Below are 109,425 nucleotides of genomic sequence, written 5' to 3' on the forward strand. Positions count from 1 at the left end.
ACCGGCGCGACTGGAGCAACAGGTGCAACCGGCTCGACTGGAGCGACTGGTTCGACCGGTGCGACCGGCGCCACGGGTGCCACAGGCGCTACCGGCGCGACTGGAGCAACAGGTGCAACCGGCTCGACTGGAGCGACTGGTTCGACCGGTGCGACCGGCGCCACGGGTGCCACAGGCGCTACCGGCGCGACTGGAGCAACAGGTGCAACCGGCTCGACTGGAGCAACGGGAGCTACCGGCGCGACAGGTGCAACCGGGGCCACGGGTGCCACAGGTGCTACGGGTGCGACTGGCGCTACTGGAGCGACTGGCTCGACAGGTGCGACAGGTGCGACCGGCGCTACGGGTGCGACCGGAGCTACAGGTGCGACTGGCGCTACCGGAGCGACTGGAGCGACTGGTGCCACCGGCGCGACGGGTGCGACCGGAGCCACCGGTTCGACAGGTGCGACAGGTGCCACGGGTGCGACTGGTTCCACCGGCGCGACTGGAGCAACGGGTGCTACTGGCTCGACAGGTGCGACTGGAGCAACAGGAGCAACCGGCGCCACAGGTGCAACCGGCGCTACTGGCTCGACAGGTGCGACCGGCGCCACGGGCGCGACGGGTGCAACCGGCTCGACCGGTTCGACTGGAGCAACGGGAGCTACCGGCGCGACAGGTGCCACCGGCGCCACAGGTGCGACCGGAGCCACCGGCTCGACAGGTGCGACCGGCGCTACGGGTGCGACTGGTTCCACCGGCGCGACAGGTGCCACCGGCGCCACAGGTGCGACCGGAGCCACCGGCTCGACAGGTGCGACAGGTGCCACGGGTGCGACTGGTTCCACCGGCGCGACTGGAGCAACGGGAGCAACGGGTGCTACTGGCTCGACAGGTGCGACAGGTGCGACCGGCGCTACGGGTGCGACCGGAGCTACAGGTGCGACTGGTGCTACCGGAGCGACTGGAGCGACCGGTGCCACCGGCGCGACGGGTGCGACCGGAGCCACCGGCGCGACAGGTGCGACAGGTGCCACGGGTGCGACTGGTTCCACCGGCGCGACTGGAGCAACGGGTGCTACTGGCTCGACCGGTTCGACAGGTGCGACCGGCGCTACGGGTGCGACCGGAGCTACTGGTGCGACTGGCGCTACCGGAGCGACTGGAGCGACTGGTGCCACCGGCTCGACGGGTGCGACCGGCGCTACAGGTGCAACCGGAGCAACGGGTGCGACCGGCTCAACCGGTGCGACCGGAGCTACAGGTTCGACTGGAGCAACGGGTGCTACTGGCTCGACGGGTGCGACCGGCGCTACAGGTGCAACCGGAGCAACGGGTGCGACCGGCTCAACCGGTGCGACCGGAGCTACCGGTTCGACTGGAGCAACGGGTGCTACTGGCTCGACCGGTTCGACTGGAGCAACCGGCGCCACAGGTGCGACCGGAGCCACCGGTTCGACAGGTGCGACCGGCGCCACGGGTGCCACAGGCGCTACCGGTTCGACTGGAGCTACGGGTGCTACTGGCTCGACTGGAGCGACCGGAGCTACGGGTTCGACCGGGGCAACCGGCCCGACCGGGGCGACAGGAGCAACGGGTGCGACTGGTTCCACCGGCGCGACTGGGTCAGCCGGTGCGACTGGCCCGACCGGGGCGACCGGCCCAGGCGGCGAGACCGGCGATCATCACCATGGCAACAACGGCAATGGCAATGATCCTGATCACAGCGACAGCAGCAATCCTGGGAAAGGACGTCCCAACGATGGCACGGATGCCGATGGCCGGCCTGACCATCACACCGCCGCGGTCACGGCCAGCTCGCTCGGGCTCCAGGACACGACGCAGTTCCTGCAATCCGGCTCGACCGACAGCGATGCCGTCAGCCATGCGTCGTTCCGGCAGCTTGTCAGCCTAGCCGCCGGTTCGGTGTCGACCGACCTCCTGAATGTTCTCAACACGATCAGGGGATTTGGTCAGAACCAGAACAAGCCGTTGGGTGCAAGCGCCGACCTGACCTCGGACCAGACCAAGCAGGGTGCCGGCTACGCCAACAGCGACGACACGGTGAAGAAGGCTCTGAAGGATATTCTGAAGCCGCATGAGTGAGCATGAGTGAGTAGGAATGGCGACCGGACAGACGATAGAAACCGGTCCAAGGCTGAGAAACGGGCGCGCGGGCTTTGCGGAACGGCAAGGCCGGCGCGTTCGGCGTTTCCGAATGGGCAGGGGGCTCGTGCGACCGACTGGCGGGGAGTATAGTCGCCGACGCCGGAAATTCCGGCGGGGATGGTCCGCCCCGGGCATTGTTGAGCCATCGCCTGCCTGCCGGAAGGGAAGTCCATGGTGAACATCCCTCTGAACGCCGAAGTCCACGAGGTCTCGATCCGCGCCGGCACCGCGGCCGACGCGACCAGCAAGGCGGCAGGCGTAAGCGAAGTGGGGTGCAGTCCCGGTGGCCCCGCCGAGTTTGACCAGGTCGGGCCGCGTCTCAAGGCGGTGCTCCGGGTCGCCCGCTATCACGGTGTGGAACTCGACCCGAACGAATTCAGGGCGGCGAGTGCAAGCCCGTTTCCAAGCGCCACCGACCTGTCTGAATGGGCGCAGAACGGCGGCATGTGGGCTCGAGCCGTGCGCGTTCGCTGGTCTCACCTGTTGCGCTTTCAGGAGACCGGACCGGTCGTTTTGTTGTTCAGCGATGGCGGCGCTGGCCTCCTTACCGGGGCGAGCGCCGAGCGCAACATTGTCTTCCTCAAAAGCGCTGACGCGCCTGACGATGGTGAATCCACCGCTGTCGACGAGCTGCGGCTGTCGCAGGTGTGGACGGGCGAGGCGGTGCTGCTGCGAAACGCACGATCCTATGTTTCCGCGGATGCGCCTTTCACGCTTCGCTGGCTCGCCGAACTGGTGCGGCTCGAAAGCCGGCCGCTTCGCGACGTCGCCATCGCTTCGTTCACGCTCAGCGTTCTTACTATCCTTCCGCCACTTATCGTCATGACGGTGGTCAACAAGGTATTGCAGTTCAACAGTGTCTCGACCCTACTACTCTTGTCAGCCATAGTCGCCGTCGTCTTCGCCTACGAGACGCTCCTGGGCCACGCGCGGCGGCTGATCATCAATGTCGTCGGAGCCCGTCTGGACACCAAGTTGCAGTTGCACGTTTTCAGCCGGCTCCTGCGCCTGCCGCTCGACTATTTCGAGCGCCATCCTGCTGGCGAGACGATGTACCACCTCGCCCAGGTGTATCGCATCCGCGAATTCCTGACCGGCAAACTGCTCAGCACCTTCCTCGATCTGATTACACTCTGCGTGCTGCTACCCGTGATGTTCTACATCAACGTCAAGCTCGCCTGGATCGTCGTTGCCTGCGCAGCGATGATCATGCTGATCATCCTTGCCTTCCTCAAGCCGATGCGCCGAAGGTACCAGCGGGTGATCGACGCCGAGACTTGGAAGTCGGCGGCGTTGGGCGAAACTGTTGTCGGCATAAAGACGGTGAAGGCGCTTGGTCTCGAGCCGCAACGCAAGGCGCTTTGGGACGAGCGGGTGGCGGAGGCGGGAAGGGCGCGTCTCTCCTTCGGGCAGTTCGCCAGCTGGCCGCAGACCCTGGTTACGCCAATTGAACGCGTGATGGTGCTCGGCACCATGCTGATTGGCGCCTATCTCGCGATGAACGACAGTTCCGGCTATATGGTCGGCGGTCTGTTCGCCTTCATGATGATCTCCCAACGCGTCGCGCAACCGCTGGTCGGGTTGGTGCGATTGATCGAAGACTACGAGGAGGTGGGGGCGGCAATCGGCGAGGCGGCATCGGTCCTTAACCGGCCGTTGGAGACGAGTTCGAACTCCCTCGGCCTGAGACCAAGGCTCCTCGGCGAAGTTACGTTCAGCGATCTGACGTTCAGCTATATCGGTACCAAGACGCCAGCGCTCGACCGGGTTAGCTTCCACATTCCGGCTGGGACCATGTTCGGCATTGTCGGGCGGAGCGGGTCGGGAAAATCGACGATCGCGCGTTTGCTGCAAGGGATCAACCGCGACTACAGCGGGTTCCTCAAGTTGGACGGCGTCGACCTCAAAGAAATCAACCTGCGTCATCTTCGCCAGGGGCTCGGCGTGGTCCTCCAGGACAATTTCCTGTTCCGCGGGTCGATCCGCGACAATATCATCGCCGGGCGTGCAGGCCTGACGCTTTCCGATGCCATGCATGCCGCGCATCTGGCCGGCGCCGAAGAGTTTATCGAACGGATGCCGAACGGATACGACACCTACATCGAGGAAGGGTCGCCCAACCTGTCGGGCGGTCAAAAGCAACGGCTGGCGATTGCGCGCGCCCTCATCCACGACCCGACCATCCTCATTCTCGACGAGGCCACCAGTGCTCTCGATCCGGAAAGCGAAGCGGTCGTCAGTGCCAATCTCATGCGCATCGCCAGCGGGCGCACCATGATCATCGTCTCGCATCGACTTTCATCGCTCACCGACTGCGATCAGATCCTGGTTATGGAGCAGGGCAAGGTTCTCGACGTCGCTTCGCACACGATCCTGCTCGAACGCTGCGCGGTCTATCGCCAGCTGTGGTCGCAGCAGAACAGGCACTTGGACAACCGCGGCGGCCGCCCGGCTGCGGTACCGCCACGATTGGTATGATGATGTGCCGCAGCGGGATGAGAATCGAATGGTCGTTCTCGCCAAAGATGACTTGGATTCGAGGTCTTGTAAGCCATGAGTAGCACCTCGCTCACCATCCGCCAGGCTCGCTGGCGCCGAGCGAAAACGAGCGATCCGACGACGCCGGCCATACTCGAGTTCCAATGGCCGTCTACAGCAGTCTCGAATGCGCCGATTCCTCGGGCGGCGCGCGGCATCGTATGGATGATTTCGAGCCTGGTGGTGGCCTTGATCACCGTGGCAGGACTGATACCGGTCGACCAAGTGGTGACGACGAGGGGGCTTGTGGTTTCACAATCGCCCAACATCATAGTGCAGCCGCTGGAGACGGCGATTGTCCGATCGATCGAAGTGCGCGAAGGACAGCATGTGCAGGCCGGTCAGTTGCTTGCTCGCCTCGATTCGACCTTCGCCTCAGCAGACCTGCAGGCACTGGCCATGCAGGTCTCTACACTTGAGGCTGAGGTGGCACGGTTGAAGGCGGAGGCCGACGGCAAGGACTTCAACTATGATGGCCTCGACCCCAGCTGGACCCTGCAGGCCTCGATCTTCGAGCGCCGCAAAGCGGTCTACGAGGCCAAGCTGGAGAACTTCGACCGGCAAAGCGATGAACTCAGTTCGGTGATCTCGCGCGCGCAATCTGATGCCGCTGGCTACCGGCAGCGGCTCTCCGTCGCGGCCTCGATAGAAGAGATGCGCAAGCAACTGGAGGAGCGGCAGGTCGGGAGCCGCCTTAATACCCTGCTTGCCGAGGACAATTCGGCCGAAATGTCGCGGGCGCTCGGCAACGCCGTGCAGACAGCGGAAGCTGCGAGGCGCCAGCAGGCCGCGGTGGCCGCTGACCGCGCCGGCTACATTCAAGGCTGGCGCGCGGAAGTCTCGCAAGGTTTGTCGGACGCGAGTTCTCGCATGTCCGACGCTCGCGAGCTCTTCAACAAGGCAAAGCTGCGCAAGCAACTTGTCGAGCTGAAAAGCGAAGGAGATGCCATTGTCCAGTCCGTGGCAAAGGTGTCGGTCGGCTCGGTCCTGCAGTCGGGCGAGCGCCTGGTCACCCTGGTGCCCGCCAAGGCGCCGCTCGAGATCGAGACAAATGTCGTCGGCCGAAGCAGTGGTTTCGTCCATGTAGGCGATCCCGTCGTCATCAAGTTCGACACTTTCCCCTATTCGCAATACGGCCTCGCTCACGGCACCGTGCGCACGCTCAGTCCGGATTCCTTCTCGGCTCAGGAGCAAGCCCGCGATCCAGACAGTTCGCTGGCAATGCTGCCCTCGAATGCAGAACCGTTCTATCGGACGCGCATTTCCATCGATCAGGTCGCGTTGCATGACGTACCCGCCGGGTTTGCCCTCACCCCCGGCATGCCGGTGACCGCCGACGTTCAGGTCGGCCGGCGCACGGTGCTCAAATATATACTTGGGGTGATGCTCCCGATCGGCCAGGAAGCGATGCGCGAGCCGTAGTCTGCAGCTCGACAGGAACTGGAGCAGTCAAAGGCCGGCATTGATGACAATTCTGGATCGCCTGACTGGTTTGGCTAGCCCGTCCGTAGCATTGCGCCGGGCGATCCAGCTTTCTGAAAACGGCAAGCCCACGGAGGCCTTTCCGCTCTTCGCGATGGCTGCGCGTGCGGGAGTCGGCCATGCCGAGTATCGGGTCGCGCGCTGCTATCTCGAGGGTTCCGGCGTGCCGCCGAGCCGGATTGAGGGGACACGCTGGCTGCGGCGAGCAGCGGATCATGGGAGCGCTGATGCACAGGCGCTCCTCGCCGCACTGTACGTGACAGGGATGGCGACAGCCGAAGCTGACAAAGGCTCCGAATCGAAACGCTTGTTCGTGGAGGACACCACGAGCGAGCCAGACTTTGCGTCAGCGCTCGACCTTGCCACGAAGGCGGCAGAGGCCGGCTCCGCCACCGGCCAGGCACTCCTCGGCTACATCCTAACCAGCGGTCCCGAACCAATGCGCGACGCGGATGCTGCGTACAGATGGTACGAACGGTCGGCCGCGGCGGGCTGCGCCGAAGGAAGTCTTGGTTTTGCCCTTTCGCTGGCACGGCGGGGTTTGTCGGCGGACAGAGCCAGAATTGCCGATGAGGTCCGGCGGGCGGCCGACGGTGGCTTGCCGACGGCAATCTATCTTCTCGCGATCCTGACCGAACATGGCCTCGGTGTCGCAGGCGACCTTGCTGGTGCGGCGCGATTATACCAGTCAGCTGCGGAGAAGGGGCTTCCTGCGGCCCAATTCCGATTGGGTCTGGCGTTTATCGACGGGAGCCTCGGCTATCAGGATCCTATGGCTGGAGAGGCCTGGATACGGCGTGCGGCATTGGCGGGAAACTTCGAAGCGGCGAACCTCTTGGGCGATCGTAATGTGAAGAGTCGGCCGCCGGACTTTTCAGAAGCCGCAATATGGTATCGTCGTGCGGCCGAGGGGGGGCACCAGGCCGCTGCACGTGCGCTAGCCTCTCTTTACCTGACGGGAAACGGTGTCGCCAGAGACGAGCAAGAGGGGGCGCATTGGCTGCGCACCGCTGCAAGCAACGGGAACCGAGCAGCGCAAGTCGATCTGGCCAACCTTGTTCTTCAGGGAGCCGGCGAGCCGGACGATATCACGAGCGTAGCGGGATGGTTCGAGGCGGCCGCGTTATCGGGCGACCTTATAGCCGCCTTCAATCTCGGGCTGTGTTTCGCCAAAGGCGTCGGCGTACACCAGGATGAAACTCAGGCCGCGCAATGGCTGAGGCGAGCGGCTGAAGGTGTGGCTGAGGCCCAGTACATGTATGCGCGTATTCTCAGGGACGGGCGCGGCGTGGCAGCCGACGCACAACAGGCCCGCGCCTGGTTTGCGGAGGCGGCTGAGGGTGGCATGCTCGATGCGCAGGTGGCACTTGCCGAGATGCTGCTCAATGGGAGCGGAGGCAAACGTTCTCCGGAGGCCGCGGTACAGCTGTTCCAACGGGCTGCTGCCGACGGTCATGCCGGCGCAATGTTTGCTCTCGGCGCGCTGCAGAGCTCCGGCGAGGGACTGCAGGTCGACCACGTGGCGGCGCAGGAATGGTTTGCGGCCGCGGCCGAGCGTGGGCACGGGCAGGCCCAACTCATGCTCGGCCGATATCTCCTGAAAGGCCTTGCCGGAGAGCACAACGCAGCAACTGGCCGTCTTTGGCTCGAGCGAGCTGCGGAGCAAGGTTTTCAGGAAGCGGCTGACGAACTTTCCGAACTCCCCGGCTGAGGCATCCATTGCCAAGATTGCGGCACCGGCAGATGTCGCCCCCCGGCCTTCCATCTGGCCCTCCGAGCACATCCACGCACTCCTGGAAACTCCGAGCTGTCTGCAAAGCCGGCGGCGCAACCATGGACGCAAGGTCGGCTTTGGGCTCAATCGTCTCGACAGCGGACGTTCCGCATCCGGCCGCACTTCTGACGCGACGTTGATACTTGCGCCCATAAAGCCAGGAATTCGGCGCTCTGAGCACTCGCGTCTGCGCAAGGCCGCGAAACTCGATGCCGGCATGAAGTTGCGCTTCCATGGAGCGCCTACATCCACCGCGCATCACGCTGAAGTGCTCTATGCTACACCGTAGCAAACCCTTCGGTTGACCGTCCATTCTGGCTGAGGAAGTCGAGAAAGTTGTCATCGAATTCGCCACGAGAGATGGCGTCAAGGTCGATGTCGCCTTCGATTGCTGCTCTTTGGAAGGCATAGACGAAGTTCAGGCGTTCAGCGATCGTCTCTCTCGCTGGGAATATGAAGCCACGTGGCGTCGGACGACGGATCGCCCTCCACGCCCGATAGAGGTCCTTAAGCAGTTTGCGTTTTGGTACCCGCATGTATTGCATCTGCATACGCAGAACCTGAGCGTCGGTAAGCCGTAGGCGCTGTGGTACTCCACGATCTAGGGTGAGGGCTAATAGCAGAGCGCCACCGGGGTCGTTTAACGGGGTGCCGTCGAGCCGTGTCGAAGAGCGCTGGTCTAGCTCGTCTTGCATGATCAGGACGTCGCGCAACGCAATCGTTTCGTCTAACCGCCTCTGCCATTCCTTGTCGACAGGTCCGATGAATCGGACGCCCACCTCGTCGTCGATGACGACGTCGTCGGGGTGGGGCAACATGGTAGGCGGTGGCAGTCCGTTGCGTTCTGCGTCCCTAAGAGCCTCGGCATACTCGTCTTTGTATTTCCTCCAGGTTGCTTGGGTCTCCTTCACTTCGCGCGCATGAGCCTGGCTGGCGATTCGCATGACATCGAGCATCAACCCAAGACTACGAGCATTCCCCTTGAAAGCGTCATTGATGCCTGACTGGATCAGCGCGGCCGGAATCGAGACCGTGGAGAGCTTGCCGCCTTCTCGGATAGTCACCGTCTTCTTGGCCGCCTCGAAGGCAGCCTTGAGCACCGGTTCGTCCGAGAGCGATAAGTCGGGTGCTATTCCGCGTGGTCGACCTTTGGGATTGCCGGATTGACCTTTCTTGAACCGCGTGGCTTTCGGCGGCCGCTTGTAGCCGACCCCGTAGATATCTTGGTTGATGTGATCTGCTGCGCCAGGAGGAAAGCCCTTCGGCGGCTCCTTGTCATCTTCCATAGTTCACGTTCTCTCATTCGGTCGAAGGCAGATCGCGGGCTACAGATCGGATCTCGGCTACCATTTCAAAGTCCTGATTGGCGTCGGCCAGGATGGCGCGCTTGCCGGTGTATGCCTGCCAGCGCATCAGGATCGTGTCGCAGTAGCAGGGGTCGAATTCGACCAGCCCGGCGTGGCGTCCACAGGTCTCGGCCGCGATTAGGGTGGACCCTGATCCCCCGAAAATGTCGAGCACACTCTCGCCGCGCCGCGAACAATCGCGGATTGCGTCCGCAACCAGTGCGACGGGTTTGACGGTCGGATGCATGGCAAGTTCCTCATCACGACTGGCGCTGAGGCTGCTGATGCCGGCATAGTCCCACACATTCGTGCGGTAGCGCCCGGTGTCTCCTAAGCCGAAGCTGTTGGTGTGAGGGCTGGTCCCCACTTTGAAGACAAATACCAGTTCATGCTTGGACCGGTAGAAGGTCCCCATACCGCCATTGGTCTTGTTCCAGACACACAGATTCTTCAGTTCGCTGAAGGCTGCTTCGCCTGCATCGAGAACTTCGCGCATGTGGCGCCAGTCCATGCAGACAAAAGCAATCGCGCCGTCCTTTGCGACAGACGCTGCATTCGATAGGGTCACCGTCAGGAAGCGAATGAATTCGCTCTTGGTCATCTCGCCCGATGCAAAGGCGAACTCACGATGATGGGTGGCACCCAGTCCGCCCACATGACCATTGATAGGCACGTTGTAAGGTGGATCCGTGAAGATGAGGTCCACCTTGGCGCCTTCCGTCACACGCTCGATATCGGCCGCTGACTGTGAGTCGCCACAGAGCAGCCGATGATTGCCGAGGATCCACAGGTCTCCGGGACGCGTCACCGGGCGAGCAGGCACGTCGGGGATTCGGTCGGCGGCAGCGTCGCCGACCTCTGCCGAAGCTTCGCGAGCGCGGTCAAGCGTGAGATCAACTTCGGCGAGCGAGAATCCGGTCAAGGTCACGTCGAAGTCGAAATCGATAAGGGCCTGCAGCTCGATCGCCAGGACTTCCGTGTCCCAACCGGCATTGATGGCTAATTTGTTGTCGGCCAGGACGTAGGCGCGCCTCTCTTCTGCGCTTAAGTGAGACAGCTTCACTGTCGGCACCGAGGCCATGCCCAGCTCTTTGGCCGCCATCACGCGGCCATGACCGGCAATGATTTCTCCATTGTCGGAGATGAGAACGGGGTTGGTAAAGCCGAACCGTCTGATGCTCTCGGCGATCTGGCGCACCTGCTTCCGCGAGTGTGTCCGGGCATTGCCCTTGTATGGCGTCAGAGCTGTTACCAGCATCATCTCCAGCTTCGGCGCTGGCGCGTTCATGTCCTCGTCTCCTTCGTTGCGGGCAACTTTTGTAGGTGTCCCAAACGAAACGATGAGTGAACAAACCCGCCGCAGGCAAGGACTTTCGGTAGAAAATCGGCCGCTCAATAATAGATAAGTCGGCTAATATTTTAAGAGGCCTTCAAAGGGCGTTCAAAGGCTGTTTTAGGAATTGGCGATTTTGAAGCTGCTCTTTTCGGGGCACTCCAACTTGCCGGTTTGGCTGATCGCCGGTGTTCGAGATTGCCAAGAGGCCGAATCACCTGTCGCGTGATTCGGGTTGCGAGCGCTTGCTCGGGTGGACGAGAGCCGGCCGTCCTCAGGGCTATCATCAGCAAGGATAACTGGTGCCCTTGGCCCTTCTCGTTTCTAGGTGGTTTGTCGAATGCCAGACCCGCGGTATTCGATGCGCAGAAGGACCTTACCCAAGGCCTTTACGGGCGCGTTCGCGCAATCGCCTCCCGGCAATCGGCACCGCGTTCCCATGTCAAGACATAATGCTCGCAGTGTGGGGCGAAACCATTCCGTTCTGCCGCACTTGCTTCCCGGCTGCTGGCAATCGCTTCCCGGTAAACGGCAATCAGTTCCCGCCCGCTGACAATCCTATCCCGCTAATCGGCAGTGAATTTCCCTGTTATCCGCGGCGTTGTTAGGAGTGTTTGGGCATGGGCGCAGTATGCTGGACCGTAAAGTGCTGTATCAAATGAGAAACTGGCAAATGAGGCTGTCGACGGGCGCAAAGTTCGCAACTTCCCTGTTTTTCAGCCGAAAACAGGGAATTTTCAGTGAGAGACGAGTTCTCTCCTGCCTGTTTCCACCACCAAACAGTCTTCTCTAGCCACCGGTCTCCCTATGCCAGGAAAAAGCAGCGTCTTTTCCGTGGCTTAGCCCGCTAATTCGGCGAACGCGTGGACGAGACACTCGAGTACGCGACTGCGGGCCGCCCCGTATGAAGGTGTCGTTCGATAAGGAAATTCCAGCCTCTAGCCACGAAATAGAAAATACAATCTCTACAGACGAACTAGACTTATGCTTGATGAAGCGCCGGCGGGGCCATTGGCGCATGCTGTCGCAAACTGGTTTGGTCTCATTGAGAAGAACGGACATGGCTGCCGAAATTCCCGATCGCATCAAAGTTCTGTGGTTCCTGCCGACTCATGGCGACAGCCGCTATCTCGGCACCTCCGAGGGCGGCAGGGCGGTCGATCTCGATTATCTGACCCAGGTGGCGCACGCGGCCGACACGCTTGGCTACTATGGTGTGCTTTTGCCGACCGGTAGGTCGTGCGAGGATTCGTGGGTCGTTGCCTCGGCGTTGGCTCCGCTCACGAAACGGCTGCGCTTCCTGGTCGCGGTGCGGCCGGGCCTGCAATCGCCGACGCTCGCCGCCCGCATGACGGCGACGCTCGACCGCATCTCCAACGGCCGGCTGCTGATCAACGTGGTCACCGGTGGCGACCCGCTTGAGAACAAGGGCGACGGCATCTTCCTGTCGCATGCCGAGCGCTACGAGGTGACGCAGGAGTTTCTGCAGATCTACAAGCGCCTGCTCAGAGGCGAGACGGTCGAGCACGAGGGCCGGCATTTCCGCATCGAAGACGGCAGGCTACTGTTTCCGCCGCTGCAGACGCCTTGTCCGCCGCTCTATTTCGGCGGTTCTTCGGACGTCGGGTCGACCGTAGCGGCGCAGGAGATCGACAAGTACCTGACCTGGGGCGAACCGCCCGCCGATGTCGCGCGCAAGCTCGACGGCGTGCGCGAGCTCGCCGAAAAAGCGGGCCGCAAGCTCTCCTTCGGCATCCGCCTGCATGTCATCGCCCGCGAAACCACCGGGGAAGCCTGGGCGGCGGCCGACAGGCTGATCAGCCGGCTCGACGACGCGACCATCGCCTCGGCGCAAAAGGTCTTTGCCCGCATGGATTCGGTCGGCCAGGCGCGGATGAGCGCGCTGCATGGCGGCGACCGCTCGAAGCTCGAGATCGCGCCGAACCTGTGGGCCGGCGTCGGCCTGGTGCGCGGCGGCGCCGGCACGGCGCTGGTCGGGGACCCCGACACCATTGCCGAGCGGATCGACGAATACCGGCGTCTCGGCATCGATACCTTCATCCTCTCGGGTTACCCGCATCTTGAAGAGGCCTACCGCTTCGGCGAGCTGGTGCTGCCCAAATTGCCGGCCGATCATCCCGTCAAGACAGCTGGGTCACCCGTCAACACCGGGCCGTTCGGCGAAACCATCGCCGGCGACCATCGTCCGAAATCGCTCGCCAGCGCCTCGTGAACGCTCTGCCGCCCCGGCCGCGGAGCCCTGTCGTCGTCCTTGGTGGCGGCTTCACCGGCGCGGCCGTCGCCTGGCACCTTGCCCGGCAGCTTTCGCGTCCTTCCATCACGGTCGTCGAGCCGCGCCCCTTCCTTGGCGGTGGGCTCGCCTATTCCACCGAGGAGCCGTCGCACCGCGTCAACGTGCCTGCGGCCAGGATGAGCCTGGTGCCGGACGAGCCCGAGCATTTTTCGCACTGGCTGGCTCGCAACGGCGAGGCCGAACGCGATTCGGATGCGGTGTGGCGCAATGGCGATATCTTTCCGAGGCGCCGGGTCTTCGGCCGCTACGTTGCCGAACAGCTGGCGCCTTATCTCGACAATGGAACGATCCGCCATGTCCGCGAGCATGGCCTGGAGGTAAGGCGCAGCGCCGATGGTTGGACCGTGACCACTTCCGGTCAGTCGATCGCCGCTGACATGGTCATTCTCGCCATGACGCACCCTTCGCCCGATATACCGGCGGCCCTGAAACCGCTCGCCGAGGCGCATGGCTTCGTTGCCGATGTCTATTGCGCAGATGCGCTCGGTTCCATCGCCCCGGAGGCTTCGGTGCTGATCGTGGGTTCGGGCCTGACATCCGCCGACACCGTCGCCGAGCTCGACCGCCGCGGGCATCGCGGGCGTATCCTGGCGGTGTCGCGCCATGGATTGCGGTCGCGCGGGCATCCGGACCGGCGAGGGCAGCCCTTTGGTGATTTCGCCTCGACACCGGCTACCACCGCGCTCGGCTTGCTCGAAAATATCCGCTCGACGCTGGCGGCAGCCGATGCCGGCGGCGTCAACTGGCAGTCGGTCTTCGATCAGTTGCGCCTGCAGGGACCGCAGCTGTGGTCCGCGCTCGAGCCGGACGAGCGCACGCGCCTGGTGCGGCGGCTGCGTGCCTTCTGGGACGTGCACCGCTTCCGCATCGCGCCGCAGGTAGAGGCGGTGCTCGATCGTCGCCGCGCCTTAGGTACGTTCGACAACATTGCGGCAAGCCTGATGGCCTCGAATCGGGAAGGGGGCCGCCTGGTTATCAGCCTGCGGCGGCGTGGCGAGAGACAGATCGAAACTCTGCAGTTCGATGCCGTAATCAACACAACAGGTCCGGCGCATGGCAAGGCGCTTCAAACCAATCCTGCGCTGCGCTCGCTTGCGGATGCCGACCTGATCCGGATCGACCGCCATGGGCTCGGCATAGAAACCGGGCGCGACAGTCTCGCCATCGACCAGGACGGCGGGCCCGTGCCCGGACTGTTCATAGCCGGCCCCTTGGCGCGCGGCACCTTCGGAGAGCTGATGGGCCTGCCGGAAGTGGCCCATCACGCGCAGATGGTCGCCTCTGAGATCGACAGCCGGCTCGGCGCCCTGCCGCCGATCGCGAGCGCGCGCTGAAAATCCACGACGGATGAGGGCAGGCGAATTGGTATTTCCGTCCGGACGCAGTCGCCAAAACGGAAAATCCTACTTTGTATATATAATCAGTAGACTAATAAATTAGCGACAGCTTCCGGCCACGGCCGGATCGATCGTTGGGACAGGCCAAGCCGGGAGATTTTCATGCCACAGAATGATCGCGACGCAGTCAAATTCGCCTATTGGGTGCCGAACGTCTCTGGCGGGCTCGTCATCTCGAATATCGAGCAGAGGACCAATCATTCGGCGGAGTATAACCGCAAGCTGGCGCAGATCGCCGAGAACGCCGGCTTCGACTATGCGCTGAGCCAGATCCGCTTCACCGCCGGCTATGGCGCCGACGAGCAGCATGAATCGGTGTCGTTCAGCCATGACCTGCTCGCCGCCACCAAGACCCTGAAAGTCATCGCCGCGATCCTGCCTGGACCGTGGAATCCGGCGCTGGCGGCAAAGCAGCTCGCCACGATCAGCTACCTGACCGATGGTCGCGTCGCCATCAACCTCGTCTCCGGCTGGTTCCGCGGCGAATTCCACGCTATCGGCGAGCATTGGCTCGACCATGACGAGCGCTATCGCCGGTCGGAAGAGTTCATCCGCGCGCTGCGCGGGATCTGGACCGAGGACAGTTTTACCTTCCGCGGCGATTTCTACCGCTTCAACCAGTATTCGCTGAAGCCGAAGCCGCTAAAGCCTCTGCCCGAAATCTTCCAGGGCGGCTCGTCGCGGGCGGCCCGCGACATGGCTTCGCGCGTCTCGGATTGGTATTTCACTAACGGCAACACGCCCGCCGAGATCGCCAAGCAGGTCGACGATATCCAAGCCAAGGCAAAGGCCAACAATCATTCGGTCAAGGTCGGCGTTAACGCCTTCGCCATCGTCCGCGAGACCGAGGAAGAGGCCAAGGCCGTGCTTGCCGAGATCATCGCCAAGGCCAATCCGGAAGCGGTCAATGCCTTCGGTCACGAGGTCAAGAACGCCGGCAAGGCTTCGCCAGAAGGCGAGGGCAACTGGGCAAAATCGTCCTTCGACGATTTGGTGCAATATAATGACGGATTCCGCTCGAACCTGATCGGCACGCCGCAGCAGGTCGCCGAGCGCATCGTCGATTTGAAGCGCGCCGGCGCCGATCTCATCCTGCTCGGCTTCCTGCACTTCCAGGAAGAGGTCGAGTATTTCGGCAAGCATGTCATCCCGCTCGTGCGTGAGCTGGAAAACGCGGAAGCCGCGGCGGCGCTCGCCGCCGAATAGCAACGCCAGCCGCTGGCCGGAGATCGTCCGGCCAGCCGATGATCATGAACCGCACGCCGATCGGGCGTGCGGCCGGGACCGTGCGTGCCTTCGCTACAGTTGGGGACGATGGAATGCCGATATCCAACCATGCCTTCGGGGCGATCGAGGCTTCGGTCTACGCGCCGGAAATCTTCGCGCAAGGGCTGCCGGCCGCTCCGCGACAGGCTCACGATGAGCCGCAACAGCCTGCCCCTGAAGACGCCGCGCCGCTTCTTTCCCTCGAAGGTATAGGACTGTCCTTCGGCGGTGTGATTGCGCTGGCCGAAGTCGACCTGTCGGTTCGTTCCGGCGAGATACGCGCCATCATTGGGCCGAACGGCGCCGGCAAGAGCTCGCTGATCAATGTCATCAGCGGCGTCTACCGGGCGGATCGCGGCCATGTCCGTCTCAATGGCGCGCGCGATGCCCAAGTCCCGACGCAACGACTGGCGCTTCTTGGCGTCGCCCGCACTTTCCAGAACCTCGCCCTGTTCAATGGCCTCAACGTCCTCGAAAATGTGGCCTCCGCCCTTGCCTACAGGGCCAGGTCGAATTTCGCCGGCCAGATTCTGGGGATTGGCCGATCGCGCCGCGAGCAGGCCGACGAGCAGGGTCGCGCCGATCAGATCCTCGAATTCCTGCACCTGACGGCGGTCCGCGACCGGCTCGCTGGCACCTTGCCCTACGGTCTGCAGAAGCGGGTCGAGCTTGCCCGCGCGCTGGTCGCCGAACCTCGGCTGTTGCTGCTCGACGAGCCGATGGCTGGCATGACGGCGGGCGAAAAGAGCGAGATGGCAGCTTATGTGCGCGCCGCGCGCGACCGCTTCGCCACCACCGTGGTGCTGATCGAGCACGATGTCGGCGTCGTCATGGGGCTCTCGGACCGCATCGCCGTCCTCGACTACGGCCGCAAGATCGCCGACGGCACACCCGACGAGATCAGGAACGATCAGCGTGTCATCGACGCCTATCTCGGCGTCGCCTCCGAGAATGAAGAGGGGGCAGGCATATGATCGGCGATTTCGACTACCAATTCTTCCTCGAGGTGCTGACCGGCGGCCTGCTCTCCGGCGTCATGTATTCGCTGGTCGCGATCGGCTTCGTGCTGATTTACAAGACGTCCGGCGTGCTCAACTTCGCGCAAGGCGCGCTGCTTCTGTTTGCGGCTCTGACCTTCGTCAGCCTGGTCGAGCGCGGCGTGCCGTTCGCGCTGGCTTTAGCCGTGACCTTCGCCATCATGGTGGCGCTCGGCATCGGCATCGAGCGAGCGGTGCTGAGGCCGCTGACCAACAAGCCCCCGATCACGCTGTTCATGGCGACGCTCGGCCTTTCCTACATCATCGAGGGTGCTGCCCAGCTGATCTGGGGCACGCAGGTGCACGGCCTCGAGCTCGGCATCGAGGATGTGCCCCTGGAAGTCGGCGGCGTGCTGATCAGTCAGTTCGACATCTTCGCCGCCGCCGTGGCCGCCACCATGGTGCTGCTGCTTTCGCTGTTCTTCCGCTACACCCGCATCGGGCTCAGCTTCCGCGCCGTCGCCGACGACCAGTTCGCGGCACTTGCCGTCGGGCTGAGGCTGCCCCTGATATGGGCGAGCGTGTGGGCCGCGGCAGGCCTCGTCGCCCTGGTGGCGGGGCTGCTGTGGGGCGCGCGGCTCGGCGTCCAGTTCTCTCTCTCGCTGGTGGTGCTCAAGGCGCTGCCGGTGCTGGTGCTTGGCGGCTTCGATTCCATCCTCGGCGCCATCGTCGGCGGGCTCTTGATCGGCGCCAGCGAAAAGCTCGCAGAGGTTTATATCGGCGACTATTTTGGCGGCGGCATCGAGAGCTGGTTCGCCTATGTCGTCGCGCTCGTCTTCCTGCTGATCCGCCCCTCAGGCCTGTTCGGCCAGAAGCTTGTCGAAAGGGTCTAACCATGAGCGCGATCGCAACCGAACTATCCGCGGCCGAATTGTCGAAGGGCGCAGGCCTGCCAAAATGGCTGGCGCCGCTCATCATCGTCGCCTTCGCCTACACGGTCATTCCGCTCATCGGCGGCTCTTATCTGTTCGAGGCGATCCTGCTGCCGTTCCTGGCGCTCAGCCTGGCGGGCGTCGGGCTTAATGTCCTCACCGGCTATGCCGGCCAGGTGTCGCTCGGCAGTGCCGCATTCATGGCGGTAGGCGCCTTCGCCGCTTATAATTTCAACCTTCGCGTCGAAGGGCTGCCGCTCGTCGCTAGCATCGTCTTCTCCGGCATTGTCGCCGCCGCGATTGGTATCGTGTTCGGTCTGCCGAGCCTGCGGCTGAGAGGGTTCTACCTCGCGGTTTCCACGCTTGCTGCGCAGTTCTTCGTGCAGTGGGCGCTGACCAAGTTTTCCTGGTTCTCCAACGAGTCGGCATCGGGCGTCATCGATGCGCCGAAGCTGTCCATTGCCGGCTTCGAATTCGACGGGGCGGTCGGCCGCTATCTCTTCGCGCTCACCGTCGTCGTCATCCTGACTTTCCTGGCGCACCGGCTTGTCTCGTCGCAGACCGGGCGCAACTTCATCGCAATTCGCGACAATGAGATAGCGGCGCGCATCATCGGCATTCCTGTGCTGAAGACGAAGCTGCTTGCCTTCGCCATCTCGTCCTTCATCATCGGCGTTGCCGGCGTCATCTGGGCTTTCGCCTATCTGAGAACCGTCGAGCCGGCCGGCTTTGATCTCGACCGCTCGTTCCAGATACTGTTCATCATCATCATCGGCGGGCTGGCCTCTATCCGCGGCGCTTTCCTGGGCGCAGCCCTCATCGTCGTCTTTCCACTCGCGTTGTCGCGCCTCGGCGGCTTCCTGCTCGGCGATCTCTTCGATTCAGGCGTGCTCGACATGAGCCAGCGCATCGTGCTTGGCGCGCTCATCATCCTCTTTCTGATCCTGGAACCGGATGGGCTGGTCGCCCTGTGGGACAGGGTCCGGAGACGGCTCCTGCTCGCCTGGCAATCGAGCTGAGCCGGTTTGGGCCATGGGCCCGAACGATTGCAGAAATTCGGAAAATGAACCCGGGCAAAGCCCATACTGGAGCACCTTAATCATGACCTTCCTCAGCACAGTCAAGGCGGTCGCGTTGTCGGCGGCGCTGGCCGTGTCGGTGGCCTTGCCGGCCGCTCACGCCGATGAGCAGTATTTCCCGCTGCAGAGCTATCGCGTCGGGCCCTACGCGGCCGGCGGCACCGGCTTTTTCGGCGGCTTCATCGACTATCTCAACCTGATCAATATCCGCGATGGTGGCGTCAACGGCGTCAAGCTGACATGGGACGAGTGCGAAACCCAGTATGAGGTCGAGCGCGGCGTCGAGTGCTATGAACGGCAGAAGAGCCGTGCCGGCGCTGCCGCCTGGAACCCGCTTTCGGTCGGCATCGCCTACGCCATGATCGATCGCATCACCGCCGACAAGGTGCCGCTGATCACGGTCAATCACGGCCGCACCGATTCCACCGACGGCCGCGTGTTTCCTTATGTCTTCCCGCTGCTGCTCAACCCCTACAGCGAGACGTCAGGCATCGTGAACTATATCGCCGCCAAGGAAGGCGGCATCGACAAGCTGAAGGGCAAGAAGATCGTCGTGCTCTATCATGGCTCGCCCTACGGCAAGGAGACGATCCCGATCTATGAACTGCTGGCACAGAAATACGGCTTCACCGTGCAGCAGATCGAAGTGCCTCATCCGGGCAACGAGCAGCAGTCGCAGTGGCTGACGATCCGCCGCGCCAAGCCGGACTTCGTCGTGTTGCGCGGCTGGGGCGTGATGAACCCGGTGGCGCTGAAGACGGCGGTCAAGGTCGGCTATCCGGTCGACCACATCATCGGCAATGTCTGGTCGAACTCGGAAGAGGACGTCATCCCGGCCGGTGATGCCGCCAAGGGCTACACCGCCATCACCACGCAGGCTTCGGGCAACACCTATCCGGTGGTGCAGGAGATTGTGAAGACGGTCTACGGTGCCGGTAAGGGCAACCTCGAGGACAAGTCGCGCATCGGCTCGGTCTATCATAATCTCGGCATCGTCAACGGCATCCTGAATGTCGAGGCGATCCGCATCGCCCAGGAGAAGTTTGGCCATCGCACGCTGACCGGCGACGAGGTGCGCTGGGGCTTCGAGCACCTCAAGCTCGATCCCGCCAAGGTCGAGGCGCTCGGCGCCAAGGACCTGTTCCACTCCATCAATGTCAGCTGGGACAACCACGAGGGCGAAGGCTACGTGACCTTCCAGCAGTGGGACGGCAAGAAGTGGAACGTCGTCTCCGACTGGATCGCTCCCGACTGGGCGTTGCTCAGGCCGATCATCGAGAAGTCGTCCGAGGCCTATGCCGCCGAGAAAGGCATCAAGCTGCGCACCGCTGCCGATGCCGACGCGGTAGCCGCCACCAACTGATCCAACTGAACGGGCGCCGGAGCAAAGTTCCGGCGCCTAGTCCTCTTCCTCGCAGAACCGGGAAAGACGCGAGATGCCGGGCAATGACGTCATCCTTGTCGTGGACAATGTCCATGCCACCTACAACCACGCCATCACCGCGCTGCACGGTGTCAGCTTCGAGCTTCGGCGCGGCGAGATCCTGGCGCTGCTCGGCGCCAACGGCGCCGGCAAGAGCACGACGCTGAAGGCGGTCTCCAACCTGCTTCCGGCCGAGCGCGGCCAGATCAATGCCGGCACGATCCTGTTCGATGGCGGCGACGTCACCCGCCGCAGGCCGGGCGACCTCGTGCGCGCCGGGCTCGTCCAGGTGCTGGAGGGACGCCACTGCTTCAAGAGCCTCACCGTCGAGGAGAATCTGGTTTCCGGAGGTGTCGGCCGCAGCGGCCGCCGCGGCGAGATCAGCCAGGATCTCGAGCGTATCTACGATTTCTTTCCCCGCCTCAGGGAAAAGCGCCGCACGCTTTCCGGACTGACCTCGGGCGGCGAGCAGCAGATGACCGCGATCGGCCGGGCGCTGATGTCGCGGCCGCGCCTGCTGGTTCTCGACGAACCGTCGATGGGGCTTGCTCCGCTCGTCGTCCAAGACATCTTCCTGGCGCTGAAGAAGCTAAACCAGGAGACGGGCCTGTCGATCCTGGTCGCCGAGCAGAACTCGGCCGTGGCGCTTAAATATGCCGACTACTCCACGGTGCTCGAAAATGGCGTCTCCGTTCTCTCCGGCGGCGCCACCAGCCTTCGTCAGCGCGAGGATGTCCGGGCCTTCTATCTCGGGCAAAAGGCACCGCCCGCCACGCCGCCCAGCCACCTCCATGCCGTCGTCTGAATCGAAATCTGAAGGAGACTGAAATGACTGTGTCCAACGTCAAGACCGACAAGGCCGCGGCCGCCGTGCCGCCGGTCGCCAGGCCCGCCGAGCCCGCGCATATCATCAAGGACGACGCCGAGGCGATTGCCGTCGCGCAGCGGCTGGCGGCCGAGTTTGTCAAGGATTCTTCCAAGCGCGACCGTGACCGGGTCTGGCCTGTGGCCGAGCTCGACCAGTTCTCGCAGAGCGGCCTGTGGTCGATCAATGTGCCCAGGGCGTTCGGTGGCCCGGAAGTGTCTTACGCGACACTCGCCAAGGTGATCGAGATCATCTCGGCCGCCGATTCCTCGATCGGCCAGATCGCGCAGAACCATCTCGGCGTCGTCGCGGCGATCCGCACCGTTTCCGATAAGGACCAGCAGGCGCTGCTCTTCGCCGAAGTGCTGAGGGGCACGCGGTTCGGCAATGCCTTTTCCGAATTCGGCTCCAAGCGCGCGGCCGATTTCGAAACGAAGTTCACCGACGCCGGCGACCATGCGATCGTCAATGGCCAGAAATTCTATTCCTCCGGCGCGCTGCTCGCGCATCTGGTGCCGATCGTGGCGCTCGATGGCGAGGGCCGTGCCTGGTATGCGATCGCCGATCGTGGCGCGCCCGGGCTGACGGTGATCGACGACTGGTCGAGCTTCGGCCAGCGCACCACGTTGTCGGGCACCGTCATCATCGACAACGTCAAGGTGCCGAAGACGCACCTCGTGCCCGGCTACAAGGGCTACGACAAGCCAACCGCGGATGGCGCTATCTTCCAGATCATCCAGGTGGCGGTCGACACCGGCATCGCGCAGGCGGCGATCGACGAGACGGTTCAATTCGTCAGGACCAAGAGCCGCGCCTGGATCGACAGCGGCGTCGACAATACCTGGGACGATCCTTACACGATCCAGGCCATCGGCGATCTAACGCTTCGCCTTCACGCGGCGCAGGCGCTGCTGGAGAAGGCCGGCCTGGCGATCGACCGGGCAGTGGCCCAGCCAACCGCCGAGACGGTAGCGCATGCCCAGATCGTCACCGCCGAAGCGAAGGTCCTGTCGACAGAGATCGCCATTGCGGCGACGAACAAGCTGTTCGAACTGGCCGGCACGCGCTCGACGCTTGCCGAGCACAATCTCGACAGACATTGGCGCAATGCCCGCACCCACACGCTGCACGATCCGGTACGCTGGAAGTACGCGATCCTCGGCAAGTATTTCCTCAATGGCGAGAAGCCGCCGCTGCACGCCTGGAGCTGATCGCACCAGCCGCCGGGATTTTCCGGCCGGGCGAAACGCCATTTTCGCCAAGCGGCGGCCCGGTAGGGCCGCCCAGTTGTCAATCCGGAGCACCCTTGGAGGTCCGTTCCATGTCCAGCCCAGCAATCGTCGGCTTTTCCGGCAACATCACCCGACCGTCGAAGACGCGCAGCTTTGTCGACCTTGTCGTCCAGGACATCGCCACACGCCATGGCCTGACGGGGCACACCTACGACATCGACGATGTCGGCCCGTCGCTGGGCGCAGCCAGATGGTCGCGCGATCTCGATGACCGAGGGCAGACGATCCTGGCGCAGGTCATTGCAGCCGACGTGCTCGTGGTCGGCTCACCGACCTACAAGGGCAGCTATACAGGGCTGTTCAAGCATTTCTTCGACCTGATCGATCCGTCGGCGTTGAGAGGTAAACCGGTGCTTCTCACCGCCACTGGAGGCGGCGAGCGTCATGCCTTGATCGTTGAGCATCAGCTGAGGCCGCTGTTCGGCTTCTTCGAGGCTTTCGCGCTGCCCACAGCCGTCTACGCGACCGACAAGGACTTCACCGATGGGGTGCTTCGGTCCGAACTGATCCTAAAGCGGGCGGCGCAGGCGGTTGATGATATCACGGTTCTGCTCGCCAATAAGTCCGGTGTCAGAATAGCCGCCGAATAGTCATGCGGCGTTGCTCCCCGGCAAAACTGCGCAGCGGTTCGGCGAAGACATCCATAAAGACTTAAAGCGCCTAGCCTGAATTCGACGCGCTGCTAAGCTTCTGAATTCGTGCTAGGATTCTCGCAAGGAAATGGGCTGATCGCTGAAAAAATGCCGAAAATTCGTCATTATTCCGGTCCTATCGAGGAATTTCGGCAGAGACCGGTCCTCTCCCGACTGCCACCAAACAGTCTTTCTTTGATCCTCGGTTTCGCAGCGTTGGCACTCGTTGCTTGTGAATCGGCGTCCGAGGCGCCGCCGCCTCCACCCCAACCTGCTCCGGCTGCCGTCGCGGCTCCCGCAGCCCCGGACACTGCGGTGCTCGATCAAACCGTGGCGGTCACGCCGCCTGCGAAGGGCGTTCCGGCCAGGTACGCCGCGTTCTCAGGCATATGGGCCGGACGGCTGGATGGCATGTATGAAGGCAAGCTGGCCGTGCTGACCGTGTCTTCGGGCGGGCAGGTGACGGTCAGCTATGCCTGGGGTGATGTGGCCGACAACAAGCCGGGCGTGGCCGACGGTTCCGGCAGGATTGTCGGGAACACATTGAAGCTCCAGCGCCTTCCGAACGGCGCGGATGCCGCCTTTACCATGCAGCCCGACGGAACATTGTCCGTCACCTACGCGCTTGCCGGCCAGACCTATACTGGCCAGTTCGCCAAGCAATAGCGGCGGGCGGTCGCGTCGCCTTCTGCCGTGCCGGTCAGCCGCGAATCGGCTATGCCTGCCCCATGCAGGAAACGTCCCTCTACGCCCCGGTGAAGCGATTCCTCGAAGGCCTGGATTTCACCGTCAAGGGCGAAGTCGGCGGCTGCGACATCGTCGGGCTGCGGGAAGGCGAACCGCCCGTGGTCGTCATCTGCGAGCTGAAGCTGCAGTTCAACCTCGAGCTCGTGCTCCAGGGGGTCGATCGCGCGGCGGCCTGTGACGAAGTCTGGCTTGCCGCCCGCATGTCGGCGCGGGGCAAGGGCCGCGAGCACGATCGCCGTTTTCGCGCGCTCTGCCGCAGGCTCGGCTTCGGCTTGCTGGCGGTTGACGGAAAGGGCGAGGTCGAGCTGCTGCTCAGCCCGGCGGCCGTACCGCCGCGGCGCGACCCGAGGCGGCGCTCGCGCCTGGTCGAGGAGCATCACCGCCGCAAGGGCGATCCGTCGATCGGTGGCAGCACGCGGAAAAGGCCGATCATGACCACCTATCGCCAGGAGGCGATCGCCTGCGCCGCCGCCATGGCCGACGGCCCGAAGCGGCCGCGCGACCTCAAAGCTCTTTCGCCGCGCGCGGCCAGCATCCTGCTGCACAATTATTATGGCTGGTTCGCCCGGGCCGAGCGCGGCATCTACGCGCTGACCGAGCTCGGCCATGCCGCCGTGCAATCGCATGCGGTGGTCGAGAGCCCGTTCTAGCGAGCATTCATCGCAAGGCGGTGCTTCAGAACCGCTCGCGATAGTCGCGCGGGTTCGTGCCGAGGGCGCGTAGAAAGCCGCGTCGCATCGTCTCTTCGGAGCCGAAGCCGCAGCGGCGGGCTGTCTGGTTGACGGCCAGTCCCTGCTCCAGCATCCGCCGCGCCGCTTCGATGCGTATCTCCTCGATCGCGCGGGCGGGCGTGCGTCCCGTTGCCTCCTGGTAGTGCCGCGAGAAACTGCGCCGGCTCATATTGGCGTGCTCGGCCAACCGCTCCAGCGAAAGGTCACCGCTTAGATTGTCGAGGATCCAGCCATGCAGCCGGTCGAAGCGCCCGTCGCCTTCCTGCAGCTTGAGGGTCTGGCTGAACTGCGCCTGGCCGCCGGGGCGTTTCAGGAAGACGACCAGCTCGCGCGCCACCGCAAGCGCCATGCGCCGGCCAAGATCGGCCTCGACGAAGGAAAGCGCCAGATCGATGCCCGCGGTCACGCCGGCGGAGGTCCAGACATTGCCGTCGCGAATGAAGATCGGATCGGGTTCAAGCCGGACCGCCGGAAATCGCCGGGCGAACTCAGCGCAGCGTCCCCAGTGGGTAACCGCGCGACGGCCGTCGAGCAGGCCTGCCTCCGCCAGCAGCATGGCGCCACTGCAGACGGAGGCTGTTCGCCTGGCATCGCGCGAGCGGCCGATGATCCATTGGACGAGCTCGGCATCGTCGCAGGCGGCGTTGACGCCCCAGCCGCCGGGTACGATCATCGTGTCGAGTTCGAGCCCGTGCGCCGGCAGCGCTGCTGCCTCCAGCACGAGACCTGACGACGTTCTCACCCGCGGGGAAGCGGCGACGACCACGACCTCATAGGCCGCGGGCTCGCCCGCCTGCGTCCTGAAGTCGTTGGCGCTGGCGAAAACCTGTAGCGGCCCACTGACGTCGAGGAGCTGGACGTCGGGATAGGTAAGGATTTCGATACGGCGCATGGGTTTGGCCTAAAACGAGGGATGATTGGCAATCGCGCCAAAGCATGACGCCTTAGATTGCCCGAAGTCAACCTGCGGAGATTTCCATGACCCTTCGTTTCGGCATCCTTGTATTCCCCAACGTCCAGCAGCTCGACCTCACCGGACCTTATGAGGTTCTGGCAACGGCCAAGGGCGCCGAGGTGGAATTGATTTGGAAGGATCGCGATCCGGTGACGTCGTCGACGCGTCTTTCCCTCAACCCGACGACAACCTTTGACAATTGCAAGCCTCTCGATGTGCTGTGCGTTCCCGGCGGCGGTGGCGTCAACGCGCTGCTGGAGGACCAGGCGGTCCTCGACTTCGTGCGGCAGCGCGCAGCGCAGGCCCGCTACATCACCTCCGTATGCAGCGGCGCCCTGGTGCTCGGCGCAGCCGGGCTGCTCAAGGGCAAGCGGGCGACCACGCACTGGTATGCGCATGATTTCCTTGAAGAGTTCGGCGCGATCCCTATCGATGCGCGTATCGTCGAGGATGGCAAGCTGATCACCGCCGGTGGTGTCACCTCGGGCATCGACTTCGGCTTGGCGCTGGTAGCCAGGCTCCTCGGACAGGCCGAGGCTGAAATCGTGCAGCTCTCGCTCGAATATGCGCCGGCTCCTCCCTTCCAGTCCGGCACGCCCGCCGAGGCTTCGCAGGCTGTGCTGGCGCAGGCGAAAGAGCGCCTTGCGGCTTCGCGGCGGGTTCGCGAGGAAATGTTCGCTCGCTGGCGCGAGCGCGCGGCTGCCGAGCCGAAGCGCATCCGCGCCTGAAAACGCGGGGCCGAATGCGGGTATCCCCACCGTTCGGCCTAGCCTCTTTTCGACTGTTGACACGCCTCTCGCTCTGTGCAGAAATTGGTTGGACCATTGAACCACTTTTAGGCCCCCGCCGGCGTGACAGACAGCCTCCCGCCCATTCAGACGACGGCCCGCGATGACGCGGTGCTGAAGGCGTTGGCCGGCTTCGTCAGGCAAGAGTCGCTGGGGCCTGGTGAAAAACTGCCGACCGAGCGCATTCTGGCCGAGCGTCTCAAGGTGAGCCGCAACACGGTGCGCGAGGCGCTGACGCGCTGGGAGGGGCTGGGCCTCGTCGAGCGGCGGCAGGGCTCAGGCACCTATCTCAAGGCGGCCGTCTCGCCCGACATGCTGCACATGCCGTTGACGCTTGCCGGCGGCAACGATTTCGCCGGCCTGATGTGCACACTGGAGATCCGCCGCGCCCTGGAGGCCGAGGCGGCCGCGCTTTGCGCCATCCGCGCCGGCAAGGCCGAGCTCGCCGAGATTGAGCGCAAGCTCGACATCATGGAAGAGGCCTTCCGCACCCGCGACGGCATGTCCTCGGAGGAGGACTGGGAATTCCACCAGGCGATCTTCCGCGCCTCCGGCAATCCGCTGTTCGAGCAGATCATCGCCGCCATGTACGAGCTGTTCCACCGCTTCTGGGAACATCCGCTCGGCGTGCGCGACTTCGGCCATGCCAGCTTTCCCTACCATCGCACCATCTTCGACTGCATCGCCGCGCACGATCCGGAGGGGGCGAGGCGTGAGGCGTTGAAGCTCATCGCCACCGTCGAGGACGACCTGAAGCGCGGCGCCGCCAACCTCAAACTTTCGGATCGCAAATGAACGAGCACCCCACAAGCTTCGACCCGGCTTCCCTCGCCGGCGACTATCTCGGCGAGGCGGCGACGCTTCTCGCGCATGACGATCCGTTCCCCGGCGGCGCGGTGGTGCCGCCGATCTACCAGACCTCGCTCTTCACCTTCGACAGCTATGCCGACATGGCCGACACCTTCGCCGGCCGCCGTCGCCAGCCGATCTATTCGCGCGGCGACAATCCGACGGTGATGGAGTTTGAGGCGCGGGTCGCGGCCTTGGAGGGCGCCGAAGCCGCGCGGGGCTTCTCCAGCGGTATGGCGGCGATCAGCGCCACGGTGCTGGCCTTCGTCGGCGCCGGCGAGCGGATCGTTGCCGTGCGCAATTGCTATGGCGACGCCTACCGCCTGTTCGAGCGCCTGTTCCCGCGCCTGCAAATCAAGGTCGACTACGTCGACGGCTCCGATCCCGACGCCGTGGCGACGGCACTTCCCGGCGCCAAGCTGCTCTACCTCGAAAGCCCGACCTCGATGATGTTCGAGCTGCAGGACATTGAGCATCTGACGCGGCTGGCGAAGGAGCAGGGGATCGTCACCACCATCGACAATTCCTGGGCCACGCCTGTCTTCCAGAAGCCGATTGCGCATGGCGTCGACCTGGTGCTGCATTCGGCCTCGAAATATCTCGGCGGCCACAGCGACACCGTCGCCGGCGTGGTGGCTGGGTCGGCCGCGCATATCAAGCACATCAACGAGCAGACTTATTCCTCGCTCGGCGGCAAGCTGTCGCCTTTCGAGGGCTGGCTGCTTCTGCGCGGCCTGCGCACGCTGCCGCTGAGATTGCCGCACCACATGAAGAGCGGGCTGACGCTGGCCGAGCGGCTGAAGGCGCATGGCAAGGTCGAGCGGGTCAACCACCCCGCCTATTCCAATCATCCCGGCAAGAAGACGCTTGCCGGCTATGCCGGGCTGTTCTCCTTCGAGGTCACCGAGGATGTCGACATTCCGGCTTTCGTCGATGCGCTGAAGCTCTTCCGCATCGGCGTCAGCTGGGGCGGCCATGAAAGCCTGGTCGTACCGGCGAAGGCCTCGCTCGAGCAGACGCCGGGTCTCAATTCGATGGCGCGCTTCGGCGTCAGCCCCCGAACCATCCGCTTCAATGTCGGGTTGGAAAACGTCGAGGATCTCTGGGCGGACGTCGTCCAAGCCTTCGACAAGGCAAAAAAATAAATTGTTCAAAATGGGAGTCCTGAACATGAAAAGACTGACAATCATGCTTGCCGCCGTTGCCGGCCTGGCGATCTCCGCCGGAACCGCGCTGGCCGACACCACCGTCAAGATGGTCGAGGTCATCACCAGCCCGCCGCGCACCGAATTCCTGAAGAAGCAGATCGCCGAGTTCGAGCAGGCCAATCCCGGCATCAAGGTCGAGCTCGTCTCGCTGCCCTGGGGCCAGGCCTTCGAAAAATTCCTCACCATGGTGCAAGCCGGCGACACGCCCGACGTCGTCGAGATGCCGGAGCGCTGGATGGGCCTCTATGCCAATAACGGCCAGCTCGAGGATCTCGGCCCCTACATGGCCAAGTGGGACGACGCCAAGACGCTGGGCGACCGCGCCAAGCAGTTCGGCTCGACCGTCAACAACACGCAGTTCATGATCCCTTACGGCTACTATGTGAACGCGCTGTTCTGGAACAAGAAGCTGTTCAAGGAAGCCGGTCTCGACCGTCCGCCGGCGACCCTCGACGAGTTCGTGGAGTTCTCCAAGAAGATCTCGGCCATCCCCGGCAAATACGGCTACTGCCTGCGCGGCGGCCCCGGCGCCTTCAACGGCATGCACATGTTCATGAACATCGCCGACGGCAAGGGCGGCTATTTCACCGACGACGGCACCTCGACCATTAACGACGAGGGCTCGGTCAAGGGCCTGCAGATGCTGGCCGACATGTACAAGAACGGCCTGGCGCCGAAGGACGCCGTGAGCTGGGGCTTCAATGAGACGGTGACCGGCTTCTATTCCGGCACCTGCGCCATGCTCAACCAGGATCCGGACGCGCTGCTCGGCATCGCCGACAAGATGAGCGCCGACGATTTCGCGGTCGCGCCGTTGCCGGTTGGACCGAGCGGCAAGTCCTACCCGACGCTGGGTTATGCCGGCTGGGCGATGTTCGCCAACTCCCAGCACAAGGACGAAACCTGGAAGCTGATGGCGACGCTGCTGTCGCCCAAGGACAATCTGGAATGGGCCAAGGAAGTCGGCGTCATCCCGATCCACAACGGCGCCGACCAGGACGCTCATTTCAAGACCGAGCAGTTCAAGGGGTGGTTCACCGAGCTCAGCGACAGCTCCAAATATGAAATGGTGACACCGCCGACGCATCTGGAGAACCTCGGCAACTTCGTCGACCAGGTGGCGATCAAGAACTTCCAAGAAGTGCTGCTCGGCCAGAAGCCGGCCAAGCAGGTGGCGGACGAATGGGCTGCGTTCCTGACCAAGGAGCAGCAGGCCTGGCTGGCGAAAAATAAGAAGTGACACTCCTTTTCCTTCTCCCCGTTGAACGGGGAGAAGGACGCTGTTGCCAACGCCAGCTTCACCATCACCCGTAGAGCCAAAACTTATGACCTACGCAGTGTCCGAAATCCGATCCGCCGCCCGGCCGCGCAAAAAGCGGCTGAGCAAGGCCGCGATCGAGCCTTGGCTCTATCTTTCGCCGGCTATCGTCCTGCTGGTCGTGGTGCTTCTGGTGCCGCTGATCATCGGCATCAGCTATTCCTTCCGCAAATTCTCGGCCTTCAAATCGGAATATGTCGGCCTCGGCCAATACGAGGCGATGTTGTCGGACCAGGTGCTCGGCCAGGCGCTGGTCAACACGCTGTGGTGGACGGTCGCCAGCTTGTTTTTCCAGTTCTTCCTCGGGCTGGGTCTGGCATTGCTGCTCGACAAGCCATTCTACGGCCGCAGGATCGTGCAGGCGGTCGTTTTCCTGCCCTGGGCGGTGCCGTCCTTCCTTTCCGGCCTCACCTGGGCCTGGCTGTTCAACCCGATCATCGGCCCGCTGCCGCACTGGCTCTTCGCGCTTGGCCTCAAGGCTGAGCCGACCAATGTGCTGTCCGATCCGGCCACCGCCATGTGGGGGCCGATCGTCGCCAACATCTGGTTCGGCATCCCCTTCTTCGCCATCACGTTGCTGGCGGCGCTGAAGTCGATCCCGTCCGAACTGCACGAGGCCGCGGCCATCGATGGCGCCTCGCCCTGGCAGCGCTTCACCAAGGTGACGCTGCCGTTCCTGGCGCCGACCATCGTGATTACCGTCATGCTGCGCACGATCTGGATCGCCACTTTCGCCGACCTGATCTTCGTCATGACCGAGGGCGGGCCGGCGGGCTCCACCAGCACAGTTCCGGTCTACATCTATGTCAGCGCCTTCAAGTCGCTGGACAAGGGCTATGCGTCCGCAGTTGCGGTGCTGCTTCTGGTCCTGCTGATCGCCTACGCGATTGGCCTGATCGCCATTCGCCGCACGCTGGTGAGGCACGTCTGATGATCGCCGGACGCTCCATCTCCTCACGCATCGCCGGCGGCATCGGCCTTTACGCGGCAATCGCCGCCTATGTGATCTTCGCGCTGTTCCCGATCTTCTGGACCCTGAAGATCTCGGTGACGCCCGAGCGCCTGCTCTATTCCGAAGGCATCACCTTCTGGCCGTCGGAGACGACTTTTCAGAACTTCGTCACCGTGCTCGAGGCCTCCGACTTCCCGCGCTATTTCCTGAACAGCGTCATCGTCTCGGTGTCGACGGCGGCCCTCGTCACGGTCATCGCTACGCTCGCCGGCTACGCCATGTCGCGCTTCACCTTCCGCGGCAAGGCGACTTTAGCCATCCTGCTTTTGCTGACCCAAACCTTCCCGCTTGTCATGGTCATCCCGCCGATCTACCGCATCATGGGCGATCTCGGCCTCACCAACAGCTTGATCGGGCTGATCATCATCTACACCGCCTTCAACACCGCGTTCGCCACGTTCCTCATGCAGTCCTTCTTCGACGGCATTCCGAAGGACCTGGAGGAGGCGGCGATGATCGACGGCTGCACGCGCGCTCAGGCCATGCGCAGGGTGATCGTGCCGCTCACCTTGCCCGGCATGGGCGCGACGCTCGGCTTCGTCTTCACCGCGGCCTGGAGCGAACTGCTGTTCGCGCTGATGCTGATTTCCAGCGACGCGCAGAAGACCTTCGCCGTCGGCCTGCTAACCTTCATCGGCAAGTTCGCCGTCGACTGGGGGCAGATGATGGCGGCGTCCATCCTGGCGCTGATCCCCGTCTGCATCTTCTTCGCATTCCTGCAACGCTATCTCGTCACCGGCCTCACTGCCGGCGCGGTCAAAGGATAATCGATGGCTTCCGTCACGCTGCAACATGTCGAGAAGGATTACGGCTCGCTGCGCATCCTGCATGGTGTCGACCTCGAGATCGCCGACGGCGAATTCGTCGTGCTGGTCGGCCCGTCCGGCTGCGGCAAGTCCACGCTGCTGCGCATGATCGCCGGGCTGGAGGAGGTCACCGGCGGCGAGATCCGCATCGGCGAGCGGCTGGTCAACGATGTCGCGCCCAAGGACCGCGACGTCGCCATGGTGTTCCAGTCCTACGCGCTCTACCCGCATATGGACGTCTCCTCGAACATGGGCTTCAGCCTGATGCTGAAGAAGGCCGAGAAGACCACGATCGACGGCAGGGTGGGCGCCGCCGCCAAGCGGCTTGGGCTGGAAAGCTTCCTCGGTCGCCTGCCGCGCCAGCTCTCCGGCGGCCAGCGCCAGCGCGTCGCCATGGGCCGCGCCATCGTGCGCGACCCGAAAGTCTTCCTGTTCGACGAGCCGCTGTCCAACCTCGACGCCAAGCTGCGCGTCCACATGCGCGCCGAGATCAAGGCGCTGCACCAGCAGCTCAAGACCACTTCCGTGTATGTCACGCATGACCAGGTCGAGGCCATGACCATGGCCGACCGCATCGTCGTCATGCATGACGGCCATGTGCAGCAGGTCGGCCATCCGCTGGAACTCTACGACCGTCCGGCCAACACGTTCGTCGCCGGCTTCATCGGCTCGCCTGGCATGAACTTTTTGCCGGCGAAGGTCGCCAAGGGCGGCAAGGTCGATGCTGTGTTGGCCGACGGCCAGAAGCTGAGGCTGCCCGACGGCCTGCCTTTATCGGACGGAGATGCGCTCACCATTGGGCTCCGGCCCGAGCACATCAGGCTCGCCGACGATGGTGCGCTGAAGGCCGAGGTCGAGGTCGTCGAGCCGCTGGGTCTCTCGACGCAGTTCTATGTCAGGCTGGCGAACCAGCAGGTCTGCGTCTTCGTCATGGGCCGCAGCGATGTGAAGCCGGGCGACACGATCCGCCTCGCCGCAGATCCGGCCTCGTTGCATCTGTTCGATCCGGCAAGCGGCAATCGCATCGGGTAGGTCAACGCCAGCGGAAGGCGTCCATCGTGTAGTCCGGCCAGGCGCCAAGCTCTCCGAACAGGCCGGTCAGGTCGCCGGCATCGGCCAATATCCCGGACAGGACCAGCGCGGTCGCCACGCCTGCACCGGCCCCGCCGGCGATGTCATGCTCGACGCTGTCGCCGACGCAGACCACGCTGCAGCGGTCGGGACTGCCGACCAGCGCCAGCGCCGCCTCGTAGATCGCCGGGTACGGCTTGCCGATGCGGGTGACGCTGCCGCCGAGGCATTCATAGAGGTCGGCGATCTCGCCGGCGCCGAAGCGCGGTCCGACCGCGGTCAGCATGATCCGGTCGGGATTGGTGCAGAAGCATGGCACGCGCCGCGCTGCGGCCGGGCCGAGCAGCGCGTTGTAATGATCGAGGCTGTAGCGGTCGCCCTCGCTGGCCGAGAGCAGAACTAGCTCGGCGTCATCGCCGCACTCGGTCAGCGTCAACGGCAGGCCCTCGATCGCCGAACGGTCGCCGTCACGGCTGATCAGCAAGCATTTCGTTCCGGGTCGCAACGCGCTCGACGCTGCCATATCCTGGAAAATGCGCCAGGCGACCTCGCCGGACGAGACGAAGTGGTCCCAGCTTCCCACCTCGAAACCAAGCTTCAGCAGCCGCCGTTCGTTTGGCTCCGCCCGCTTGCCGGAATTCGAGACCAACACCACGGTCTTGCCGGCGCGCTTCAGCTCTGACAAGGCTTCGATCGCGCCTGGATAAGGCCGCTGCCCGTCATGCAGCACGCCGAATTGGTCGAGCAGGAACACGTCGTAGCGTTCCGCCAGCGCGCCGATCCCGTCGAGATGTCTGGCCTGCTTTGCGCTCACAGCAGCCCCGCTTCCTTTGCGCCCGTCAGCGCCAGCCGCGCCGTGCCGGCGGCGGCCTCGTCGGACAGCGCCGGCAGGAAATCGACGCCGAGCTTGCGCCGCCGGATCTCGGTCCAGGCGGCATTGGCGGCGCCGCCGCCGACGCTCCGCACCGAGGTCAAGCTCGGCGCGCCGAGTTCGGCCAGCCTCCGGTAGCCGAGCGCCTCGATGGCCGCGATACCCTCGAGCATCGCCTTCAGATAGTCGGCATCGGAGTCCGGCCGGGGCAAAAGGCGTGGCTGCAGCGAAGGATCGGCAATGGGGAAGCGCTCGCCGGCCGCGCCGAGCGGATAATAGTCGAGGCCGGTCTCGGTCGCGGGATCGATTGCGCCGCTGAGCTCGACGATGTGTGCGAGCGGGAAATGCCGGGCGAGCACCTTGCCGCCGGTGTTCGACGCGCCGCCCGCCAGCCAGGCGTCGCCCAGCCGATGGCTGTAGATGCCATAGCGCGGCGCAAAGATCGGCCGGTCGGACAGGATCTTGATGGTCAGCGATGATCCGAGCGCGGTGACGCCGTCCCCGGCTTCAGCCGCGCCTGTTGCCAGGAACGATGCGCAGCCATCCGTGGTGCCGGCAACGACCGCCATGTCGCGCCGCAGCCCGAACTGGTCGGCTGCCGCGGCCGTAAGCCTGCCGGTCACGCTGCCCGGCCTGACAACCGCGGGCAGCAGTTTCAAGCGCATGCCGGTCTCCGCGATCCAATCCGGCCAGCGGCCTTCCTCTGCGTCATAGCCGGTCTTCAGGCTGTTGTTTTCGTCGCTGACGTCGAAACGGCCTGAGAATTGCCCGGCGATCCAGTCGGCCTGGTGCAGCACGGCATGGACGCCGGGCAGGCGCTGGAACCAGAGCGCCTTGGCGAGCCCGGACGTCGCCCCATGCGCGGCGCTCGCTTCCGGCGCCGTGCGGGCGATCGCGGCGAGGATGGCGTCGTCCGAAACCTTGTCGTTGTACATCAGCGGCTCTGCCAGCGGCCGCCCGGCGCCGTCCACCGGCAGCACGGTGCCCGACGTGCCGTCGACGGCGATCGCGCGCACCGCTGCGCGGTCGATGCTCGAAAGCAGCGCCTTCAGCGTCGCCTCGACCGCGGCCCACCAGACAGCGGGATCGCGGCCATTTGGGCCGAAGCGATCGAGCGGCACGGCGGCGTGCGCGGCGACGGAAAAGTCCGGACGCATCGCGACGGCGCGCGACCCGGAGGTGCCGATGTCGATGCCTATGCCAAGCTGTGCCATGCGCCTAGCCCGCGGCGTTGAGCTTCTGGCGATACTGCTCGGCATCCCAGTTGATCAGTTCGTCGTTTTCGGCGGCGGTCAGATAATTCAGCCGCGCCGTGATGTCGATCCGGGCAGTCACATCAGCAAGGCAGCGCTGCATGGCGGCCGCGCCGGTGCTGGCATCGCCGCGCATCAGCACGCCGCTGCCGGGAAAGAGGATGGCGACCGGCTTGACGCCCAGCCGTGCGATGACGTCGGCGACATGTTCGCCCGGCCTTGCCACCACGGAGCCCTGGCCGAGGAAGATGACATGATCCGGATAGAGGCTGCCGGCTTCGGCCATGCGGCGGCTGTCCGCGTCGAGCGCCACCGCATGCGCTTCGATATCCGTCGGCAATCTGTAGCCGCTGTCGTCGGCAAGCGCCGTCAGCGCCGCGGCATCCGGTTCCGCCGCCGTCCGCGCCGTCCGCGCCAGGAGCGATCTGACCCGATGCAACAGTCGTTCCGCGTCCGCAACGGTTTCCGCTGCCACGACCAGCCCGTGATTGCCGAGGATCAGCACGTCGACCCCCGGGCGCAGCCGTTCGGCAATGCCCTGGGCAAGCGGCAGGCCCGGCCGGCGATAGGGAACATAGGCCCATCCGATGCCCTCGAGACGCCGCGCGACCTCGATCTCGCAATCGGCCTGGACCGCGAGCGAGATCGTATCGACGCAATGGACATGCAGCACGACCCGCTGCGGCATCAGCGCGTGGACCGTGGTCTCGATCGACGGGCGCAAACCGCGCGGATTGAGGGCGTCGATGGCGAAGGCCTGTGGCTTGTCGGCGGCCGGATCGCGCCGTTCGACGGCCTCGATCAGCGGCACCATCGCCACCGGCACCATGATGTCTTCGGACAGCGCATCCTTCAGCCAGGTGCCGGACGCCTTGATCCACAGCGTGTGGCCGGCCTTCAGCGATGTGTTGCCGCCGGCCGCCTGGGTCAGATGCGGGTTGCTGCCGATCCTGGCTGAAAGCGCCCGCAAGTCGGCCAGTTCCTGCGCATCAGCTTGGGTCGCCATGGCGCCTTGTCCTTCAATGGCTTGATCGAGTTCTAGCATGGTCTCCCGTTGCCGGAAGCATTTGGGTGCTGATATCGCAGATGCGAGCAACTTGCGTCAACAGTGATCTAGTATCATCAAAACTGGCTTGCATTCTGGCTAATGTTGAGTAAGTTACGCCAATTGCCGTGGAAAAATGGCATTCGGGAGGAAAAAGTTGAGCGACTCCGGCCGCCAGCGTCAGATCGTCGAACTCTTGCGGGATCGCCCGTTTGCATCGGTGCGCGAACTGCAGGAGCGGCTCGGCGTCTCGGCCGCGACGGTCAGGCGCGATATCGACAAGATCGACGAGGCCGGCGAGGCGCGGAAGGTCTATGGCGGCATATCCGCCCTCGACGGCGCCGCCCATGCCGGGGTCGCCTATGCCAGGCCCTATGACGAGAATCGGGATCTCGCGGTGGACGCCAAGCGGCAGATCGCCGCCGTCGCCGCGACCATGGTGCGCGACGGCGACGCCGTCATCGTCCATGGCGGCTCGACCTGCTTTCATCTCGGCGTCAGGCTTGCCGACCGCAACATTCGCCTCTTCACCAATTCCATGCCGCTCGCGGCCTATCTCAGCGATCATGGCCACTGCAGCCTGACGATCGCCGGCGGTGACCTGCATCGCGAGCCCGGTATCATCCATTCGCTCGCCCAGGCCTTTCCGTTCTACGCCTCGAAATTCTTTCTCGGCGCGCAAGGCCTCAGCCATGAAGGCGTTCTGGAATCGCATCCGCTGCTGGTGCGCTCGATCGTCGATCTCAGCCTGTGCGCCGACCAGATCGTGGTGCTGGCCGACAGCCGCAAGCTGTCGATCCACGCCCGCAATGTCGCCCTGCCGCTGTCGCGCATCGGCACGCTGGTGACCGATGACGGCCTCTCCGATGCCGATGCGCGAATGCTGGAGGATGCCGGCGTCGCCGTGCGCATCGCGCCGTCCTCGGGAGCCCTCCCGTGAAGGTGGCGGTGCTCGATTTCGGCAAGACGAATTCGAAGCTGTTCGTCTTCGGCCAGGACGGGCGCATCCTCGACGAGCGGCGCACCAGTCCCGACTGGATACGCAAGGAAGGCCTCAGCGTGCTTGACGAGGCGGCGCTGCATGACTGGGCCCTCGATGTCGTCAACGAGGCCGTCGACGGCCATGGCGTCGAAGGCCTGATGGTGTCCGGCCATGGCTGCACCTTCGCGCTGGTCGACGATGTGGCGCTGACGCATCCCATTCTCGACTATGAGCAGGAACCGCCGGCCGAGATTGCAGCGCGGATCGATCGCCGCATTCCCGATTTCGCAGAGACCTTCTCGCCGCGCCTGCCGCTTGGCTTCAACTACGGTCGCCACATGCTGTGGCTTGAGCAAGTGGAGCCCGGCGCCTTCGCCGCCGCGAAAGCGATCCTCGGTTATCCGCAATATTGGAGCTGGCGCTTCGGCGGCCGCGCCGTTTCGGAAGTGTCCTATCTCGGCTGCCATTCCCATCTGTGGGCGCCGCGCCGGCGCGACTTCTCCTCGCTGGTCGACGCGGAAGGCTGGCGCGGCCGCATGCCGGCCTTCGCGCGCGCCGGCGCCGTCATCGGCGAGCGGCGCTTCGGCAAGGCCGGCAAGCCGGTCGCCATCCACAACGGCGTCCATGACAGCAACGCCGCGCTCCATGCCTATCGGCGGCAGCAGCTCGGGCCGCTCACCGTGGTGTCGACGGGCACCTGGGTGATCGTGCTCAACCCGGACTGCCCGCTCGACGCCCTCGACCGCGACCGCGACATGCTGGTCAACGTCGATGTCGATGGCGGTCCGGTGCCCACCATCCGTTTCATGGGCGGGCGCGAATTCGCGACCATCAGCGGCAACTGGCAGGGCGCGATTGCTCCGGCCGCGATAGAGCGGGCGATCGATGCCGGCGTGGTGGCCCTGCCGAGCTTCGCGCCCGGCGGGCCGATGCCAGGCCGGACCGGCGAAATCGTCGGGCGCGTTTCCGATGCCGAGGAACGTGCGGCCGTGGCGCTGCTCTACGTGGCGCTGATGGTCGACCTGTCACTCGACCTGATCCGTTCGCGAGACACCGTCATCGTCGACGGCGGGCTGAACGCGGGCGGCCTGCTCGCCGGCCTGCTGGCCGCGCTGCGTCCCGGTCAGTCCTTCATGCAGGGCGCCACGCTGGAAGGCAGCGCCACGGGTGCGGCCGCGCTCGCCTTCGAAAGCGTCGGCCGCGAGTTCGCCGCCGAGACGCCGGAGCCGGTCCGCGCCACAAGCTTCAAGGGACTTCCCGGTTACCGCGACCAATGGCGCGCCCTCATTGCCGGGCGCGGCATCGCCGCATCGGCGGGAGGTGCGCAATGACCGCCATCGCCCATGCCCAGGCGGCGCAGGGGCCGGTGCTGGAGATGCGTCACATCTCCAAGACCTTCGGCCCGATCCGCGCCCTGCAGGACGTGTCGCTCACCGTCAACGCCGGCGAGCTGCACGCGCTGATGGGCGAGAACGGCGCCGGCAAGTCGACGCTGATGAAGGTGCTGTCCGGCGCCTATCGGCCCGATGCCGGCGGCGAGATCCTGATCGACGGCGCGCCGGTCGCCACCGGCGATCCGATCAAGGCCCGTGCCGATGGCATCGCCGTCATCTACCAGGAGCTGTCGCTGGCGCCGAACCTCACGGTGGCGCAGAACATCTTCCTCGGCAACGAGCCGCGCAGGTTCGGCATCGTCGACCGCGACCAATGCAACAGGCGGGCGAGCGAAATCATCCAGCGACTTGGCGTCTCCTTCTCGGCGCGTGCCCTGGTCTCCGGCCTGTCGCTCGGCGAGCGGCAGCTGGTCGAGATCGCCCGCGCGCTGTCGACCAGCGCCCGCATCATCGTCATGGACGAACCGACCACCTCGCTGACGTCGCGCGAGACCGAGAGGCTGTTCGAGGTCATCGCCACGCTCAAGGCGCAGGGCATCGCCATCATCTACATCAGCCACCGCATGGAAGAGGTCTACCAGCTCGCGGACCGCGTCAGCGTCCTGCGCGACAGCGGCTATGTCGGCACGCTGGAACGTGTCGATCTCAACGCCTCGCGCCTGGTCTCGATGATGGTCGGCCGCGATCTGTCGGCCTTCTACAAGAAGGATCACCGCCCGCCGGACAGCAAGCGCCAGGTGGCGCTGTCGGTGCGCGGCATGTCGGACGGCAGGCTGCTGAAGAACTGCTCGTTCGACCTCTATCACGGCGAGGTCCTGGCGCTGGCCGGGCTGGTCGGCTCCGGCCGCACCGAGCTCGCCAGGCTGATCTTCGGCGCCGACCGGCGCAGCGCCGGCGAGCTGGAGCTCGACGGCAAGCCGCTCGCGATCGCCTCGCCGCGCGAGGCGCTCGAGGCCGGCATCGCCTATCTCACCGAGGACCGCAAGGAGCTCGGCCTGTTCCTCGACATGTCGATTTCCGACAACATCAACATGGGCGTGCTGGCGAGCGATGCGCGCGCCGGCGGTTTTCGCGACTTCGCCGCCGCCGACCGGCGCGCCGCAAAGGCAGTCGCCGAGCTGTCGATCCGCACGAGGTCGGCACAGGCCAATGCCGGCTCGCTGTCGGGCGGCAACCAGCAGAAGGTGCTGCTCGCCCGCCTGCTGGAGACCGCGCCGAAAGTCGTCATCCTCGACGAGCCGACGCGCGGCGTCGATGTCGGCGCCAAGTCGGAGATCTACCGGCTGATCGACAATCTCGCCGGCAGGGGCATCGCCATCCTGATGATCTCCAGCGAATTGCCGGAAGTTATCGGCGTTGCCGACCGTGTGCTGGTGATGCGCGACGGCGCCATCGCCGGCGAGGTGACGGCGTCCGCGGGCGAGCCGCTTCGCCAGGAAGCGATCATGGAACTTGCGACGGGAGCGGCCCAGGAAGGACCGAAGCGATGACCGACAGCACAACCGTGACGACGACAGCGGATCAGGCGGCGCTCAGGAGCCGGCGGCTGCGCACGGCCTTCGCCGCGCTCGGCATGCTGCCCGTGCTGGTGCTGCTTGCGGCCGGCTTCCAGTTCATCAACCCGCGCTTCCTCACCGGCACCAACCTTTTGATCGTTACCCAGCAATCGTCGATCAACATCGTGCTCGCCGCCGGCATGACCTTCGTCATTCTCACCGGCGGCATCGATCTCTCCGTCGGCTCCGTCCTCGCCGCGTCGGCGATGGTGGCGGTGCTGGTGTCGCTGGTGCCGGATTGGGGCATGCTCGGCATCCCCGCCGCCATCCTGGTCGGCCTCAGCTTCGGCGTCATCAACGGGCTGCTCGTCGCCTATATCAGGCTGCCGCCCTTCATCGTCACCTTGGGCTCGCTTACCGCGGTGCGCGGCGTCGCCCGCCTGCTCGGCGAGGACACGACCGTGTTCAACTCCGACCTGCCATTCGACTTCATCGGCAATGGCTCGCTGTTCGGCGTTCCGTGGCTGGTCATCATCGCGCTGACGGTGGTGGTTCTGTCCTGGCTGGTCTTGAAGCGCACCGTGCTCGGCACCTGGATCTATGCCGTGGGCGGCAATGCCGAGGCGGCGCGCCTCACCGGCATCAAGGTGCCGCTGGTGCTGCTCTTCGTCTATGGCGTGTCCGGCCTGCTTGCTGGCCTTGGCGGTGTCATGTCGGCGGCGAGACTTTATGCCGCCAACGGTCTGCAGCTCGGCCAGTCCTATGAGCTCGATGCCATCGCCGCCGTCATCCTCGGCGGCACCAGCTTCGTCGGCGGCGTCGGCTCGATCTGGGGCACGCTGATCGGCGGCCTGATCATCGCGGTGCTCTCCAACGGGCTCATTTTGGCCGGTGTCTCGGACATCTGGCAGTACATCATCAAGGGATTGGTCATCATCGTGGCGGTCGCCCTCGACCGTTACCGGCTCCAGGCCGGGGCAAGAACGTGATTGACCTTGGTCGCCGGCCCGGACGGGCCGGACTGTGTGTAACGCACCGTGAGAGGCGCGGGGCAATCGGAGGAAGCAATTAAATGAAGACCATCGCCAAACTGCTCTGCGGCGCGGCCCTCGCGGCTCTCGTCGTCGCGCCGGCATCGGCCAAGGACCTGAACAAGGTCGGCATCTCGGTCGGCCTGCTCGGCAACCCCTTCTTCGTCGCCACCATCAAGGGCATCGAGGACGCGGCCAAGAAGATCAATCCCAAGGTCGAGGTGACGTCGGTATCGGCGGACTACGATCTCAACAAGCAGGTCTCGCAGATCGATTCCTTTATCGCCGCCGGCGTCGACGTGATCATGCTCAACGCCGTCGACGCCAAGGCGATCGCGCCCGCCGTCAAGAAGGCGCAGGCGGCCGGCATCGTGGTTGCCGCCTTCGACGTTTCGGCGCCGGGTGCCGACGTCACCGTGATGACCAACAACGTCAAGGCCGGCGAGGAGGCCTGCCAGTACCTGGTCGACCACACCAGCGGCAAGGGCGATTACGTCATCCTCAACGGCCCGGCATCGTCGTCGATCCTGGAGCGCGTCAAGGGCTGCAAGAACGTTCTCTCTCAGCATCCGGACATCAAGATCCTGTCCGACGACCAGAACGCCGAAGGCTCGCGCGACGGCGGCCTGAAGGTGTTCCAGTCGCTGCTGACCCGCTTCGACAAGATCGACGCGGTGTTCGCCATCAACGATCCGACGGCGATCGGCGCGCAGCTCGCGGCCAAGCAGCTCAACCGCTCGGAATTCATCTTTACCGCGGTCGACGGCGCGCCCGACATCGAGAAGGAGTTCGCCTCCGGCACCTCGATGATCAAGGCCTCGGCCTCGCAGGATCCCTATGTGATGGCCGGCCAGTCGCTGACGATGGCGGCCGACGTGCTTGCCGGCAAGAAGCCGGCCGAGCCGACCGTGCTGCTCGATCCGAAGCTGATCACCGCCGAGAACTTGAAGGACTACAAGGGCTGGACCGCGGCCCGCTGATCCTCCCGGCGAGTGCGGCCGGTCGTGCCGGCCGCTCTCCTTTCCAGGCATCGGACCCGGACCGGTCCGATGCTCCGCAGCAGACGGAGACGAACATGTCGCGCATCGGAATCCATTCTTTCGTCTGGTCGGCGAGCTCGGCGCAGAAAGACCTCGAACGCACGCTGGCCAACACAAAAGAGGCCGGCTTCGACCTGATCGAATTCTCCTATCTCGACCCGGCCGATGTCGATATCGGCAGCCTGGCCAAGAGCATCGCCGATCTCGGCCTGGGCGTCGCGATCAGCATCGGCCTGCCGGCCGAGGGTGACATTTCCAGCGCCGACAAGGCGGTCGCCGCGCACGGCGTCGAAATCCTGAACCGCACCATCGCGCTCACCCGCGATCTCGGCGGCCGCAAGGTCGGCGGCATTCTCTCGACCAGCCACGGTTTGCAGACCGAGCCGCCGACGCGCGACCAATGGAACCGCAGCGCCGGAACACTTGCGAGCGTCGCGGAAACCGCCAAGGCGGCTGGTGTCACGCTCAATCTCGAAATCGTCAACCGCTTCGAGAGCAACCTGCTCAACACCGCCGCGCAGGGGCTTGCCTTTATCGAGGATACCGGCTCCGACAACATCTTCCTGCATCTCGACACCTTCCACATGAACATCGAGGAGGCCGATGTCGGGCTGGCCATCCGCCATGCCGCGAACAAGATCGGCTATGTCCATATCGGCGAGAGCCATCGCGGCTTCCTCGGCACCGGCAGCATCGATTTCGCCGCGATCTTCGATGCGCTGACGGCCATCGGCTATAGCGACGACCTCAGCTTCGAATCCTTTTCTTCCGAGATCGTCGACGAGAACCTGTCGAGGAAGACGGCGATCTGGCGCAATCTGTGGACCGACAATATGGAGCTTGCCCGCCATGCGCGCCGCTTCATTGACGTCGGCCTAGAGACGGCCCGGCGCAAGGCCGAACTCGTCTCAGCCTCGCAGAAGCCCTGACGTTCACGACAGCTCGTCGCGTCGCCAACAGGCGATGAGATGGCCTTCGCCCATATCGGTGGGGGCCGGCTCCGCCTCCCCGCACACCGGCGAGGCAAGAGGGCAGCGATCGGCAAAGCAGCATCCCTTGGCCGGGTAAGTCACTTCCGCGATCCCGGCCTGGATGGAGACGGCCTGCGCGGCGTCGGAAGACGCCGCCAGCAGCAGTTTCGTGTAGGGGTGGTTGGGGCCGCGAAAGACCTGCTCGGAAGAGCCCGTCTCGACCAGCCGGCCGCGATAGAGCACGCCGATCCTGTCGGCCATGTAGCGCACGACCCTGAGATCATGGCTGATGAACAGGTAGGTCGTATCCTTTTCCCGCTGCAGGTCGTTGAGCAGGTTGAGGACGGTCGCCTGCACCGAGACATCGAGCGCGGAGGTCGGTTCGTCCAGCACCACCACTTTCGGCGCTCCGGCGAAGGCGCGCGCGATAGCCGCTCTTTGCCGCTGGCCGCCGGAAAGCGAGCGCGGCTTCTGTTCCACGGTCGTGCCCGCCAGTCGCACAGACCGCAGCAGATCGCCGACACGCTCCCGCGCATCGCGGCGGCTGAGGCCGGCAAGCCGCCGCAGCGGTCGGCTGAGGATCCTGCCGATCCGGTGGCGCGGATTGAGGGTGCGGTCGGGGGACTGGAAGACCATCTGCACGTCCCGCCGCGCGGCCGGTGCCCGCCTCTCGGCGCGAGCCGCGACCCTTTTGCCGAACAGCTCGACCGATCCTTCGATCGGTGCCTGCAGTCCGGTGACGATCCGCGCCAGTGTCGACTTGCCGGAGCCGGATTCGCCGATCAGGCCAAAGGTTTCGCCCTGGCCGATGCTGAGATCGACACTATGCAGCACGGCCTGCGAGCCGAAGGAATGGCCGACGCCCTTGCAGGCGATGGCGACCTGCCGGTCCGCCTTCGAGCCGAACAGGCTGGCGGCCGTCTCGGGTTGATCGAGCTCGGTCGTGCCGATCTCGGCCAGCTTGCCGTCGCGCTTGGTGAAGTTGAGGGCAGGGATCGAGGCTATGAGCGCCTTGGTGTAGGCATGAGAAGGGTTGTCGAAAACATTCTCGACGCCGCCGCTTTCGACCACCGTGCCTGACTGCATCACCGCCACCCGGTCGCAGGAGCGGCGGATCAGGTTGATGTCGTGGCTGATCAGAAGGATGCTGGTTTTATGTTCCCGGCGCAGGTCGTCGAGGATGGCGATGATCTCCGACTGCACGCTGGCGTCCAGTGCCGTCGTCGGCTCGTCCAGCACCAGCAGCGCCGGGTCGAGAGCGATGGCGATCGCGATGTTGGCGCGCTGTTGCATGCCGCCGGAAAGCTCGTGCGGGTAGAGGTCGAGCACCCGCTCGGGATTGCCGACCCGCACGCGCTTGAGCAGTTCGGCCGAACGCCAGCACGCTTCCTCGTGACGAACCGGGCGATGGCGCATGATCGTCTCGCCGATCTGGCGGCCGATCGTCATGGCCGGATTGAGCGCTGCACCGGGATGCTGGTAGACGGCCGCGATGCGGTCGCCCCTCAAGCCGCGCAGCTCTTCGCCGGAAAGACCGCGCAGCTCGCGGCCCTCGAACTCCAGCGCCGAGGCGGCGACGCGGGCATTCCCTGGCAGATAGCGCAGTAGGGCTAAAGCCACAGAGCTCTTTCCCGAACCTGACTCGCCGACCAGTCCGAGCGCCTCGCCCTGGCCTATGGCGAGCGACACCCCGTCGACGGCGGATTGCCATCCTCTTTTCCCGCCATAGGCGATGGAAAGTTTTTCCACGTTGAGCACTGAAGGGGACATCAAGACCTCGAAACCACTTTCTTCCCATGCCCTCATCAGGGGCAATCGCTTCCGCATGTTGAGTATATAATCTCTATAAAATTACTCGAATTAATGCTGAACGCAATCTAGCCTTTCAAAGATCGAGGGACTGCCGCCGCACTGAAAGATGTGGTGCCGGCGTCTCCGTCGCGGATTTGGAAGGAGGCCGGCATGGCGCGAAACCACATGATCCTCAGCGCATTCTTCTTCAACCCGCAGGGCGATCACCGCATGTCGTGGCGACATCCGCGCGCGCCCGGACGGGAAGTGCTTGGCTTCGACTACTATCGCGAGCTGGTGCAGGCCGCCGAGCGCGCCCGGATCGACACCATCTTCGTCGCCGACCACGTATCGATCTGGGATTCGGTGAAAAGCGGCGTCGCCCACTACGCCAATGCCCGCCTCGAGCCGCTGACGCTCTTGTCGGCGCTGGCCGGCGTCACCAGGCACATCGGCCTCATCACAACCGCGTCGAGTTCCTATAGCGAGCCTTACAACGTGGCGCGCCTGTTCGCCTCGCTCGACCATATCAGCCAGGGCAGGGCGTCGTGGAACGTCGTCACCTCGGCTATGGACGAGGAGGCGCGCAATTTCGGCCGCGACGGCAACATCGAGCATGCCTTCCGCTACCAGCGCGCCGCCGAGTTCCTCGATATCGTCAAGGGGCTGTGGGACAGCTGGGAAGACGAGGCGCTGCTGTTCGACAAGGACAGCGGCTATTTCGCCGACCCGGACAAGGTCCATGTGCTCGACCACCGCGGCACGCATTTCAAGGTGCGCGGACCCCTCAATGTCCCGCGGCCGCCGCAAGGGCATCCGCTGATCGTCCAGGCCGGCTCGTCCGAGGACGGCAAGAACTTCGCCACCGCGCATGCCGACGCCCATTTCGCCATCTACAGCACCAGGGAAGACGGCATCAAATATCGAGAGGACATCAACGAGCGGCTCGCCCGTCACGGCAGGCGGCCGGAGAGCTTCAAGATCCTGCCGGGTATCCTGCCGATCGTCGCCGCTTCCGAGGCCGAGGCGCGCGACAGGCAGGACTACCTGCAGACGCTGCTGCCGGACTGCGTCGGCATCGATCTCCTGTCGAGCTGGAGCGGCATCGATCTCTCGGCCTATCCGCCTGACGGTCCGCTGCCGCAGCTTCCGGATGAAAGCACCTTCAACGGCGGGCGCACCTCGCTCAACCGCGTCAGGCAGTGGGCCACGCAGAACCTGACACTGCGCGAGATCGCCCGCAAGCTCGCCAACAGCGGCTCGGTGCCGACAGTCGCCGGCACGCCGAAACAGATCGCCGACCAGCTGCAGGACTGGTTCGAGGCCGGCGCCGCCGACGGCTTCAACCTGATGTTCCCGCTGCTGCCGGAGGACTGGGTCAACTTCGCCGAGCAGGTCGTGCCCGAACTCCAGCGCCGCGGTGCCTTCCCGACCGAATACGCACCAGGAACGCTGCGCGACCGCTTCGGGGTCGCCCGTCCCGCCAACCGCTTCGCCGAGCAGCGCGCCAATCAGCGCGCCGTATCCTGAGGAGAGCCGTCATGTCCGCCGCACCGAGATTGCAGCCGCGCGAGGCGACCGCGCCGCAGCTGATCAATGTCCTGCACAGCCCCAAGCGCATCCGCGTAAAATTCGCCGGCCGCGTCATCGCCGACAGCCGCAACGTGCTGGTGCTGCGTTCCAACCATTTCCTGCCGATCTATTTCTTCCCGCTCTCGGCGGTCGACCAGTCCGTGCTGAAGCCGTCGAAGCATGGCCAGCAGCATGCCGTCGGCGGCGAGACGAAATATTGGGATATCGACACGGGCGACAGGCGCGCCGCCGATGCCGCCTGGTCGTTGACGGCGCCTCCCGACGAGAACCTTGCGCCGCTCGCCGGCCGCATCGCTTTCACCTGGAACCTCGTCGACCAGTGGTTCGAGGAGGAGGAAGAGGTCTTCGTCCACGCCCGCGATCCCTATGCCCGCATCGACGTGCTGCAGAGCGCGAGCCATGTCGAGGTCTGGTTCGATGGCGAGCTGATCGCCGACAGCCACCGCCCGGTACTGCTGTTCGAGACACATCTGCCGACGCGTTTCTATCTTCCACCGGAGGATGTCCGCCTCGACCGGCTGAGGGCCTCGTTGACGAGGACCCGATGTCCCTACAAGGGCATCGCCTCCTACTGGTCCGGCGTCCTCAAGGATGGCTCGCTGCGCGAGGACATCGCCTGGAGCTATCGCGATCCGATCGCCGAGATGCCGAAGATCAAGGGGCTGATCGCCTTCTATCCGCAAGCAGTCGACCGCATCCATCTCGACGGCCAGCCGGTCTGATCCGGCCCCGTCGTCTCCGCTTCATTTCAAAACCACGATTTTCACAGAGGCAAAAATGACCAAGCGCAACGAAATCGACTCCCTTCGCAATCTGTCCGGCGACATCTGGAATGTCGCCGTCGACGAATACGCCGCCGGCTATCTGAAACGCCGCGATCTCCTGAAATATGCGGCGCTGATCGGCCTGACCGGCTTCGCGGCCTCGCAAGGGCTCGGCTTTCGCGGCGTGGCGCGTGCCGCCGCCCCCGGCGGCACGGTGCGCGTCGGGCTTGGACAGCCGACCAAGGCGATCGATCCCGTCACGCTCACCGACCCGGCCAGCATCGGCGTCGTCAGCCAGGTCGGCGAGTATTTGATCCTCGACGATCCCAAGGACGGTCTGCAGCCGAAGCTCGCTCTGTCCTGGGAGGCCGATGAGACGGCGAAGCGCTGGACGTTCAAACTGCGGCCGGGCGTGAAATTCCATGATGGCCGCACCGTCACCGCCAAGGACGTGGTGGCGAGCTTCGAGCGCCTGGTCGATCCGAACAGCGGCTCGTCGGCGCTGTCGGCCTATAAGGGCATCCTATCCAAGGGCGGCGCCAAGATCGTGGACGATGAAACCGTCGCCTTCGATCTCGACCAGTCGAACAGCAACTTCCCGTTCTACGTTTCATCCGACGTCTACAACGCCGTGATCCTGCCGGCCGACTATGCCGGCGACTTCGAGAAGAATTTCAACGGCACGGGTCCCTTCAAGCTCGAATCCTTCCGTCCCAAGCAAGGCGCCAGCTTCGTGCGCAATCCCGATTACTGGGGCGACAAGGCGCTGCCCGACAGGGTCGAGATCAAGTTCTTCGACGACGAGCAGGCGCAGGTCGTGGCGCTGCAGGCCGGCCAGCTCGACGTCATCCCGAGCACCACGCGCCTGGAACTGGCGATCGAGGGCAATCCCAACTTCAAGCTGCTGAGCGTGCAGGCGAGCTCGCACGACGCTGTGCATCTCAGAACCGACCAGGCGCCGTTCACCGACAAGCGGGTGCGCCGCGCATTGGCGCTCACCCTCGACCGCGAGGCTATCGTGAAGGGTCTGCTCAAGGGGCGGGCCATCGCCGGCAACGACACGCCGTTCGCGCCGATCTTTCCCTCGAGCGATCCATCGGTGCCGCAGCGCAAGCAGGACATCGCCGAGGCCAAGCGGCTGCTGGCCGAGGCGGGCGTGCCGAATGGCTTCGAGGTGACGCTGACCACCGAACGCGCCTACGACATCCCCGACTACGCCGTGCTGATCCAGAACTTCGCCAAGAAGGCCGGTATCGATATCAAGCTCAACGTCCTGCCGCAGGACGCCTATTACGGCTCGGCCACCTTCGGCAGCTCGCCCTGGCTGGATTCAAATCTCGGCATCACCGATTTCGGCCATCGCGGCACGCCCGATATCTTCCTCAACGCCACGCTGAAGAGCACCGGAGCCTGGAACGCCGCGCATTTCAAGAATCCGGACTATGACGCATTGCTGGTCGACTACGGCAAGGCGCGCGACCTTCAGGCGCAGCGTGTCGCGGCCGGCAAGATCCAGACCTTGCTGCTCGACGAGACGCCGGAGATCATCAGCTACTTCTCGCAATACAGCCGGATTGCCAGCTCGAAGGTCGAGGGCGTGCGCTTCACCGCGATCTCGCATCTGCTGCTCGACCGCGTTTCCTTCGTCCAGGCATGATGCGGAAACGTCAAGCCAGCTGGAGCGCCGCAACCCTATGCTGACGGGCCGCACCTTGTCGGCGCGTGTAGCCTCGCTGCTGCTCACGCTGTGGCTGGTCAGCGCGCTGGTCTTCCTCGCCGGGCAGGTTCTGCCCGGCGATGTCGGTCGTGTCATGCTGGGGCCGTTTGCCGATGCTGAAGCCGTCGCCGCGCTGAACAGGCAGCTCGGCGCCGATCAGCCCGTTCTCGTCCAATACTGGCATTGGTTCAGCGCGGCGCTCAGGGGCGATTTCGGCACATCTTTGTCCATGCGTGCGCCGGTCGCGCCTTTCGTGCTGGAAAGTCTCGGGCGCTCCGCGACGCTTGCCGGCATCATATTGCTGTTTCTCGTGCCGCTGGGCGTCGGAGCGGGCGTCGTCGCCGGCCTCAACCAAGGTCGCCCGGTCGACCGCGCGATCGTTCTGGCCGGCATCTCCTTCGGCATCGTCCCGGACTTCGTCTCCGGGCTGCTCCTGCTGCTGGTTTTCGGCCTGTGGCTGAGCTGGTTTCCGATCACCGGAGCCGCTCCTGACGGGGCAGGCTTCTGGACAAGCGGCTATTATCTCGTCCTGCCCGCGCTGCCGCTGGTGCTGAACCTTGCCGGTTATCTGGCGCGCATGACGCGGGCCGGCATGATCGAGGCGCTGGCCGCGGACTATACGCGCACCGCGACGCTGAAGGGGCTCGACCGCGTTGAGGTCATTGTCCGGCACGTTTTGCCCAACGCGCTGACGCCGACCATCGCGGTGCTCGCCACCCAGAGCGGCTACATGCTCGGCGGGCTGGTGGTGATCGAAACCCTGTTCGGCATCCAGGGCCTCGGCAATCTGGTGCTGAATGCCGCCAGGGCGCGCGACTTCCCGATGCTCGAGGCAGGCGTGCTCGTCATGGCGACGATCTTCGTGCTGTCGGCGGCGGCGGGCGATCTGGTGCAGGCGCTGCTCGATCCGCGGCAGCGCCGGCGGGCGTCGCCATGATGGAGCTGTTGGAGTTCCCGGCGCCTCGCCACGTGCCGCTGGTCTCGCGGATAAAAGGCGAGGTCGGCCGTGCGCTTCGCGGCCTCGCTCCATCCGTCGCCATCGGCTCGCTCATTCTTCTGTTCTGGATCGCCTGTGCTCTGTTTGGCGATCGACTGGTTCCCTACGATCCTTACGCCGAGGATTTCCTCGCCATGCTGGCGCCGCCCGATGCCGCGCACTGGTTCGGGACCGACCAGCTTGGCCGGGATGTCTTCTCCCGCATCCTGGTCGGCTCGCGTGACATCCTGCTGGTGGCGCCGCTCGCCACGCTGGGCGGGGTTGCCGGCGGCACCATCGTCGGGCTGGTGCTTGGCTATTTCGACGGTCTGGTCGACGCCGTAGGCGCGAGACTGCTCGACACGCTGATGGCCTTTCCCTTCATCGTGCTCGTCACCATGACGCTGGTTGCGCTTGGGCCCTCGAACCTCACCGTCATTCTGGTCATCGCCGTGGCTTACACGCCGCTGGTGGCAAGGACGGTGCGCGCCGCGGTGCGTGAACAGCGCGAGCGCGACTATGTCAGCGCCGCGCGTCTCGGTGGCGAAAGCGCTTTCGCCATCATGGTCCTGGAGATCCTGCCCAACATCAGGGAGACGATCCTCATCGAGCTCGTCACCCGCCTGGGCTACGCCTTCTTCTCGATCGCAACGCTGAGTTTTCTGGGCCTTGGCATTCAGCCGCCGTCCGCCGATTGGGGCCTCGCTGTGGCCGAAGGCTACGGCTTCCTCACCGGCGGCAAATGGTGGGTGGTGGTCTTCAACTCGGCGGCAATCGTCTCGCTGGTCATGGCCACCAACCTGATTGCTCAGGGGGTCGGCGCCTTCGAGAACGTCGAGCGGTGAATTGCGGCGTCTGAGGCCCTGCCTCTGCTAAACTCCTGTTGATTCGTCTCGACAGGAAAAGGCATGAGCAAGGCCCTCGGCACATTCGCACTGGTCACGGTTTTGAGCGCCTTGCTGATGGCGCTCTCGCTGGCGGTCGCCAGGCACGGCTACCCCCAAGGCGCCTTCGGCGTGAAGCGTCTCGACGGCATTGCTGATGCGGGTTCCTTCCTTGCCATCGCCGCCGTCTATTTCTTCAGCGCCCTGCTGATGATGATCCTGCCGATCCGCGCCGCCGGGATCGTGCTGACCCATGCCGCCGACGCGATCTTCTGGGCGACGATTGTGTTGTTCGCAACCATTGTCGGCTCGCTTGTCGCCCGATGGGCCTTCGGTCAGCACGACGTGATCTGGGCGCTTCTCAACTGGCGCTTCCTCTTCGTCGCGGCGATCGTCGCCGCGCATCTCACCATGAACGAGCTTCGCCGCAACATCCTGCTCAGAAGCCTGTTCTTCGTCATCTTCGCCGCGGTGGCGCTCGCCTGCCTGTTCTGGTCGTTCTCCGTCTGAGGCCATCAAGCGTCACGTCGTGACAGGTCGTCGCGGACGGGCGCGATGGACTTCCGCCGCCGTGCGCCTAGGTTTATCCAAGGGTCTCGGGTAGACCTTTCAGCGGACAATGCGTATATCATTTGTCTGACAAATGACCGGCGCTTTGCCACCCTGCCAATCTCGAAGGAATGAAGATGACCGTGCTCCGCAAGAACCTGATCGATGGCGAATGGCTGGGCGAGCCCGGCTCGCGCAATATCAACCCGTCGAACACCAACGACGTTGTCGGCGAATACGCTTCGGCCGGGCCGGAGGAGGCAAAACAGGCCATCGCGGCCGCCAAGGCGGCCTTCCCGGCCTGGTCGCGCTCCGGGCCGCTGGCCCGCCACGCGGTGCTGAAGAAGACCGCCGACGAGATCATGGCGCGCAAGGACGAGATCGGCCGATCGCTCGCCCGCGAGGAAGGCAAGACGCTGGCCGAAGGTGTCGGCGAAACCATTCGTGCGGCGCAGATCTTCGATTTCTTCGCCGGTGAGACGCTGCGTCTCTCCGGTGAGATGGTGCCCAGTGTCAGGCCGGGCGTCGGCGTCGAGATGACGCGGGAAGGGGTGGGCGTCGTCGGCATCATCACGCCGTGGAATTTCCCGATCGCGATTCCCGCCTGGAAGATTGCGCCTGCGCTCGCCTACGGCAACACGATCGTCTTCAAGCCGGCGGAGCTGGTTCCTGAAAGCGCCTGGACCATCGTCGACATCCTGCATCGCGCCGGCCTGCCCAAGGGCGTGCTCAACCTGGTCATGGGTAAGGGCTCGGTGGTCGGCCAGGCCATGCTCGACAGCCCCGACGTCAACGCCATCTCCTTCACCGGTTCGGTTGGCACCGGAAAACGCGTCGCCGCGGCAAGTGTGGAGCATATGCGCAAGTTCCAGCTCGAGATGGGCGGCAAGAACCCGTTCGTCGTGCTCGACGATGCCGACATCGCGGTGGCCGTCGACTGCGCCGTCAACGGCGCCTATTTCTCGACCGGCCAGCGCTGCACGGCGTCCTCGCGCCTGATCGTCACCGAAGGCATCCACGACCGCTTTGTCGAGGCGGTGAAGGAGCGCCTGGACAAGCTCGTCATCGGCGACGCGCTGGACGCCAAGACCCAGATCGGCCCGGTCGTCGACCAGACCCAGCTCAAGCAGGACGAGGACTATATCGCCATCGGCCGCCAGGAGGGCGCCGAGCTCGCCTTCGGCGGCGAGCGGCTGGAACGCGAGACGCCCGGCTTCTATCTCAGGCCGGCTCTGTTTACCGGCGCCACCAATGCCATGCGCATCTCGCGCGAGGAAATTTTCGGTCCGGTTGCCAATGTCATCCGCGTCAAGGACTATGACGAGGCGCTCAGCGTCGCCAACGACACGCCCTTCGGCCTGACCTCCGGCATCTGCACGACCAGCCTGAAGCACGCCACCCATTTCAAGCGCAATTCCGAAGCCGGCATGGTGATGGTCAACCTGCCGACGGCGGGCGTTGACTTCCATGTGCCGTTCGGCGGCCGCAAGGGCTCGAGCTACGGCCCGCGCGAGCAGGGCCGATATGCCATGGAGTTCTACACCACCGTGAAGACGGCCTATACATTTGCCGGCTAAGTTACTGGATCAATGACGTCGGACCTTGCCGGAATGACCTGGCTCAACCCGCCGCCGCACCATGTGTTCGGCGACGGGACGCTCCATGTCCGCACCGGCAAGGAGACCGATTTCTGGCGTGAGACCTTCTATGGCTTCTGGCGCGACAATGGCCATTTCCTTTATCAGCCGGTCGAGGGAGACTTCAGCGCCGAGGTCACCGTCAAGGGTGAGTACAAGGTTCTTTACGATCAGGCCGGCCTGATGCTGCGCCTGAGCGAGACGCACTGGATCAAGGCCGGGATCGAATACACGGATGGCCTCGCCTATTTTTCCGTCGTCGTCACCAACGACAGGTCCGACTGGTCGCTGGTCGCCATTGCCGCGGATCCGAACGGCGTCCGGATCCGTCTCACCCGCCACGCCGAGGCGATCCGCATCCAGTATCGGGATGTCGCGGACGGCCGCTGGAAACCGGTGCGGCTGGCATGGTTCCCGGTCTCGCGAACCGTCGATGTCGGCATGATGTGTTGCTCGCCGCAGCGCGAAGGGTTCGAAGCTACATTTTCCAGCTTCACGATCGATCCGCCGATTTCCAGGGAATTGCACGACTGACATCCAGGGGTCGGTTTTGGACCAACCGCCTACCCCTTTCCCGATTGCCCATCGAAGCATAAGAACAACGGATCGACTGAGCGGAAGGGGGCCGATGACGTCGAAAGTTCCGCTGATCCTTTTTTACACCCGCGTCTTCGATAAGCCGGTCGACATTGCGGCTGCGTCGGCCTGTACCGTTCCGGTCGAGTGGACCAATGACCGGCGACGGCTCTCGGAGGCCGACGCCGTGGTCTTCCATCTGCCGAATTTTCGCGAGATCGGCGACGCCCGCAAATATCCCGGCCAGCTTTGGGTTGCCTGGTCGATGGAGAGTGTCGTCAACTATCCCATCATGGCGGACGCCGCCTTCATGCGGCACTTCGACATCACCATGACCTACGAAACCGGATCGGACGTCTGGACGCCGTACCTTCCGGACGCCGGCTGGTGGGAAAGCGCGCGCAAGGCGACGATCCCGCCCAAGACGGAAAACGCGGCGGCGGTGCATTTTCAGTCTTCCAATATCGATCTAAGCGGGCGTGCCGGCCTTGTCGCACAGCTTTCCCGCGGCATTGGCGTCGACCGCTATGGCAAGTTCAATCCCAACAGGCATATCTCGGGACCCGACCTTGGCCGGCAAACCAAGCTCGAAACCATCGGCCGCTATCATTTCTGCCTGGCGCTGGAGAATTCGATCGCGCCGGACTACGTCACAGAGAAGATGTTCGACCCGCTGGAGGCCGGCACGGTGCCGGTCTATCTCGGCGCACCCAATGCCGCCGAATTCGTCCCGGACAATTCCTACATCGACGCCGCGTCCTTCCGCACACCGGCGGAGCTGGCGGCCTATCTTCGCCACCTCATCGAAACACCGCCCGCCTATGAAGCTTATCTGGCCTGGCGATCAAGGCCTCTGCTCGAGAGCTTGGCGGGGCGAATTGGTCAACTTGACACGCATCCGCGCTACCGGCTCGCACAGCTAGTTGGTCGACGCCTGCAGCACGAGACGGGCCGGGTGACGGGCAGGCCATCTCTGCCGTTTGGCGCTCGGGTGTTCCTGCGGACCCGGTTGCGACGCTGGAAGGCTGTCCTCCGAGGTCGGCCGCTTTGAGGCCGAGGGGTATGCTGTATTCACGCCGTGGGTCTAGCCGTCGATCCGGTGCTGGAAGAATTGCAGGAACAGCTCGCGCTCGGTGGTGATGTCGAGCTTTTCATAGATGCGGCGGCGATGGTTCTTGACCGTCCCGACGGTGATGCCGAGTCGTGCGGCGATATTGGCGGTCGGATGGCCGGCAAGGATGAGCTGCACCAGCTCGCGCTCGCGCAGCGAAAGCTCGGGCCACAGGCTCGGCGGAATGCTCGGCTTCTGCTGCGGCGAGGCGCCCGGGCCGCTCGGCGCCGAGGTGCGGGAAAAGTCGCTGCCGCGTGCCTTGATGTCCAGCGCATGCAGCGCCTCGAACACCGGCAGCCGTTCGGTCAGCAGCGAAATCTCGCTGTCCTTGAACGATACGGTGGAACGATCGAGGAAGATGCCGAGGCACCAGTCGCCGCCGTCGGCCAGCATGATGCCGACCTCGTCGCAGATCTCCGATTGCGCCAGGAAGCCGGCTATGTACTGGCCGCGCTTGGCTTCCTCGTCGGCCAGCCCCTTGAGCGGCATGATGCCGAGGCGCCGTTCGCGCCGCCACGAGGCATAGAAGGGGTCGAAGACGTAGTAATTGTCGAGATAGCGCCGCACCATCTCGTCGGAGAAGCGCCGGTGCTTGACGAATTCCGGCGTCTTGGTCGCCGAGTAGCGCGTCACGGTCACCAGGTCGTGCGCGATGTCGGCGCCGATCAGGTCGATCAGGCAATCGACATGCCGGTCCGTGCCGGTGGCTGCGATCGCCTTTGCCAGCGGCGCCCAGATATTGCCCATGCGCATGCCCTTTTCTCGGCGAACCGCGCCGCGCGGTCATTGTGTCTTTAGGTATATGGCGCGATCCGGCCAGTCGAATCTAGCCTGTGGTCATTCTCGGCAAGGGAAAGCGACCCGTGGACCAGATCACCACCAACCCAATCGTCATCGGCATCGACGCCGGCGGCACCATGACCGACACGATCCTTGTCGATCAGGACGGTCACTTCAAGATCGGCAAGTCGGCAACCACGCCGAAGAATGAGGCCGAAGGTTTTCTCGCTTCGGCCGAGGACGCGGCCGACGCCTGGGGCATCTCGCTGCAGGATCTGTTCTCGGGCGTCAACGTGGTGCTCTATTCCGGCACTGGCATGCTCAACACGCTGCTGTCGCGCACCGGCCGCAAGCTCGGGCTGATCACCACCAAGGGCCTCGAGGACATGATCCTGATGGGCCGCGGCCTTCAGGCCTGGGCGGACTATTCCTATGCCGACCGGCTGCACGCGGTCACCCACCACCATCCCGATCCGCTCGTGCCACGCCGCCGCACGCATGGCGTCACCGAGCGCATCGACCAGTTCGGCGACGTTATCCTGCCGCTCTACGAGCACGAGGTGCATGCGGCCGCGAGGAAGCTGATCGCCGACAAGGTCGAGGCGATCTGCATCATGACCGTCTTCTCGCACGTCAATCCGGCGCATGAGAAGCGTATCGCCGAGATCTGCCGCGAGGAGATCGCCGCCGCCGGCTCTGACATCCTCGTCTACACCAGCCACGAGGTGCGCCCGGTCATCCGCGAGCAGTCGCGGCTGAACTCGGTGCTGATCGAGGCCTACGCCACCTCGCGCGGCCGCAGGCAGTTGAAGGGCATCGAGGACGTCTCGAAGAAATACGGTTTCAAATATGGCGTCCAGACGCTGCTCTCCTTCGGCGGCCTCACCTCGATCGACCATCCGCGCCTGCACGAGACGATGATCTCCGGCCCGATCGGCGGCATCCTCGGTGCGGCCTATGTCGGCAAGCTGATCGGCAACGACTCGCTGATCTGCTCGGACATGGGCGGCACCTCCTTCGACATGGGCGTCATCACACGCGGCCAGACGCGGATCGAGAACGAGCCGCTGATGGACCGCTTCAAGCTGAACGTGCCGACGCTGCATCTCGATACGATCGGCGCCGGTGCCGGCATGATCCTGAAGGTCGATCCGCTGACCAAAAAGGTCTCGCTCGGACCGGAAAGCGCCGGCTCGGATCCCGGCCCGATCTGCTTCGCCAAGGGCGGCACCGAGCCGACCATCGCCGACTGCGACGCCATCCTCGGCCGGCTGAACCCGCATTACTTCCTCGGCGGTAAGGTCGTGCTGCAGGTCGAGAAGGCGAGGAATGCCTTCGAGGAGAAATGCGCCCGCGTGCTCGGCGTCGGCGTCGAGGAAGCCGCCGAAGGCATGATCGACATGCTGGAGGCCGACGCCAACAATGCGCTGCGCCGGGTCATTTCCGGACAAGGCATCCATCCCTCGGAATTCACGCTTCTGTCCTATGGCGGCTCGGGGCCGCTGCACCTCGCCGGATGCTCGCGCGGCATCGGCTTCAAGGAGATCATCACCTTCCAGTTCGCCGCAGCCTTCTCTGCCTTCGGCTGCACCACCGCCGACTTCATGCGCCGGCATTCGGTGTCGACGCAGATCGATATCGGTGCGCGGGCAAGCGACGACGAGCTGCAGGCTTTCGGCGCCAAGGTCACCGCGGTCTGGAACGATCTGACCAGGGCAGCGGTCGACGAGATGGTCGCCGACGGCCACGCGCTCCCCAAGATCAAGACCGTGCCGTTCCTGATGATGCGCTACACCGGTCAGCTCGAGGACGTCGAGGTGATGGCGCCATTGTCAGCCATTAGCTCGGCCGACGACATGCGCAAGGTCATCGCCGAGTTCGAGGCGGTCTACGCCAAGGTCAACCACCGCGTCTCGCGCTATGGCGAGGCCGGCTTCTCGATCACCGAGCTCGGGTTGATCGCCACCGCCGACAAGGTGAAGCCGATGCTGGTCAAGCGGCCGCTCGGCACGTCCGATCCCGCGTCGGCCCACAAGGGCGTGCGCGAAGCCTATGTCGGCGGCCGCTGGCACAAGGCCAATCTCTACGAGATGGATCTTTTGCAGCCCGGCCACGAGGTGATCGGCCCGGCCATCATCGAACATCCGGCGACGACGCTCGTCGTCCATCCGCAGGACAGCGTCTTCGTCGACGAATGGACGCTGCTCCACTACTCCCATGCTTGAGAGGGCGAACGCCATGCTGGACAAACCCGCCTCCGCGCTCCGCATCCGCGAGCGGCTGATCGAATCCGAAAGGCTGATGGACGAAACCGGCTGCTACGACGGCATCACCGAGCTCAAGCTGCGCAACCAGGATCCGCTGAAGTTCGAGACCCTGCACACCAAGCTGCGCGCATATTGCGTGTCGGCGCGCGAGATGGCGCGTCGCATCTCGGCCTCGCCCGGCGTGCGCGAGGTCGGCGAGATGGTCGTCGCCATCTACACGCCGGAAGGCGATGCCATCGCGCTCTCCAACGGCATCATGGTGCATGTGCACACGATGAGCCGCTTCATCAAATGGATGATCCGCAACGGCTACGAGGAAAACCCGCAGATCCGCGACGGCGACATCTTCGCCAACAACGACGCCTTCATCGGCACCGTGCAGGTGCCGGACGTGATGGACGTCGTGCCGATCTTCCATTCGGGCAAGCTCGTCGGCTGGGCGGGCGCGGTTTGCCATGAGCTCGAAGCCGGCGGCATCACGCCCGGCGGCGACGTGGCGCTGGCGCAGGAGCGCTTCACCGAGGGTCTGTTCGTTTGTGCCGAGAAGGTCGGCGAGAATGACGAGCTTCGGCGCGACTATGTCATCCGCTGCGAGCGCAATCTCAGGATGCCGATCTACTGGGTGCTGGACGAGAAGGCCAAGGTCGCCTCCTGCATCGACATGCGCGAAAGCGTCAAGGCGCTGATCGACGAGATCGGCCTCGACTACTGGGTGCAGGTGTCGAAGGAGTTCATCGAGGAGGGCCGCCGCGCCCAGCTTGCCCGCACGCGCCAGCTCACCGTGCCCGGCATCTATCGCGGCCACACCTTCTATGGCCACGTCACCACCGGCAAGCCCGGCTATCAGCCGCTCGGCGATCCCGACTGGCTCTACAACATGCCGATCGAGATGGAGATCACCACCGACGGCAAGATCATCATGGATTTCGAGGGCACGCAGCCTTGGGGCTACCATTCGATGAACTGCACGCCGGCCGGCATGGATGGCGGCATGTTCGTGACGCTGACCCAGCACATGAACTTCGAGGGCCTGGTCAATGACGGCGCCTGGATGGCGACCGAGCTGAAGCTGCCCGCCGGCACCTGGACCAACCCGGACAACGAGATGGTGGCGACCGCCACCTCCTGGGCGCTGCTGCTGCCCGCCTTCGGCGTGTTCCAGCGACTGCTGTCGCGCTCCTTCATCGCCCGCGGCTTCGTCGAGGAGGCCTTTGTCGGCCAGGTCAACAGCCCGATGATCGAGATGGGCGGCCAGAGCCAGTACGGCACCCCCTTCGGCATGGCGCATTTCGAATGCGCCGCCGCCGGTTCGGGCGCGCTGGCCATCAAGGACGGGCTCGACACCGCCTATGTCGGCTGGAACCCGGAATCCGACATGGGCAATATCGAGATCTGGGAGCAGAACATGCCGATGCTCTATATCGGCCGCTCCATCGTTCCCAATTCCGGCGGCGCCGGCAAATATCGCGGCGGCTGCTCCTTCCTGTCGACCTGGCTGGTCTCAAAGACCGATCATCTGAGACTGGTGACGTCCGAGCACTCCTCGCGCGTCTTCGACAATGGCGGCTTGTGCGGCGGCTATCCGGCGCCGACCTGCCAGAAGCACCGCGCGGTCCGCGACTCGAACATCTTCGCGCTCGCCGAGAAAGGCGCGCCGCTGGCGCACCACACCGGCACCAACCCGTACCGCTCGGAGCTCGAGGTCCGGCTGGAAGGCGAGCATGTGACGCTGGAGGGGCCCTATATCACCGCGCCGCACAAGACGGGCGACGTCTTCACCCACTCCTACAATGGCGGCGGCGGCTACGGCGATGTGCTGGAGCGCGATCCGGCCAAGACCGCCTGGGATGTCGAGAACGGTTTCCTCACCAAGGATGCGGCCGAAGGCATCTTCGGCATCGTGCTCGACGAGGATGAGGAAGGATTCCCGGTCGCCAACATCGAGGCTACCAAACGCCACCGCGCCGAGATGCGCGCGAAGCGCCTGGCGCGCGCCAAGCCGGTTTCGGAATGGATCGCCAAGGAACGCGAGCGCGTGAAGGCAGCCGATTTCGCGCCCGAGGTGAAGAAGATGTATGCCAGCGCGATCAAGCTTTCGCCGCGCTTCACCAAGGATTTTTCGACCTTCTGGGATGTCGACGCCAAATCGACCTTCGGAGTGGAGTAAGGACCATGACCTCATACAGCAAGGAAGTCATCGCCGATCTGGTTGCCGGCACGCTGCCATGGCCGCAGACGCGCCGCATCATGAGCGCCTACAAGGACGACGACCGCTTCTTCAAATATGTCGCGGTGCTGCAGGACCGCGTCGGCTGGAAGGATCCGATCCTGCTCCCCGTCGGCGACCACCTCTTCATCTGCCAGAGCGGCGAGGAGCGGGTGACGAAATGCGAATGCGGACATTCCTTCGGCGACTATCGCAAGAACTGGAAGCTGAAGGCTGCGATCATCGTTCGCGACAGCGAGGAGACGCTGCGCGAGATCTATCCCAACAGCGACCTGCCGGATCCGGAGTGGATGGAGATCCGCGAATTCATCTGCCCAGAATGCGGCACCTTGCACGAGGTCGAGGCGGCTGCTCCCGGCTATCCGATCGTGCATGATTTCGAGCCGGACCTCGAAGGGTTTTGTCGTCACTGGCTGGGCAAGCCGCTGGAGCCGGCTAACTAGGGAGGCTGATGCCGGAATGGGCCGCGTCGCAGGCAAGGTAGCTTTGGTCACCGGGGCCGGGCTTGGCCTCGGGCGGGCGTCTTCGCTTCTTCTGGCATCGGAAGGCGCAAAGCTGGTCGTCAGCGATATCGACGAAGGCCTCGCCGGCAACACGGCAGCCGAGCTCGTCGGAGCGGGCGGCGAGGCGCTGGCGCTGCGCCACGACGTTTCGAATCCGGAGGACTGGCTGGCAGCGATGGCAGCGATCGAGGAACGCTTCGGGCGGCTCGACGTGCTGGTCAACAATGCCGGCATCGCGATTGCCAAAAACATCGAGGACACCACTTTAGCCGAATGGCAGCGCACCATGGCGGTCAACCTCGACGGCGTTTTCCTGGGCTGCCAGGAAGGCATCAAACTGATGAAGAAGTCCGGCGGCGGATCGATCATCAATCTCTCCTCCATCGACGGCATCATCGGCGAGGCCGAGCTTGCCGCCTATTGCGCCTCCAAGGGCGGCGTGCGCACCTTGACCAAGGCGGTCGCTGTCCACTGCGCCGAGCAGCATTATGGCATCCGCTGCAACTCCATCCATCCGGGCTATATCTGGACGCCGCAAACCGAGAACTACCTGCGCGACCTGGGAACGCTCGAGCAGGAGAAGGCCAAGGCGCTGTCGCGTCATCCGATCGGCTTCCTCGGCGAGCCCAACGACATCGCCTGGATGGTCCTCTACCTCGCCTCCGACGAATCGAAATTCGTCACCGGCTCCGAAATGGTCGTCGACGGAGGCTATCTTGCAGTGTGAACGCGGAGACCGCTTGCGATGACCAACCTCACCGGCCGCAGCGCCATCGTCACCGGCGGCTTTTCCGGCATGGGCTTTGCGATAGCAACGGCGCTTGCCAAGGCCGGTGCCAATGTCGCCGTTGGCTCTTACGTGGCGCCGCCGCAGGCGGGTAGGGCGGACGCCGCCTATTATCCCGGCGCCGAGGAAATAGAGCGCGTCCGCACCGCACTTGCTGCGCATGGCAGCAAGGTGCATGCCGCCCATCTCGATGTGCGCGACAGCGCTCTCACCAACCTCTTCTTTGCGGAGGCCCAGGCGGCTATCGGCCCCGCCGACATCCTCGTCAACGCAGCGGGCACCACGGCCGAGCAGCCGGTCTGCGGCCATTCCGATGAGCTCTGGGACAAGATCGTCGACACCAATCTCACCGGCGCCTTCCGCGCCACGCGCGCCGTGCTGCCGGGCATGATCGAGCGCGGCTGGGGCCGCATCGTCAATATCGGCTCGACCGCCGCTTCGGTCGGCTGGAAGGACAACCCCGCCTATTGCGCCTCCAAGGCCGGGCTGCTCGGGCTGACCCGATGTGTGGCGCTGGAAGGTGCCGCGCATGGCGTCACCTGCGTGATGATCAGCCCGACCTGGGTCGAGACCGAACTGATGCGCCGCAACGTGGCGCAGGTGGTGGAACGCGAAGGCAAGGGCCGCAGCGTCGAGGACGCGATGGATGAGTTCAGGAAGGGCAACCCTCAGGGCCGCATGCTGCAGCCGGAAGAGATCGCGGCGCTCGCAGTCTTCCTCTGCTCGGATCTCGCCAAGGGGATCACCATGGAAAATATCCAGATCACCGGCGGCGCTTTATGGTAGCAACCCAGGCAATTCCGGGAAAAGTGCGCAGCGGCTTTCCGCCCGGAATTGCTGATGGACAGATGCCGGCAAGGAGCGTTCCCAACCGCTCACTGCCGGCGAGAACGTCACGCCGCCTGCAGCTGAAGCCGCTTCAGCGTCGACACCATGGCCGCGCCAAGCATCTTTTCCGAATATTCGACCAGCAGCGCTCTCGCTTCCAGATGCGAGATGTCGTCGTCGGAATGGCCGCGCCGCAGCCAGAAGCCGTCCAGCATGGCGGCAAAGCCGCGCACGAACTGGTCGATTTCGCTTTTCGACCACAGTGGCGACAGCGCCGAGCCGATGTTCGAGCGCAGGCGCTTGTAGAACAGCTCTTGCAGCCGGGCGTAGCGCGGATTGTGCGCGGCCTCGGCGTAAAACGACACCCAGGCATTGGCCGTGTTGCGTTCGAATTTTTCTTCCGGGAAGTTGCCGTCGACGATGGCCGTCAACCGATCCCAACGGGTCTCGGCCTGGCGCAGATTGACCACCACTGCGTCCATCAGGACACGGTTGGCGTAGCGCACCATCTCGAACAGCACCTGATCCTTGTCCTTGAAGTAGTAGGTCAGGATGCCCTGCGACATGCCGGCTTCGTGGCAGATGCGGGTCGTCGTCAGGCCCTTCAGCCCATCGCGCAGGAAGATGCGGTGCGCCGCTTCGATCAGCTCGACCCGCCTGATGTCCTCGATGCGAGTTCGTTGCTTTCTTGCCTTGGCTGCCATGGGCTTCGTATATCCGACGAAAATTTTGTACGCTCTAACAAATTTTTGTATTGTGATATGATTTTTGCAGGCTTAGGCTGCGAAAGCAAGCTGGAACCCGATGCCCGAGGCGGCGTCGGTATCGGGCCTAGCAGCGGAAGCGTGCGAGGGCCGGACGGAGTTTTGATGACGTTGCATACACAAACGATGCGGGCCGCGGTCCTTGGCGGCTATGGCGAGCCGCTGGACGTCACCAGCGTGCCGCGTCCCGTCGCCGGCCCCGGTCAGATATTGGTGCGGCTGCAGGCCTGCGGCGTCTGCCACACCGACGTGCACATCTGGCGCGGCGAGAGCGTTCCGCCGCATGCGCCATCACCCTTCGTCATGGGCCATGAGGGCATCGGCCGCGTCGAGGCGATCGGCGACGGCGTCAGCGGCTGGGCGCTGGGCGATTGTGCCGGCGTGCCGTGGATCCACGACACCTGTTGCCGTTGCGACGAATGCCTGGATGGCTACGAGTCCTTCTGCCAGCACCATCGGGCGCACGGTCTGAACGTGCCCGGCGCCTTTGCCGAATATGTCGTTTGCGACGCCAGGTTCGCGGTAGCGTTGCCGGACACCATCGACCCGGTGACCACCGCACCGGTGATGTGCGCCGGCATCACCGCCTATGGTGCGGTGAAGCGGGCTGGACTGAGGGCAGGCGAGAGCGCCGTCATCTTCGGCTGCGGCGGCCTCGGCCTCTATGCGGTGCAGATCGCCAGCCGGCTCGGCGTCAGGGTGCTGGCGGTCGATCGCGATCCGGCGAAGCTGGAGATCGCCAGCCGCTACGGTGCGGCGGAAACCGAAATCGCCGATGCCGGCCTGCCTTCGCGCCTTGCCGCCAAGGGTGAAAAATATCACGCCTGCATCAACTTCGCGCCGACCACCGCGACCTGGGACGCCATGCTCGCGGGCATCCGCCCTCGGGGCAGGATCATCGCGGCCGCCATGGTCTTCCAGCCGGTACCTCTGATCCAGGAATGGCTGACGGCCACCGGCGTCGTCATCACCGGCACCAGCGTCGGCACCAGACAGGAAATGCGCGAACTGGTCGCCATGCACGCGGAGCAGTCGCTTGAAACGACCGTCGAGGTCATCGGGCTCGATGACGTGTCGGACGCGCTTGTCTCCCTCGAACAGGGCCGATCGAAAGGGAGGTACGTCATAAGCTTCACCGAGTGATCGATTGTGTCCTGCGGCCAGGGGAGTGGCGCGCAGGAGGCTTGCGGAAGCCTCGCTATCCAAGATGGAATTCAGCTCAAACCATAACATCCAGATAGGGGAAACCATCATGCCGAACGCAAAGAACAGACTGAGAAATGCCGGAATTGGGCTGGCGCTGGCGCTTGCCGCCACGACGCCTGGCCTGAGCGCCGACCTCGGCGCCAAGGACGAGCCAATCAAGCTCGCAATGCTCGAATGGACGGGCGCCCACGTCTCCACCCACATCGCCGGGCAGCTTCTGCAAAAGCTCGGCTACAAGGTCGAATATGTGACCGCGGGCAACTTCCCGCAGTTTTCCGGTCTCGCCGACGGCTCGCTCAGCGCCTCGGTCGAGGTGTGGATGAACAATGTCGGCGACATCTATCCTAAGACGCTTGCCGCCAAGCAGATCGAGGATATCGGCAAGCTCGATCTGAAGACGCGTGAAGGCTGGATCTATCCGAAATACATGGAGAAGGTCTGCCCCGGCCTGCCCGATTGGACGGCGCTCAACAAACCGGAATGCATCCAGGCGCTGTCGACGCCGGAGACTGCGCCCAATGCGCGCTTCCTCGACTACCCCGCCGACTGGGGCTCGCGAGCAGCAACGATCATTGCCGACAATTCCATGCAATACACCGCCGTGCCCGCCGGTTCGGAAGGCGCGCTGGTGGCCGAGCTCGAGGCCGCGGAGGCCGCCAAGAAGCCGCTGGTAATGATGTTCTGGGGGCCGCATTATGCGCTTGCCGAAAACGACGTCGGCTGGGTCACCATGCCGCCCTGCAAGGAGCAAACCAACGAGCACTGCATCACGCCGCCTGACGTCGACAAGATCGTCTGGTCGGGCTTCGGCGCCAAATGGCCGGTGGCTTACGCCTTCCTAAAAGCCTTCAAGGTGGACGCCGGCGAGCAGGAGAAGATGATGCTGGCCGTCGACAAGCAGGGCAAGGACCTCGACGCCGTCGTCAAGGAATGGATCGACAAGAACGAGACGGTGTGGAAACCTTGGGTCGATGCCGCCAAGGGATAATCCGCCGATGTGCCTGGCAAGGGCTGAAGGCAATCAACGCCTGGCTCCCGTGATACGCGGGACCGGGCAAGGCCAGGGCAGTCACCGATGAACGCCGCCGCGCGCCCGATAAAGCTTGCCTGCCGCAACGTCTGGAAGGTCTACGGCCGGCGTCCCGGCTACTACTTCGACTCACGCGGCTATGTGATCGATCCCGATGCGCTGGCCGAGCGGCTGCGCGCCGAAGCGCATCTGCCTGCCGTGGTCGATGCCAGCTTCGAGGTGGCGACCGGCGAGATCTTCGTCATCATGGGTCTCTCCGGTTCCGGCAAGTCGACGCTGGTCCGCTGCCTGTCGCGCCTGGTCGAGCCGAGCGCCGGCGAAGTCCTGCTCGACGGCAAGAACCTGCTCCAGGCCAGCGGCAGGGAGCTCATCGAGCTGCGCCGCCACGCCATGGGCATGGTGTTCCAGAATTTCGGCCTGCTGCCGCATTTGAGCGTACTCGACAATGTCGCTTTCCCGCTGAAGATCCAGGGGAAGCCGGCGAAGGACCGCGAAGCCCGCGCCCGCGAGATGGTGGCGCTGGTCGGGCTCGAGGGCCGCGAAGCCGCGTTCCCGCATCAGCTTTCCGGGGGCCAGCAGCAGCGCGTAGGCATCGCCCGCTCGCTCGCCGTCGGGCCGGAGCTCTGGTTCCTCGACGAGCCGTTCTCGGCGCTCGACCCGCTGATCCGCCGCCAGATGCAGGACGAGTTCCTGCGCCTGCAGCGCATGCTGAAGAAGACGATCATCTTCATCACCCACGACATCGCCGAAGCCTTCCGCCTGGCCGACCGGCTGGCGATCATGCGCGCCGGCAAGATCGTCCAGATCGGTCGCCCGGCCGACATCGTGCTCAATCCCGCCGACGACTATGTCGCGCAGTTCACCGAGGACATGCCGCTGCTGCGCGTCATCACGGCGGGCGATGTCGCGACGCCCGCCAACGGAGTAGCGCTGCCTGAAAAGACCATCGCCGCCGATACTAGCCTCGAAGCGCTGATCCCGAAGCTGGCCTCAGGCGTCACCGCCTTCACCGTGACCGGCGCCGGCGACAGCCCGCCGATGGTGCTCGACGCAGGCGCGGTGCTTGCCGTGCTGGAGCGCGAGCAGGCGAGGGGCACGCGGTCATGACGGCGCCGGCCGCGACATTGCGCTCCTCATCGAGGTTCGCAGTGGATCCGGCCCTCCTTCCCTGGTGCGCTCTCGCCGTGCTGACGGCACTTTGCCTGTTCTTGAAAACGGACTTTCCCTGGCTGGTCAATTTTCCCAAGGCATGGACACTGCCGCTGGCCGCTCAAGTCAACGCCGTGACCGACGCCGTCGTCGCCGTCGTCCAGCCGGCGTTCCGGGCGCTGTCGGCCATGCTCGACGCGCCGATGCGCGGCGCGCGGCTGGTGCTCGCCTGGCTGCCCTGGCCGGCGTTGATGATTGCGGTGGCGGCGCTTGCCGTGGCATCGAGCGGTGGCCGGTTGGCGATCTTCGCGGTGCTCGCGCTCGCCTACATTCTGTTCGCCGGCTACTGGCCGCAGAGCATGAACACGCTGGCGCTCGTGCTGTTGGCTGTGCCAATCTCGACCGTTCTCGGCTTCGTCCTCGGCGCCCTCGGCCATGCTCGCCCGCGCCTGCGCCCGATCCTGCTCGGCGCGCTCGACCTGATGCAGACCGTGCCGGCCTTCGCCTATCTCATACCGCTCTTGCTTCTGTTCGGCTTCGGGCCGGTGGTCGGGCTGATCGCCAGCGCCATCTATGCGACGCCGCCGATGGTGCGCAACACGATGCTCGGCCTCGACCGCGTGCCGGACGCCATCAGCGAGGCCGGGCTGATGAGCGGCTGCACCCGTCGCCAGCAATTCTGGCAGGTCGAGGTGCCGACCGCTCTGCCGCAGCTTCTCGTCGGCTTCAACCAGACGACCATGGCGGCGTTGTCGATGGTCATCGTCGCCGCCATCATCGGCGGCTTCGAGGACATCGGCTGGGAGGTGCTGTCCTCGATGCGCAAGGCCGAGTTCGGCCAGAGCATCCTCTCCGGCCTGGTCATCGCGCTGCTTGCCATCCTCATCGACCGCCTGACCATCGGTTTTGCCAGGGAGCCGGAGGCCGGGCCGACGCACGCAATGCGGTGGATGACGTCGCGTCGGCTCATCCTATCGCTGCTGTTCGCTCTGGGCCTCGCGGTCGTCATCCGCCTCGTCGCGCCGGATGGAGCGTTTTTGCCGGAAACCGGGCTGCGTATGGAGATGGGCGCCGTCAACCAGTGGCTGCTTGGGGTCGTGCGCGACTATGCCTGGTTCTTCGACGGTGTCCGCAACGCGGTCCTCTATTGCCTACTTCTGCCGCTGCGGGTCGGCATTTCGGGCTCCGCCACGCCGGTCATCTGGGGCTTCGCGCTGCCACCGGCGGCGGCAGCCGCCTATTTCGCTCTCGCCCTCGCTGCGGCCGGGTTGGTGCTGCGCGGCCTCGGCTGGCGGGCGGCCCTGGCGGTGCTGGCTGCGGGCCTCATCCTCTACACCGGGTTCCTCGGTCTTCCCTGGCCCGTCTTCATCCTCGCCGTCGCGCTGCTTGCGGGACAGGTCGCGGGCTTTCGGCTCGGTCTTTTCGCGCTTGCCGGTTTCGCGCTGATCCTGGTCAACGGGCTATGGCCGCAACTCGTGCAGTCGCTTTATCTCTGCACGCTGGCGGTGCTGCTCTGCCTGCTTGTCGGCGGCGCGCTGGGGATATGGGCGGCGCATAGCGACCGCGTCTCGCGCATCCTGAAGCCGATCTGCGACGCGCTGCAGACCATGCCGCAATTCGTCTTCCTCATCCCGGCGCTGATGTTCTTCAAGGTCGGTGAGTTCACCGCCTTGATCGCCATCATGCTCTACGCCATCGTGCCGCCGATCCGCTATGTCGAGCATGGGCTGCGGCATGTGCGCGCCGACGTGGTCGAGGCGGTCGAGCAAATGGGCGCGACGCCGATGCAGACGCTGCTGCAAGCCAAGCTGCCGCTGGCGCTGCCGGTCGTCATGCTGGGCCTCAACCAGACCATCATGGCGGCGCTCTCGATGTTGGCGATCGCAGCTCTTGTCGGCACTCGCGATCTCGGGCAGGCGGTCTATGTCGCGCTTGGCAAGGCCGATGCCGGCATGGGCCTGATCGCCGGCCTGTCGATCGCCTTCCTCGCGATCCTTGCCGACCGGCTCATCCAGGCAGCGGTAAAGCAGCGGACGGCAGCCACTTAGAGCGATATGTTCGCGTTCCTTCGGTGGGCCGTCTCAGTCGGATGTCCTTTCGACAATCCGGTACGCTGACGAAAATATCTCGCTTGCCGGAGGATGGCCGAAGGTGCGCTGCGGATATTTCTGCATCAGCCCCTCGAATTGGCGCTGCGCGCGCACCGCGTCGGCGACAGGGTCGATCCCCGGAATTTGCCGCTCGCGCATCACCGTGCGGCCGTCGATCACCACCGTTCTCGCGTCGCGCCCCGATGCCGAGATCATCAGTGTCTGGATGGGATCGATGACCTGGCCGAGGTCCGGGCCGGCAAGGTCCCAGACCACCAGATCGGCCCGACAGCTGGGAGCGAGCCTCCCGAGATCGGCCCGCCCCAGCGCATCCGCTCCGCCCAGCGTGGCGGCGTCGAAATAGTCTTCGGCGCGGCAGACATCGGCCCGGCCTTCGGCGATGCGGCAGACCATCAGGCCGATCTGCATGTTGAGCAGCATGTCCGGCGGCGAGGTGTCGGTGCCAAGCCCCATGCGGATGCCGCGCGCGCGATATGACGCGAAGCTCTCCAGCCCTTTGCCGAAGCGGGCAGCGACAAGCGGGCAATGCACGATGACCGCGCCTCTCTCCGCGACGATCTCGAGATCCCGCCCCGGTCCCGGCGCGAAGCGCGACGGGCTGACATGCGTGCCGTGCGGCAACAGGGTCCTGTCGGTCAGGAAGTCGAGGCTTTCCAGCCATTCGACGGAACTCATGCCGTGAAGGCGACCGACGGTCTGACGCTCGAACTCGCCTTGCGAGCAATGCAGCCGCACTGGAACGCCAAGCTCGCGGCCGGCCGAGCTGGTGCGGCGCAGCAGCTCAGCCGTGCACGTCTCGATCCGGTCCGGCGCAAGCATGGTCCGGACCAGCCCGCCATGCCGTCCCTCCATCCGGCCGCAGAAGGCGATCGCGTCCTCCAGCCCTTTGAGGCCGCGCTGCTCGTCGAAGAACAGCTCGATGCCGCCATCCGGCAAGACATGGGGATTGCCGGTTCGGTAGGCGGGGCCGAGATAGACGCGCAGGCCAAGCTCCGCCGCCGCGTCCGCGGCTCCTTCGAATTCCTCGACCGTCTCACCCCATTCCCGATAGTAGAGCGAGGCGATCGGAAGCGCTGTGGTGACGCCGTTCCGGATGAGCTGGCCAAAAGCATGGCGTTTTTGAAAGACCAGTTCCTCGAGCGAATACATCTCGTAAGGACCGGCATCCATGTAGGACTTCGGCCATACCCGCCCTTTGCGCCATGCCGGATGGTTGTCGAAGGACAGGATCGTGGTGTCGAGATCGGACAAGGCATCGAGGTCGATGAAGCCCGGGGCGATCAAAGCCTGTCCGCAGTCGATGCGCTCGTCGACATCGCCGGGAAATCCATGGCCGACATGGAGGATCTCTCCGTCCTGGTAGACCACCTCGCCCCGCGGCATGAGGACGTGCTCGCCGGCTTCATGCCCCACAACCCACGCGGCGGTCATGAGTGTCCGTTTGCCTGCGTTATGCATGTTGCGTCCTCAACTCCATGGCCCGCTTGCGCTCTTCCCATTGCTCGATGCTCATCGTCGGGAGGTCGAAAGTCTCGCTGGTCAGCGAATAGCCGTGGCCGCCCATGCGGCCGATGGCATCGAGACCGGCAGGGTCAACATGGAGGCGAGGGTTCACGATGTCCGAACGGATGTGAGCCGCGAGCACCTCGCCGAGGATGATCTCGCGCGAGTTGCCGATGCCGAGCGTAAGGTAGCTGCGGCACTCGAAGGCCGCGGGCGACTGCGCGATATAGGGTGCTCTTATCATGGAGCCGGGCAGGGCGGTGAGCCCGGCTTCCTTGAGCTCGTCGACGTCCGGGGCGAATGGCACCGCGCACACATTCATCGCCTCGAGGATTGCCCTCGACACGATGTTGATCGTGAACACGCCGGTCGCGCGGATGTTCCTGGCCGTGTCCTTGAAGGAAAGGTCGTCGTGGTTCTCGACGCCGAGCGCGAGCACCGCGGGCTCGGCCGAAAGGCAGTTGAAGAAGCTGATCGGCGCGGCGTTTGCCCGGCCCTCTTGGTCGACTGTCGTCACGAGCGCGATCGGCCGAGGGACCACCGTCCCGATCAGCAGCTTGTATTTCTCGCGCTCGCTCAGGCGCGTGAAGTCGAAACTTGTCTTGTCAGTCATGAGAGGGCTCGCAAATCGAGGGGAAGACGGCGGCTCGAGCGGCAGACGGGCGCGCAGCGAAGCAGCGGCGGGAGCCACTGCGTCCTGTTTCCAACGACAAGTTGGGCGGGTCTCAGTTTGCGGCCGCGCGTTCCCGGTAGCCCGCCAGCAGTTCCTTGAGGTCGCGCTCGCGCGCCGGCTTCAGGTCGAGCAGGCCTCGCGTGGCGACGGCCATCAAATGCTCGTCCATCAGTTTCACCGCCGTCGCCTCGTCGCCGCGCAGCAGCGCATCGATGATCGCTTGATGCTCGTTGACCGCACATTCGGAGGAGTGCGGCCGGCCGTAGAGCGCCAGGATCAGCGAGCAGCGGGAAGCCACCTCCTGCACGTAGCGTATCAGGAGTTCGTTGGCCGTCATGCTGGCCAGCAGCGTATGGAAGTCGCCGGACAGCCTTATCGATTCGGGGCCGTCGCGGCCTTGGGCCCGTTCCTCCGCGGCGACATGCGCGTTCAGCTCCCTGGCCTGCTCCGGAGTGAGGTGTCCGGCGAGGCTCTCGATGACCGTGCGCTCGAGACCGCGGCGCACCTGAAAGACCGCACGCGCTTCCGCCAGGCTCGGCGATGCCACCTCGGCCCGCTTGTTGGGCCGCTGTGAAACCAGCCCCTCGACCGTTAGCCGCGCCAGCACGCTTCGCACCACGGTTCGGCTGACGCCGAAGCTCTCTCCGACGGAATCCTCGGGAAGCTTCGTTCCGGGCGCAAGCGCCTGCTCGATAATTGCCCGCCGCAGCGCCTGATAGACGCCATCCGCCAGGTTGCCTGCGCGGCTCTTCCGTTCGGTCGATGAATTCTGATCGGTCATGGCGTGCTGATTTATCGGTTTGGCGTGTGCGGGTGTCAACCATGGCGCTCTCGGCTTTGGCCCGTTCCGTGACGGGCAGATGTTTTCACTTGCATCGTAAAACAGTATACACTATTAGCATAAAAGTGAATACAGTATGCGCGGGAAAACAATCCCACCGCAAGAAATGTGCAGCCCAAGCGGCGCCCGAAAATCGGGGTCCGTATTCGCCAACAATGGAGAGGTTAAAAGATGAATCAGTTTCTCAGTTTTTCGGTCGCTGCCGCCGCGCTTGCCGCCGCCACCGTCTCAGCATCGGCCGAAAACGTGATGCGGTGGGGCTCGCAGCGCGACATCCTTTCGCTCGATCCGTATTCCTACGGATCCTCCTTCACGATCTCAGTGCTCAATCACGTCTATGAAGGCCTGGTCCGCTACGACGACAAACTGCAGATCGCGCCGGCCCTGGCGGAGTCCTGGGAAGTGGTCTCGCCGACGCTTTGGCGCTTCCATCTGCGCAAAGGCGTGACCTTCCACAACGGCGATTCCTTCAGCGCCGATGATGTGATCGCCTCGTTGACGCGCGTCAGCGATCCGGCCTCGCCTCTGCGCGGCAATCTGCCGGCCTACAAGGGCGCTAAGAAGATCGACGACTACACCGTCGAAATCACGACGACGCCGAACTATCCGCTGCTGCTCAACGATCTCACCAACATCGTGATGCTCGACAAGAAGTGGCTGGTTGCCAACCATGCCGAGGCTCCGACCGATGCCGGCAAGGGCGTGGAAGGCTATGCGACGACGCATGCGAACGGCACCGGCCCGTTCAAGGTCGTTTCCCGCCGCCCGGACGCCGAAACTGTGTTCGAGGCGAACAAAACCTGGTGGGACAAGCCCAGGCACAACATCGACAAGATCGTCTTCACGCCGATCACCTCGTCGGCGACCAGGGTCGCCGCGCTCCTGTCGGGCGAGATCGATTTCACCAACGAAGCGCCCTGCAGGACATTCCGCGCCTGAAGGCGACCCCGGATATCAAGATCCTCGCCAGCAACGAGCTGCGCACCGCCTTCTTCCTGTTCAACCGCAAGGACAAGCTCGTCGCCTCCGACGTGACCGACAAGAACCCGTTGAACGACGTCAAGGTTCGCCAGGCCATGTATGAGGCGCTCGACCTCGACGCGCTCCAGAAGAAGGTGATGCGCGGCCTTTCCAGAGCCACGGGCTCCATGGTCGCCCCGGCGATACCGGGCTACACGGAAGCGATGGACCAGCGCCCGAACTATGACCCTGAAGGCGCCAAGAAATTGCTTGCCGAGGCGGGCTACCCGGACGGCTTTTCATTCTCCCTGGTCTGCGACAACGACAGCTACGTGAACGAGGAGGAGATCTGTCAGGCCGCCACGGCCATGTGGGCGCGCGTCGGCCTCAAGGCCGACCTCGATGTCGGGCCGACCAGCCTCCAGACCGCGAAGTTCGAGAGCGGCAAGTTCGACGTCGGCATTCTTGGCTGGGCCAACGAGCCGATGATCGACAGCTACTCCATTCTCGTTCAGGTCGCCCACTCAAAGACCGGCACCTCGGGCGTCTTCAACTGGGGTTCGTGGAGCTACCCGGAAGTCGACGGCCTGATCGATGCGGCGGGTCAGGAACTCGATCGCACCAAGCGGCTCGCGCTGCAGAGCGAGGCCTTGCTCAAGGTCAAGAGTGACTTCGCTTTCATGCCGTTGCACCAGCAGCCGATGGTCTGGGCGACCGGCCCGAAGGTGGAAAGCATGGTGCAGCTTTCCGACAACAAGCCGCGTTTGTGGATGGCCAGGATGAAGTGAGCCGATCCGCGGTCGGGAACGATTCCGGCCGGGATAGGGCAGCGAGGTTCCGGGGTGGTCCCCGGAACCTTCGGGCTTAATCCGGGAGACAACCAGACATGCTCGCAATCGTCATCAGGCGCCTGGGCAACGCGGCCCTTGTCATGCTGGTGGTGGCATTCGTCGCCTTTGTCATCTTCCAGTTTCTCGGCGATCCGGTCCAGCTCATGCTGAACGAGCAGGCAAGCGCGGCCGAGCGTGAGGCGCTCAGGATTCGGCTCGGCCTGGACCAGCCGGTGATCATGCAGTTCTTTTCATTCGTCCTGCGTGCCCTGCAGGGCGACTTCGGCGTATCCTATCGCAACCAGCAGGACGTCATAATGCTGATCGCGGAGCGGTTCCCGGCAACCTTCGAGTTGGTGATGGTCGCGACGGTCCTGGCTCTGGGCATTGGAATACCGCTTGGCGTGCTCGCCGCCATCAATCCGCGAAGCCTCGCCGCCAGGGCAACGCGGCTGATATCGATGGTCGGCGTTTCCGTTCCGGCCTTCGTCGTCGGCATCGTGCTCATCCTGATTTTCTCGGTCGAGTTGAACTGGCTGCCCGCATTCGGGCGCGGCGACGTCGTCCATATCGGCCGCTGGTCCACGGGCCTGCTGACGCCCTCCGGCAGGATCGCGCTGATCATGCCGGCGATCTCGCTGGCATTGTTTCAGATCTCCTTCATCACCCGGCTCGTCACCGCCGAGATGCTGGAAGTGCTGCGCACGGACTATATCAAGTTCGCCAGGGCACGCGGCCTTTCCGACGGCGCCGTCAACTTCCATCACGCATTGAAGAACTGTCTCATGCCTGTCGTCACCATGACCGGCATGATGATCGGCGACCTCATTGCCTTCGCCCTGGTCACGGAGACGGTTTTCCAGTGGCCCGGGATGGGCCTGCTGTTCGTCCAGGCGGTGACCTTCATCGATATCCCGGTCATGGCGGCCTACCTCATGATCGTCTCGTTTATCTTCGTGACGCTGAACACGATCGTCGACCTGATCTATGTGCTGGTCGATCCGCGCCTGCGCCACGGCATGGCTGGAGGCGCGCGTGCTCACTGAGAAACTGACCGCCGGCAAGGCGGACGCCGCGCGATCGTCAAGATTGAAGACGTTTCTGGACAGCGATCTCGTCTACGATTTCCTGCATTCGCCGGTCGCCCTGATCTCGGCGCTGGTGCTGGTCGCCATCGCCATGTCCGCCGCGCTCGCGCCCTTGCTCTCGCCGCAAAACCCCTACGACCTGACGCAGCTCTACCTCGACAAGGCCGAGCTGCCGCCGATCTGGACGGCGGACGGGGAGGCGCCGTACCTGCTCGGCACCGACGTACAGGGCCGCGACATCTTCTCCGCGATCCTCTACGGCTCGCGCATCTCGCTGATGATCGGTTTCGCGGGCGTCATCATGGCGGCCACGATCGGCGTTCTGGTCGGCCTCATCGCCGGTTATATCGGCGGCTGGATCGACAATTTTCTCATGCGCGTCGGCGACCTCGTGCTGTCGATCCCGACCCTTTTGGTGGCGATCCTGGTCAGCGCGATCTTCCGCCATCTGCTGCCGATATCGCTTCGTGACGCCTTCACGCCGGCCATTCTGATCATATCGATCTCCATCACGTCATGGGTGCAATATGCGCGCCTCGTGCGGGCCTCGGCCATGGTCGAGGCGAGGAAGGAATATGTGCTTGCCGCGCGCGTGTTGCGGGTCTCTTCGGCGCGCATCATGCTGTCGCATATCCTGCCGAACGTCATGACGCCGGTCCTGGTCACCGCGACCCTCAACCTCGGCCTTGCCATCCTTGCCGAGGCCACGCTGTCCTTCCTCGGCGTCGGCATGCCCGCGACCCAGCCTTCGCTCGGCACGCTGATCCGCATCGGCAACCAGTATTTCTTCTCGGGAAGCTGGTGGGTCGTGCTGTTTCCCGCGCTGCAGCTCAGCCTGATCATCCTCGCGGTCAATCTGCTGGGTGACTGGTTGCGCGACGCGCTCAATCCCAAACTTCACTGATCAGGAACCGATCATGGACCAGACCGTCATCCTCAAAAACGTTCGCCCCTGGGGGGAATCCGCCACCGATGTCGTCATCCGCGAAGGCCGCATCGCCGAGGCAGGCCCCGCGACGGCGATGGTGGAAGCCCAATCCATCGACGGCAACGGCGCGATCCTCCTTCCCGGGCTGGTCGAAGCGCATACGCATCTCGACAAGACCCTTTACGGGATGCCCTGGAACCGCAACAGCGTGCCGTCCAACCTGGTCGCCAAGATTACCAACGAGCGCAATTCCAAGAAGCGGATCGGTCTCGATCCGGCGCGGCAATCGGCAAGACAGGTGGCGCTTTCGGTGGGCCATGGAACCACGCACATCCGCAGCCATGTCGACGTCGACACCGAGCATGGCCTTGCCGGCGTGCACGGCGTCATGGCGACGCGCGAGAAATACGCCGACGTGGTGGACATCGAGATCGTCGCCTTTCCGCAGTCGGGAATGCTGATCCGGCAAGGCACCAAGGAACTGATGGACGAAGCGTTGAGCCTCGGCGCCGATGTCGTCGGTGGTCTCGACCCGTGCTCCATGGATCTCGATCCGAAGGGTCATCTCGATGTCGTCTTCGCGCTGGCGGAAAAGCATGGCAAGCCGATCGACATCCACCTGCACGAACCTGGTGAGCTCGGCATCTTCACCACGCGGCTCATCATCGAGCGGACGCGGGCTCACGCGATGGCCGGCAAGGTGATCATCAGCCACGCCTTCTGCCTCGGCCACAACGACTATCTGGCGATCGGCAGGCTGCTGGAGCAGCTTGCGGAGACCGGGATCGCCATCATGACCACCGGCCCGGCCGATTATGCCTGCCCGCCCTTGATCCGCACGCTCGACGCCGGCGTGACGGTCTGTTCCGGTTCGGACGGCATCCGCGACTGCTGGGGACCGTACGGGAATGCCAACATGCTGGAGCGCGCCGTGTTCCTCGGCATGCGCAACGACCTCGATCGCGACGACGATATCCTGCGGGCCGTCGAGGTGGTTACCACCGGCGGCGCTACCGTGCTCGGTCTGGAAGGCTACGGCGTCAAGGTAGGCGACATGGCCGATCTCGTGCTGATCGACGGAGAAACGCTCACGGAAGCCGTCGTGTCGCGGCGGCCGCGGCCGCTGGTGATGAAGCGCGGCAAGGTCGTGGCCCGCGACGGCGCCCCGCTGTTCACGACGGAGTAGCGGACCCATGGCGCCCAAGCCCGCACCGGATCAGGCCGCGCAGGCCGAACCTGTTCTGGATATCCGCGACCTCGTCGTAGAGTTCCCGACGCGGCGCGGCGTTCTGACCGCCATCCGGGGCGTTTCGCTGACGATAGCGCGCGGCGAGATACTCGGCATCGTCGGTGAATCGGGCGCCGGAAAGTCCCTGACCGGCGCCGCGGTCATCGGCCTGCTCGAGCCGCCGGGCCGTGTCGCCGGCGGCCAGATCCTCGTCGGGCAGAAGCGTATCGATACGCTGTCCAGGAGAGCGATGGCGGCGCTGCGTGGAAAGGTGATCGGCGCGATCTTCCAGGATCCCCTGACCTCGCTCAATCCGCTGCTCACGATCGGCGATCAGCTCGTCGAGACGATCCGCCGCCATCTTCCGCTTTCGTCGGCTCAGGCGGTCAGGCGCGCCGTCGACCTCCTGGCCGAGGTCGGCATTCCCTCTCCCGAACTGCGCGTCCAGCAATATCCGCATCAGTTCTCGGGCGGAATGCGGCAGCGCGTGGTGATCGCGCTGGCACTTGCCGGCGAGCCCGATCTGGTCATAGCGGACGAGCCGACCACCGCGCTCGACGTGTCCATCCAAGCCCAGATCACCGCACTTTTGAAGCGCATATGCCGGGATCGCGGAACGGCGGTCATGCTCGTCACGCATGACATGGGCGTCATCGCCGAGACCGCCGACCGCGTGGCGGTGATGTATGCCGGACGCATCGTCGAGGTCGGTCCGGTTGAGGACATCATCCGGCGGCCGAAACATCCCTACACGCAAGGGCTGATCGGATCGATACCGGGCATTGCCGGGCACCGCGACAGGCTCTCGCAGATCGACGGCGCCATGCCGCGCCTCAATGCCATGCCCGAAGGCTGCGCCTTCAGCCCGCGTTGTGCCCTGGCCGATACGCGCTGCCGCAGCGCTCAGCCGACACTGGCCGCGATCGGACGCGGCGCGGCGTCATGCTGGAAGGCGCCCAGCGCCAAGACCGTGGAGGCCGCATGACACATCTGTCCGTGGATCAGGCCGCGCTCGACGTCGACAACGTCGCCTGCTGGTTCGACATCCCCCCGCCCTGGTTCGAGCGCGCCGTCCTGCGCAAACCCGTGGTCAGGCTCAAGGCCGTGGACGGCCTCTCCTTCTCGATCCGGCGCGGTTCCACACTGTCGATCGTCGGCGAGTCCGGCTGCGGAAAATCGACCCTGGCCCGGCTGGTGGTCGGGCTCTACCGGCCGACGCAGGGTTCGCTGTCCTTCGCGGCGGGGAACGGGCGCGACGGCAAGGTTCGCACCCAGATGATCTTCCAGGACCCCTTCGCCAGCCTCAACCCTCGCTGGCGCGTGGGTGCGATCATCGCCGAACCCATCCGCCAGATGCGGTTACGGGAACCCGGCATCGAGACCGAGCGCCGCGTGCGCGACCTGCTGGAAACGGTTGGCCTTTCCGGCCGCGACGCAAGCCGTTTTCCGCATGCGTTTTCCGGCGGTCAGCGCCAGCGCATTTCGATTGCCCGCGCGCTGGCGGCGGAGCCGGAATTTCTCGTCTGCGACGAGCCGACTTCGGCGCTCGACGTTTCCGTGCAGGCGCAGATCCTCAACCTGCTCAAGGATCTGCAGCGCGATCTCGGCCTTACCTACCTGTTCATCAGCCACAATCTGGCCGCGGTGCGCCACGTCTCGGATCGCGTCGCGGTGATGTATCTGGGACGCATCGTGGAGGAAGGTGCGGTCGACGAGGTATTCGACCGGCCGAAACATCCCTATACGCGGTTCCTCCTCGACACCGTGCCCAATCTCGACCAGCCGAAGCGCGACCGCGTCTCGGCGGCGATCGACCTGCCGAGCCCGATCAACCCGCCGCCCGGCTGCAGCTACAATCCCCGCTGTCCGCTCGTCACCAGCCTGTGCCGAACGCAGGCGCCCGAGGTTCGCCCCTTGGGCGGCGCCCTGGTGCGCTGCCACAACACGTCGGCCTAGCACCGCCGCGGCCCGTCTTCTCCGGTGTCGGCAACTTCAAATTTGCCACCAGACCCAACAAAGGAGTTCCAATGATCAGACGCCATCATCTCGTTGCCTGCTTCGTCGCGCTGCTGAGCAGCGGCGCTTCGGCGGAAGTGCTTCAGGAACGCAACATGCCGATGGACATTGCGCTCGAGCTTGCGCAGGGCGCTGTCAAGGCGTGCGCCGCGCACAATTACAACGTGTCGGCGGCGGTCGTGGACCGCGCCGGCGTCCTGCGAGCGCTGCTGCGCGCGGACAACGCCGGCGTCCACACGCCCGACGCGGCGCGGCGCAAGGCCTATACCGCGGTCTCCGCGCGCACGCCCACCAGCGCCATGGCCAAGAATGTCCAGGACAATCCGGGCGCGGCCCAGCTTGCCGCCATTGATGATTTCCTGATTCTTGCCGGCGGCGTGCCGGTCAAGATCGGCAATGAGACCATCGGCGCGGTCGGCGTCGGCGGCGCTCCCGGCGGCAATTTGGACGAGGCATGCGCGCTGGCGGCGATCGAGGAGATCGAGGGCAAGCTGAAGTAACCGGCCCGCCGCGGCCGATCGTGCGACGAGGAGCGCAGGGCGCGCCCCTCGCCGCAACCCCAGAAGGGAACGCGCCCGCCAGGGCGCTGACCGAAGCCGGCGCTTATGCCGACACCGAGGACGATGTCCGTATGCGGCAGGCTCGAGCCCTGCTCCCGCCCCATTCCGGCCTTCTCGCCATGCCATAGAGCGTCCGGTGGCCGCTCGCTCCTTTGCCCGTGACAAGATTTCCGGTTGAGCCGCCGGCGATAGGGCGATAGGTTATGCTGCAGTGCACAATAGTTCCTGGCCGGGCCGCGCATTGGCCTGCGTCGGCAGCGAAGGCTCAACGGACGAAAAATCCGGCATGAAGATTCCGAAATCCATTCTGCTCGATCCTGAGGTCAACAAGGCCTATGGCGCCTTTGCCGTGGTGATTTCGATCTTTGCCTTCGCCTATTCGACCAATTTCGGCCAGATCACGATCCTTGCCTATTATGCGGTCTGGCTGCCGCTGCTCTTCGTCGACTACAGGCGCTTCACCTGGAAGCTCTCCTACGCCTGGCTGCCGATACTCTTCGCAGCCTATGTCTGCCTGTCGGTCTTCTGGTCGCAGGCTGCCGGCACAAGCGCGCGTGCGTCGGTACAATATGCCTCGCACATCGTCTGTGCCTATGTCGCGGCCCGCACCATCAGCGTGCGGACGCTGGTGCTGGGCTCGCTGATCGGCATCTTCTTCGTCCTGCTCTATTCACTGAAAGTCAACGCTTACGCACTCGACATCATCGACGGCACCTTCAACTTCGTCGGCGCTTTCGCCTCCAAGAACCAGGTCGGTTTCTTCTCCTCGCTCGGCATCTTTTTGTCCGTCGTCTTCCTGATGTTCTACCGGCGCAACTGGCTGAGCTTCTTCTGGACCGCGCCGATCATCCTGATGTCGGCATACATGCTGGCGATCGCCCACTCCGCGACATCAGTCGCCTCGCTGCCGGCGGTGCTCGGCATCGTCATCTTGCTCACCATGAGCAGGGTGCTGTCGCGGCGCTACCGCCGCGTGCTGTTCGTGGTCGGCGGCGGCGCCCTTGTGGGCGGCGTGGTGGCCGCGCTGAACCTCGGCCTGCTGGACGTCGTGCTCGGCATCTTCGGCAAGGATTCGACGCTGACCGGCCGCACCTATCTCTGGCAGCAAGGCTGGGAGGCGGCGCAGCTGCACCCGCTGCTCGGCTACGGTTATGCCGCCTACTGGGTGCAGGGCTTTGCCGATCCGGAACGGCTGTGGGCGGAGTTCTACATCACGACCCGCACCGGCTTCCACTTCCACAACACCTATATCGAGACCCTGGTCGAGATCGGTTTCGTCGGCGTCACCATGCTGGCGCTCATCATCCTGCGCGCTTTCTACGGCCACGTTTCGAAGGTGCTGTTCGGCGCCTGGAACGCCGATTCGGTGGTGCTCGCCGGCGCCGTCGGGCTGATGCTGATCCGCTCCTTCTTCGAGGTGGAGATCCTCGGCCCTTACTTCATGGCGTCCTTCATCGTCTATTATGGCCTGTTCAAGCTGAGCCCGATGCCGGTCGCCCGGCGACGGCGCGTTGCCGTTCCTGTCCAGGATGAAAAGCCGGCCGCTGGCCACATGCCGGCCCCGGTCTGACCCACTGCAGTAAATTCCAAGGAAATGTGTGGGGCAGTCTTCCGTTCGGAAAACGCTGAACCGCTCCAGGTCTGTTGAGATTGAGGTCAGGCAGAGCCGAGAAAGGTGGCTTCCGGGAACCGGAGCGCAGCGTTCTTGAAGTACGTGAGCACCGGCCTTCGCCGGCCGTAGCCTTAATTTAGCTGCTACGCCATTCGTGAATGCTTCGGCCGGCGAAGGCCGGAAGCGGAGGAAGTCGCCGTTCGCAGGCCGGCTGAATATCGACAGACCTTAGGCCACGACCCGCGAGCGCTGCATCTGCCGCTGCAGGAAGCGGCGCACCGGTTCGTCATAGACGCGGGTGGCGATGTCGGCGATGACGATGACCGCGACGGCCATCAACATGCCGAACCAGGGATGGTGCGCGAACGGGTCGACCGACACCGCCTTGCCGGCGCCGGCGATGATCATCAGCATCGGCGTGTGGATGATGTAGATCGGGTAGGAGATCCGCCCCAGCCAGCCATAGAAGCCCGCCAGTCGCGGAGCGGTCGGCGCCATCGCGCCGGTCACCACCATGATCGGGAAGACGATGGCGACAGAGGCGAGGTCATAGGCGACGCGCCCGGCGGCGCCCGCGGGCGCGATGGCGAAGACGATCAGCGTGAGCAGGATCGCGGCCTCGACCCACCAGCCGCGCCGCAGGAAACCGAGGCTATCCTGATAGCGCGCCATCGACCGGCAGAGCAGCACGCCGAGGAAGAAGGAGAACGACACGCGTGGCAGCCCGCTGATGATGGTCTTGCCGGTCATGCCGAAATCGAGTGTGCCGACGATAACCGAGGCGACGATCAGCAGCACGAGGCTGACGACGATCAGCGCCGTCAGCACGCGCCGTGACAGCAGGAAGAAGACGGAGACATAGGCGATGTTGACGATCAGCTCGAAGAACAGCGACCACGAAGCGGGATTGAGCGGAAAGATCGTATGGTATGCCTCGCCGACCAGCGGAATGAAGAACATGCCGGTCGTCAACTGCATGCCGATCTCGGATAGAGGCATGTATTCGCCCGGCATCAGCCTGTTCTTGACCAGCAGGTAGAAGAAGCCGAGCAGCGTGCCGGCAAGATAGAGCGGATAAAGCCGGATCAGGCGGATGGCCACGAATGTGCCGAAACCCATGCCGTTCTCGATCTTGCGGTCGTAAGCGTGGGCGATGACGAAGCCGCTGAGCAGGAAGAACAGGTCGACCGCGAGATAGCTCGACGGCAGCACCTTGCCGTCGGCCAGGAACGGCGAGAAGTGATAGAGCATCACGCTGATCGCCGCCACGCCGCGAATGGCGTCGAGGGTGAGGTAGACGTGACGCGGAGCGGCGGGCTGCATTCTATGCCTTCAAGCGGTCCAAACAGATCGCCCGCCCGCACCTTGGCGCGAACGAGCCTGACATGTTCCTCCCGCCTCCCGTGACACAGGCTCTGCTCAGCAAGGCCTGTGCGGGCGGCGCTATTGGCTGGCCGTCGGCGCCAGCTTGACCTTGATCACGTCGCCCGGCAGCACCGGCGTGTCTTCCTTGGCCTGGACCTCGCTGGTTTTGCCGTCGGCAACGCGCAGCAGCGAGTAGAGCAGGGTCGGTTCCTCACTGCCGGTGATGGAAGCCATCGTCGCGGGATCCGACGCCTGGGCGATCAGGCCTTTCTGCATCGCTGTCCTCAGCGTCGCTTCGTTGAGATCCGCTTCGGTTTGCTGCCGGCTGGCGGCCAGGTTGGAGTTGAGCGTATTGCGGGCGTCGATGGCGTCCTGCTCGGCCTTGCTGATCGACTGCTTGGCGGTGAGGATAGCCGTTTCATAGTCCAGGATCTTGCCCTGCAGATCGGCCACGGACTGTTTCGAATCGAGCAGCCGGGCGTTGGCGACCAGGCCCTTCTGCGCCAGCGGACCGATGCTGGTGAGCTGCTGCTGCGCCAGGTCCACCTGCTGCTGCTGGTTGCCGATCTTCTTCTGCAGCGATTCGATTTCGCCCTGCAGAACGCCTTTCAAGTCATCGAGCGCGTCCAGCTTCAGCTTCAGCGCCTTCTGGTCGGCCGTGAGAATCTGCATTTCGTCAGAGGCAATCGCCTGCACGCGCGGGTCGCTCTCCACCTCTTTCGGCACCTCGAAGCTCTCTTTGCCGGCGAGCTCGGCATCGATGCGGGCGCGCTTGATGATCAGCCGCAGCCGCTGGTCGTCATAGATATCGAAGCTGCCCTTGGCGGTGACGAGGTCCTTGCCGAGCTGAGGGCCGAAGTCGGCGCTGCGCCGGATGCCGCCGGCGATGCTGACTGCTTTCAGCACCGTCAGGTCGGGCACATAGGGAAACTGACCGGGGTTCTGCACTTCGCCCGAAATGTAGAATGGCCGGAACTGCGCCATTTCGACCGACGCTTCGGGTTTGTCGGGCAGCGCCAGCTTGCGCTGCAGCGCAAGCCCGATCGCCGCCGCGATCTCCGAGGTTGTCTTGCCGGCCGCCTGCATCTCGCCGACGAACGGCACCGAGAGCGTGCCGGCGGGGCCGACCGAATAGTCGCCATTGATGGCCGACCAGTCGCGGAACGTGCCGTCGACAGTCTGCCACTCGGCGACGCGGATGTTGAGCTTGTCCTGGGGGCCGAGACGATAGTCTTCAGCCGCCGCCATCTGCGGCGTCGCAAGACACATCGCAAGCGCCACGGCCGCCAAGCGGCTGGGCGCCTTGGAAAGAAGTCCGAAGGGGTGTTTTTTCAAAGAGCGTTTCCGATTCGCGTTGGCCCCATCCGCCCGATGAGATCACTGCCGGACGCCTGCCCCGAGTTCGGCGGGGCAGGCCCGTCGGTCAATAGCTGCCGCGCGACATCCACACGGCAGGCACGGTTTTTACGATGATGCGAATGTCCTCGACCATCGACCAGTTCTCGACATAGTGGCGATCGAAAGCGACGCGCGTGTCGTAGGACACGTCGTTGCGTCCGCTCACCTGCCACAGCCCGGTGAGACCGGGGCGCGACTTCAGATAATAGACGGCGGCGCTGCCATAGATCTCGAGCTCATCGCGCACGACCGGGCGCGGCCCGACCAGGCTCATATCGCCCTGCAGGATGTTGATGATCTGCGGCAGCTCGTCGAGGCTGAGCTTCCGCAGCACCTGGCCGACACGCGTCACGCGCGGGTCGTTCTTCAGCTTGCGCGTCGCGGCCCATTCGGCGGCAGCGTCCGGATTGGCGGCCAGATGCGCGGCGAGCACCTTCTCGCCATCCTGAACCATGGTGCGGAACTTGAGGCAGGCGAAGATCCGTCCACCGCGACCGATTCGCTTGTGGCCGTAGAAGATCGGACCGCGGTCGGAAAGCTTGACCAGCAGCGCGACCATCAGGAAGAGCGGGCTGAGCAGAATCAGACCGGCGAGTGAACCGACGATATCGAAACTGCGTTTGAGCAGACCGCCGATGGGGGGTGGAAAATCAATGCCAGCCTGCGAAAAACCCGCATTGGCCGACTTGGCGACGTCCCTCATGCAGAAGCTCCATACGTTGAACGGATGGTTTACGGCACGATATCAAAAAAATGCTGCAGCGCAACACACAATTTCCCATCTGCGTGAAATGTTCGCGTCATGAATTGATTAAATAATAAACCTGCCATGCCCAAATTTTGGCCTTTGTGGCATGTTTATGACAAGGTGAGAGAATTTTTGGGAAATGTAGTGCCGCATTTGGGCTGTTTTTGGGCAGTGCATTCTTTGCTGCAGACGAACGCCGGTTGCAGGGCGTCAGAATCACTCGCTGCGGTAAGTTCTTAGCGTAAAATACTAATTAATGTTTTGGGTTCTACTATCGAGGGTTTCGTTATGGTGAATAGGTGGCGACGCCGGAGTGTGCGTCGCAGCATGGTAGAGTCGATCCCGCAAAACCGTTGGAAATCTCCTGCGCCCGGCATTGCTGCGGAGGTCTCGCCTTAATAGAGTCGCAAACTGTTTCTGTCATAGTCTGGATGGGTCAGGAAGGCCGGAAGCAACCGGCCGAATTGGGCAGCCAGAAATAGCTCTTTGGCGGAACGGGGAGTTACGCGGGTGGGTAAGTCAGTGCTTTTGCACGCTCGTGCCGGTTGACGGGACGGCGAGCATGTCTTTGCCAAAATTCATCGTCGGCATGATATTCGCGATCGCGATCGTGGTCGGCTGGTCTTACTTCGACGGCGCGTCGCTTGGCGCCATCATCCTGCGTGCCGTCATTTGCGCCGTCATCATTCAGCTGGGTTATTTCCTTCTGGTCTTCGCCATGATTGCCAGGAACAAGCCGCTGCCTGCCGACGGGACCCGCGAAGCCGACCGCGGCATAAAGGTGACCGAGAGCGAAAAGCTAACCGCCAGGCGCGGCAGCCTCCGCTGACCGTTCAGCCGGCACGGGGAGCGGCGCATTGTCGGCCGGCTTTGCGGTTTCCCCTTCGGCCCGTTCGCCGGAGAGCATCCTGGCCAGCCGGCTGCCCGGCTTTGCTTTCAGCCGCTGATACTGCCCGACCTCGACGATACGCCCGTTCTCGATGGCAACCACCCAGTCGGCGAAAGCGATCATCGACGGCCGGTGCGCGATGGTGAGGATGGTCATCTGGCCGCGCAATTCCTCGATCGATTGGGCGATCAGCGACTGGTTCTGCCAGTCGAGCGCGCTTGTCGCCTCGTCGAGGATGAGCAGCGAGGGCTTGCGCAGCAGCGCCCGCGCCAGCGCGATGCGCTGGCGTTCGCCGCCCGAGAGCCTGATGCCGCGGTCGCCCACCAGCGTTTCCAGCCGCCGGTCGAGCCGCTCGACGAAGTCGGCCGCATGCGCCTTGCGCAGCGCCGCCCAAAGCTCCTCGTCGCCGGCCTGCGGCGCCGCCAGGCGCAGATTGGCGGCGATCGTGTCATGCAGCAGGAACACGTCCTGCGGCACATAGGCCACCTGGCTGCGCCAGGCCCTGCGGTTTTGCGCGGTGATCTCGACACCGTCCGCCAGGATCCTGCCCTCGGTCGGCTCGAGCAGCCCAAGCAGCATGTCGGCGATCGTACTCTTACCCGAGCCGGACGGACCGATCAGCGCCGTCACCTTGCCGGCGGGAAGGCCGAAGGTGATGCCGCTCACCACCGGCTTGCCGTCGCCACCGTAGGCGAACGAGACGTCGCGGATGTTGAGGCCGCTGTCGAGCGACAGCCTTGCGTTCTGCGCGGCATCGCGCGGCTCCATCTCGCGCTCGGCGTCGAAGCGCGCCTGCAGGGCCTGCATGGCGGTGTAGGCCGGCAGGTTGATCAGAACCTGCTGTGCCTGCACCTGCATATCCATGAAGCGCGGCGCGACCCGCATGAAGACCAGAAGCAGCACGACGATTTCGGCAAGCGACAGGTGGAAGCGCACCAGCGCGACGTAAATGAACAGGCTGAGGCCGATGACGCTCGCCACCTGGAACAGCGCGGTGCCGATGGTGCTGTTGCGGACATAGGCGACATTGTCCGCCTTCATCTTTTCGAGCGTCGCGCGGAGCTCGGCGAAATAGCTGGCCTCCACGTTCAGGCTCTTGGCCACCTTGATGCCGCCAAGGAACTCCGAGACCGTGCGGTATTGCTCCTGGCGGCTGCCGGTCAGCACGCGGCCATAGGCGGTGGCGCGCGCGCGGAAGGGCTGCAGCGCAACGAACAGGACCACGCCGATGAGGATGGCGAAGGACGTCATCACCGGCGAGATGAACAGCGACACCACGAGATAGCAGGCAAGCAGCAGCGCCGCCTGGGCGAGCATCAGCAGCGAGAAGGCGGCCGCCTGGACGCGATCGATGTCGCCGGTCAGCGCGTGGTCGAGATCGGAGCTGCGCATGCGAGTGAAGACGCCCCAGCGCGCCTTGCCGATGCTCTCGAACAGGTTCATGCGCACGCGGTTGACGAAGTCGTAGAGCAGCCGCGCCATGTAGAGCGACTTGAAGCGGTTGAACATCGCCTGCAGCGCCACCAGGGCGACAAGCAGGCAGAGCACCGCCGCCAGCGACAGCGTGCCGCCGGGCACCAGAAAGCGCAGAGCGTTCGGCACCCGGACGGCGAAATCCTGGCCGGCATTGCCGATCAGATGCAGGAGCGGGATCAAAAGCAGGATCGAGAGGCCTTCGGTCAGGCTTCCGAGGATCAGGAAGGCCAGCGCCGTCAGCGTGCGCCGCCCGCCTATATGCGCCATCATGCCGCCGAAACCGGCGACGTCCCGCAAAAGCGACAGGCGAAGTTTTGAGGACCAGGTCATGCCTCGGCCAACCTTGCTTGCGCGCCGGCTGCCAGATCGCGCTCGATCAGGGCGACGGCCTCATCGATCAGCTTGAGGCCCGTCGGCACTTCGAGCCGGCTGACGCCGATCCGGGCGGCAAGCTGCGCGCACTGAGCGAGATGCGTGGACGCGAAATCGCCGACCAGCGCCTGCCGGCCGAACCGCGTGACGTAGGAGAACTTGATGATCGCCTGCAGCGCGCCGGCGCCCGGCAGCGGGGTGATCGCCGCCTGCTCGCCGCGCTCCAGCACATAGATCCGGGCCGCAGGCTGGGCTTCGCCGGAAAATCCTTCCTGCAGGCGATGCTGCGCTTTCTCGATCTGCGGATGCACCTGCGGCCGCACCTCCGCTTGTCCGATCCGGATGGCGTCCGCGGCATCCGCGGCGAGCTTGAGTTGCGGAAAGCCGGGCAGGATCATCGGCCGCGAAGGATCGGACAGGTCCAGCGCCACGACATCGTCGGTAAGCAGAAGATGACCGGCACTGATCATCGCGCCCGCCGTGGTCGACTTGCCGGCGCCCTTGTCGCCCATGAAGATCACGCTTTGCCCGCCCACGGCGATCGCGCTTGCGTGCAGGACGAGCAGACGGCGCTGATGCAGGGTGAGCGCCAGCACTGGACCCAGAAGCGGGAAGGCCAGCAGCGGATCGTCAATGCCCGGGGCCGGATCGACATCGATCCTGGAAGCATCGCTGATCAGAAAGGTGCCGACGGCTTGCCAGGACAGGTATTGGCGTGTCGGCTCGAAACGAAAAGCGGTTCCGCCTGCCGTCGCGGGCCTGGGAAAGTCGACCGGCCCGACCGCGATCACGATATCGGGCGCCGCAGGCACCGCCGGCTGCAGCTCCGGCAACGCCACCTCAGAGCTGATCGTCAGGCCATAGGCCCAGTAGAAGCGGCGGACCCGCCCGCTCCGTGCTTCGGGTCCGACATCGGGATCTAGCCTCGTGGCGGGCGCGACGATTGAAACATTCATGCCGGGCTCCCCGCGGGCTGGAGCTGCCGCAGCCACAGCGATAGCGAGATCGAGCGCCAGACATATTGCACGTCGAGCGGCGTGGCTTCGTCGGGCTTCTCGAGCAGCCGCGCATAGGCGGCGTTGACTTCGCCCAGATTGACATAGGGCGCGATGCGATCGCTGTCGGACACCAGCACCTTGTCCAGAAGGTCGCGATGATTGCGGAGCATGCCGTTGACCAGATTGGCGGTGAAATCGATCTTGTCGCGCCGCCACTGCACCATAGGCGGCAGCACGCCTTCCATCGCCCGGCGCAGCACATGGCGGCCGAAGCCGTTGTGCAGCTTTTCCTCGCCGGGCAGCGCCAGGCAGAACTCGACCAGCGGCTTGTCCCAGAACGGATAGCGCGGCTCGACACCGAAATTGGCGGCGGCCTTGTCCAGCACCTCGAAAGCATGCGGCACCAGTCCGGTCGACAGCACCCAGCGATGGGTGAGCGCTTCGCTGGCGCTGACGCTGGACGGCATATAGCCGGCCCGGTGGAAGCGGTCGACGAGGTCGGTTCGCCTGGCAAGCTCGGGGTTGACCAGCCCGCCCCAGGCCGGGCCGCGTGCCTGCGCGGCGCGCTTCAGCCGCAGCCTGGACAGAAGCCGGTTCATCCGGGTCCTCCACCTGGCGATCCGCCATGCCGGTCCGTAGATGGTCAGGAAGCGGAAATACATGGCGAGCACGCCTTCGCCATAGGTGCCGGAGGCGCCGTGAAGCTCGCGCCACAGCGCCAGCCATCGGCCCGCATGGGCGAGCTCATGCAGCAGCCCGTGCCCATGCGAAACGACCTCGTCGCCGCCATGGCCGTCGAGCAGCACCTTCACCCCTTTGGCGCCTGCTGTCCGGTAGATGCTGCGGGTGAGCGACAGGCCGGGGGCGAGGAACGTCCCTTGCTGTTCCTCCAGGATGCGTTCGAACTCGGCGAAGGGCGCGTAGTTGCCGACGGAAATCATCGTGCCGTCGAGCCGGTGCTGGTCGAGCACCGCGTCGATGAACGGCTTCTCGTCCATCGGCGAGCCCTTCTCGAAGACCAGCGAGAAGGTTTTGAGCCTCGGTCTGTTTTCCGCGGCCGCCTGCAGGCCGGCGACGCCGGCGATCGAGGACGAATCGAGGCCGCCGCTCAGCATCGCGCCAATGGCAGGGGTGCCGCGCATCCGGCTCCGCACTGACTTGGAGAAGAGATGCCTGAACTCATCGGCGGCATCCGCGCGCAGCGGCCTTGGCGAAGGCTCGATCTGCCAGTAGCGGCGAAGCGTCACCTGGCTGTCCGTCACGGTCAGGGTGTGGCGCGCCGGCAAGCGGAAGATCTCGGCATAATGGGTCGACTGCGGGTCATCCGGCAATCCGGCAAGGAAGCCGGAAATCTGATGCTCGCTGATGCGCGTGCCGACCCCGTCCAGAGCAAGGATAGGGCCAATTTCCGAGGCGAACGCGAAGCGCCTGGCGCTCGCGTGGTAATAGAACGGCTTGATGCCGAAATGGTCGCGCGCGCAAAACAGCGCCCGGCGCTCGGCATCCCAGATCGCGAAGGCGAAATCGCCTTGCAGATGGGTCGGACAGGCCTCGCCCCATTCGAGATAGGCGCGCATCAGGAGCGTCGCGTCGGCGACCGACCGGTCGCGAATGCCGAGCCGCGCCAGAAGCTCGTCGCGGTTGTCCAGCCGGCAATCGGCCGTGATGGCGAGCTTGCCGCCGGCCATGGTCAGCGGGCCGGGGCCGTCCTTGGCCGTCGTGTCGAGCCAGGCATGGCCAAGTGCTGCGCTTCCGTCTACCCACCACGAACTGCCGTCGCGCGCCCGGTGGCGCATGCGCGAAAGCATCTGCTGGATGTCGGCCGCCGCGGCGGGCCTGCCGTCTTGCCTCAGCAAAATTCCGGCGACGCCGCTCATCGTCTATTGCCCGTGGTCGACGAGATGAGCGAAGCCGTTGATCGAACCGCCAAGCACGATGTGGTTGCCGCTGACCAGCCAGGCATGCGCCTTGAGTTCGGCGCCCGTGTCGCGCTCGACGCCGATGCGGATCTTGGAGGCATTGCCCTGGCGGGCAAGCAGATATTGTCCGGCGAGCGCCTGGGTGAGGCAGCTGGCGCCGGGCACGAACCGCGCGGCGGCGGCGACGCCCCATGCGACGCGCCGCAGATCGGCGATGTCGGCGTCATCCCCGGCCTCCAGCCGGGTTACCAGGCGGCGCACGCGGTTGTAGGAAGAAAATGTCAGCCCCAGCCGCACGACGCCGACCACTGCCAGGCAGTGCGCCAGAAACAGCATCTCCGGGCCGCTCAGGGAGAGAACCCTAGGCCAGTTCCTCATGGTGGAGCCTCGCAAGCCCGGCTTCGATCAGCCCCTTGAGCAAGCCTTCGACATCGGCTTTGCAGCGTTCGGCATCGACGTCATAGCGCGCGATTACCGCGCTTCTTATGTCGAGGACCGGTCGCGGCTCCTGGATCAGTTCCCAGATGTAGGCGCCGACGCCGTTCAGGCTGTAATAGATGTTGGATTTGAGATGGAGCAACGCCAGTCCGCTGCCGAATTCGCAAGCCACCGCATCGCCGGTCGCGACCACGCGGTCATGGTCCGATGGGTTCCAGTGCATCCTAAAACCTCATTGTTGAACGCCCATGCTGAAAGCCAAGCGTCTTCCGACCTGGACCGGGATCGGTTGCCTGCGATCGTCCGGCCAGGAAGCCGGGAGGCACGAGCCCCCCGGCTCACCTGTCTAAAAGAAGCGCCCGGAGCCCCAACCACTCAACTCCGAGCGCCTGCAACCTCAGGAGAAGGTGAGCTGGTCAAACGGCGTGTGCGCGGGAAATGCCGCGTCCAGCGCCGTCGTACCAGCGCCGCCCTGCGTGATCGTTTCGATCGAACCGTGAACCGTCAGGCTGGGGGTCTCGTACTCGTGCTTCTCAACATTCTGTTCCATTTTACTCTCCAACTGAGGACTGGAAGCGGCTTCAAAATGCCGCCAGCATAGGCACTATGCTGCGTTGCAATTGCTGCACGGCAACATTTATGAGTCAAGCCTGATTTACCGGGCGTTAATCAATTCTTGGTTGCGGTTGCCTTGATCGGTGATGACGTTGCAGACGGCTTCCATTTCGGACATATGCCATCCGGCGTTCTGAACTCGCCTCTTTGCTGCTTAAATAAGCATATGATTTAGTTGGAATAATTTCTTGAACTCAAATACCTGCCTCGCGATTCCGCGGAAAATGCTGCAGATAGCCGGCTCACGTCGTCGCCTCCGGATCTGTCTTTAAAAGTGATCGCCGACGCGACGAATCTGAACGCGGAGGTTGCAAAGACGAGGTCCGCCTTGGAACGCGCTGGATGGCTGTCCTGATTTTTGACGATGCTTTTCTTCGCAGTTGCGGTATAACCCGCCGCGGGCGGGTTTGCGGAGCAACGACAACGGGCATGGCCGTGCAGGACGCTTCTTACGACAGGCTGCGTGCGGCCGGCTGCGCCGACGAAGCCGCCTATGTGCAGGCCTGCCTGCGGCTGTTCTTCAATCCGGCTGCGGGTGCCGCCGACCATGGCGGCATGCCGGCTCCGGCCATCTCCGTGGCCCATGTCGCCGACATTGCGAGGTTGAACAAGGTCGCGGTCTTTATGCTCAAGGCCTTGTCGCATGCTGTGACCGGTGCGCCTGGTGAGTTGCTCGCATGGCTCGATGGCTATCGCCGCCGCACCCTGTCGATGAATGCCGCCTGCATCGGCGATTCGATCGCCATCCATCAGGTGCTACGCGACAGGCAGGTCGACTTCGTCTTCCTGAAGGGGCCGCTGCAACAGCAATTGCTCTATGGCGATCATTTCATGAAGCCGTCCGGCGACGTCGACATCCTGGTTTCGCCGTCCGGTTTCTCGGCCGCTCGCGAGGCCCTGCGCTCGGCCGGCTACGAGGTCGCGGGCAAGTCCCGTTCGGTCTGGTGGGTGCGCTTCCTTGGTGAGCAGCATATGGTCCGCGACGACGGCGTTCGGGTCGCCACGGTCGATCTCCATTACCGGCTGCAGCAGCCGGGCTCGCCAAGTCCGCGCGATATCGACTGCTTCCTGCGCCGCAAGCGCGAGATCAAGGTCGCCGGCGCCGCGATGCCGCTGATTTCGGCATCCGACACGTTGCTCTTGTCCTGCATCAGCGTCGCCAAGGCCTTCTTCAACCGCGAGCCTTGCGCCGGCTATGTCTGCGATGTCAGAGCCGCGGCCAGCCGGCTGAACGAAGCCGAGCAGCAGAAAGTGCTCGAACACGCCGCCGAGCAGGGCCTCGCCGACACGCTGCTGCTTGGTCTGCGCGCGGCCGATGTCCTGCTGGGGGGCACCGCCACGCTGCTTTCGGATCGCGCTAGCCGGATCCTGGCGCGCATCGACAATGCCGACCTTTTCCATATGGTCATCGCGCCCTGGCTGTCGTCGCTGCGCTGGCCGCAGCGGCGTACAGTGCTGTGGGAGCTCTGCGGCCGCGAGCCCGTGCGCTATCTGGCCGAGGCCGGCTGGGCGGCCTCTGCCGATCTCAGCCGGCGCATCTTCGAGCGGCCGGCCGCAGCGCCGGTTCGAGGCAACGGATGAAGACCGGTTTTGCATTCATGGGCGGGCTGTCACTCACGCAATCGAAAGGTGAATCATGTCTGTGACGACCCCCAGCGTCTGCGTCATCATCGCTGCCCGCAATGCGGCGCGGACCATACCGGTCGCCATCGCTTCGGCTCTGCGCGAGGCGGAGGTGGCGGAGGTCGTCGTGGTCGACGACGCCTCCACCGACGACACGCAGGATGTGGCGCGCGCCGCCGATGACGGCAGCGGCCGGCTCAAGGTCATGCGTCTCGATGTCAATCGCGGTCCGTCCTTTGCGCGCAACGCCGCGATCGAGGCCTCCATTTCGCCTTTCATCAGCATCCTCGACGCCGACGATTTCTTCCTCGAGGGCCGTTTCAGCCGGCTGTTTGCCAACGCTGACTGGGATTTCGCGGCGGACAACATCATGCTGATCAGGGACGATGCCGCGACCGATCCCACCAAGGTCGCGGCTCCGTCGTTTGCGCCCGAACCGCAATTTCTCGATTTCGAGCGTTTCATCGACGGCAACATTTCCCGCCGCCGCGTGCTGCGCGGCGAATTGGGCTTCCTCAAGCCGGTGATCAGCCGGGCGTTCCTCGAACGTCACGCGTTGAGCTATGACGAAAACCTACGGCTTGGCGAGGACTACGAGCTCTATGCGCGCGCGGTCGCCTGCGGAGCGCGTTTCAAGATCATCAAGTCCTGCGGCTACGGCGCGATCGTGCGTGCCGATTCGCTGAGCGGCCGCCACCGGACGCAGGATCTGAAGCGGCTTGCCGATGCCGACCTGGCGCTGCTGAGACTCGGCAACCTGCCGGAGGGCTCGAAGGCCGCATTGCGGCGCCACGAGCGCCATGTGCGCGACAAATACCGGCTGCGCAACTTCCTCGACGTGAAGGCGGAGCGCGGCCTGGCATCGGCCGCCGCCTATGCCTTCGCCAGCCTGTCCAACCTGATCCCGATCGTTCGCGGCGTGGCCGCCGACAAGCTGGACGCATTGTTCCGCCGCGCCGGCGTTGCTGCAAAGCAGCAGGTCCCGCCGATGCGCTTCCTGATGCCGGCAACAAGCGTCGCGAAAGAATGATCGGACAAAGACGCCGGCGCCGCGGCCGTTCCCAAAAAAATCCGCTTTCCGAAACTACGAGGTTGCCTAGTTACTCCGAGAATGGCAGTCTATGTTGCGGTGCAGCAATTCCGAAAGGCCGATCGAATGGCTTCGATTTTTGGCTTCAGATCCAGGAACCCGGCTCGCGACCGGCAGACCGATCTCCAGCGTTTCGACCGTCTGGCGAAGCTGTTCGACCAGATCGGCGCCGAGATCGAGGCGGAAAAGACCGGGCTGGAAAATCGCTACCGGTCAACGGCGACCAACGCGGCTTTCCTGGTCGAAGCGATGGAGAACGGCTCCGCGTCGACGGACAAGTCGTCGGACGTCAGCGCGATGACCGGCGCGATCCTGAATTACGAGCGGCGCATTGCCGAACTCACGCGCCAGAAAGGTTTGATGAAGGAACTGCGTCATTCGCTCGACGCGATTGTCGACGACAGTGCCGGGCAGCCCGGTCAGGCAAGGTCCGTGGGAAGAGGCTGACAGCGCATCCAGGCGCCGTCATCGGTACAAGACATCAGTCCATCGGTAGAAGACAATAGGGGAGTCCAAAAGGGCGGAGGATCAGAAGCGGCTCTCTGGAGGCGGGCCAGGAATGACTTTGGGTTGGGGCGGACAGCACAAAGGTAAGTTTGTCATGAACGCATATCCGAACGACACCTCCACCGCGGCTGCTTCCAGCATGCCGCGCGCGCATTCGAATAGGTCAACGAGCCTGCACCTCTGCCTCGCCGGCGCGTTGCTTGCGGCTGCGGTCGCCATTGTGGCCCCACCGCATCCGGCGCATGCCGAGGAGATGCAGAGCGCGCCGTCCTTCGTCGACAATTTTTCGAATTTCGACCGTTCGCGCTGGTTCGTCTCCGACGGCTGGAACAACGGCAATCATCAGAACTGCACATGGTCGAAGGACCTTGTCCGGCTTTCCGACGGCGTGCTCTCGCTGAGCTTCGAAAAACGCAAGCTGAAGGATCGCGAGTTCGCCTGCGCCGAGGTCCAGACCAAGCAGCGCTACGGCTACGGCATCTATGAAGCGCGGATGAAGACGGATACCGGATCCGGCCTCAACGCCGCATTTTTCACCTATATCGGGCCACAGGACAAAAAGCCCTGGGACGAGATCGACTTCGAGATTCTCACCAAGGACCCGACGAAAGTCCAGGTGAACAGCTATATCCAGGGCAAGCCGAAGAACGGCAAGCTGGTCGATGTCGAAGGCGGCGCCGACAAGGGTTTCAACGACTATGGCTTCGTCTGGGAGAAGAACCGGCTGCGCTGGTATGTCAACGGCAAGCTGGTCAACGAGGTGACCAATCCGGACGAATTGCCGACCAATCCGCAAAAGATATTCTTCAGCCTGTGGGGCAGCGACAAGCTGACCAACTGGATGGGCGCCTTCGCCGATCCCGGCCGCAAGGTGACGATGCAGGTCAAGCGCATCGCCTTCACCGCTTTGGGCCAGCCATGTCAGTTTCCGGAATCGCTGGCATGCAGCATAAGTAACAGCAACTAGACATGATCCCCCAAACCGCGAGCCGGTTTTGGGATAAGATCATGCGGAACATCCGGGCCCACGAAGGGCTTGGGGGACATCTGAACCGGCCGGGCCCGTTTTGCGGCCCGGCCTTAAACAGGATTAGAACCAAAATGAATTTGACGGTGTTTGGAATTGGCTATGTCGGTCTCGTCCAGGCTGCGGTGCTCGCGGAGGTCGGGCACGAAGTGGTGTGCGTCGACATCGACGAAGCGAAGGTGGAGCGGCTCAACCAGGGCTTCATCCCGATCTTCGAACCCGGGCTGGAAGCCCTCGTCAAGGAGAACCACGCCGCCGGCCGCATCCGCTTCACCACTGACGCGGCCGCGGCGGTCAAGCATGGTCAGATCCAGATGATCGCGGTCGGCACGCCGCCCGGCGAGGACGGCTCGGCCGACCTGAAATACGTGCTCGCCGTCGCCGAGGCCATCGGCCGCGAGATGGATGTGCCCAAGATCATCGTCGGCAAGTCCACTGTGCCGGTCGGCACTTGCGAGAAGATCAAGGCAAGGGTCGCCGAGACGCTGAAGGCGCGCGGCCGCGAGGACCTGAAATTCGACGTCGCCTCGAACCCGGAATTCCTCAAGGAGGGCTCGGCCGTCGCCGATTGCATGAAGCCGGACCGCATCATCGTAGGCACGTCGAGCGAGGACACCGAAGCAGTGATGCGCGAGCTCTACGCGCCGTTCAACCGCAACCACGAGAAGATGATCGTGATGGACGTGCGCAGCGCCGAGTTCACCAAATATGCGGCCAACTGCATGCTGGCGACCAAGATCAGCTTCATGAACGAGATGGCCAACCTTGCCGAGCAGCTGGGCGCCGACATCGAGGAGGTGCGCAAGGGCATCGGCAGCGATCCGCGCATCGGCTACCACTTCATCTATCCCGGCCTCGGCTACGGCGGCTCCTGCTTTCCCAAGGACGTGCGCGCGCTGATCAAGACCGCCGAGGGCGTCAAGTTCGATGCCAAGCTGCTGCGCGCCGTCGAGGAGCGCAACAACGCGCAGAAATCGGTGCTGTTCGACAAGGTCAACCGCTATTTCCAGGGCGCCCTCAAGGGCAAGACTTTTGCCGTGTGGGGGCTCGCCTTCAAGCCGAACACCGACGACATGCGCGAGGCCCCGTCGCGCACGCTGATGGAGGCGTTGTGGGCGGCCGGCGCCAAGGTGCAGGCCTATGATCCCGAGGCGATGCAGGAATGCCAGGCCATCTACGGCCAGCGCGAAGACCTGCTCTTATGCGGCACCAAGGAAGCGGCGCTGCGCGGCGCCGACGCGCTTCTGATCTGCACCGAATGGAAGAGCTTCCGTGCGCCTTCCTTCGACGCGCTCAAGGACGCGCTGACCACGCCGGTCATCTTCGACGGCCGCAATCTCTACGATCCGAAGGTCATCGCCCGCTACGGCATCGAATACCACTCGATCGGCAGGATGGCGGCATGACGGCGGCTGCGGTGAGTTTCCCGCCGAACGGTTCCGGCGAACGACAATGGGGCCGGCAATGATGGGGGGGCCGACAATGATGGGGGGCCCGACCATGATCGTGCGCGTTTCGGGAAAGGGTTCGATCTGATGGTGATGGATGTTCAGCCCGAACAAGTCGCCAACGAGCATTTCGATCTCGTCGTCATCGGTTCCGGTTTCGGTTCAGCTTTTTTCCTGCATGAGTTCCTGAAGCGGCGCAAAGCCCGCGTCCTGGTGCTCGAATGGGGCCGCCACAACACGCATGAATGGCAGCTCAACCAGAATGCCAATACCGACATAGACGACGAGAGCACCTACAAGACCGACAATGCCGACAAGCCGTGGAACTACACGATCGGCCTCGGCGGTGGCACCAACTGCTGGTTTGCGCAGACGCCGCGCTTCCATCCCAACGACTTCAGGCTGAAGAGCACCTACGGTGTCGGCAACGACTGGCCGATCAGCTATGACGAGTTGGAGCCGTTCTACTGCGATGCCGAGGAGGTCATGTCGATCTCCGGCGATCCCGACATGGCCGGGATGCTGCCGCGCTCGCGGCCGTTCCCGCAACCGCCGCACCGCATGTCGACGCCGGACAAGATGATGAAGGCGGCGCAGCCGGAGCAGCATTTCGTCATGCCGACCGCCCGTGCCCGGGTGGCGACGGCGCAGCGCACCTCATGCTGCGCCAACCTCAGATGCTGGCTCTGCCCGGTCGACGCCAAGTTCACCGCCAACAATGGTTTGATGCACGTCTTCCAGCACGCGGACGTGTCGGTTTGCCTGGGCGCCGAAGTGCGCCGGCTCGATCACGCCGGCGGCTCGGTCCGCTCGGTTACCTTCGTGCGCAACGGCAAGGACTATTCGGTCAGCGGCGATCTCGTCATCCTCGGCGCCAATGCCATCCAGAGCCCGGCGATCATGCTGCGCTCCGGGCTCGGCGGCGAGTTCGTCGGGCTCGGCCTGCACGAATCCTATGGCTGGAACTACGAGGCCTATCTCGACGGCGTCGACAATTTCGACGGCAGCACCATAACCACCGGCTTGAATTTCGGCCTCTATGACGGCCCGCATCGCGCCGAGCACGCGGCGGCGCTGGTCTATTTCGAAAACCGCTGGCAGCATGGCATGCGCGCCGACAAGGGGCGGCTGCGGCAAGTGCTGCCGCTGGTCATAGTCACCGAAAATCTGCTCGATCCGGAAAACCGCGTGGTCCTCGACAAGAACGAGAACGCCTTTGTCAGCTTCAAGGGCGCCTCCGACTATGCAACCAAGGGCATGGCCAAGGCGCTCGAGCGGCTGCCGGCGCTGCTCAAGCCGCTACCGGTCGAGCAGATCTTCGATCGCGGCATCAGGCCGACCGAATCGCATGTGCAGGGCACCTTGCGGATGGGCACCGGCCCGGCCGACTCGGTGGTCGACCGCGACATGATCCACCACCAGCTCCGGAACCTCGTCGTTGTCGGCACCAGCACCTATCCGAGCTGTTCCTGCGCCAACCCAAGCCTTACCGCCGCCGCGCTTTCGTTGCGGGCGGCGAGCCGGCTGGCATGAGGGAGGGGCCGATGAAGATCACGCGCCGCGCTGCACTGGCCGTTGTTGCCGGCGGCATTGCTTCGACCGGCATCGCCGCCGCGGCCGTATCGTCCTTCTCGGATGAGGATCTGGTCCGCGTCACGCTCGAGAAATATTTCGGCCCGCTCAACATGCGCATCGAGCACCTGCAACAGTTCGTGCTCGAATTCCGCAACCGCAATCCGTGGGTGTTCCCGAGCGACAAGCTGGCGGATGCGGTGACGTTTTTGGAGACCGTGCGGCTCGACAAGGCGCGCGAATTGCTGCCCAGGCAGAAACGGCAGGATGTCGGGAATTTCGAGCGCTGGGTCATCGCCGAGTTCCACATGCTGACCGATTATGCCTGGCGCAGCTCGCCCAACGATCCGATCCGCTTCACTGGCTGGCATCCATGCACCAATCCCTTTGCCGATCTCGAGCAGCGGAATGCCTGATACTGCCCGGCGGCATATTCGCCGCTAGGCCAAGAAAAACGTGACAAGGAGCCGAGCCCATGAAAGTTCTTTTCGCAGGCGGTACTGGCTACACGCCGCAGTTCAGCGGCGGTGTCCAATCGAGCACGCATCACCTTGTCGAGCAGCTCATCGAGCACGGTCATGAGGCCTCGGTGCTCGCCGCTTTGTTCGGCCAGGGCATGTTCGGTTACAAGGCTCGCGCCAAGATGAAGCTTCTCGGCCAGCCTGCCGTGATCGACAGCTTTCCGGGCTATCCGGTGGTGCGTGCCTGGTTCCCCTGGGAGGCAGCGGCTTTCGCCGTCAAGAAAATGCAGCCGGACGTCGCCGTCGTGCAGTGCCACAACTCCGTTCCGCTCGGCAAGGCGCTGCAGGCCGAGGGCGTTCCGCTGGTCGTCTATCTGAGGAATGTTGAATTCCACGAATTGGGAGGCGACCTGCGCGAGCTCGATGCGGCGCGATACATCGCCAATTCCGAATTCACGGCACGCACCTACAAACGGGAGTTCGGTATCGACTCCACCGTCATCCCGCCGACCATCAACCCATCCACCTACAGCACGCCGACGACCGGTGAGTTCATCACCTTCATCAACCCCTACGAGGAAAAGGGCTTTGACCTCGCGGTGCGCATCGCTGCCGCCTGCCCCGAGATCCCTTTCCTGTTCGTCGAGAGCTGGAAGCTCGAGGACGACCATCGCGCCCAGATCGAGCGGACCATCGCGCCATTTTCCAACATCAGGCTGGAGAACCGCACCAGCGACATGAAAACCGTCTACGGCCGCACGAAGATCCTGCTTGCGCCGAGCAAATGGGAAGAGGCCTGGGGCCGCGTTGCCTCGGAAGCCCATTGCAGCGGCATTCCGGTCGTCGGCTCGCGGCGCGGCGGCCTGCCCGAGGCGATCGGCGTGGGAGGCGTGGTGCTGGATTATGACGCGTCGCTCGAAGACTGGGTCGGCGCGATCAGGCGGCTCTGGAACGGCCGCCAGGAGTATGAGCGGCTCTCGGAGGCGGCGCTCGCCTTCTCGCAACGCCCGGAACTCGATCCCGACCGCCAGTTCGCCACTTTCTTCGGCCTGCTCGAGAGGGCAGCGCAGCAGCGCCCCCGGCGGGCCGCATAGAGCTGGAGAAGCGCGTAACGCTTTTCCGTCCGAAATTACGCAAAGACCAGCTGCGTAAGATTTTACTTACGCAGGCCTTTTGACGCGGCTTTTCAGCATTTCATAGCCGCGTGTGCCCAGCAGGGCGCGCACTGCCGCTCTCGCGACCTTCTTGCGCCCGTCGGGCGAATTGATCTGTCTGAGCCTGGCGGGAAGGTTGCGTGCCGTCTGCTGAAGCGCCGGCAGCGACAGCGCATCGGGGAAGCTCACGATGTTGGTCTCGACGCACAGCACCGGCTTGCCCGACAGCTTGGCGATCTTGAGCGCCTGCTCGTGCTCGCTCTCGATGAACAGGATCGCGTCCGACTTGCGGTAGAAATCGGCCTTGAAGCTGCCATGCGCGCCGAGCCGCTGCCGCTCGGCCTTGCTCGGCAGGTCGAGCATGATGAGGTGGTCGTATTTGATATCGTGCCTGGCGAGCCATGCCTCGGTCAGCTTGCGGTACTTTTCCAGCCGGCTGGTCACCAGCCAGCCGATCTTGCGCGTCGGCCCGAGCAGCGGCCGCGCCTCGGCGAGGAACTTCTCATAGGCCGGGCCGTCGTCATTCTCTTCCTCGGTCGGGTCGAGGCAAAGCACGCCGTCTATGTCGACGCAGCATTGCTCGAGGAAGACGTGGTGCATGAAGTTCCACTGGAACATCCTGGGATGCGGCACGACCTCGAAGACGATGTCGGTTTCCTTGTGCTCAGACAGAAGGCCGAACACGGCGGCGAAGACGAAATCGCCCTTTATGCCGGCGGCCGCGATCTTGTCGCGTGCGTCGCGCATGGCGTTGCCGCCGCTGACGCTGTCGTCGATCACCAGGATCTTGCGCATTTCGGAATGCTGCCGGTCGAGCGCGGCACGGCGTTTGGTGATCCCCGAGGTGTAGATCTTGCCGGCGAGGAAGCTGTCGAGATCGGTCATCGGGATGTTCGCCGTCAGGCTGAGCAGCGTCGCGGCGAGAATGCCGCTTCGCGGCACGCCGACCACCAGGTCGATGTCACGCGGCAGCCGGTGCAGGTTCCGCGCGATCGCGTCGTTCATGTCTGAAATCGATCGGTAATTCATGCTGTTGCCTTACCCTCAAAAATCAGCGGCCTTGCGGCTGTCCGGCAGCGGCCGGATTCCCATTGCAGTTGCGCCGGCAAGGTCATTTCGCCTCGCTGGGTGCGGGGGAAAACCCGCGTGCCGGGATCAGCCGCAAGGCCTCCCGAAGCGCTTCGCGGCCGGCGCCGAAGGCGAACGCGACGATGATGGTGACGACATAGGACAGCACCGCGCCGCCGGCGAGGGCGATGACGGGCTGCGCCGGCAGCATCGGCTTGGCGAGCCAGACCAGCGCCAGCGCCAGATGCGCACCGAGCACGAAGGGGGTCGCCGCGTGCAGCACATGGCTCGCGCGCAACGGTCCGGTCTTGCCGACATAGAGCCAAAGGAACGGCGTCCTGAGATATTCGCTGACGGCGTAGACGACCGCGACGCCAAGCGCGCCATAAGGCAGGCCGATGGCGAAGGCGAGCACCGAGGTCACGGCGGTGATGATGCCCCAGCGCATGAAGTCGCCCGAACGGCCCTGACTGACGAACAGCCATCCCGCCGGATTGTTGAGCGGCTGCAAGAGGCCGGCAAACCCCAGCGCCAGGAAGATATTGGCGCTCTCCCGCCACTGCTGGCCGAGCACGAAGGGAATGAGCGTATCCGACATGGCGGTGGCGAAGGCCACGCCCGGCAGCGCCACCAGAAGGATCAGCGGCATGACCCGCAGATAGGCGCTGCGGTAGCGGTCCGGCTCGTCCTTCAGCCGCGACAGCGCCGGCACCATCACCTTCGACAACGGGTTGGTGATCTGGCTGAGCGGGAAGAGCAGCAGCTTGTAGGCGCGATCGTAGAGGCCGAGCTGCGCCTCGCCCCAATATTTGCCGATCAGCACATTGTCGAGGTTGCGGGCGAAGAAATTGGCGAAGTTGAAGCCGGTGATGCCGGCGCCGAAATGGATCAGCTGGCCGATGCCCTCGACCTTGCGCGGCAGCCCGGGACGCCAGCGCGAGGACGCCCAGTAGCAAAGCGTCGGCAGCACGGCGCCGGTCAGCGTGCCGGCAAAAAGCGCCCAATAGGAGCGGTCGATGAAGGTCCAGGCGATCGAGACGACGAGGCCGGAAACGGCGCTGGCGACGTCGATGACGGCGAGCCGGGTGAATTCCATGCGGCGCGTCATGAGCGCCAGGTGCTGGGCGCCGAGGCCGTAGGCCATGATTTGCAGGCCGAACGCGGCGACCAGCCCCGTCACGCGCGGCTCACCGTAGAAGGCAGCCACCAGGGGAGCCGCCCCGGCAAGCACGCAGGCCAGGATCGCGCTCACCGCCGTGTTGATCCAGAAGAGGTAGTTGACCTCCTCATGCCGGATGCCGGTTTTCTGGATCGTCGCCTGGGTCAGGCCGAAATCCTGAAACAGCGCGATGAAGGCAAGCACCGGCGCGCACATCGCCACGACGCCGAAATCCTGCGGCGACAAAAGTCGCGAGAGCACGATGACGGAGACGATCTGGGTAGCGACCCGCACGCCCTGCGCCATCGCGGTGACGACGGCGCCGCGACCGACCGATCTGCGCAGTGAGCCCTCGGGCGGATCGAATGCATTGGTTTCCAAATTCAGGAATCCCTGTTTTGCGCCAGCCCGACATCGTCGTGACCGGCGCCCGCCGCCATCCACAAACTACCGCAAGAGGTTTTTGCAGCGCAACAAAAAATGTGCGGTTGTTTGCTACGCTGCACCAAAAATGTTGCGATGCAGCAAAAGCTGTACTAGCATCCTCTTTGGGTGGCGGGCCCAACTGCGGTCGAGTTTCATGCTGCATGTCTTGTACCTTGTGCATGACGTATCCGACCCGGCGGTACGCCGAAGGGTCAAAATGCTCAGGGCAGGCGGTGCCAGGATCACCCTGGCGGGTTTCCGCCGCACCCCCAATCCGATCGCCGAGATCGAAGGCCTCGCGCCGGTCGACCTCGGCCGGACGCGCGACGGCCGATTCGCGCAGCGCATCGGCGCTGTGGCCAAGGCCGCCATGTCGATCGGCGCCAAGTTCGCGGGCGTGGCGCGGCCCGACCTGATCATCGCGCGCAACCTCGAGATGCTGGCGCTTGCCCGCCGCGCGAACCACGCTTTCGGCGGGAGCGTGCCGATCGTCTACGAATGCCTGGACATCCATCGGCTGGTGTTGCGCAACGACCTGATCGGCAAGACGCTGCGCGGCGCCGAACGCCATCTGGCCCGCGACGTGAAGCTTCTGGTGACCAGCTCGCCTGCCTTCATCGCCAACTACTTCAAGCCGTTCGGGCAAATCGCCGCACCGGTCGAGCTGATCGAGAACAAATATTTCGACACTATGCCGGTGCCGGCGGATCATCGGCGCGAGGACGACAGCCCGGTGGCGCCGCCCTGGCGAATCGGTTGGTTCGGCGCGCTGCGCTGCCGCCGCTCGCTGGAACTCCTGGCCGAGTTCACCCGCCGGCTAAGCGGACGCTTCGAAGTGGTGCTGAGGGGCCGCCCGGCGCTGTCGGAATTCCCGGATTTTCACGCCTTCGTCGAAGCCGAGCCCTGGCTTTCCTTCCGCGGTCCCTACCGCAATCCGGAGGACATGGCGGCGATCTACCGCGAGGTGCATTTCTCCTGGGCGATCGATTTCTTCGAGCAGGGCCAGAATTCCGAATGGCTGCTTCCCAACCGCCTCTACGAAGGCTGCCGCTTCGGCGCCGTGCCGATCTCGATGGCGAGCACCGAAACCGGCCGGTTCCTCAAGCAGCAGGACATCGGCGTGCTTCTGTCTGAGGCCACGCCCGAAGGGCTCGACACCGCGCTTGGCCGGATGGGCGAGGAACGCTTCGGCAAGCTGAAGTCGCGGGTGCTGGCCCGCAATCCGAGGACCTGGAGCTACGACCGCGGCGATTGCCTGGCTTTCGTCGACAAGCTGCGCGCCCTGACCGCCGTTCGCGGAACCTTCGCGACCGAGGCGCTGGCATAGGATGGCTGAGAATGGACAAAAGCCGATGACGCGGACCACCGCATCAAGCCTGATCGTCATTCCGTGCCTCAACGAGGCCGCCAATATCGGCACGCTGCTCGAGCAGCTGCGGCCGGCTGCGGCGCGGCTCGGCGCGCGCATCGTCGTTGCCGATGGCGGCAGCACCGACGGCACGCAAGGCATTGTCGAAAGGGTCGCCGCCGAGGACCCGCGGGTCATGCTGCTCGCCAATCCGAAGCGCATCCAGAGCGCCGCCATCAACCTGGCGGTAGCGACGTTCGGCGACGACGCCGACTATCTCATCCGCATCGACGCGCATGGTGGCTATCCCGCCGATTACTGCGACAGGCTGGTCGAGGAAGCGCATGCCACCGGTGCCGATTCGGTCGTCGTCTCGATGCTGACCAGCGGCACCGGCGCAGTGCAAAAAGCAGTGGCGGCAGCGCAAAATTCCAAGCTCGGCACCGGCGGCTCCAAGCATCGCCACATGTCGGCCGGCGAATGGGTCGACCACGGCCACCATGCGCTGATGCGCATCGCCGCCTTCCGCGCGGTCGACGGCTACGACGAAAGCTTCAGCCACAACGAGGACGCCGAGCTCGACCATCGCCTCCGGCTGGCCGGTTACCGCATCTGGATGAGCGGCCAGACGCAGATGGTCTATTATCCGCGCTCGACGCTGAAGAGCCTCTTTTTCCAGTATCTCGGCTATGGCCGCGGCCGCGCCAGGAACGTGCTGAAGCATCGAATGATGCCGAAGTTGCGGCAGATGATCCCGTTGCTGGTGTTCCCGGTGGTGCTGCTGACGGTCTTGTCTCCGATCTTTGTGGTGGCGGCCGTGCCGTTTCTGATATGGGCGGCGGTCTGCCTTGGTTATGGCGTCCGGACCGCGATCGGCCAGCGCAATCCGGCCATCGCGCTGGCCGGCGTGTCGGTGATGGTCATGCATTTGGGCTGGTCCATGGGTTTTTGGCTGCAACTCCTCGGCCCGCAGCCGTCGCGCGAGGCGGCGTGATGGCTGCAAACAAGAACGGCAGCATCGATATCTGCATCTGCACCTTCCGCAGGCCGGAGCTTGCCGACACGCTGCGTTCCATCGCCGCGTTGGAAAGGCCAGCCGGCTTCGAGCTCGGTGTCGTCGTCGCCGACAATGACGACGAGCCGAGCGCGCAGCCGCTGGTGAAGGCGCTGGCGCAGGAGCTGAAGCTGCCGATCCGCTATCGCCATGCGCCGGCGCGCAACATCTCGATCGCCCGCAACGCCTGCCTCGATGCCAGCGTATCGGACCTCGTCGCCTTCATCGACGACGACGAGACGGCTTCGCTGGGCTGGCTCGTCGAACTCGCGGCGACCGCGGAGGCGACCGGTGCGACCGCCGTGCTCGGGCCGGTCCGCGCGACATATCGCCAGGATGCGCCGGGCTGGATGCGCAAGGGCGATTTCCACTCGACCTTGCCCGTCTGGGTGCGCGGCGAGATCCGCACCGGCTACACCTGCAATGTCCTGCTCAGGATGACCGAGGAGAGTCTGCGCAACCGGCGCTTCAGCTTGGCGCGCGGCCAGACCGGCGGCGAGGACACCGAGTTCTTTGACAGCATGGTCAAGGCCGGCGGACGCATCGCCTTTGCCCCGCGGGCCTTTGTCGACGAGGTGGTGCCGCGCTCGAGGGCTGCCTTCGAGTGGCTGCGCCGCCGCCGCTTCCGCTTCGGACAGACGCATGGTCACCTCATCGGACACAACACCGGCGGTGTGCGCCGTGCCGGCCAGGTCGGCCTTGCTTCGGCCAAGGCGGCCTACTGCTTCGGCATGGCGCTTTTGACCGCGGTCAGCCCCGTGCGACGGAACCGCAGCGTGCTGCGCGGCATTATGCATGTCGGCGTCGTCAGCGGTCTGGTCGGCGTCCGCGAAATCCGCCAGTACGGCCTGAACCCACAGGAAGGGGACAAGCGTGCAGCCTGACGTCAGCTTCGTCATCGCCGCTTACAACGCCGAGGCGACGCTCGATCGGGCGATCGCCAGCGCGATGGCGCAGCGCGACGTCACGATCGAAATTATCGTCGTCGACGACCGGTCGAGCGATCGCACCCTCGATGTCGCGCGCGCCTATCCCGAGGACATAGTCAGGGTGGTCGCGCTTCCAGCCAACCGGGGTCCTGGCGGCGCCAGGAATGCCGGGCTCGACCTTGCCCGTGGCCGCTGGGTCGCCGTGCTCGATTCCGACGATGCCGTCCTGCCGGGCAGGCTGGCGGCCATGATCGCGCGGGCGGAAAAGGCGGGTGCCGAGATCGCGGTCGACAATGTCCAGGTCGTACGCGAGGACGGCACGCCCGACGACGTCATGTTCCCGACCGGCTATCTCGAAGCGCTCGGCGAAATCTCGCTTGCCGGTTACATCGCCGGTAACGTCGTCTTCGAATCGCGCTTCAACCTCGGCTATCTGAAGCCGATCTTCCAGCGCCGGTTCCTGGACGAGAACCAGCTGCGCTACGACGAGGATCTGCGCATCGGCGAAGACTACATTCTTCTGGCGAGCGCGCTGGCGAAGGGCGGTCGCTGCGTGGTCGAGCCGACCGTCGGCTATATCTACCACATCCGCACCGGCTCGATCTCGCGGGTGCTCGAATTGCACCATGTCGAGGCGATGGCCAAAGCCGACACAGCCTTCGCCGCCGCGCATTTCATGGACGAAGGCGCCAAGGCCGCCTTCGCCAGACGCGGCCGCAGCCTGCGCAAGGCGGCCTCGTTCCTGTCATTGGTTCAGCACATCAAGGCGCGTGCGCCGCTCAAGGCGATACGCACGGCGCTCAGCGATCCGGCTGCGGTCAGGCATATGTCGATGCCGATCGCGGTTCGGTTGAGAAGGGTGGCGGCACAGTTTGCCGTGGGCACGGGGAGGTGAAGCATGCGGGCGGATGGAAGCGGTTTCATAGCCAGCGATAGGTAAAAATCGATCTCCTCAGAAGGAATAAGCAATGCAGAAAGTCAGGAAGGCAGTTATCCCGGTGGCGGGGCTCGGAACGCGGTTCCTGCCGGCAACCAAGTCGATGCCGAAGGAAATGCTGCCCGTCGTCGACAAGCCTGTCGTTCAATATGCCGTGGACGAGGCGTTCGAGGCCGGGATCGAGCACATCGTTTTCGTCACCGGCCGCAACAAGGCGGTGATCGAGGACTATTTCGACCTGCATCCTGAATTGATCGGGACTCTCGAGCAGACCGGCAAGAAGGCGCAGCTCCAATCGCTGGAGAGCCTGCTGCCCGTGGCCGGCGCCACCTCCTTCATCCGCCAGCAGTCGCCGCACGGCCTCGGCCATGCCGTATGGTGCGCGCGCGACGTAATCGGCAACGAGCCGTTCGCGCTGCTGCTTCCCGACATGGTGTCCTTCGGCGCGCCGGGCTGCCTCGCCGAAACCGTCGATCTTTATCAGCGGACCGGCGGCAACGTCATCGCCGTCGAGCGCTGCGATCCTTCGGAAACCGGCAAATACGGCATCGTCGGCCGCGGCGCCGAGGTGGCCTCCGGCTTCGAAGTGACCTCGATGGTCGAGAAGCCGGCTCCGGCCAACGCGCCGTCGAACTTCTACATCAACGGCCGCTATATCCTGCAGCCGGAGATCTTCGCGCTGCTCGGCACCCAGCAGCGCGGCGCTGGCAACGAGATCCAGCTCACCGATGCCATGGTTCGCCTGGCCGAGAGCCAGCCCTTCTATGCCCAGCCCTTCAACGGCCGCATGTTCGATTGCGGTTCCAAGGAGGGCTTCATCGAGGCCACCATCGCCTTTGCTCTGGCGCGCGACGACATGAAAGGACCTGTCTTCGAAATGCTGCAGCAATTCGTCCGGTCGCACGAGCGCCGGGAAGTAGCCGCATAATGCCCAAATTTTGGGTGCATATGCGAAATCGCGATGGCGCGACAGCCGCGCAAGCGCCTGGCCTTCCTGGCCGGGCGCCCCGTGGCACGGATGTTGCGTGGTCTTTTCTGGTAACGACGCCACTCTTCGAAGGCCGGTAGCGCCTGCAACCTGGAATTGGACCGAAGATGAATTATGCCAACTTTCCTCTCGACAAGAGGATGCCATTGCTCAGCACCGAACCGGAAAAGGGTGAAGACTTCATCGATGTCGAGCGCCTGCTTGGCATGGCGGCCCGGCAGGCCAAGGTGGTGGCGATCTGCGCCGTCATCGGCCTGTTCCTGGGCGTGATCTATCTCCAGACGACGCCCAAGCAATATACGTCCGTTGCGAGCGTGCTGATCGACGAGGGCCTGAACAAGGTCGTGGACGACATTTCGGCGGTCAGCGCCACGCAGCAGACGGACGCAACGATCCTCAGCCAGATAGAAATTCTCAGCTCCGCGCGGCTGGCCTCGGTGGTCGTCGACAAGCTGAAGCTTGACCAGAACGACGAGTTCATGAACCCGCCGCAGTCGGCTTTGGCCAAGGGTGTCGGGTTCCTGCGCGGTATCGTCGCCTATTTCCGCGGCAGCTCGGCCAGCGAACTCCCTGGGATCGAGAATGTGGATGCCGCGACGCGCGAAGCCATGATGAAGGCCGCGACCCATGACTATGCGGTCCTCGTTCTGCAGACCGGATTGATGGTGGATCGCAACGGCCGCAGCAACGTCATTACGTTGGGCTATCAGTCGACGAATCCGGCTCTCGCCACGGCCATCACCAAGGCATATTCCGACGCCTATCTGGCCGACCAGCTCAATGCCAGCTTCGACGCCACCGAGCGCGCGGCCGTCTGGCTGCAAGGCAGGTTGACCGAGCTTCGCCAAAGCTCGCAACAGGCCTCGATGGAGGTCGAGAAATTCAGGGCCGAGCACGGGCTGTCCGCAAACAGCGACGGCCAGTTGATCAGCGGCAAGCAGCTGTCCGACCTCAATGCCCAGCTCATCATCGCGCAGGCCGATACGGCGCGCGCCAGCGCCCGCTATCAGCAGTACAAGGCGATCGTCGACAGCGGCTCCGAGAATGCTTTCAACGATTCGGCGATCGCATCCGATCAGCCGAGCAGCTCGGTCATCATCGGGCTCAAGACCCGTTATCTCGCCGTCTCCAAGCGGCTGCAGGATGTCGAGGCCAATTTCGGCAAGGACCACCCCCAGGCGCTGGCGCTCGCCAGGGAAAAGGCCGATGTGTCGGCGCAGATCTTCGGGCAGTTGAAGCAGATCACCGAAAGCTATCGCAACGACTTCCAGGTGGCGCAGGCGCGCGAGGCCGAGCTCAGGCAGAAGATCGCGACCGCGGCCGGCCAGAGCTCGATCGACAACGAATCGCAGGTGAGGCTGAGGGAGCTTGACCAGCAGGCGCAGGCGCTCTCCACGCTCTACCAGACCTTCCTCAGCCGCTACCAGGAAGCCTCGCAGCAGCAATCCTTCCCTGTCGGCAAGGTGCGCATCATCTCGGACGCGAACGTGCCGCTTGCCGCGTCGAGCCCCCGCAGCATCAGGGTGCTGGCGCTCTCGCTGGTGCTTGGCCTTATGCTCGGCGCCGGTTTCGGCGGCCTGAACGAATTCAACGAGCGCTTCTTCCGGACGGGCGAGGACGTTCGCGACCGCGTCGGCCTGAAGTTCCTCGGCTATCTGCCAACGATCGGCGGCGGCAGGGCCAAGGAGGCGAAGCCGGACGACCTGCCGGCCGACGGCAAGGTCGCGAGCCTATCGGCCGCCGAAAAGAGGGCGCGCATGCGGGTCAGCCTCGACGCGCCGGCCTCGATGTTCGCCGAGACGCTCCGCAACGCCAAGATCGCGTTCGACGTGGTGATGGAGGACAAGGACAGCCGGGTGATCGGCGTCATCTCGGTCCTGCCCGGCGAAGGCAAGTCGACAGTTGCGGCAAACCTTGCGGGCCTCCTCGCCGCCAATGGCGCCAAGACGCTGCTGATCGATGGCGACCTGCGCAATCCGGGCCTCAGCCGCAGCCTCGGCATGGAGACCGAGCATGGGCTGATGGAAGCTGTGGTCAACGGGCAGACCTGGCAGTCGGTCGGCAAGGTCGACCGCCAGACCAAGCTGGCGATCATCCCCGCCGTGCTGCGCGGCCAGTTCTCGCACACCAGCGAGCTTCTGGGCTCGGCCGGCATGCGGCGCTTCATCGAGAACGCCAGGGAGACGTTCGAATACATCATCGTCGATCTGCCGCCGCTCGGCCCGGTGGTCGACGCCAAGGCCTTCGCGCCCCTGGTCGACGGTTTCGTGCTCGTCACCGAATGGGGCCGCACGCCGCGCGCCATGGTGCGCTCGATGCTGGAACAGGAACCCTACATCGCCGACAAGGTCGTCGGCGCGGTGCTCAACAAGGTCGAGCTGAAGAAGCTGGCGAAATACGGCTCGCTTGGCGGTTCGGAGAAGTTCTTCGACCGCTATTCGAGCTACTATCTGGAGAAGTCGGAATCGCGCGCCAAGCAGGCCGCCTAAGGCCTGTGGGGATTCACCAAAGCTTGGCGATGTGATTCAAGCTTTTGATGGACCGATTCGTATTGACTG

93 protein-coding genes and 1 pseudogene are annotated in these 109,425 nt (G+C 64.4%); 70 read left to right on the forward strand and 24 right to left on the reverse strand.

Features of this window, described 5'->3' with window-relative positions:
* Nucleotides 1-1,608 precede the first annotated feature (1,608 nt).
* Nucleotides 1,609-1,869, reverse strand: a complete 261-nt coding sequence (locus RFN30_RS25830; protein WP_320264900.1) for a hypothetical protein — start codon at nucleotides 1,867-1,869, stop codon at nucleotides 1,609-1,611.
* A 39-nt stretch (nucleotides 1,870-1,908) separates the two neighbouring features.
* Between RFN30_RS25830 and RFN30_RS25835 the strand changes: the two genes are divergently transcribed.
* From RFN30_RS25835 to RFN30_RS25850, 4 genes are all read left to right on the forward strand, one after another.
* Nucleotides 1,909-2,088: an RNA-binding protein gene (locus tag RFN30_RS25835; protein WP_320264901.1), complete on the forward strand. Its 180-nt coding sequence runs from the start codon at nucleotides 1,909-1,911 to the stop codon at nucleotides 2,086-2,088.
* Between the two features lie 234 nt (nucleotides 2,089-2,322).
* A complete protein-coding gene (locus tag RFN30_RS25840) occupies nucleotides 2,323-4,629 on the forward strand; it encodes a peptidase domain-containing ABC transporter (protein WP_320264902.1) in 2,307 nt (768 codons plus the stop codon).
* Between the two features lie 75 nt (nucleotides 4,630-4,704).
* Entirely contained in the window at nucleotides 4,705-6,111 is a 1,407-nt protein-coding gene (locus tag RFN30_RS25845; protein ID WP_320264903.1) for an HlyD family type I secretion periplasmic adaptor subunit, read from the forward strand.
* 43 nt (nucleotides 6,112-6,154) lie between these two features.
* Nucleotides 6,155-7,882, forward strand: a complete 1,728-nt coding sequence (locus tag RFN30_RS25850; RefSeq protein WP_320264904.1) for a tetratricopeptide repeat protein — start codon at nucleotides 6,155-6,157, stop codon at nucleotides 7,880-7,882.
* A gap of 341 nt (nucleotides 7,883-8,223) precedes the next feature.
* Here RFN30_RS25850 and RFN30_RS25855 read toward each other — a convergent pair whose 3' ends face one another.
* Both RFN30_RS25855 and RFN30_RS25860 read right to left on the reverse strand, forming a co-directional pair.
* The gene (locus RFN30_RS25855; RefSeq protein ID WP_320264905.1) at nucleotides 8,224-9,231 is read right to left on the reverse strand and encodes a DUF5681 domain-containing protein; all 1,008 of its coding nucleotides are present in this window, start codon (nucleotides 9,229-9,231) and stop codon (nucleotides 8,224-8,226) included.
* 13 nt (nucleotides 9,232-9,244) lie between these two features.
* Entirely contained in the window at nucleotides 9,245-10,579 is a 1,335-nt protein-coding gene (locus RFN30_RS25860; RefSeq protein WP_320264906.1) for a site-specific DNA-methyltransferase, read from the reverse strand.
* 1,105 nt (nucleotides 10,580-11,684) lie between these two features.
* On the opposite strand from RFN30_RS25860, the gene ssuD reads away from it, so the two are divergent.
* The 12 genes from ssuD to RFN30_RS25920 all read left to right on the forward strand — a co-directional run bounded on the left by ssuD (nucleotide 11,685) and on the right by RFN30_RS25920 (nucleotide 24,198).
* Nucleotides 11,685-12,857: an FMNH2-dependent alkanesulfonate monooxygenase gene (gene ssuD, locus RFN30_RS25865; protein ID WP_320264907.1), complete on the forward strand. Its 1,173-nt coding sequence runs from the start codon at nucleotides 11,685-11,687 to the stop codon at nucleotides 12,855-12,857.
* Nucleotides 12,854-14,272 carry an FAD/NAD(P)-binding protein gene (locus RFN30_RS25870; protein WP_320264908.1) on the forward strand — a complete coding sequence of 473 codons (1,419 nt, stop codon included), beginning with the start codon at nucleotides 12,854-12,856 and terminating at the stop codon, nucleotides 14,270-14,272. Before ssuD ends, RFN30_RS25870 begins: the two co-directional genes overlap by 4 nt.
* Before the next feature lie 165 nt (nucleotides 14,273-14,437).
* Nucleotides 14,438-15,541: a dimethylsulfone monooxygenase SfnG gene (gene sfnG, locus RFN30_RS25875; protein WP_320264909.1), complete on the forward strand. Its 1,104-nt coding sequence runs from the start codon at nucleotides 14,438-14,440 to the stop codon at nucleotides 15,539-15,541.
* A 113-nt stretch (nucleotides 15,542-15,654) separates the two neighbouring features.
* Nucleotides 15,655-16,575 carry an ABC transporter ATP-binding protein gene (locus RFN30_RS25880; RefSeq protein WP_320264910.1) on the forward strand — a complete coding sequence of 307 codons (921 nt, stop codon included), beginning with the start codon at nucleotides 15,655-15,657 and terminating at the stop codon, nucleotides 16,573-16,575.
* Nucleotides 16,575-17,471 carry a branched-chain amino acid ABC transporter permease gene (locus tag RFN30_RS25885; protein ID WP_320264989.1) on the forward strand — a complete coding sequence of 299 codons (897 nt, stop codon included), beginning with the start codon at nucleotides 16,575-16,577 and terminating at the stop codon, nucleotides 17,469-17,471. The genes RFN30_RS25880 and RFN30_RS25885 overlap by 1 nt, the downstream gene beginning before the upstream one ends.
* A 2-nt stretch (nucleotides 17,472-17,473) precedes the next feature.
* Nucleotides 17,474-18,529 carry a branched-chain amino acid ABC transporter permease gene (locus RFN30_RS25890; protein WP_320264911.1) on the forward strand — a complete coding sequence of 352 codons (1,056 nt, stop codon included), beginning with the start codon at nucleotides 17,474-17,476 and terminating at the stop codon, nucleotides 18,527-18,529.
* A gap of 82 nt (nucleotides 18,530-18,611) precedes the next feature.
* Nucleotides 18,612-19,952, forward strand: a complete 1,341-nt coding sequence (locus tag RFN30_RS25895) for an ABC transporter substrate-binding protein (RefSeq protein WP_320264912.1) — start codon at nucleotides 18,612-18,614, stop codon at nucleotides 19,950-19,952.
* A 73-nt stretch (nucleotides 19,953-20,025) separates the two neighbouring features.
* Nucleotides 20,026-20,817 carry an ABC transporter ATP-binding protein gene (locus tag RFN30_RS25900; RefSeq protein ID WP_320264913.1) on the forward strand — a complete coding sequence of 264 codons (792 nt, stop codon included), beginning with the start codon at nucleotides 20,026-20,028 and terminating at the stop codon, nucleotides 20,815-20,817.
* Nucleotides 20,818-20,840: 23 nt separating this feature from the next.
* A complete protein-coding gene (locus RFN30_RS25905) occupies nucleotides 20,841-22,088 on the forward strand; it encodes an SfnB family sulfur acquisition oxidoreductase (protein ID WP_320264914.1) in 1,248 nt (415 codons plus the stop codon).
* Between the two features lie 110 nt (nucleotides 22,089-22,198).
* Nucleotides 22,199-22,759 carry an FMN reductase gene (gene msuE / locus RFN30_RS25910; protein ID WP_320264915.1) on the forward strand — a complete coding sequence of 187 codons (561 nt, stop codon included), beginning with the start codon at nucleotides 22,199-22,201 and terminating at the stop codon, nucleotides 22,757-22,759.
* Between the two features lie 357 nt (nucleotides 22,760-23,116).
* Nucleotides 23,117-23,467, forward strand: coding sequence for a hypothetical protein (locus RFN30_RS25915; protein WP_320264916.1), 351 nt, complete (start codon nucleotides 23,117-23,119; stop codon nucleotides 23,465-23,467).
* A gap of 62 nt (nucleotides 23,468-23,529) precedes the next feature.
* Nucleotides 23,530-24,198, forward strand: a complete 669-nt coding sequence (locus RFN30_RS25920) for a DUF2161 domain-containing phosphodiesterase (protein ID WP_320264917.1) — start codon at nucleotides 23,530-23,532, stop codon at nucleotides 24,196-24,198.
* 25 nt (nucleotides 24,199-24,223) lie between these two features.
* On the opposite strand, the gene RFN30_RS25925 is transcribed toward RFN30_RS25920, so the two are convergent.
* Entirely contained in the window at nucleotides 24,224-25,171 is a 948-nt protein-coding gene (locus tag RFN30_RS25925) for a GlxA family transcriptional regulator (protein ID WP_320264918.1), read from the reverse strand.
* Between the two features lie 86 nt (nucleotides 25,172-25,257).
* Between RFN30_RS25925 and RFN30_RS25930 the strand changes: the two genes are divergently transcribed.
* The 7 genes from RFN30_RS25930 (at nucleotide 25,258) to RFN30_RS25960 (ending at nucleotide 32,247) form a co-directional block, all read left to right on the forward strand.
* On the forward strand, nucleotides 25,258-25,962 hold the full coding sequence (locus RFN30_RS25930) for a DJ-1/PfpI family protein (protein ID WP_320264919.1): 705 nt from the start codon (nucleotides 25,258-25,260) through the stop codon (nucleotides 25,960-25,962).
* Between the two features lie 123 nt (nucleotides 25,963-26,085).
* Nucleotides 26,086-26,817 carry a FadR/GntR family transcriptional regulator gene (locus RFN30_RS25935; RefSeq protein WP_320264920.1) on the forward strand — a complete coding sequence of 244 codons (732 nt, stop codon included), beginning with the start codon at nucleotides 26,086-26,088 and terminating at the stop codon, nucleotides 26,815-26,817.
* Nucleotides 26,814-28,016, forward strand: coding sequence for a PLP-dependent transferase (locus RFN30_RS25940; RefSeq protein WP_320264921.1), 1,203 nt, complete (start codon nucleotides 26,814-26,816; stop codon nucleotides 28,014-28,016). The genes RFN30_RS25935 and RFN30_RS25940 overlap by 4 nt, the downstream gene beginning before the upstream one ends.
* A gap of 25 nt (nucleotides 28,017-28,041) precedes the next feature.
* The gene (locus RFN30_RS25945) at nucleotides 28,042-29,319 is read left to right on the forward strand and encodes an ABC transporter substrate-binding protein (RefSeq protein WP_320264922.1); all 1,278 of its coding nucleotides are present in this window, start codon (nucleotides 28,042-28,044) and stop codon (nucleotides 29,317-29,319) included.
* Between the two features lie 85 nt (nucleotides 29,320-29,404).
* Nucleotides 29,405-30,328 carry a carbohydrate ABC transporter permease gene (locus RFN30_RS25950; protein ID WP_320264923.1) on the forward strand — a complete coding sequence of 308 codons (924 nt, stop codon included), beginning with the start codon at nucleotides 29,405-29,407 and terminating at the stop codon, nucleotides 30,326-30,328.
* A complete protein-coding gene (locus tag RFN30_RS25955) occupies nucleotides 30,328-31,176 on the forward strand; it encodes a carbohydrate ABC transporter permease (RefSeq protein WP_320264924.1) in 849 nt (282 codons plus the stop codon). The genes RFN30_RS25950 and RFN30_RS25955 overlap by 1 nt, the downstream gene beginning before the upstream one ends.
* Nucleotides 31,177-31,179: 3 nt before the next feature.
* Nucleotides 31,180-32,247, forward strand: coding sequence for an ABC transporter ATP-binding protein (locus RFN30_RS25960; protein ID WP_320264925.1), 1,068 nt, complete (start codon nucleotides 31,180-31,182; stop codon nucleotides 32,245-32,247).
* A 1-nt stretch (nucleotide 32,248) separates the two neighbouring features.
* Here the strand turns inward: RFN30_RS25960 and RFN30_RS25965 are convergent, their stop codons facing one another.
* The 3 genes from RFN30_RS25965 to RFN30_RS25975 are packed head-to-tail and all read right to left on the reverse strand — an operon-like array spanning nucleotide 32,249 to nucleotide 35,416.
* Entirely contained in the window at nucleotides 32,249-33,100 is an 852-nt protein-coding gene (locus tag RFN30_RS25965) for a TIGR01459 family HAD-type hydrolase (RefSeq protein ID WP_320264926.1), read from the reverse strand.
* Nucleotides 33,097-34,371 (reverse strand): FGGY-family carbohydrate kinase, encoded by a 1,275-nt coding sequence (locus RFN30_RS25970; protein WP_320264927.1) that lies wholly within the window; start codon nucleotides 34,369-34,371, stop codon nucleotides 33,097-33,099. The genes RFN30_RS25965 and RFN30_RS25970 overlap by 4 nt, the downstream gene beginning before the upstream one ends.
* Nucleotides 34,372-34,375: 4 nt before the next feature.
* Nucleotides 34,376-35,416 (reverse strand): class II aldolase/adducin family protein, encoded by a 1,041-nt coding sequence (locus tag RFN30_RS25975; protein ID WP_320264928.1) that lies wholly within the window; start codon nucleotides 35,414-35,416, stop codon nucleotides 34,376-34,378.
* Between the two features lie 196 nt (nucleotides 35,417-35,612).
* Here RFN30_RS25975 and RFN30_RS25980 point away from each other — a divergent pair, with 196 nt between their 5' ends.
* From RFN30_RS25980 to RFN30_RS26005, 6 genes are all read left to right on the forward strand, one after another.
* Nucleotides 35,613-36,395, forward strand: coding sequence for a DeoR/GlpR family DNA-binding transcription regulator (locus RFN30_RS25980; protein ID WP_320264929.1), 783 nt, complete (start codon nucleotides 35,613-35,615; stop codon nucleotides 36,393-36,395).
* Nucleotides 36,392-37,768 carry an FGGY-family carbohydrate kinase gene (locus RFN30_RS25985; protein WP_320264930.1) on the forward strand — a complete coding sequence of 459 codons (1,377 nt, stop codon included), beginning with the start codon at nucleotides 36,392-36,394 and terminating at the stop codon, nucleotides 37,766-37,768. The genes RFN30_RS25980 and RFN30_RS25985 overlap by 4 nt, the downstream gene beginning before the upstream one ends.
* Entirely contained in the window at nucleotides 37,765-39,321 is a 1,557-nt protein-coding gene (locus RFN30_RS25990; RefSeq protein ID WP_320264931.1) for a sugar ABC transporter ATP-binding protein, read from the forward strand. Before RFN30_RS25985 ends, RFN30_RS25990 begins: the two co-directional genes overlap by 4 nt.
* Nucleotides 39,318-40,316, forward strand: coding sequence for an ABC transporter permease subunit (locus RFN30_RS25995; protein ID WP_320264932.1), 999 nt, complete (start codon nucleotides 39,318-39,320; stop codon nucleotides 40,314-40,316). Before RFN30_RS25990 ends, RFN30_RS25995 begins: the two co-directional genes overlap by 4 nt.
* 83 nt (nucleotides 40,317-40,399) lie before the next feature.
* On the forward strand, nucleotides 40,400-41,338 hold the full coding sequence (locus RFN30_RS26000) for an ABC transporter substrate-binding protein (RefSeq protein ID WP_320264933.1): 939 nt from the start codon (nucleotides 40,400-40,402) through the stop codon (nucleotides 41,336-41,338).
* A gap of 95 nt (nucleotides 41,339-41,433) precedes the next feature.
* Nucleotides 41,434-42,327: a sugar phosphate isomerase/epimerase family protein gene (locus RFN30_RS26005; RefSeq protein ID WP_320264934.1), complete on the forward strand. Its 894-nt coding sequence runs from the start codon at nucleotides 41,434-41,436 to the stop codon at nucleotides 42,325-42,327.
* Between the two features lie 3 nt (nucleotides 42,328-42,330).
* Here RFN30_RS26005 and RFN30_RS26010 read toward each other — a convergent pair whose 3' ends face one another.
* The gene (locus RFN30_RS26010) at nucleotides 42,331-44,139 is read right to left on the reverse strand and encodes a dipeptide ABC transporter ATP-binding protein (RefSeq protein ID WP_320264935.1); all 1,809 of its coding nucleotides are present in this window, start codon (nucleotides 44,137-44,139) and stop codon (nucleotides 42,331-42,333) included.
* A 192-nt stretch (nucleotides 44,140-44,331) separates the two neighbouring features.
* On the opposite strand from RFN30_RS26010, the gene RFN30_RS26015 reads away from it, so the two are divergent.
* The 9 genes from RFN30_RS26015 to RFN30_RS26055 all read left to right on the forward strand — a co-directional run bounded on the left by RFN30_RS26015 (nucleotide 44,332) and on the right by RFN30_RS26055 (nucleotide 53,907).
* A complete protein-coding gene (locus RFN30_RS26015) occupies nucleotides 44,332-45,690 on the forward strand; it encodes an LLM class flavin-dependent oxidoreductase (RefSeq protein WP_320264936.1) in 1,359 nt (452 codons plus the stop codon).
* A gap of 11 nt (nucleotides 45,691-45,701) precedes the next feature.
* Nucleotides 45,702-46,475 (forward strand): DUF427 domain-containing protein, encoded by a 774-nt coding sequence (locus tag RFN30_RS26020; protein WP_320264937.1) that lies wholly within the window; start codon nucleotides 45,702-45,704, stop codon nucleotides 46,473-46,475.
* Nucleotides 46,476-46,530: 55 nt separating this feature from the next.
* A complete protein-coding gene (locus RFN30_RS26025) occupies nucleotides 46,531-48,174 on the forward strand; it encodes an ABC transporter substrate-binding protein (protein WP_320264938.1) in 1,644 nt (547 codons plus the stop codon).
* A 37-nt stretch (nucleotides 48,175-48,211) separates the two neighbouring features.
* Nucleotides 48,212-49,171 (forward strand): ABC transporter permease, encoded by a 960-nt coding sequence (locus RFN30_RS26030; RefSeq protein ID WP_320264939.1) that lies wholly within the window; start codon nucleotides 48,212-48,214, stop codon nucleotides 49,169-49,171.
* Nucleotides 49,168-50,055, forward strand: coding sequence for an ABC transporter permease (locus RFN30_RS26035; RefSeq protein WP_320264940.1), 888 nt, complete (start codon nucleotides 49,168-49,170; stop codon nucleotides 50,053-50,055). Before RFN30_RS26030 ends, RFN30_RS26035 begins: the two co-directional genes overlap by 4 nt.
* Before the next feature lie 63 nt (nucleotides 50,056-50,118).
* Nucleotides 50,119-50,604, forward strand: coding sequence for a hypothetical protein (locus RFN30_RS26040; RefSeq protein ID WP_320264941.1), 486 nt, complete (start codon nucleotides 50,119-50,121; stop codon nucleotides 50,602-50,604).
* A 176-nt stretch (nucleotides 50,605-50,780) separates the two neighbouring features.
* Nucleotides 50,781-52,220 (forward strand): aldehyde dehydrogenase family protein, encoded by a 1,440-nt coding sequence (locus RFN30_RS26045; protein WP_320264942.1) that lies wholly within the window; start codon nucleotides 50,781-50,783, stop codon nucleotides 52,218-52,220.
* 12 nt (nucleotides 52,221-52,232) lie between these two features.
* The gene (locus RFN30_RS26050; RefSeq protein ID WP_320264943.1) at nucleotides 52,233-52,814 is read left to right on the forward strand and encodes a DUF1349 domain-containing protein; all 582 of its coding nucleotides are present in this window, start codon (nucleotides 52,233-52,235) and stop codon (nucleotides 52,812-52,814) included.
* Nucleotides 52,815-52,908: 94 nt separating this feature from the next.
* A complete protein-coding gene (locus RFN30_RS26055; protein WP_320264944.1) occupies nucleotides 52,909-53,907 on the forward strand; it encodes a glycosyltransferase family 10 fucosyltransferase in 999 nt (332 codons plus the stop codon).
* 33 nt (nucleotides 53,908-53,940) lie between these two features.
* On the opposite strand, the gene RFN30_RS26060 is transcribed toward RFN30_RS26055, so the two are convergent.
* Nucleotides 53,941-54,720, reverse strand: a complete 780-nt coding sequence (locus RFN30_RS26060; protein WP_320264945.1) for a helix-turn-helix domain-containing protein — start codon at nucleotides 54,718-54,720, stop codon at nucleotides 53,941-53,943.
* 110 nt (nucleotides 54,721-54,830) lie between these two features.
* Between RFN30_RS26060 and RFN30_RS26065 the strand changes: the two genes are divergently transcribed.
* From RFN30_RS26065 to RFN30_RS26085, 5 genes are read left to right on the forward strand one after another with little or no spacing between them, the layout of a single operon-like run.
* Entirely contained in the window at nucleotides 54,831-56,972 is a 2,142-nt protein-coding gene (locus tag RFN30_RS26065; protein WP_320264946.1) for a hydantoinase/oxoprolinase family protein, read from the forward strand.
* A 13-nt stretch (nucleotides 56,973-56,985) separates the two neighbouring features.
* On the forward strand, nucleotides 56,986-59,181 hold the full coding sequence (locus RFN30_RS26070; RefSeq protein WP_320264947.1) for a hydantoinase B/oxoprolinase family protein: 2,196 nt from the start codon (nucleotides 56,986-56,988) through the stop codon (nucleotides 59,179-59,181).
* Between the two features lie 5 nt (nucleotides 59,182-59,186).
* Nucleotides 59,187-59,684 carry an acetone carboxylase subunit gamma gene (locus RFN30_RS26075; protein WP_320264948.1) on the forward strand — a complete coding sequence of 166 codons (498 nt, stop codon included), beginning with the start codon at nucleotides 59,187-59,189 and terminating at the stop codon, nucleotides 59,682-59,684.
* A 16-nt stretch (nucleotides 59,685-59,700) separates the two neighbouring features.
* Nucleotides 59,701-60,471: a glucose 1-dehydrogenase gene (locus RFN30_RS26080; RefSeq protein WP_320264949.1), complete on the forward strand. Its 771-nt coding sequence runs from the start codon at nucleotides 59,701-59,703 to the stop codon at nucleotides 60,469-60,471.
* An 18-nt stretch (nucleotides 60,472-60,489) separates the two neighbouring features.
* A complete protein-coding gene (locus RFN30_RS26085) occupies nucleotides 60,490-61,317 on the forward strand; it encodes an SDR family NAD(P)-dependent oxidoreductase (RefSeq protein ID WP_320264950.1) in 828 nt (275 codons plus the stop codon).
* 107 nt (nucleotides 61,318-61,424) lie between these two features.
* On the opposite strand, the gene betI is transcribed toward RFN30_RS26085, so the two are convergent.
* Nucleotides 61,425-62,063 (reverse strand): transcriptional regulator BetI, encoded by a 639-nt coding sequence (gene betI / locus RFN30_RS26090; RefSeq protein WP_320264951.1) that lies wholly within the window; start codon nucleotides 62,061-62,063, stop codon nucleotides 61,425-61,427.
* A 165-nt stretch (nucleotides 62,064-62,228) separates the two neighbouring features.
* Here betI and RFN30_RS26095 point away from each other — a divergent pair, with 165 nt between their 5' ends.
* The 4 genes from RFN30_RS26095 (at nucleotide 62,229) to RFN30_RS26110 (ending at nucleotide 67,556) form a co-directional block, all read left to right on the forward strand.
* A complete protein-coding gene (locus RFN30_RS26095) occupies nucleotides 62,229-63,266 on the forward strand; it encodes an alcohol dehydrogenase catalytic domain-containing protein (protein ID WP_320264952.1) in 1,038 nt (345 codons plus the stop codon).
* Between the two features lie 109 nt (nucleotides 63,267-63,375).
* Nucleotides 63,376-64,317, forward strand: coding sequence for an ABC transporter substrate-binding protein (locus RFN30_RS26100; RefSeq protein WP_320264953.1), 942 nt, complete (start codon nucleotides 63,376-63,378; stop codon nucleotides 64,315-64,317).
* 87 nt (nucleotides 64,318-64,404) lie between these two features.
* A complete protein-coding gene (locus tag RFN30_RS26105) occupies nucleotides 64,405-65,466 on the forward strand; it encodes a quaternary amine ABC transporter ATP-binding protein (protein WP_320264954.1) in 1,062 nt (353 codons plus the stop codon).
* Nucleotides 65,467-65,507: 41 nt separating this feature from the next.
* Complete coding sequence (locus RFN30_RS26110) at nucleotides 65,508-67,556, forward strand: ABC transporter permease (protein ID WP_320264955.1); 2,049 nt, start codon at nucleotides 65,508-65,510, stop codon at nucleotides 67,554-67,556.
* Between the two features lie 33 nt (nucleotides 67,557-67,589).
* Here RFN30_RS26110 and RFN30_RS26115 read toward each other — a convergent pair whose 3' ends face one another.
* From RFN30_RS26115 to RFN30_RS26125, 3 genes are all read right to left on the reverse strand, one after another.
* Nucleotides 67,590-69,050, reverse strand: a complete 1,461-nt coding sequence (locus tag RFN30_RS26115; RefSeq protein WP_320264956.1) for an amidohydrolase family protein — start codon at nucleotides 69,048-69,050, stop codon at nucleotides 67,590-67,592.
* Between the two features lie 19 nt (nucleotides 69,051-69,069).
* On the reverse strand, nucleotides 69,070-69,735 hold the full coding sequence (locus tag RFN30_RS26120) for a flavin reductase family protein (RefSeq protein WP_320264957.1): 666 nt from the start codon (nucleotides 69,733-69,735) through the stop codon (nucleotides 69,070-69,072).
* 112 nt (nucleotides 69,736-69,847) lie between these two features.
* Nucleotides 69,848-70,576 carry a GntR family transcriptional regulator gene (locus tag RFN30_RS26125; RefSeq protein ID WP_320264958.1) on the reverse strand — a complete coding sequence of 243 codons (729 nt, stop codon included), beginning with the start codon at nucleotides 70,574-70,576 and terminating at the stop codon, nucleotides 69,848-69,850.
* A gap of 231 nt (nucleotides 70,577-70,807) precedes the next feature.
* On the opposite strand from RFN30_RS26125, the pseudogene RFN30_RS26130 reads away from it, so the two are divergent.
* The 8 genes and pseudogenes from RFN30_RS26130 (at nucleotide 70,808) to RFN30_RS26165 (ending at nucleotide 79,816) form a co-directional block, all read left to right on the forward strand.
* Nucleotides 70,808-72,384: pseudogene (locus tag RFN30_RS26130) on the forward strand (ABC transporter substrate-binding protein).
* Nucleotides 72,385-72,482: 98 nt separating this feature from the next.
* Nucleotides 72,483-73,472, forward strand: a complete 990-nt coding sequence (locus tag RFN30_RS26135; RefSeq protein WP_320264959.1) for an ABC transporter permease — start codon at nucleotides 72,483-72,485, stop codon at nucleotides 73,470-73,472.
* Nucleotides 73,462-74,418, forward strand: coding sequence for an ABC transporter permease (locus RFN30_RS26140; protein ID WP_430699084.1), 957 nt, complete (start codon nucleotides 73,462-73,464; stop codon nucleotides 74,416-74,418). Before RFN30_RS26135 ends, RFN30_RS26140 begins: the two co-directional genes overlap by 11 nt.
* A gap of 13 nt (nucleotides 74,419-74,431) precedes the next feature.
* Nucleotides 74,432-75,628, forward strand: a complete 1,197-nt coding sequence (locus tag RFN30_RS26145; protein WP_320264960.1) for an amidohydrolase family protein — start codon at nucleotides 74,432-74,434, stop codon at nucleotides 75,626-75,628.
* A gap of 7 nt (nucleotides 75,629-75,635) precedes the next feature.
* Nucleotides 75,636-76,655, forward strand: coding sequence for an ABC transporter ATP-binding protein (locus RFN30_RS26150; RefSeq protein WP_320264961.1), 1,020 nt, complete (start codon nucleotides 75,636-75,638; stop codon nucleotides 76,653-76,655).
* Entirely contained in the window at nucleotides 76,652-77,626 is a 975-nt protein-coding gene (locus RFN30_RS26155; protein ID WP_320264962.1) for an ABC transporter ATP-binding protein, read from the forward strand. Before RFN30_RS26150 ends, RFN30_RS26155 begins: the two co-directional genes overlap by 4 nt.
* 71 nt (nucleotides 77,627-77,697) lie before the next feature.
* Nucleotides 77,698-78,186, forward strand: a complete 489-nt coding sequence (locus RFN30_RS26160) for a GlcG/HbpS family heme-binding protein (RefSeq protein ID WP_320264963.1) — start codon at nucleotides 77,698-77,700, stop codon at nucleotides 78,184-78,186.
* A 346-nt stretch (nucleotides 78,187-78,532) separates the two neighbouring features.
* Nucleotides 78,533-79,816, forward strand: a complete 1,284-nt coding sequence (locus tag RFN30_RS26165; RefSeq protein WP_320264964.1) for an O-antigen ligase family protein — start codon at nucleotides 78,533-78,535, stop codon at nucleotides 79,814-79,816.
* 270 nt (nucleotides 79,817-80,086) lie between these two features.
* On the opposite strand, the gene RFN30_RS26170 is transcribed toward RFN30_RS26165, so the two are convergent.
* From RFN30_RS26170 to RFN30_RS26180, 3 genes are all read right to left on the reverse strand, one after another.
* A complete protein-coding gene (locus RFN30_RS26170) occupies nucleotides 80,087-81,181 on the reverse strand; it encodes an acyltransferase family protein (RefSeq protein ID WP_320264965.1) in 1,095 nt (364 codons plus the stop codon).
* Nucleotides 81,182-81,301: 120 nt separating this feature from the next.
* Nucleotides 81,302-82,492: a polysaccharide biosynthesis/export family protein gene (locus RFN30_RS26175; protein WP_320264991.1), complete on the reverse strand. Its 1,191-nt coding sequence runs from the start codon at nucleotides 82,490-82,492 to the stop codon at nucleotides 81,302-81,304.
* 154 nt (nucleotides 82,493-82,646) lie between these two features.
* A complete protein-coding gene (locus RFN30_RS26180) occupies nucleotides 82,647-83,324 on the reverse strand; it encodes a sugar transferase (protein ID WP_320264966.1) in 678 nt (225 codons plus the stop codon).
* A gap of 607 nt (nucleotides 83,325-83,931) precedes the next feature.
* Here RFN30_RS26180 and RFN30_RS26185 point away from each other — a divergent pair.
* On the forward strand, nucleotides 83,932-84,198 hold the full coding sequence (locus RFN30_RS26185) for an exopolysaccharide production repressor protein (RefSeq protein WP_320264967.1): 267 nt from the start codon (nucleotides 83,932-83,934) through the stop codon (nucleotides 84,196-84,198).
* Here RFN30_RS26185 and RFN30_RS26190 read toward each other — a convergent pair.
* The 6 genes from RFN30_RS26190 to RFN30_RS26215 all read right to left on the reverse strand — a co-directional run bounded on the left by RFN30_RS26190 (nucleotide 84,169) and on the right by RFN30_RS26215 (nucleotide 90,011).
* Nucleotides 84,169-86,064 carry an ABC transporter ATP-binding protein gene (locus tag RFN30_RS26190; RefSeq protein ID WP_320264968.1) on the reverse strand — a complete coding sequence of 632 codons (1,896 nt, stop codon included), beginning with the start codon at nucleotides 86,062-86,064 and terminating at the stop codon, nucleotides 84,169-84,171. The two genes, RFN30_RS26185 and RFN30_RS26190, sit on opposite strands and share 30 nt — an antisense overlap.
* On the reverse strand, nucleotides 86,061-87,062 hold the full coding sequence (locus RFN30_RS26195) for a serine kinase (protein ID WP_320264969.1): 1,002 nt from the start codon (nucleotides 87,060-87,062) through the stop codon (nucleotides 86,061-86,063). Before RFN30_RS26195 ends, RFN30_RS26190 begins: the two co-directional genes overlap by 4 nt.
* Nucleotides 87,059-88,981, reverse strand: a complete 1,923-nt coding sequence (locus RFN30_RS26200) for a lasso peptide isopeptide bond-forming cyclase (RefSeq protein WP_320264970.1) — start codon at nucleotides 88,979-88,981, stop codon at nucleotides 87,059-87,061. The genes RFN30_RS26195 and RFN30_RS26200 overlap by 4 nt, the downstream gene beginning before the upstream one ends.
* A gap of 3 nt (nucleotides 88,982-88,984) precedes the next feature.
* Entirely contained in the window at nucleotides 88,985-89,401 is a 417-nt protein-coding gene (locus tag RFN30_RS26205) for a lasso peptide biosynthesis B2 protein (RefSeq protein ID WP_320264971.1), read from the reverse strand.
* Nucleotides 89,385-89,684 (reverse strand): PqqD family protein, encoded by a 300-nt coding sequence (locus RFN30_RS26210; RefSeq protein WP_320264972.1) that lies wholly within the window; start codon nucleotides 89,682-89,684, stop codon nucleotides 89,385-89,387. The genes RFN30_RS26205 and RFN30_RS26210 overlap by 17 nt, the downstream gene beginning before the upstream one ends.
* A gap of 174 nt (nucleotides 89,685-89,858) precedes the next feature.
* Nucleotides 89,859-90,011 carry a lasso peptide gene (locus tag RFN30_RS26215; RefSeq protein ID WP_124999709.1) on the reverse strand — a complete coding sequence of 51 codons (153 nt, stop codon included), beginning with the start codon at nucleotides 90,009-90,011 and terminating at the stop codon, nucleotides 89,859-89,861.
* 494 nt (nucleotides 90,012-90,505) lie between these two features.
* Between RFN30_RS26215 and RFN30_RS26220 the strand changes: the two genes are divergently transcribed.
* The 8 genes from RFN30_RS26220 to RFN30_RS26255 all read left to right on the forward strand — a co-directional run bounded on the left by RFN30_RS26220 (nucleotide 90,506) and on the right by RFN30_RS26255 (nucleotide 98,898).
* Complete coding sequence (locus RFN30_RS26220; protein WP_320264973.1) at nucleotides 90,506-91,657, forward strand: nucleotidyltransferase family protein; 1,152 nt, start codon at nucleotides 90,506-90,508, stop codon at nucleotides 91,655-91,657.
* A 55-nt stretch (nucleotides 91,658-91,712) separates the two neighbouring features.
* Nucleotides 91,713-92,729, forward strand: coding sequence for a glycosyltransferase family 2 protein (locus tag RFN30_RS26225; protein WP_320264974.1), 1,017 nt, complete (start codon nucleotides 91,713-91,715; stop codon nucleotides 92,727-92,729).
* Between the two features lie 126 nt (nucleotides 92,730-92,855).
* Entirely contained in the window at nucleotides 92,856-93,236 is a 381-nt protein-coding gene (locus RFN30_RS26230; protein WP_320264975.1) for a single stranded DNA-binding domain-containing protein, read from the forward strand.
* A 154-nt stretch (nucleotides 93,237-93,390) separates the two neighbouring features.
* Nucleotides 93,391-94,263: an endo-1,3-1,4-beta-glycanase ExoK gene (gene exoK / locus RFN30_RS26235; RefSeq protein ID WP_320264976.1), complete on the forward strand. Its 873-nt coding sequence runs from the start codon at nucleotides 93,391-93,393 to the stop codon at nucleotides 94,261-94,263.
* A 134-nt stretch (nucleotides 94,264-94,397) separates the two neighbouring features.
* Entirely contained in the window at nucleotides 94,398-95,729 is a 1,332-nt protein-coding gene (locus tag RFN30_RS26240; RefSeq protein WP_320264977.1) for a UDP-glucose dehydrogenase family protein, read from the forward strand.
* A 129-nt stretch (nucleotides 95,730-95,858) separates the two neighbouring features.
* Nucleotides 95,859-97,304 carry a GMC oxidoreductase gene (locus tag RFN30_RS26245; protein WP_320264978.1) on the forward strand — a complete coding sequence of 482 codons (1,446 nt, stop codon included), beginning with the start codon at nucleotides 95,859-95,861 and terminating at the stop codon, nucleotides 97,302-97,304.
* A gap of 11 nt (nucleotides 97,305-97,315) precedes the next feature.
* A complete protein-coding gene (locus RFN30_RS26250) occupies nucleotides 97,316-97,759 on the forward strand; it encodes a hypothetical protein (protein ID WP_320264979.1) in 444 nt (147 codons plus the stop codon).
* A 59-nt stretch (nucleotides 97,760-97,818) separates the two neighbouring features.
* Nucleotides 97,819-98,898: a glycosyltransferase gene (locus RFN30_RS26255; RefSeq protein WP_320264980.1), complete on the forward strand. Its 1,080-nt coding sequence runs from the start codon at nucleotides 97,819-97,821 to the stop codon at nucleotides 98,896-98,898.
* Between the two features lie 66 nt (nucleotides 98,899-98,964).
* On the opposite strand, the gene RFN30_RS26260 is transcribed toward RFN30_RS26255, so the two are convergent.
* The gene (locus tag RFN30_RS26260) at nucleotides 98,965-99,987 is read right to left on the reverse strand and encodes a phosphoribosyltransferase (protein WP_320264981.1); all 1,023 of its coding nucleotides are present in this window, start codon (nucleotides 99,985-99,987) and stop codon (nucleotides 98,965-98,967) included.
* 82 nt (nucleotides 99,988-100,069) lie between these two features.
* Nucleotides 100,070-101,566 carry a lipopolysaccharide biosynthesis protein gene (locus RFN30_RS26265; RefSeq protein WP_320264982.1) on the reverse strand — a complete coding sequence of 499 codons (1,497 nt, stop codon included), beginning with the start codon at nucleotides 101,564-101,566 and terminating at the stop codon, nucleotides 100,070-100,072.
* Nucleotides 101,567-101,765: 199 nt separating this feature from the next.
* Between RFN30_RS26265 and RFN30_RS26270 the strand changes: the two genes are divergently transcribed.
* From RFN30_RS26270 to RFN30_RS26295, 6 genes are all read left to right on the forward strand, one after another.
* On the forward strand, nucleotides 101,766-102,938 hold the full coding sequence (locus RFN30_RS26270; protein ID WP_320264983.1) for a glycosyltransferase family protein: 1,173 nt from the start codon (nucleotides 101,766-101,768) through the stop codon (nucleotides 102,936-102,938).
* A 25-nt stretch (nucleotides 102,939-102,963) separates the two neighbouring features.
* Nucleotides 102,964-103,953 carry a glycosyltransferase family 2 protein gene (locus tag RFN30_RS26275; RefSeq protein WP_320264984.1) on the forward strand — a complete coding sequence of 330 codons (990 nt, stop codon included), beginning with the start codon at nucleotides 102,964-102,966 and terminating at the stop codon, nucleotides 103,951-103,953.
* Nucleotides 103,953-104,897 carry a glycosyltransferase family 2 protein gene (locus tag RFN30_RS26280; RefSeq protein WP_430699085.1) on the forward strand — a complete coding sequence of 315 codons (945 nt, stop codon included), beginning with the start codon at nucleotides 103,953-103,955 and terminating at the stop codon, nucleotides 104,895-104,897. The genes RFN30_RS26275 and RFN30_RS26280 overlap by 1 nt, the downstream gene beginning before the upstream one ends.
* Entirely contained in the window at nucleotides 104,887-105,837 is a 951-nt protein-coding gene (locus RFN30_RS26285) for a glycosyltransferase family 2 protein (RefSeq protein ID WP_320264986.1), read from the forward strand. Before RFN30_RS26280 ends, RFN30_RS26285 begins: the two co-directional genes overlap by 11 nt.
* Before the next feature lie 73 nt (nucleotides 105,838-105,910).
* Complete coding sequence (gene galU / locus RFN30_RS26290; protein WP_320264987.1) at nucleotides 105,911-106,807, forward strand: UTP--glucose-1-phosphate uridylyltransferase GalU; 897 nt, start codon at nucleotides 105,911-105,913, stop codon at nucleotides 106,805-106,807.
* Nucleotides 106,808-106,974: 167 nt separating this feature from the next.
* Nucleotides 106,975-109,356 carry a polysaccharide biosynthesis tyrosine autokinase gene (locus RFN30_RS26295; RefSeq protein ID WP_320264988.1) on the forward strand — a complete coding sequence of 794 codons (2,382 nt, stop codon included), beginning with the start codon at nucleotides 106,975-106,977 and terminating at the stop codon, nucleotides 109,354-109,356.
* The last annotated feature ends 69 nt before the right edge of the window (nucleotides 109,357-109,425 follow it).

Source organism: Mesorhizobium dulcispinae, from assembly GCF_033977345.1.
Classification (GTDB): Bacteria; Pseudomonadota; Alphaproteobacteria; order Rhizobiales; family Rhizobiaceae; genus Mesorhizobium; species Mesorhizobium dulcispinae.

Coding starts and splice junctions, on each gene's coding strand:
- RFN30_RS26100 (WP_320264953.1), top strand. CDS start 63,376: ATGCCGAACGCAAAGAACAGACTGAGAAATGCCGGAATTGGGCTGGCG.
- RFN30_RS26170 (WP_320264965.1), bottom strand. CDS start 81,181: ATGCAGCCCGCCGCTCCGCGTCACGTCTACCTCACCCTCGACGCCATT.
- RFN30_RS26185 (WP_320264967.1), top strand. CDS start 83,932: ATGTCTTTGCCAAAATTCATCGTCGGCATGATATTCGCGATCGCGATC.
- RFN30_RS25880 (WP_320264910.1), top strand. CDS start 15,655: ATGCCGATATCCAACCATGCCTTCGGGGCGATCGAGGCTTCGGTCTAC.
- RFN30_RS26160 (WP_320264963.1), top strand. CDS start 77,698: ATGATCAGACGCCATCATCTCGTTGCCTGCTTCGTCGCGCTGCTGAGC.
- RFN30_RS25830 (WP_320264900.1), bottom strand. CDS start 1,869: ATGGCTGACGGCATCGCTGTCGGTCGAGCCGGATTGCAGGAACTGCGT.
- RFN30_RS25860 (WP_320264906.1), bottom strand. CDS start 10,579: ATGAACGCGCCAGCGCCGAAGCTGGAGATGATGCTGGTAACAGCTCTG.
- RFN30_RS26225 (WP_320264974.1), top strand. CDS start 91,713: ATGTCTGTGACGACCCCCAGCGTCTGCGTCATCATCGCTGCCCGCAAT.
- RFN30_RS26080 (WP_320264949.1), top strand. CDS start 59,701: ATGGGCCGCGTCGCAGGCAAGGTAGCTTTGGTCACCGGGGCCGGGCTT.
- RFN30_RS26240 (WP_320264977.1), top strand. CDS start 94,398: ATGAATTTGACGGTGTTTGGAATTGGCTATGTCGGTCTCGTCCAGGCT.
- RFN30_RS26255 (WP_320264980.1), top strand. CDS start 97,819: ATGAAAGTTCTTTTCGCAGGCGGTACTGGCTACACGCCGCAGTTCAGC.
- RFN30_RS25920 (WP_320264917.1), top strand. CDS start 23,530: ATGCAGGAAACGTCCCTCTACGCCCCGGTGAAGCGATTCCTCGAAGGC.
- RFN30_RS26020 (WP_320264937.1), top strand. CDS start 45,702: ATGTCCGCCGCACCGAGATTGCAGCCGCGCGAGGCGACCGCGCCGCAG.
- RFN30_RS26010 (WP_320264935.1), bottom strand. CDS start 44,139: ATGTCCCCTTCAGTGCTCAACGTGGAAAAACTTTCCATCGCCTATGGC.
- RFN30_RS26125 (WP_320264958.1), bottom strand. CDS start 70,576: ATGACCGATCAGAATTCATCGACCGAACGGAAGAGCCGCGCAGGCAAC.
- RFN30_RS26045 (WP_320264942.1), top strand. CDS start 50,781: ATGACCGTGCTCCGCAAGAACCTGATCGATGGCGAATGGCTGGGCGAG.
- RFN30_RS26165 (WP_320264964.1), top strand. CDS start 78,533: ATGAAGATTCCGAAATCCATTCTGCTCGATCCTGAGGTCAACAAGGCC.
- RFN30_RS26085 (WP_320264950.1), top strand. CDS start 60,490: ATGACCAACCTCACCGGCCGCAGCGCCATCGTCACCGGCGGCTTTTCC.
- RFN30_RS25850 (WP_320264904.1), top strand. CDS start 6,155: ATGACAATTCTGGATCGCCTGACTGGTTTGGCTAGCCCGTCCGTAGCA.
- RFN30_RS26050 (WP_320264943.1), top strand. CDS start 52,233: ATGACGTCGGACCTTGCCGGAATGACCTGGCTCAACCCGCCGCCGCAC.
- RFN30_RS25975 (WP_320264928.1), bottom strand. CDS start 35,416: ATGGCGACCCAAGCTGATGCGCAGGAACTGGCCGACTTGCGGGCGCTT.
- RFN30_RS26060 (WP_320264945.1), bottom strand. CDS start 54,720: ATGCGCATGGGCAATATCTGGGCGCCGCTGGCAAAGGCGATCGCAGCC.
- RFN30_RS26280 (WP_430699085.1), top strand. CDS start 103,953: ATGGCTGCAAACAAGAACGGCAGCATCGATATCTGCATCTGCACCTTC.
- RFN30_RS26200 (WP_320264970.1), bottom strand. CDS start 88,981: ATGAGCGGCGTCGCCGGAATTTTGCTGAGGCAAGACGGCAGGCCCGCC.
- exoK (WP_320264976.1), top strand. CDS start 93,391: ATGAACGCATATCCGAACGACACCTCCACCGCGGCTGCTTCCAGCATG.
- betI (WP_320264951.1), bottom strand. CDS start 62,063: ATGGCAGCCAAGGCAAGAAAGCAACGAACTCGCATCGAGGACATCAGG.
- RFN30_RS26030 (WP_320264939.1), top strand. CDS start 48,212: ATGCTGACGGGCCGCACCTTGTCGGCGCGTGTAGCCTCGCTGCTGCTC.
- RFN30_RS26250 (WP_320264979.1), top strand. CDS start 97,316: ATGAAGATCACGCGCCGCGCTGCACTGGCCGTTGTTGCCGGCGGCATT.
- RFN30_RS25990 (WP_320264931.1), top strand. CDS start 37,765: ATGACCGCCATCGCCCATGCCCAGGCGGCGCAGGGGCCGGTGCTGGAG.
- msuE (WP_320264915.1), top strand. CDS start 22,199: ATGTCCAGCCCAGCAATCGTCGGCTTTTCCGGCAACATCACCCGACCG.
- RFN30_RS26260 (WP_320264981.1), bottom strand. CDS start 99,987: ATGAATTACCGATCGATTTCAGACATGAACGACGCGATCGCGCGGAAC.
- RFN30_RS25855 (WP_320264905.1), bottom strand. CDS start 9,231: ATGGAAGATGACAAGGAGCCGCCGAAGGGCTTTCCTCCTGGCGCAGCA.
- RFN30_RS25955 (WP_320264924.1), top strand. CDS start 30,328: ATGATCGCCGGACGCTCCATCTCCTCACGCATCGCCGGCGGCATCGGC.
- RFN30_RS26210 (WP_320264972.1), bottom strand. CDS start 89,684: ATGCACTGGAACCCATCGGACCATGACCGCGTGGTCGCGACCGGCGAT.
- RFN30_RS25995 (WP_320264932.1), top strand. CDS start 39,318: ATGACCGACAGCACAACCGTGACGACGACAGCGGATCAGGCGGCGCTC.
- RFN30_RS25960 (WP_320264925.1), top strand. CDS start 31,180: ATGGCTTCCGTCACGCTGCAACATGTCGAGAAGGATTACGGCTCGCTG.
- RFN30_RS26180 (WP_320264966.1), bottom strand. CDS start 83,324: ATGAGGGACGTCGCCAAGTCGGCCAATGCGGGTTTTTCGCAGGCTGGC.
- RFN30_RS26000 (WP_320264933.1), top strand. CDS start 40,400: ATGAAGACCATCGCCAAACTGCTCTGCGGCGCGGCCCTCGCGGCTCTC.
- RFN30_RS25900 (WP_320264913.1), top strand. CDS start 20,026: ATGCCGGGCAATGACGTCATCCTTGTCGTGGACAATGTCCATGCCACC.
- RFN30_RS26015 (WP_320264936.1), top strand. CDS start 44,332: ATGGCGCGAAACCACATGATCCTCAGCGCATTCTTCTTCAACCCGCAG.
- RFN30_RS25895 (WP_320264912.1), top strand. CDS start 18,612: ATGACCTTCCTCAGCACAGTCAAGGCGGTCGCGTTGTCGGCGGCGCTG.
- RFN30_RS26175 (WP_320264991.1), bottom strand. CDS start 82,492: ATGTGTCTTGCGACGCCGCAGATGGCGGCGGCTGAAGACTATCGTCTC.
- RFN30_RS26295 (WP_320264988.1), top strand. CDS start 106,975: ATGAATTATGCCAACTTTCCTCTCGACAAGAGGATGCCATTGCTCAGC.
- RFN30_RS26145 (WP_320264960.1), top strand. CDS start 74,432: ATGGACCAGACCGTCATCCTCAAAAACGTTCGCCCCTGGGGGGAATCC.
- RFN30_RS26190 (WP_320264968.1), bottom strand. CDS start 86,064: ATGACCTGGTCCTCAAAACTTCGCCTGTCGCTTTTGCGGGACGTCGCC.
- RFN30_RS25890 (WP_320264911.1), top strand. CDS start 17,474: ATGAGCGCGATCGCAACCGAACTATCCGCGGCCGAATTGTCGAAGGGC.
- RFN30_RS26220 (WP_320264973.1), top strand. CDS start 90,506: ATGGCCGTGCAGGACGCTTCTTACGACAGGCTGCGTGCGGCCGGCTGC.
- RFN30_RS26275 (WP_320264984.1), top strand. CDS start 102,964: ATGACGCGGACCACCGCATCAAGCCTGATCGTCATTCCGTGCCTCAAC.
- ssuD (WP_320264907.1), top strand. CDS start 11,685: ATGGCTGCCGAAATTCCCGATCGCATCAAAGTTCTGTGGTTCCTGCCG.
- RFN30_RS26215 (WP_124999709.1), bottom strand. CDS start 90,011: ATGGAACAGAATGTTGAGAAGCACGAGTACGAGACCCCCAGCCTGACG.
- RFN30_RS25930 (WP_320264919.1), top strand. CDS start 25,258: ATGACCCTTCGTTTCGGCATCCTTGTATTCCCCAACGTCCAGCAGCTC.
- RFN30_RS26035 (WP_320264940.1), top strand. CDS start 49,168: ATGATGGAGCTGTTGGAGTTCCCGGCGCCTCGCCACGTGCCGCTGGTC.
- RFN30_RS25970 (WP_320264927.1), bottom strand. CDS start 34,371: ATGGCACAGCTTGGCATAGGCATCGACATCGGCACCTCCGGGTCGCGC.
- RFN30_RS25925 (WP_320264918.1), bottom strand. CDS start 25,171: ATGCGCCGTATCGAAATCCTTACCTATCCCGACGTCCAGCTCCTCGAC.
- RFN30_RS25840 (WP_320264902.1), top strand. CDS start 2,323: ATGGTGAACATCCCTCTGAACGCCGAAGTCCACGAGGTCTCGATCCGC.
- RFN30_RS26095 (WP_320264952.1), top strand. CDS start 62,229: ATGACGTTGCATACACAAACGATGCGGGCCGCGGTCCTTGGCGGCTAT.
- RFN30_RS26070 (WP_320264947.1), top strand. CDS start 56,986: ATGCTGGACAAACCCGCCTCCGCGCTCCGCATCCGCGAGCGGCTGATC.
- RFN30_RS26120 (WP_320264957.1), bottom strand. CDS start 69,735: ATGACTGACAAGACAAGTTTCGACTTCACGCGCCTGAGCGAGCGCGAG.
- RFN30_RS26205 (WP_320264971.1), bottom strand. CDS start 89,401: ATGAGGAACTGGCCTAGGGTTCTCTCCCTGAGCGGCCCGGAGATGCTG.
- RFN30_RS26105 (WP_320264954.1), top strand. CDS start 64,405: ATGAACGCCGCCGCGCGCCCGATAAAGCTTGCCTGCCGCAACGTCTGG.
- RFN30_RS26195 (WP_320264969.1), bottom strand. CDS start 87,062: ATGAATGTTTCAATCGTCGCGCCCGCCACGAGGCTAGATCCCGATGTC.
- RFN30_RS26055 (WP_320264944.1), top strand. CDS start 52,909: ATGACGTCGAAAGTTCCGCTGATCCTTTTTTACACCCGCGTCTTCGAT.
- RFN30_RS25905 (WP_320264914.1), top strand. CDS start 20,841: ATGACTGTGTCCAACGTCAAGACCGACAAGGCCGCGGCCGCCGTGCCG.
- RFN30_RS26115 (WP_320264956.1), bottom strand. CDS start 69,050: ATGACCGCCGCGTGGGTTGTGGGGCATGAAGCCGGCGAGCACGTCCTC.
- RFN30_RS26150 (WP_320264961.1), top strand. CDS start 75,636: ATGGCGCCCAAGCCCGCACCGGATCAGGCCGCGCAGGCCGAACCTGTT.
- RFN30_RS26005 (WP_320264934.1), top strand. CDS start 41,434: ATGTCGCGCATCGGAATCCATTCTTTCGTCTGGTCGGCGAGCTCGGCG.
- sfnG (WP_320264909.1), top strand. CDS start 14,438: ATGCCACAGAATGATCGCGACGCAGTCAAATTCGCCTATTGGGTGCCG.
- galU (WP_320264987.1), top strand. CDS start 105,911: ATGCAGAAAGTCAGGAAGGCAGTTATCCCGGTGGCGGGGCTCGGAACG.
- RFN30_RS26245 (WP_320264978.1), top strand. CDS start 95,859: ATGGTGATGGATGTTCAGCCCGAACAAGTCGCCAACGAGCATTTCGAT.
- RFN30_RS26135 (WP_320264959.1), top strand. CDS start 72,483: ATGCTCGCAATCGTCATCAGGCGCCTGGGCAACGCGGCCCTTGTCATG.
- RFN30_RS26040 (WP_320264941.1), top strand. CDS start 50,119: ATGAGCAAGGCCCTCGGCACATTCGCACTGGTCACGGTTTTGAGCGCC.
- RFN30_RS26025 (WP_320264938.1), top strand. CDS start 46,531: ATGACCAAGCGCAACGAAATCGACTCCCTTCGCAATCTGTCCGGCGAC.
- RFN30_RS25945 (WP_320264922.1), top strand. CDS start 28,042: ATGAAAAGACTGACAATCATGCTTGCCGCCGTTGCCGGCCTGGCGATC.
- RFN30_RS26155 (WP_320264962.1), top strand. CDS start 76,652: ATGACACATCTGTCCGTGGATCAGGCCGCGCTCGACGTCGACAACGTC.
- RFN30_RS25845 (WP_320264903.1), top strand. CDS start 4,705: ATGAGTAGCACCTCGCTCACCATCCGCCAGGCTCGCTGGCGCCGAGCG.
- RFN30_RS25940 (WP_320264921.1), top strand. CDS start 26,814: ATGAACGAGCACCCCACAAGCTTCGACCCGGCTTCCCTCGCCGGCGAC.
- RFN30_RS26270 (WP_320264983.1), top strand. CDS start 101,766: ATGCTGCATGTCTTGTACCTTGTGCATGACGTATCCGACCCGGCGGTA.
- RFN30_RS25950 (WP_320264923.1), top strand. CDS start 29,405: ATGACCTACGCAGTGTCCGAAATCCGATCCGCCGCCCGGCCGCGCAAA.
- RFN30_RS26230 (WP_320264975.1), top strand. CDS start 92,856: ATGGCTTCGATTTTTGGCTTCAGATCCAGGAACCCGGCTCGCGACCGG.
- RFN30_RS26075 (WP_320264948.1), top strand. CDS start 59,187: ATGACCTCATACAGCAAGGAAGTCATCGCCGATCTGGTTGCCGGCACG.